General features: G+C 72.3%; 106 protein-coding genes, 4 tRNA genes and 1 pseudogene (1 of these 111 only partly in view). 51 read left to right on the top strand and 60 right to left on the bottom strand.

Annotation, left to right across the window (positions count from 1 at the left end; all coding sequences use genetic code 11):
- The first annotated feature begins 153 nt into the window (after positions 1–153).
- The 5 genes from ACFYU9_RS08630 to ACFYU9_RS08650 all read left to right on the top strand — a co-directional run bounded on the left by ACFYU9_RS08630 (position 154) and on the right by ACFYU9_RS08650 (position 7,008).
- Positions 154–1,032, top strand: coding sequence for a sirohydrochlorin chelatase (locus tag ACFYU9_RS08630; protein ID WP_389343699.1), 879 nt, complete (start codon positions 154–156; stop codon positions 1,030–1,032).
- Between the two features lie 52 nt (positions 1,033–1,084).
- Positions 1,085–2,392 (top strand): deoxyguanosinetriphosphate triphosphohydrolase, encoded by a 1,308-nt coding sequence (locus ACFYU9_RS08635; RefSeq protein WP_389343702.1) that lies wholly within the window; start codon positions 1,085–1,087, stop codon positions 2,390–2,392.
- Between the two features lie 152 nt (positions 2,393–2,544).
- Positions 2,545–3,807, top strand: coding sequence for an NAD(P)/FAD-dependent oxidoreductase (locus ACFYU9_RS08640; RefSeq protein ID WP_389205900.1), 1,263 nt, complete (start codon positions 2,545–2,547; stop codon positions 3,805–3,807).
- Positions 3,808–3,882: 75 nt separating this feature from the next.
- The gene (gene dnaG, locus ACFYU9_RS08645) at positions 3,883–5,781 is read left to right on the top strand and encodes a DNA primase (RefSeq protein ID WP_389205898.1); all 1,899 of its coding nucleotides are present in this window, start codon (positions 3,883–3,885) and stop codon (positions 5,779–5,781) included.
- Between the two features lie 69 nt (positions 5,782–5,850).
- Positions 5,851–7,008, top strand: coding sequence for an RNA polymerase sigma factor (locus ACFYU9_RS08650; RefSeq protein ID WP_389205896.1), 1,158 nt, complete (start codon positions 5,851–5,853; stop codon positions 7,006–7,008).
- A 64-nt stretch (positions 7,009–7,072) separates the two neighbouring features.
- On the opposite strand, the gene ACFYU9_RS08655 is transcribed toward ACFYU9_RS08650, so the two are convergent.
- The 4 genes from ACFYU9_RS08655 to ACFYU9_RS08670 all read right to left on the bottom strand — a co-directional run bounded on the left by ACFYU9_RS08655 (position 7,073) and on the right by ACFYU9_RS08670 (position 12,690).
- Positions 7,073–9,001 carry an ABC transporter ATP-binding protein gene (locus ACFYU9_RS08655; RefSeq protein ID WP_389205894.1) on the bottom strand — a complete coding sequence of 643 codons (1,929 nt, stop codon included), beginning with the start codon at positions 8,999–9,001 and terminating at the stop codon, positions 7,073–7,075.
- The gene (locus tag ACFYU9_RS08660) at positions 9,001–10,734 is read right to left on the bottom strand and encodes an ABC transporter ATP-binding protein (protein ID WP_389205892.1); all 1,734 of its coding nucleotides are present in this window, start codon (positions 10,732–10,734) and stop codon (positions 9,001–9,003) included. The genes ACFYU9_RS08655 and ACFYU9_RS08660 overlap by 1 nt, the downstream gene beginning before the upstream one ends.
- Before the next feature lie 92 nt (positions 10,735–10,826).
- Positions 10,827–12,266 (bottom strand): FGGY family carbohydrate kinase, encoded by a 1,440-nt coding sequence (locus ACFYU9_RS08665; RefSeq protein ID WP_389205890.1) that lies wholly within the window; start codon positions 12,264–12,266, stop codon positions 10,827–10,829.
- A 130-nt stretch (positions 12,267–12,396) separates the two neighbouring features.
- The gene (locus ACFYU9_RS08670) at positions 12,397–12,690 is read right to left on the bottom strand and encodes a YtxH domain-containing protein (protein ID WP_389205888.1); all 294 of its coding nucleotides are present in this window, start codon (positions 12,688–12,690) and stop codon (positions 12,397–12,399) included.
- Positions 12,691–12,838: 148 nt separating this feature from the next.
- On the opposite strand from ACFYU9_RS08670, the gene ACFYU9_RS08675 reads away from it, so the two are divergent.
- From ACFYU9_RS08675 to ACFYU9_RS08685, 3 genes are all read left to right on the top strand, one after another.
- Positions 12,839–12,911, top strand: a tRNA-Asn gene (locus tag ACFYU9_RS08675).
- Between the two features lie 5 nt (positions 12,912–12,916).
- Positions 12,917–12,992 (top strand) — tRNA-Asn (locus tag ACFYU9_RS08680).
- 162 nt (positions 12,993–13,154) lie between these two features.
- Positions 13,155–13,231, top strand: a tRNA-Ile gene (locus ACFYU9_RS08685).
- 132 nt (positions 13,232–13,363) lie between these two features.
- On the opposite strand, the gene ACFYU9_RS08690 is transcribed toward ACFYU9_RS08685, so the two are convergent.
- The 5 genes from ACFYU9_RS08690 to ACFYU9_RS08710 all read right to left on the bottom strand — a co-directional run bounded on the left by ACFYU9_RS08690 (position 13,364) and on the right by ACFYU9_RS08710 (position 17,668).
- The gene (locus ACFYU9_RS08690) at positions 13,364–14,026 is read right to left on the bottom strand and encodes a hypothetical protein (protein WP_389205886.1); all 663 of its coding nucleotides are present in this window, start codon (positions 14,024–14,026) and stop codon (positions 13,364–13,366) included.
- Positions 14,023–14,445, bottom strand: a complete 423-nt coding sequence (locus ACFYU9_RS08695; protein ID WP_389343705.1) for a sigma-70 family RNA polymerase sigma factor — start codon at positions 14,443–14,445, stop codon at positions 14,023–14,025. Before ACFYU9_RS08695 ends, ACFYU9_RS08690 begins: the two co-directional genes overlap by 4 nt.
- Positions 14,446–14,498: 53 nt before the next feature.
- A complete protein-coding gene (locus tag ACFYU9_RS08700; RefSeq protein WP_389205882.1) occupies positions 14,499–14,834 on the bottom strand; it encodes a hypothetical protein in 336 nt (111 codons plus the stop codon).
- A gap of 69 nt (positions 14,835–14,903) precedes the next feature.
- On the bottom strand, positions 14,904–16,961 hold the full coding sequence (locus tag ACFYU9_RS08705; RefSeq protein ID WP_389205880.1) for a phosphocholine-specific phospholipase C: 2,058 nt from the start codon (positions 16,959–16,961) through the stop codon (positions 14,904–14,906).
- A gap of 290 nt (positions 16,962–17,251) precedes the next feature.
- Entirely contained in the window at positions 17,252–17,668 is a 417-nt protein-coding gene (locus tag ACFYU9_RS08710; RefSeq protein WP_389205878.1) for an organic hydroperoxide resistance protein, read from the bottom strand.
- Between the two features lie 128 nt (positions 17,669–17,796).
- Between ACFYU9_RS08710 and ACFYU9_RS08715 the strand changes: the two genes are divergently transcribed.
- From ACFYU9_RS08715 to ACFYU9_RS08730, 4 genes are all read left to right on the top strand, one after another.
- Positions 17,797–18,303, top strand: a complete 507-nt coding sequence (locus ACFYU9_RS08715) for a MarR family winged helix-turn-helix transcriptional regulator (protein WP_389205876.1) — start codon at positions 17,797–17,799, stop codon at positions 18,301–18,303.
- Positions 18,304–18,344: 41 nt separating this feature from the next.
- Complete coding sequence (locus ACFYU9_RS08720) at positions 18,345–18,809, top strand: GNAT family N-acetyltransferase (RefSeq protein ID WP_389205874.1); 465 nt, start codon at positions 18,345–18,347, stop codon at positions 18,807–18,809.
- Positions 18,806–20,065, top strand: coding sequence for an MFS transporter (locus tag ACFYU9_RS08725; protein WP_389205872.1), 1,260 nt, complete (start codon positions 18,806–18,808; stop codon positions 20,063–20,065). The genes ACFYU9_RS08720 and ACFYU9_RS08725 overlap by 4 nt, the downstream gene beginning before the upstream one ends.
- 186 nt (positions 20,066–20,251) lie before the next feature.
- Positions 20,252–20,425, top strand: coding sequence for a hypothetical protein (locus ACFYU9_RS08730; protein ID WP_389205870.1), 174 nt, complete (start codon positions 20,252–20,254; stop codon positions 20,423–20,425).
- Between the two features lie 28 nt (positions 20,426–20,453).
- Here the strand turns inward: ACFYU9_RS08730 and ACFYU9_RS08735 are convergent, their stop codons facing one another.
- From ACFYU9_RS08735 to ACFYU9_RS08755, 5 genes are all read right to left on the bottom strand, one after another.
- Complete coding sequence (locus ACFYU9_RS08735) at positions 20,454–21,938, bottom strand: carboxyl transferase domain-containing protein (RefSeq protein ID WP_389343708.1); 1,485 nt, start codon at positions 21,936–21,938, stop codon at positions 20,454–20,456.
- Positions 21,925–23,439, bottom strand: a complete 1,515-nt coding sequence (locus ACFYU9_RS08740) for an acyl-CoA synthetase (RefSeq protein WP_389343711.1) — start codon at positions 23,437–23,439, stop codon at positions 21,925–21,927. The genes ACFYU9_RS08735 and ACFYU9_RS08740 overlap by 14 nt, the downstream gene beginning before the upstream one ends.
- Before the next feature lie 135 nt (positions 23,440–23,574).
- Positions 23,575–24,993, bottom strand: coding sequence for a GAF domain-containing protein (locus ACFYU9_RS08745; RefSeq protein WP_389206733.1), 1,419 nt, complete (start codon positions 24,991–24,993; stop codon positions 23,575–23,577).
- Between the two features lie 45 nt (positions 24,994–25,038).
- Entirely contained in the window at positions 25,039–26,172 is a 1,134-nt protein-coding gene (locus ACFYU9_RS08750) for a rod shape-determining protein (RefSeq protein WP_389205864.1), read from the bottom strand.
- Positions 26,173–26,342: 170 nt separating this feature from the next.
- Positions 26,343–26,918 carry a hypothetical protein gene (locus tag ACFYU9_RS08755; RefSeq protein ID WP_389205862.1) on the bottom strand — a complete coding sequence of 192 codons (576 nt, stop codon included), beginning with the start codon at positions 26,916–26,918 and terminating at the stop codon, positions 26,343–26,345.
- Between the two features lie 144 nt (positions 26,919–27,062).
- On the opposite strand from ACFYU9_RS08755, the gene ACFYU9_RS08760 reads away from it, so the two are divergent.
- The gene (locus tag ACFYU9_RS08760; protein WP_389343714.1) at positions 27,063–27,896 is read left to right on the top strand and encodes a hypothetical protein; all 834 of its coding nucleotides are present in this window, start codon (positions 27,063–27,065) and stop codon (positions 27,894–27,896) included.
- 19 nt (positions 27,897–27,915) lie between these two features.
- Here ACFYU9_RS08760 and ACFYU9_RS08765 read toward each other — a convergent pair whose 3' ends face one another.
- Positions 27,916–28,377, bottom strand: coding sequence for a MarR family winged helix-turn-helix transcriptional regulator (locus tag ACFYU9_RS08765; protein ID WP_389205858.1), 462 nt, complete (start codon positions 28,375–28,377; stop codon positions 27,916–27,918).
- A gap of 89 nt (positions 28,378–28,466) precedes the next feature.
- On the opposite strand from ACFYU9_RS08765, the gene ACFYU9_RS08770 reads away from it, so the two are divergent.
- From ACFYU9_RS08770 to ACFYU9_RS08780, 3 genes are all read left to right on the top strand, one after another.
- Entirely contained in the window at positions 28,467–29,486 is a 1,020-nt protein-coding gene (locus ACFYU9_RS08770) for an NADP-dependent oxidoreductase (protein WP_389343717.1), read from the top strand.
- Positions 29,487–29,579: 93 nt separating this feature from the next.
- Positions 29,580–30,002 carry an organic hydroperoxide resistance protein gene (locus ACFYU9_RS08775; protein WP_389343720.1) on the top strand — a complete coding sequence of 141 codons (423 nt, stop codon included), beginning with the start codon at positions 29,580–29,582 and terminating at the stop codon, positions 30,000–30,002.
- 103 nt (positions 30,003–30,105) lie between these two features.
- Positions 30,106–30,912 (top strand): EI24 domain-containing protein, encoded by an 807-nt coding sequence (locus ACFYU9_RS08780; RefSeq protein WP_389343723.1) that lies wholly within the window; start codon positions 30,106–30,108, stop codon positions 30,910–30,912.
- Between the two features lie 25 nt (positions 30,913–30,937).
- Here ACFYU9_RS08780 and ACFYU9_RS08785 read toward each other — a convergent pair whose 3' ends face one another.
- The 3 genes from ACFYU9_RS08785 to ACFYU9_RS08795 form a co-directional block, all read right to left on the bottom strand.
- On the bottom strand, positions 30,938–32,164 hold the full coding sequence (locus ACFYU9_RS08785; RefSeq protein ID WP_389343726.1) for a serine hydrolase domain-containing protein: 1,227 nt from the start codon (positions 32,162–32,164) through the stop codon (positions 30,938–30,940).
- Positions 32,165–32,344: 180 nt separating this feature from the next.
- The gene (locus ACFYU9_RS08790; RefSeq protein ID WP_389205850.1) at positions 32,345–33,559 is read right to left on the bottom strand and encodes a PP2C family protein-serine/threonine phosphatase; all 1,215 of its coding nucleotides are present in this window, start codon (positions 33,557–33,559) and stop codon (positions 32,345–32,347) included.
- A 41-nt stretch (positions 33,560–33,600) separates the two neighbouring features.
- Positions 33,601–34,566: a LysR family transcriptional regulator gene (locus ACFYU9_RS08795; protein ID WP_389205849.1), complete on the bottom strand. Its 966-nt coding sequence runs from the start codon at positions 34,564–34,566 to the stop codon at positions 33,601–33,603.
- 156 nt (positions 34,567–34,722) lie between these two features.
- On the opposite strand from ACFYU9_RS08795, the gene ACFYU9_RS08800 reads away from it, so the two are divergent.
- On the top strand, positions 34,723–36,912 hold the full coding sequence (locus ACFYU9_RS08800) for a M4 family metallopeptidase (RefSeq protein WP_389343729.1): 2,190 nt from the start codon (positions 34,723–34,725) through the stop codon (positions 36,910–36,912).
- Positions 36,913–36,999: 87 nt separating this feature from the next.
- On the opposite strand, the gene ACFYU9_RS08805 is transcribed toward ACFYU9_RS08800, so the two are convergent.
- Positions 37,000–37,722: a carbon-nitrogen hydrolase family protein gene (locus ACFYU9_RS08805; RefSeq protein WP_389205845.1), complete on the bottom strand. Its 723-nt coding sequence runs from the start codon at positions 37,720–37,722 to the stop codon at positions 37,000–37,002.
- 52 nt (positions 37,723–37,774) lie between these two features.
- Positions 37,775–38,686 (bottom strand): LysR family transcriptional regulator, encoded by a 912-nt coding sequence (locus tag ACFYU9_RS08810; RefSeq protein ID WP_389343731.1) that lies wholly within the window; start codon positions 38,684–38,686, stop codon positions 37,775–37,777.
- A gap of 49 nt (positions 38,687–38,735) precedes the next feature.
- On the opposite strand from ACFYU9_RS08810, the gene ACFYU9_RS08815 reads away from it, so the two are divergent.
- Together ACFYU9_RS08815 and ACFYU9_RS08820 are read left to right on the top strand one after the other, a co-directional pair.
- Positions 38,736–39,554 (top strand): NAD(P)-dependent oxidoreductase, encoded by an 819-nt coding sequence (locus ACFYU9_RS08815; protein ID WP_389343733.1) that lies wholly within the window; start codon positions 38,736–38,738, stop codon positions 39,552–39,554.
- Positions 39,555–39,703: 149 nt separating this feature from the next.
- Positions 39,704–40,918, top strand: coding sequence for a serine hydrolase domain-containing protein (locus ACFYU9_RS08820; protein ID WP_389205839.1), 1,215 nt, complete (start codon positions 39,704–39,706; stop codon positions 40,916–40,918).
- On the opposite strand, the gene ACFYU9_RS08825 is transcribed toward ACFYU9_RS08820, so the two are convergent.
- Positions 40,915–41,502, bottom strand: a complete 588-nt coding sequence (locus ACFYU9_RS08825) for a TetR/AcrR family transcriptional regulator (RefSeq protein WP_389205837.1) — start codon at positions 41,500–41,502, stop codon at positions 40,915–40,917. The two genes, ACFYU9_RS08820 and ACFYU9_RS08825, sit on opposite strands and share 4 nt — an antisense overlap.
- 144 nt (positions 41,503–41,646) lie before the next feature.
- Between ACFYU9_RS08825 and ACFYU9_RS08830 the strand changes: the two genes are divergently transcribed.
- Positions 41,647–44,127, top strand: a complete 2,481-nt coding sequence (locus tag ACFYU9_RS08830) for a glycoside hydrolase family 3 protein (protein WP_389343736.1) — start codon at positions 41,647–41,649, stop codon at positions 44,125–44,127.
- A gap of 53 nt (positions 44,128–44,180) precedes the next feature.
- Here the strand turns inward: ACFYU9_RS08830 and ACFYU9_RS08835 are convergent, their stop codons facing one another.
- On the bottom strand, positions 44,181–45,068 hold the full coding sequence (locus ACFYU9_RS08835) for an SGNH/GDSL hydrolase family protein (protein WP_389343739.1): 888 nt from the start codon (positions 45,066–45,068) through the stop codon (positions 44,181–44,183).
- Positions 45,069–45,342: 274 nt separating this feature from the next.
- Between ACFYU9_RS08835 and ACFYU9_RS08840 the strand changes: the two genes are divergently transcribed.
- A complete protein-coding gene (locus ACFYU9_RS08840; RefSeq protein ID WP_389205831.1) occupies positions 45,343–45,837 on the top strand; it encodes a DUF3145 domain-containing protein in 495 nt (164 codons plus the stop codon).
- 268 nt (positions 45,838–46,105) lie between these two features.
- Here the strand turns inward: ACFYU9_RS08840 and fabF are convergent, their stop codons facing one another.
- From fabF to fasR, 5 genes are all read right to left on the bottom strand, one after another.
- A complete protein-coding gene (gene fabF, locus ACFYU9_RS08845) occupies positions 46,106–47,368 on the bottom strand; it encodes a beta-ketoacyl-ACP synthase II (protein ID WP_389205829.1) in 1,263 nt (420 codons plus the stop codon).
- A 94-nt stretch (positions 47,369–47,462) separates the two neighbouring features.
- Complete coding sequence (locus ACFYU9_RS08850; protein WP_389205827.1) at positions 47,463–47,711, bottom strand: acyl carrier protein; 249 nt, start codon at positions 47,709–47,711, stop codon at positions 47,463–47,465.
- Positions 47,712–47,770: 59 nt separating this feature from the next.
- On the bottom strand, positions 47,771–48,802 hold the full coding sequence (locus ACFYU9_RS08855) for a ketoacyl-ACP synthase III (RefSeq protein WP_389205825.1): 1,032 nt from the start codon (positions 48,800–48,802) through the stop codon (positions 47,771–47,773).
- Between the two features lie 18 nt (positions 48,803–48,820).
- On the bottom strand, positions 48,821–49,738 hold the full coding sequence (locus ACFYU9_RS08860; protein ID WP_389205823.1) for an ACP S-malonyltransferase: 918 nt from the start codon (positions 49,736–49,738) through the stop codon (positions 48,821–48,823).
- Between the two features lie 89 nt (positions 49,739–49,827).
- Positions 49,828–51,009 carry a fatty acid biosynthesis transcriptional regulator FasR gene (fasR, locus tag ACFYU9_RS08865; RefSeq protein ID WP_389205821.1) on the bottom strand — a complete coding sequence of 394 codons (1,182 nt, stop codon included), beginning with the start codon at positions 51,007–51,009 and terminating at the stop codon, positions 49,828–49,830.
- A 435-nt stretch (positions 51,010–51,444) separates the two neighbouring features.
- On the opposite strand from fasR, the gene ACFYU9_RS08870 reads away from it, so the two are divergent.
- Positions 51,445–52,107 (top strand): pirin family protein, encoded by a 663-nt coding sequence (locus tag ACFYU9_RS08870; protein ID WP_389343742.1) that lies wholly within the window; start codon positions 51,445–51,447, stop codon positions 52,105–52,107.
- A 160-nt stretch (positions 52,108–52,267) separates the two neighbouring features.
- Here ACFYU9_RS08870 and ACFYU9_RS08875 read toward each other — a convergent pair whose 3' ends face one another.
- Positions 52,268–53,392: an Ig-like domain-containing protein gene (locus ACFYU9_RS08875; RefSeq protein WP_389206731.1), complete on the bottom strand. Its 1,125-nt coding sequence runs from the start codon at positions 53,390–53,392 to the stop codon at positions 52,268–52,270.
- Between the two features lie 259 nt (positions 53,393–53,651).
- Here ACFYU9_RS08875 and ACFYU9_RS08880 point away from each other — a divergent pair, with 259 nt between their 5' ends.
- The 5 genes from ACFYU9_RS08880 to ACFYU9_RS08900 are packed head-to-tail and all read left to right on the top strand — an operon-like array spanning position 53,652 to position 59,286.
- Positions 53,652–54,839 carry a lipid II:glycine glycyltransferase FemX gene (locus ACFYU9_RS08880; RefSeq protein ID WP_389205816.1) on the top strand — a complete coding sequence of 396 codons (1,188 nt, stop codon included), beginning with the start codon at positions 53,652–53,654 and terminating at the stop codon, positions 54,837–54,839.
- Complete coding sequence (murJ, locus tag ACFYU9_RS08885; RefSeq protein ID WP_389343745.1) at positions 54,836–56,461, top strand: murein biosynthesis integral membrane protein MurJ; 1,626 nt, start codon at positions 54,836–54,838, stop codon at positions 56,459–56,461. Before ACFYU9_RS08880 ends, murJ begins: the two co-directional genes overlap by 4 nt.
- Before the next feature lie 55 nt (positions 56,462–56,516).
- Positions 56,517–57,200, top strand: coding sequence for a response regulator (locus ACFYU9_RS08890; protein WP_389205813.1), 684 nt, complete (start codon positions 56,517–56,519; stop codon positions 57,198–57,200).
- Between the two features lie 8 nt (positions 57,201–57,208).
- Positions 57,209–58,693 (top strand): sensor histidine kinase, encoded by a 1,485-nt coding sequence (locus tag ACFYU9_RS08895; RefSeq protein WP_389343748.1) that lies wholly within the window; start codon positions 57,209–57,211, stop codon positions 58,691–58,693.
- The gene (locus ACFYU9_RS08900; protein WP_389343751.1) at positions 58,690–59,286 is read left to right on the top strand and encodes a hypothetical protein; all 597 of its coding nucleotides are present in this window, start codon (positions 58,690–58,692) and stop codon (positions 59,284–59,286) included. The genes ACFYU9_RS08895 and ACFYU9_RS08900 overlap by 4 nt, the downstream gene beginning before the upstream one ends.
- On the opposite strand, the gene ACFYU9_RS08905 is transcribed toward ACFYU9_RS08900, so the two are convergent.
- Positions 59,283–59,885 (bottom strand): TetR/AcrR family transcriptional regulator, encoded by a 603-nt coding sequence (locus ACFYU9_RS08905; RefSeq protein ID WP_389343754.1) that lies wholly within the window; start codon positions 59,883–59,885, stop codon positions 59,283–59,285. The two genes, ACFYU9_RS08900 and ACFYU9_RS08905, sit on opposite strands and share 4 nt — an antisense overlap.
- A gap of 117 nt (positions 59,886–60,002) precedes the next feature.
- On the opposite strand from ACFYU9_RS08905, the gene ACFYU9_RS08910 reads away from it, so the two are divergent.
- Positions 60,003–60,845 (top strand): class I SAM-dependent methyltransferase, encoded by an 843-nt coding sequence (locus tag ACFYU9_RS08910; RefSeq protein ID WP_389343757.1) that lies wholly within the window; start codon positions 60,003–60,005, stop codon positions 60,843–60,845.
- A 9-nt stretch (positions 60,846–60,854) separates the two neighbouring features.
- Here the strand turns inward: ACFYU9_RS08910 and ACFYU9_RS08915 are convergent, their stop codons facing one another.
- Complete coding sequence (locus tag ACFYU9_RS08915) at positions 60,855–61,709, bottom strand: serine hydrolase domain-containing protein (protein WP_389343760.1); 855 nt, start codon at positions 61,707–61,709, stop codon at positions 60,855–60,857.
- Between the two features lie 61 nt (positions 61,710–61,770).
- On the opposite strand from ACFYU9_RS08915, the gene ACFYU9_RS08920 reads away from it, so the two are divergent.
- Positions 61,771–62,190, top strand: coding sequence for a MerR family transcriptional regulator (locus ACFYU9_RS08920; RefSeq protein ID WP_389205802.1), 420 nt, complete (start codon positions 61,771–61,773; stop codon positions 62,188–62,190).
- Entirely contained in the window at positions 62,187–63,215 is a 1,029-nt protein-coding gene (locus ACFYU9_RS08925) for an aldo/keto reductase (protein WP_389205800.1), read from the top strand. Before ACFYU9_RS08920 ends, ACFYU9_RS08925 begins: the two co-directional genes overlap by 4 nt.
- A gap of 34 nt (positions 63,216–63,249) precedes the next feature.
- On the opposite strand, the gene ACFYU9_RS08930 is transcribed toward ACFYU9_RS08925, so the two are convergent.
- The 7 genes from ACFYU9_RS08930 to ACFYU9_RS08960 all read right to left on the bottom strand — a co-directional run bounded on the left by ACFYU9_RS08930 (position 63,250) and on the right by ACFYU9_RS08960 (position 71,270).
- Complete coding sequence (locus ACFYU9_RS08930; protein ID WP_389205797.1) at positions 63,250–64,449, bottom strand: acyltransferase; 1,200 nt, start codon at positions 64,447–64,449, stop codon at positions 63,250–63,252.
- Entirely contained in the window at positions 64,446–65,528 is a 1,083-nt protein-coding gene (locus ACFYU9_RS08935) for an alpha/beta hydrolase (protein WP_389343763.1), read from the bottom strand. Before ACFYU9_RS08935 ends, ACFYU9_RS08930 begins: the two co-directional genes overlap by 4 nt.
- A gap of 214 nt (positions 65,529–65,742) precedes the next feature.
- A complete protein-coding gene (locus ACFYU9_RS08940) occupies positions 65,743–66,426 on the bottom strand; it encodes a response regulator (protein WP_389205793.1) in 684 nt (227 codons plus the stop codon).
- A gap of 129 nt (positions 66,427–66,555) precedes the next feature.
- Positions 66,556–67,869 (bottom strand): sensor histidine kinase, encoded by a 1,314-nt coding sequence (locus tag ACFYU9_RS08945; protein WP_389343766.1) that lies wholly within the window; start codon positions 67,867–67,869, stop codon positions 66,556–66,558.
- Between the two features lie 271 nt (positions 67,870–68,140).
- Positions 68,141–69,070 (bottom strand): DUF4429 domain-containing protein, encoded by a 930-nt coding sequence (locus ACFYU9_RS08950; protein ID WP_389205789.1) that lies wholly within the window; start codon positions 69,068–69,070, stop codon positions 68,141–68,143.
- Between the two features lie 97 nt (positions 69,071–69,167).
- Positions 69,168–70,391 carry an alpha/beta hydrolase gene (locus ACFYU9_RS08955; protein WP_389205787.1) on the bottom strand — a complete coding sequence of 408 codons (1,224 nt, stop codon included), beginning with the start codon at positions 70,389–70,391 and terminating at the stop codon, positions 69,168–69,170.
- 249 nt (positions 70,392–70,640) lie between these two features.
- Positions 70,641–71,270, bottom strand: a complete 630-nt coding sequence (locus tag ACFYU9_RS08960; RefSeq protein WP_389205785.1) for a TetR family transcriptional regulator — start codon at positions 71,268–71,270, stop codon at positions 70,641–70,643.
- Positions 71,271–71,432: 162 nt separating this feature from the next.
- On the opposite strand from ACFYU9_RS08960, the gene ACFYU9_RS08965 reads away from it, so the two are divergent.
- Positions 71,433–73,064, top strand: a complete 1,632-nt coding sequence (locus ACFYU9_RS08965) for an MFS transporter (protein ID WP_389343769.1) — start codon at positions 71,433–71,435, stop codon at positions 73,062–73,064.
- 147 nt (positions 73,065–73,211) lie between these two features.
- A complete protein-coding gene (locus ACFYU9_RS08970; protein ID WP_389205781.1) occupies positions 73,212–73,580 on the top strand; it encodes a peptidase inhibitor family I36 protein in 369 nt (122 codons plus the stop codon).
- Here the strand turns inward: ACFYU9_RS08970 and ACFYU9_RS08975 are convergent.
- Together ACFYU9_RS08975 and aceE are read right to left on the bottom strand one after the other, a co-directional pair.
- A complete protein-coding gene (locus ACFYU9_RS08975; protein ID WP_389205779.1) occupies positions 73,561–74,397 on the bottom strand; it encodes a potassium channel family protein in 837 nt (278 codons plus the stop codon). The two genes, ACFYU9_RS08970 and ACFYU9_RS08975, sit on opposite strands and share 20 nt — an antisense overlap.
- Before the next feature lie 93 nt (positions 74,398–74,490).
- Complete coding sequence (aceE, locus tag ACFYU9_RS08980) at positions 74,491–77,223, bottom strand: pyruvate dehydrogenase (acetyl-transferring), homodimeric type (protein WP_389343772.1); 2,733 nt, start codon at positions 77,221–77,223, stop codon at positions 74,491–74,493.
- A gap of 416 nt (positions 77,224–77,639) precedes the next feature.
- On the opposite strand from aceE, the gene ACFYU9_RS08985 reads away from it, so the two are divergent.
- The 6 genes from ACFYU9_RS08985 to ACFYU9_RS09010 all read left to right on the top strand — a co-directional run bounded on the left by ACFYU9_RS08985 (position 77,640) and on the right by ACFYU9_RS09010 (position 82,206).
- A complete protein-coding gene (locus ACFYU9_RS08985) occupies positions 77,640–78,062 on the top strand; it encodes a DUF3052 domain-containing protein (RefSeq protein ID WP_389205775.1) in 423 nt (140 codons plus the stop codon).
- 148 nt (positions 78,063–78,210) lie between these two features.
- On the top strand, positions 78,211–78,669 hold the full coding sequence (locus tag ACFYU9_RS08990; RefSeq protein ID WP_389205773.1) for a peroxiredoxin: 459 nt from the start codon (positions 78,211–78,213) through the stop codon (positions 78,667–78,669).
- A gap of 150 nt (positions 78,670–78,819) precedes the next feature.
- The gene (locus tag ACFYU9_RS08995) at positions 78,820–79,395 is read left to right on the top strand and encodes a TerD family protein (protein ID WP_389205771.1); all 576 of its coding nucleotides are present in this window, start codon (positions 78,820–78,822) and stop codon (positions 79,393–79,395) included.
- A gap of 138 nt (positions 79,396–79,533) precedes the next feature.
- Positions 79,534–80,109 (top strand): TerD family protein, encoded by a 576-nt coding sequence (locus ACFYU9_RS09000; RefSeq protein WP_389205769.1) that lies wholly within the window; start codon positions 79,534–79,536, stop codon positions 80,107–80,109.
- Positions 80,110–80,139: 30 nt separating this feature from the next.
- Positions 80,140–81,288 carry a DUF475 domain-containing protein gene (locus ACFYU9_RS09005; protein ID WP_389343775.1) on the top strand — a complete coding sequence of 383 codons (1,149 nt, stop codon included), beginning with the start codon at positions 80,140–80,142 and terminating at the stop codon, positions 81,286–81,288.
- Between the two features lie 186 nt (positions 81,289–81,474).
- Positions 81,475–82,206, top strand: a complete 732-nt coding sequence (locus tag ACFYU9_RS09010) for a Tellurium resistance (RefSeq protein ID WP_389205765.1) — start codon at positions 81,475–81,477, stop codon at positions 82,204–82,206.
- A 222-nt stretch (positions 82,207–82,428) separates the two neighbouring features.
- Here the strand turns inward: ACFYU9_RS09010 and ACFYU9_RS09015 are convergent, their stop codons facing one another.
- A complete protein-coding gene (locus ACFYU9_RS09015; RefSeq protein WP_389343778.1) occupies positions 82,429–83,280 on the bottom strand; it encodes a TerD family protein in 852 nt (283 codons plus the stop codon).
- Positions 83,281–83,434: 154 nt separating this feature from the next.
- Here ACFYU9_RS09015 and ACFYU9_RS09020 point away from each other — a divergent pair, with 154 nt between their 5' ends.
- The 3 genes from ACFYU9_RS09020 to ACFYU9_RS09030 all read left to right on the top strand — a co-directional run bounded on the left by ACFYU9_RS09020 (position 83,435) and on the right by ACFYU9_RS09030 (position 88,097).
- Entirely contained in the window at positions 83,435–84,619 is a 1,185-nt protein-coding gene (locus ACFYU9_RS09020; protein WP_389205761.1) for an HpcH/HpaI aldolase/citrate lyase family protein, read from the top strand.
- A gap of 77 nt (positions 84,620–84,696) precedes the next feature.
- On the top strand, positions 84,697–87,204 hold the full coding sequence (locus ACFYU9_RS09025) for a phosphoribosyltransferase (RefSeq protein WP_389344142.1): 2,508 nt from the start codon (positions 84,697–84,699) through the stop codon (positions 87,202–87,204).
- Positions 87,201–88,097, top strand: coding sequence for an HAD family hydrolase (locus tag ACFYU9_RS09030; protein WP_389343781.1), 897 nt, complete (start codon positions 87,201–87,203; stop codon positions 88,095–88,097). Before ACFYU9_RS09025 ends, ACFYU9_RS09030 begins: the two co-directional genes overlap by 4 nt.
- Here the strand turns inward: ACFYU9_RS09030 and ACFYU9_RS09035 are convergent.
- Positions 88,060–88,692: a DedA family protein gene (locus ACFYU9_RS09035; protein ID WP_389343784.1), complete on the bottom strand. Its 633-nt coding sequence runs from the start codon at positions 88,690–88,692 to the stop codon at positions 88,060–88,062. The genes ACFYU9_RS09030 and ACFYU9_RS09035 overlap by 38 nt on opposite strands.
- 109 nt (positions 88,693–88,801) lie before the next feature.
- On the opposite strand from ACFYU9_RS09035, the gene ACFYU9_RS09040 reads away from it, so the two are divergent.
- The gene (locus ACFYU9_RS09040) at positions 88,802–90,349 is read left to right on the top strand and encodes a histidine kinase (protein WP_389343787.1); all 1,548 of its coding nucleotides are present in this window, start codon (positions 88,802–88,804) and stop codon (positions 90,347–90,349) included.
- On the top strand, positions 90,340–91,002 hold the full coding sequence (locus ACFYU9_RS09045; protein ID WP_389343790.1) for a response regulator: 663 nt from the start codon (positions 90,340–90,342) through the stop codon (positions 91,000–91,002). The genes ACFYU9_RS09040 and ACFYU9_RS09045 overlap by 10 nt, the downstream gene beginning before the upstream one ends.
- A 163-nt stretch (positions 91,003–91,165) precedes the next feature.
- Here ACFYU9_RS09045 and ACFYU9_RS09050 read toward each other — a convergent pair whose 3' ends face one another.
- Positions 91,166–91,381: a zinc ribbon domain-containing protein gene (locus ACFYU9_RS09050; protein ID WP_389205751.1), complete on the bottom strand. Its 216-nt coding sequence runs from the start codon at positions 91,379–91,381 to the stop codon at positions 91,166–91,168.
- A gap of 23 nt (positions 91,382–91,404) precedes the next feature.
- Positions 91,405–92,676, bottom strand: a complete 1,272-nt coding sequence (locus ACFYU9_RS09055; RefSeq protein WP_389344144.1) for a hypothetical protein — start codon at positions 92,674–92,676, stop codon at positions 91,405–91,407.
- A 260-nt stretch (positions 92,677–92,936) separates the two neighbouring features.
- On the opposite strand from ACFYU9_RS09055, the gene ACFYU9_RS09060 reads away from it, so the two are divergent.
- Positions 92,937–93,011 (top strand) — tRNA-Val (locus ACFYU9_RS09060).
- 100 nt (positions 93,012–93,111) lie between these two features.
- Here ACFYU9_RS09060 and ACFYU9_RS09065 read toward each other — a convergent pair.
- From ACFYU9_RS09065 to ACFYU9_RS09110, 10 genes are all read right to left on the bottom strand, one after another.
- On the bottom strand, positions 93,112–94,248 hold the full coding sequence (locus ACFYU9_RS09065) for a tyrosine-type recombinase/integrase (RefSeq protein WP_389343793.1): 1,137 nt from the start codon (positions 94,246–94,248) through the stop codon (positions 93,112–93,114).
- Entirely contained in the window at positions 94,248–94,457 is a 210-nt protein-coding gene (locus ACFYU9_RS09070; protein WP_389343796.1) for an excisionase family DNA-binding protein, read from the bottom strand. The genes ACFYU9_RS09065 and ACFYU9_RS09070 overlap by 1 nt, the downstream gene beginning before the upstream one ends.
- Positions 94,454–95,851: a replication initiator protein RepSA gene (repSA, locus tag ACFYU9_RS09075; RefSeq protein ID WP_389343799.1), complete on the bottom strand. Its 1,398-nt coding sequence runs from the start codon at positions 95,849–95,851 to the stop codon at positions 94,454–94,456. Before repSA (ACFYU9_RS09075) ends, ACFYU9_RS09070 begins: the two co-directional genes overlap by 4 nt.
- 88 nt (positions 95,852–95,939) lie before the next feature.
- Positions 95,940–96,284, bottom strand: coding sequence for a SpdD-like protein (locus tag ACFYU9_RS09080; RefSeq protein WP_389343802.1), 345 nt, complete (start codon positions 96,282–96,284; stop codon positions 95,940–95,942).
- A gap of 11 nt (positions 96,285–96,295) precedes the next feature.
- A complete protein-coding gene (locus ACFYU9_RS09085; RefSeq protein WP_389343805.1) occupies positions 96,296–96,454 on the bottom strand; it encodes a hypothetical protein in 159 nt (52 codons plus the stop codon).
- 29 nt (positions 96,455–96,483) lie between these two features.
- Positions 96,484–96,675 (bottom strand): mobile element transfer protein, encoded by a 192-nt coding sequence (locus ACFYU9_RS09090; protein ID WP_389343808.1) that lies wholly within the window; start codon positions 96,673–96,675, stop codon positions 96,484–96,486.
- A 14-nt stretch (positions 96,676–96,689) separates the two neighbouring features.
- Entirely contained in the window at positions 96,690–97,319 is a 630-nt protein-coding gene (locus tag ACFYU9_RS09095) for a DUF2637 domain-containing protein (protein WP_389343811.1), read from the bottom strand.
- Positions 97,320–97,402: 83 nt separating this feature from the next.
- Positions 97,403–98,758 (bottom strand): FtsK/SpoIIIE domain-containing protein, encoded by a 1,356-nt coding sequence (locus ACFYU9_RS09100; protein WP_389343814.1) that lies wholly within the window; start codon positions 98,756–98,758, stop codon positions 97,403–97,405.
- A 3-nt stretch (positions 98,759–98,761) separates the two neighbouring features.
- Entirely contained in the window at positions 98,762–99,106 is a 345-nt protein-coding gene (locus tag ACFYU9_RS09105) for a hypothetical protein (protein WP_284579341.1), read from the bottom strand.
- A 138-nt stretch (positions 99,107–99,244) separates the two neighbouring features.
- Positions 99,245–99,982, bottom strand: coding sequence for a GntR family transcriptional regulator (locus ACFYU9_RS09110; protein WP_389344146.1), 738 nt, complete (start codon positions 99,980–99,982; stop codon positions 99,245–99,247).
- 60 nt (positions 99,983–100,042) lie between these two features.
- Between ACFYU9_RS09110 and ACFYU9_RS09115 the strand changes: the two genes are divergently transcribed.
- From ACFYU9_RS09115 to ACFYU9_RS09130, 4 genes are all read left to right on the top strand, one after another.
- Positions 100,043–100,504, top strand: a complete 462-nt coding sequence (locus ACFYU9_RS09115; RefSeq protein ID WP_389343817.1) for an NUDIX hydrolase — start codon at positions 100,043–100,045, stop codon at positions 100,502–100,504.
- A gap of 74 nt (positions 100,505–100,578) precedes the next feature.
- Positions 100,579–100,707: a hypothetical protein gene (locus tag ACFYU9_RS09120; protein ID WP_389343820.1), complete on the top strand. Its 129-nt coding sequence runs from the start codon at positions 100,579–100,581 to the stop codon at positions 100,705–100,707.
- 637 nt (positions 100,708–101,344) lie between these two features.
- On the top strand, positions 101,345–102,781 hold the full coding sequence (locus ACFYU9_RS09125; protein ID WP_389343823.1) for a hypothetical protein: 1,437 nt from the start codon (positions 101,345–101,347) through the stop codon (positions 102,779–102,781).
- A 210-nt stretch (positions 102,782–102,991) separates the two neighbouring features.
- Positions 102,992–104,590, top strand: a complete 1,599-nt coding sequence (locus ACFYU9_RS09130; protein WP_389343826.1) for a restriction endonuclease — start codon at positions 102,992–102,994, stop codon at positions 104,588–104,590.
- A 201-nt stretch (positions 104,591–104,791) separates the two neighbouring features.
- Here ACFYU9_RS09130 and ACFYU9_RS09135 read toward each other — a convergent pair whose 3' ends face one another.
- From ACFYU9_RS09135 to ACFYU9_RS09150, 4 genes are all read right to left on the bottom strand, one after another.
- Positions 104,792–105,139: a hypothetical protein gene (locus ACFYU9_RS09135; protein ID WP_389343829.1), complete on the bottom strand. Its 348-nt coding sequence runs from the start codon at positions 105,137–105,139 to the stop codon at positions 104,792–104,794.
- Positions 105,136–105,843, bottom strand: a complete 708-nt coding sequence (locus ACFYU9_RS09140; RefSeq protein WP_389343832.1) for a GntR family transcriptional regulator — start codon at positions 105,841–105,843, stop codon at positions 105,136–105,138. Before ACFYU9_RS09140 ends, ACFYU9_RS09135 begins: the two co-directional genes overlap by 4 nt.
- Positions 105,800–106,063: a hypothetical protein gene (locus ACFYU9_RS09145; protein ID WP_389343834.1), complete on the bottom strand. Its 264-nt coding sequence runs from the start codon at positions 106,061–106,063 to the stop codon at positions 105,800–105,802. Before ACFYU9_RS09145 ends, ACFYU9_RS09140 begins: the two co-directional genes overlap by 44 nt.
- 271 nt (positions 106,064–106,334) lie before the next feature.
- The gene (locus ACFYU9_RS09150; RefSeq protein ID WP_389343837.1) at positions 106,335–106,613 is read right to left on the bottom strand and encodes a hypothetical protein; all 279 of its coding nucleotides are present in this window, start codon (positions 106,611–106,613) and stop codon (positions 106,335–106,337) included.
- Between the two features lie 79 nt (positions 106,614–106,692).
- Between ACFYU9_RS09150 and ACFYU9_RS09155 the strand changes: the two genes are divergently transcribed.
- From ACFYU9_RS09155 to ACFYU9_RS09165, 3 genes are all read left to right on the top strand, one after another.
- Positions 106,693–107,451, top strand: coding sequence for a GntR family transcriptional regulator (locus tag ACFYU9_RS09155; RefSeq protein ID WP_389343840.1), 759 nt, complete (start codon positions 106,693–106,695; stop codon positions 107,449–107,451).
- A 12-nt stretch (positions 107,452–107,463) separates the two neighbouring features.
- Positions 107,464–107,712 (top strand): hypothetical protein, encoded by a 249-nt coding sequence (locus ACFYU9_RS09160; protein ID WP_389343843.1) that lies wholly within the window; start codon positions 107,464–107,466, stop codon positions 107,710–107,712.
- Between the two features lie 92 nt (positions 107,713–107,804).
- Positions 107,805–108,149 carry a hypothetical protein gene (locus ACFYU9_RS09165; protein ID WP_389343846.1) on the top strand — a complete coding sequence of 115 codons (345 nt, stop codon included), beginning with the start codon at positions 107,805–107,807 and terminating at the stop codon, positions 108,147–108,149.
- Positions 108,150–108,405: 256 nt separating this feature from the next.
- Here ACFYU9_RS09165 and ACFYU9_RS09170 read toward each other — a convergent pair.
- The 3 genes and pseudogenes from ACFYU9_RS09170 to repSA (ACFYU9_RS09180) form a co-directional block, all read right to left on the bottom strand.
- Positions 108,406–109,555 (bottom strand): annotated as a pseudogene (locus ACFYU9_RS09170) (tyrosine-type recombinase/integrase).
- A complete protein-coding gene (locus ACFYU9_RS09175; RefSeq protein WP_389343849.1) occupies positions 109,555–109,743 on the bottom strand; it encodes a helix-turn-helix transcriptional regulator in 189 nt (62 codons plus the stop codon). The pseudogene ACFYU9_RS09170 and the gene ACFYU9_RS09175 overlap by 1 nt, the downstream one beginning before the upstream one ends.
- Positions 109,740–110,670 carry the 3' portion of a replication initiator protein RepSA gene (repSA, locus tag ACFYU9_RS09180; protein WP_389343852.1) on the bottom strand. The gene runs 470 nt beyond the window's last position, so only the last 931 of its 1,401 coding nucleotides appear in the window; its start codon lies off the right edge, out of view; it ends in the stop codon at positions 109,740–109,742. The genes ACFYU9_RS09175 and repSA (ACFYU9_RS09180) overlap by 4 nt, the downstream gene beginning before the upstream one ends.

Genomic DNA, 110,670 nt, shown 5'->3' on the forward strand with positions numbered 1-110,670 from the left:
CCCCGCCCAAGGCCCGGCCCGGCCGCTGACGCCCGCCCGCCCAAGGCCCGGCACGGGCCGCCGGCAGCCACCCGCCCGCCGCCGTGAGCCCGCGGCAAAGACCCGTCACGCGTGCGAAACGGCCAGGCAACCTGCCCCGGGCACGATCGGCGCATGACGACGCAGGAGCCGGACCTCATGCTCGACAGCAGCGCCGCCGGGCTGCTCGGCCACATCGGCAGCCGGGCCGGTGACCGCCTCGGCCGCGTCCGGCCGTTCGCGCCGCGCGCCGCGCGGCGGGCCGCCGACGGCGCCCCCGCCCTCATAGCCGTCGGCCACGGCAGCCGCGACCCGCGCGCCGCCGCCACCCTCCGTCTCCTCGCCGACCGGGTGCGGGAGCTGCGGCCCGGGCTCGACGTACGGCTCGCGCACATCGAGCTGAACGAGCCGCTGCTCGCCGACACGCTCGCCGGACTCTCCGGCGACGCCGTGCTCGTCCCGCTGCTCTTCGCCCGCGGCCACCACGTCACACTCGACCTGCCCGCCGCGGCCGCCGCCGCCCCCGCCGGCACGCGCGTCCTGATCGCCGGACCCCTCGGCCCGCACCCGCTGCTCGTCGAGGCCCTCGCCGACCGGCTCGCCGAGGCCGGCTGGACGCCGCGGGACGGCGCCTCGCCCGGCACCGGCGTGGTCCTCGCCGCCGCCGGCTCGCGCGCCCCCGAGTCCGCCGCCGACACCCGCCGCATCGCCGCCCGGCTCGGTGAACGCCTCGGCGGCGTACCGGTCCTCGCCGCGTACGCCTCCGCCGCCGGCCCCACCGTCCCCGAGGCCGTCCGCGCCCTCGCCGCCCGCGGCCGCCACCGCATCGCCGTCGCCTCCTGCTTCACCGCCCCCGGCCTCTTCGCCACCCGCGCCGCCGCCCACGCCCCCTGGCTCGCCGCGGCCCCACTGGGCCCGCACCCGGCGCTCGCCCGGCTGATCCTGCACCGCTACGACGAGACGACCGCCATGTCCCTTACCGGCACACGGGAGTTGACCGCCGCGATCCGCTGAGCGAGCCGCGTCGCGCCCCCGTCTGTCCGTCCCGCCCGTTACCGTCGACACCATGGAAGGCTTCGCGCAGCACAACGGCACCCCCACCCCCGGCTACGACCCCCTCGCCCTCGAACGCTGGGCCCCCGAGCCCGACAAGCGGCCCGGCCGCACCGCCTTCCAGCGCGACCGCGCACGCGTGCTGCACTCCGCCGCGCTGCGCCGGCTCGCGGGCAAGACGCAGGTCGTCGACCCCGGCTCGCGCAGTTATGCCTGGGACGCGAGCCCGCGCACCCGGCTCACCCACTCCCTGGAGTGCGCCCAGGTCGGGCGCGAACTCGGCGCCGCCCTCGGCTGCGACCCGGATCTGGTCGAGGCCGCGTGCCTGGCGCACGACATGGGCCACCCGCCGTTCGGGCACAACGGCGAGCAGGCGCTCAACGACGTCGCCAAGGACTGCGGCGGCTTCGAGGGCAACGCCCAGTCGCTCAGGCTCCTCACCCGGATCGAGCCCAAGCGCTTCATCGCGGACCCCGTCAGCGGCGACCCGGTCAGCGTCGGCCTCAACCTGACCCGGGCCGCGCTCGACGCCGCCACCAAGTACCCGTGGCCGCGCGGCGGACACCCCACCGACCCGGACTCGCCGAAGTTCGGCGTGTACGAGGACGACCTGCCGGTCTTCGAGTGGGTCAGGAAGGGCGCGCCGGAGTACCGCAAGTGCTTCGAGGCGCAGGTGATGGACTGGTCCGACGACGTGGCGTACTCGGTGCACGACTTCGAGGACGGCCTGCACGCCGGGCACATCGACCCCAACATGCTGTTCTCCGAGCCGGAGCGCGCCGACATCTGGACCGTCGCCCTCGGCCGCTACGTACCGCAGGACACCGATCCGCAGGAGCTCGCCGACGCCCTCGACCGGCTGATCGACCAGGACTGGTGGCCGCACGGCTACGACGGCTCGGCCGTCGCCCAGGCCCGCCTGAAGGACGCCACCAGCCAGCTCATCGGCCGCTTCTGCCTGGCCGCCGAGGCCGCCACCCGGCAGGCGTACGGCGGCGGCCGGCTCACCCGCTACGGCGCGGAGCTGGTCGTCCCGCGCGCGACCCGCAACGAGTGCGCGGTGCTCAAGGCGATCGCCGACCGGTACGTGATGCAGCGCGCCGAGCAGGAGGCCATCCGGGCCGATCAGCGGATCGTCGTCGCGGAGCTCGCCGAGGCGCTCGCGGCCCGCGCGCCCGAGGGGCTCGACCCGCAGTTCCGGGCCCTGTTCGTGAGCGCGCCCGACGAGCGCTCCCGCAAGCGGGTGATCGTCGATCAGATCGCCTCCCTCACCGACGCCTCCGCCCGCACCCTGCACGCCCGCCTCCGCGCGCCCCGCTGACGCCCCCCGGCCAAGGGCCGTTCGCCCTCTTTCGCCTTCCCGGCCGGTGCGGCACCCTCGCAGGCACGCCCCGAGGCGTCCCGAGGCGGTACGGCCCGGCCAGGGCCCGGGGGCGTAGCGTAGGGAACCGGTCGCAACGAGGAGGAATCAACGTGGTCGACGCAGATCAGACCTTTGTCATCGTCGGCGGGGGCCTGGCCGGCGCCAAGGCGGCGGAGACCCTGCGCTCCGAGGGGTTCAACGGGCGGGTGATCCTCATCTGCGACGAACGCGAGCGCCCCTACGAGCGTCCACCGCTCTCCAAGGGCTACCTCCTCGGCAAGGACGAGCGCGACTCCGTCTTCGTCCACGAGCCCGGCTGGTACGCGCAGCACGACGTCGAACTCCACCTCGGCCAGCCCGTCACCGCCGTCGACCGCGAGGCCCACACCGTCCGCCTCGGCGACGGCACCGTCATCCGCTACGACAAGCTGCTCCTCGCCACCGGCGCCGAGCCGCGCCGCCTCCCCGTCCCCGGCACCGACCTGGCCGGCGTCCACCACCTGCGTCGGCTCGCCCACTCCGAGCGGCTGCGCGACGAACTGAGGACCCTGGGCCGGGAGAACGGCCGGCTGGTCATCGCCGGCGCCGGCTGGATCGGCCTGGAGGTCGCCGCCGCCGCCCGCTCGTACGGCGTCGAGGTCACCATCGTCGAGTCCGACCCCACCCCGCTCCACCGGGTCCTCGGCCCCGAACTCGGCCAGATCTTCGCCGACCTGCACACCGAGCACGGCGTCCGCTTCCACTTCGGCGCCCGGCTCACCGAGATCACCGGCCAGGACGGCATGGTGCTCGCCGTCCGCACCGACGACGGCGACGAGCACCCCGCCCACGCCGTCCTCGTCGCCGTCGGCGCCGCCCCGCGCACCGCCCTCGCCGAGAACGCCGGCCTCGCGCTCGTCGACCGCGCCGACGGCGGCGGCGTCGCCGTCGACGAGTCGCTGCGCACCTCCGACCCGGACGTCTTCGCCGCCGGCGACATCGCCGCCGCCCACCACCCGCTGCTCCACACCCGGCTGCGCGTCGAGCACTGGTCCAACGCGCTCAACGGCGGCCCGGCCGCCGCCCGCGCCATGCTCGGCCGGCACGTCTCCTACGACCGCGTGCCGTACTTCTTCACCGACCAGTACGACCTCGGCATGGAGTACTCGGGCTGGGCGCCGCCCGGCTCCTACGACCAGGTCGTGGTGCGCGGCGACACCGGAAAGCGGGAGTTCATCGCCTTCTGGCTGAAGGACGGCCGGGTGCTCGCGGGCATGAACGTGAATGTGTGGGACGTCACAGAGCCCATCCAGAAGCTCGTCCGGTCCCGGGCCCAGGTGGACACGGACCGCCTGGCGGACGCTTCCGTGCCCCTGGAGAGCCTGGCCGAGTAGCCCGGGGATCCTCCGCCCCGCCCGCGACCCGCGATCTCGCGGGGGACGGCCTCCGCGCCCCCGTAGAATCTATGCGTGGCAGGCAGGATCAACGATGACGACGTGAAGGCGGTACGGGACGCGGTCCCGATCGACGCCGTCGTGTCCGAGTACCTCCAGCTCCGCAACGCCGGCGGCGGGAACCTGAAGGGGCTCTGCCCCTTCCACGACGAGAAGTCGCCCTCCTTCCAGGTCAGCCCCAGCAAGGGACTCTTCCACTGCTTCGGCTGCCAGGAAGGCGGCGACACCATCGCCTTCGTGATGAAGATCGACCACCTCACCTTCTCCGAGACGGTCGAGCGCCTCGCCGCCAAGGCGGGCATCACCCTGCGCTACGAAGAGGGCGGCTACAACCCCGGCCACCAGCGCGGCGAGCGCACCCGCCTGGTCGAGGCGCACCAGGCCGCCGCCCGCTACTACGCCGAGCAACTCGGCTCCGCCGAGGCCGAGATCGGCCGCCGGTTCCTCGCCGAGCGCGGCTTCGACCAGGCCGCCGCCGAGCACTTCGGCGTCGGCTACTCGCCGGCCGGCTGGGACCACCTCACCCGCTTCCTGCGCGGCAAGGGCTTCTCCGACCGCGAGCTGATCCTCTCCGGCCTGTCCCAGGACGGCCGCCGCGGCCCCATCGACCGCTTCCGCGGCCGCCTGATGTGGCCGATCAAGGACGTCGGCGGCGACGTCGTCGGATTCGGCGCGCGCAAGCTGCGCGACGACGACAACGGCCCCAAGTACCTCAACACGCCCGAGACGCCGATCTACAAGAAGTCCCAGGTGCTCTACGGCATCGACCTGGCCAAGAAGGACATCGCCAAGGTCAGCCGCGCCGTCGTCGTCGAGGGCTACACCGACGTCATGGCCTGCCACCTGGCCGGCGTCACCACCGCCATCGCCACCTGCGGCACCGCCTTCGGCGGCGAGCACATCAAGATCCTGCGCCGCCTCCTGATGGACAACGGCTCGGCCCGGGTGATCTTCACCTTCGACGGCGACGCCGCCGGCCAGAAGGCCGCCCTGCGCGCCTTCGAGGACGACCAGAAGTTCGCCGCCGAGACGTACATCGCGATCGCGCCCGACGGCATGGACCCCTGCGAGCTGCGCCTCGCCAAGGGCGACGAGGCCGTCGCCGACCTGGTCCAGCCGCGCACCCCGCTCTTCGAGTTCGCGCTGCGCCAGATCGTGAGCCGCTACGACCTGGAGATCCCCTCCGGCCGTGCCGCCGCGCTCGACGAGGCCGCGCCGATCGTCGCCCGCATCAAGAACGTGGCCTCGCAGCACGAGGTCGCCGTCCAGCTCGCCGGCATGCTCGGCATCCTCGACACCCAGTTCGTGGTCCGCCGGGTCGCCCAGATCGCCCGCTGGCAGCGCGGCGGCGGGGGCAAGGAGACCGACCGGCGCGCCGAGCGGAAGAGGCCGTACGACACCGCCGGCATCCAGGCGCCCGTCGCCCCCGCCGGACCCGCGCTCAACCTGCGCAGCCCCGCCCACCGCACCGAGCGCGAGCTGCTGAAGCTGGCGCTGCAGCGCCCGGAGCTGGTCTCCCCGGCCTTCGACGCGTACGGCGTCGACGAGTTCACCGCCCCGCCGTACGCGGCCGTCCGCCAGTGCGTCCAGGACGCGGGCGGCGCCACCGGCGCGCCCGCCGACTACCTCGACGCGGTCCGCGAGGCCGCCCCCGACGACACCGTGCGCGCGCTCGTCACCGAACTCGCCGTCGAGGCGATCTTCGCGAAGACCGTCGACGAGGCGTACGCGGGCGACCAGCTCGTGACCGTACGGCTCCGGGCCGTCGACCGCCGCATCCGGGACGTCCAGGGCACCCTCGCCCGCCTCGGCGCGCACGGCGACCCGGCCCAGGTGGCCGCCGTGCAGAACGAGCTGTGGGTGCTCACCCAGTACGGGCAGTCGCTGCGCAACCACGGGGCCGCGGCGCTCTGACGGCCGGTGACCTACGTTCGGTCACGAACCGGACTCAAAAAGTCACCGCACGCCCCTCGTGGCGGTGTTGTGTCGTACCCCACACTGGGTGGACGGTCCGTCCCGCCCTGGAGGTCGCCCCCCGTGCAGACCCAGCCCCAGACCCTCGCCGTGACCGAACCCTCCCCGGACGAGCTCGTGGCCGTCGAACAGGAACCCGGAACCGAGGATCGCGAAACCGAGGATCGCGAAACCCCGGATCGCGAGAGCCCGGAGGACCAAGTCCCGGAGCGCGAGATCCCGGCCCAGCGGCGCCGCGCCGACACCGGTGGCAACGGCCCGTCGTCCGACCTCTTCCGCCAGTACCTGCGCGAGATAGGCCGGGTGCCGCTGCTCACCGCGGAGGAGGAGGTCGAACTCGCCCGCCGGATCGAGGCCGGCCTCTTCGCCGAGGAGAAGCTCGCGAGCACCCCCGACCTGGACAGCCGCCTCGCCCTCGACCTCGACCGGCTCGTCGTCCTCGGCCGGATCGCCAAGCGCAAGCTGATCGAGGCCAACCTGCGGCTCGTCGTCTCCGTCGCCAAACGCTACGTGGGCCGCGGCCTCACCATGCTCGACCTGGTCCAGGAGGGGAACCTGGGCCTGATCCGGGCGGTGGAGAAGTTCGACTACGCGCGCGGCTACAAGTTCTCCACGTACGCGACCTGGTGGATCCGCCAGGCCATGTCCCGGGCCCTCGCCGACCAGGCCCGGACCATCCGCGTCCCCGTGCACGTCGTCGAACTCATCAACCGGGTCGTCCGCGTCCAGCGCCGGATGCTCCAGGAACGCGGCTACGAGCCCACCGCCGAGGAGGTCGCCGCCCAGCTCGACCTCGCGCCCGAACGGGTCGGCGAGGTGCTGCGGCTCGCCCAGGAGCCGGTGTCGCTGCACGCGCCCGTCGGCGAGGAGGAGGACGTCGCCCTCGGCGACCTCATCGAGGACGGCGACGCCGCGTCCCCCGTCGAGTCCGCCGCCTTCCTGCTGTTGCGCGAACACCTGGAGGCCGTGCTCTCCACCCTCGGCGAACGCGAACGCAAGGTCGTCCAGCTGCGCTACGGCCTCGACGACGGCAGGCCCCGCACCCTGGAGGAGATCGGACAGCTCTTCGGCGTGACGCGCGAACGCATCCGCCAGATCGAGTCCAAGACGCTCAACAAGCTGCGGGACCATGCCTACGCCGACCAACTGCGCGGCTATCTCGACTAGTCGGCCGGACTAGTCGGCCGGACCAGCCGGCCGGACCAGCCGGCCGGACCGGTCGGACAGGCGGCTAGTCGACCTCGGCGACCGCCTGCGCGAACTGCGCCGCGTACAGCCGGGCGTACGCCCCGCCCGCCGCCAGCAGCTCCTCGTGCGTGCCCTGTTCGACGATCGAGCCGTGCTCCATCACCAGGATCACGTCCGCGTCCCGGATCGTGGAGAGCCGGTGCGCGATCACGAACGAGGTGCGGCCGTGCGCGAGCCGGGCCATCGCCTTCTGGATCAGCACCTCGGTGCGGGTGTCGACCGAGCTGGTCGCCTCGTCGAGGACCAGGATCACCGGGTCGGACAGGAACGCCCGCGCGATGGTGATCAGCTGCTTCTCGCCCGCGCTGACGCCCGCGCCGTCGTCGTCGATGACCGTGTCGTAGCCCTCGGGCAGGGTGCGGATGAACCGGTCCGCGTGGGCCGCCCTCGCCGCCTCCTCGATCTCCGCCCGGGTCACCTCGCGCCGCGCGCCGTACGCGATGTTCTCGGCGATGGTTCCGCCGAAGAGCCAGGTGTCCTGGAGCACCATGCCGATGCCGGCGCGCAGGTCCTCGCGGCGCATCCGCGCGATGTCGACGCCGTCCAGGGTGATCCGGCCGCCGGTCACCTCGTAGAAGCGCATGAGCAGGTTCACCAGCGTGGTCTTGCCGGCGCCCGTCGGGCCGACGATCGCGACCGTCTGGCCCGGCTCCACGGTGAGCGACAGGTCCTCGATGAGCGGCTTGTCCTCCTCGTAGCGGAAGGCCACGCCCTCCAGCGCCACCTTGCCCTTGAGGTCGGCCGGCCTCTCGCTCTTCGGCGCGTCCGGCTCCTGCTCGTCCGCGTCGAGCAGCTCGAAGATCCGCTCGGCGGAGGCGACACCGGACTGCACCAGGTTCGCCATCGAGGCGACCTGCGTCAGCGGCATCGAGAACTGCCGCGAGTACTGGATGAACGCCTGCACGTCACCGATCGACAGACTGCCGCTCGCCACCCGCAGACCGCCCACCACGGCCACCAGGACGTAGTTCAGGTTCGACACGAACAGCATGACCGGCTGCATCACACCGCTGTTGAACTGGGCCTTGAAACCGGCCTCGTACAGCGCGTCGTTCTGCTCGGCGAAGTCCCGGGCGGACTCCTCCTGCCGGCCGAAGACCTTCACCAGCGTGTGGCCGGTGTACATCTCCTCGATGTGGGCGTTGAGCTTGCCCGTGGACTTCCACTGCTGCACGAAGTGCGGCTGCGAGCGCTTGCCGATCCTCGTCGCCACGAACACCGACAGCGGCACCGTGACCAGGGCGACCAGCGCGAGCAGCGGCGAGATCCAGAACATCATCGCGAGCACGCCGACGATCGTGAGCAGCGAGTTGATCAGCTGGCCCATCGACTGCTGGAGGGTCTGCGAGATGTTGTCGATGTCGTTGGTCGCCCGCGACAGCACCTCGCCGCGCTTGGCCTTGTCGAAGTACGACAGCGGCAGCCGCGCCAGCTTCGCCTGGACGTCCTCGCGCATCCGGAACACCGTCCGGTTGATCACCTTGATCGACATCCGGGTCGACACCAGCATCAGCAGGCCCGCGAGCACGTAGACGCCGAGCGCCACGCCCAGGACCTCGCCGACCGCCGAGAAGTCGATGCCCTGGCCGGGGGTGAAGGACACCCCGGACAGCATGTCCGCCATCCCGCCGTCGCCCTTGGCGCGCAGCGCCGCGAGCGCCTGCTCCTTCGTCGCGCCCTCGGGCATCTGCCGTCCGACCACGCCCGCGAAGACCAGGTCGGTGGCCTTGCCGAGGATCTTCGGGCCGACCACCGAGGCCGCCACCGACAGCACGCCGGCGCCCAGCATCACCCACAGCGCGCCGCGCTCCGGCGCGAGCTGCCGCAGCAGCCGCTTGCCCGAGCCCTTGAAGTCCATCGACCTCTGGTCGGGGCCGCCGCCGGCCATCATCCGTCCACCAGGACCGGCCATCAGGCTGCCTCCGCCTCGGTCAGCTGGGAGAGCACGATCTCCCGGTACGTCTCGTTCTCCGCCATCAGCTCGTGGTGCCGTCCGGTGCCCACGACCCGGCCCTCGTCGAGCACGACGATCCGGTCGGCCTCCCGGATGGTGGCGACCCGCTGGGCGACGATGACGACGGTCGCGTCGGCGGTCTCGTCGGCGAGCGCGGCCCGAAGGAGCGCGTCCGTCTCGTAGTCGAGCGCCGAGAAGGAGTCGTCGAACAGATAGATCTCCGGCCGCTGCACGAGCGTGCGGGCGATCGCGAGGCGCTGCCGCTGGCCGCCGGAGACATTGGTGCCGCCCTGCGCGATCGGCGCGTTCAGGCCGCCCTCCAGCTTGGACACGAAGTCCTTGGCCTGGGCCACCTCCAGGGCGTGCCACAGCTCCTCGTCGGTCGCGTCCGGCTTGCCGTACCGCAGGTTCGTCGCCACCGTCCCGGAGAACAGGTACGGCTTCTGCGGCACCAGGCTCACCGTCCGCGCCATCAGCACGGGGTCGAGGGTGCGGACGTCCACGCCGTCGACCAGGACCTCGCCGCCGGTCACGTCGAAGAGCCGCGGCACGAGGCCGAGCAGCGTCGACTTGCCGGAGCCCGTCGAGCCGATGATCGCGGTGGTCTCGCCCGGCCGGGCGACCAGCTCGACGTCCCGCAGCACCGACTCCTCCGCGCCCGGGTACCGGAAGTCCGCGCTCCTGACCTCCAGGTGCCCGCGCCGCGTGAGCGTGGTGACCGGCTCGGCCGGCGGCACGACGCTCGACTCGGTCGCGAGGACCTCCTCGATGCGCTCGGCGCACACCTCGGCCCGCGGCACCATCATGAACATGAAGGTGGCCATCATCACGGCCATCACGATCTGCATCAGATAGGCGAGGAAGGCGGTCAGCGCGCCGATCTCCATCCCGCCGCTGTCGATGCGGTGCGCGCCGAACCACACCACGGCGATCGACGACACGTTCACGACCGTCATCACGGTCGGGAACATCAGCGCCATCAGCCGGCCGGTGGCCATCGACACGTCGGTCAGCTCGGTGTTCGACCCCTTGAACCGCTCGCGCTCGTAGTCGTCCCGCACGAAGGCGCGGATGACCCGGTTGCCGGTGATCTGCTCGCGCAGCACCCGGTTCACCGTGTCGAGGCGCGTCTGCATGGTGCGGAACAGCGGCCGCATCCTCCGCACGATCAGCGACACCGCGATGCCGAGCACCGGCACCACGGCGATCAGCACGGCCGACAGCGGCACGTCCTGCCCGAGGGCCATGATGATGCCGCCGACGCACATGATCGGCGCGGAGACCATCAGGGTGAACGCCATCAGGACCAGCATCTGGACCTGCTGCACGTCGTTGGTGGTACGGGTGATCAGCGACGGCGCCCCGAAGTGCCCGACCTCCCGGGCCGAGAACGACTGCACGCGCGCGAACACCGCGGCCCGCACGTCCCGTCCGAGCGCGGCGGCGGTCCGCGCACCGAAGTACACGGCGCCGATGTTGCACAGCACCTGCACGACCGACACGCCGATCATCAGCGCGCCGAAGCGCAGGATGTAGCCGGTGTCCCCGCCGACGACACCGTTGTCGATGATGTCGGCGTTGAGGGTCGGCAGGTAGAGGGTGGCGCTGGTCTGCAGCAGCTGCAGCAGGACCAGCAGGGCGATGGGTTTCCTGTACGGCTGGAGGTGGGTCCGGAGAAGTCTTATGAGCACGGGTTCTACTATCGCCCGCGATCCCGTGACGTTACGAGCGATTTGCAGGCGGCGAGCCGGACGCGTCGGGGGAGATCCCCTGACGGCGCCCGTCAGCCGGAGAACGCCCCCGGGTGCGTCTGCTCGCGGGTGGCCGAGTACTGCTGGCGAACGGCCTGTCCGACCGCCAGCTCGTCGCCCGGCTCGAAGACCTGCGCGGCCGCTCCCTGCCAGGCCGGCGGCGCCGTCGGCGCCAGCGTGCCCTGCGACACCCCGAGCGCCCACGCGGCCTGCCGGGCGGCGCCGAGCGCCGCGTACTCCGCCGGCTGGGGGACGACGACCTGGGCGCCGAACAGCGCCGGTGCCAGCGCCTGGACGGCGGGCAGCCCGGCGGCCGCGCCGAGCAGGAACACCCGGCGCACCTCCACGCCCCGCCCGCGCAGCACGTCCATCGCGTCGGCGAGCGAGCACAGCATGCCCTCGAAGGCGGCCCGCGCCAGGTGCTCCGGCTTCATCGACTCGCGGCGCAGCCCGCTGAGCGTGCCGGCGGTGTGCGGCAGGTTCGGCGTCCGCTCGCCCTCCAGGTACGGCAGCAGCACCAGGCCCGACGAGCCCGGCGTCGACTTGAGCGCGAGCGCGGACAGCTCGTCCAGGGACTCCGCGCCCAGCATCTCGGCGGTGCCGCGCAGCGCCCGCACCGCGTTCGAGACGTGCACGACCGGCAGGTGCATGCCGGTGGCGTCGGCGTACGAGGTGATCATCCCGTTCGGGTCGGTCAGCGCCTCGTGGTGGACGGCCATGACCGAGCCGGAGGCGCCGAGCGAGACGACGGCGTCGCCCGGGCCGACCCCGAGGCCGAGCGCGGCGGCCATGGTCTCGCCGGTGCCGGCGGAGATCAGCAGCCCCTCGGGGGTGGTGCCGGCGGCCTCGAAGGGCGCGAGCACCTCGGGCAGCACCGCCTGGTGGCCGAGCGCCAGGTCGACGAGATCGGGCCGGTAGGCGTTGGCGCGGGCCGACCAGTAGCCGGTGGCCGAGGCGGCGCCGCGGTCGGTGGTCCGGCGCGCGGGCCGGCCGAGCAGCTGCCACACCAGCCAGTCGTGCGGCTGCAGGATCATCGCGACGCGCTGCGCGTGCTCGGGCTCGCTGCGGGCCAGCCAGCGCAGCTTCGCGATCGGCAGCCCGGACTGCGGCACGGTCCCGACCGCGTCGGCCCACGCCTGCCGCCCGCCGAGCGACTCGACGAGGTCCGCGGCGGCGACCTGCGCCCGCTTGTCGTTGCCGACCAGCGCGGGCCGTACGAGCCCGCCCTGCGCGTCCAGCGGCACGAGCCCGTGCTGCTGCGCGGACACGCCGATCGCCTGCACGCCTTCGAGCAGCCCGCCGGTCGCGGCGTCACCGAGCGAGAGCAGCCACGCCTGCGGGTCGACGTCGGTGGCCTTGGGTTCCAGGGGATGCGGGGCATGGCCCTGCCGCAGTACGGCACCCGTGTCGGCGTCGCAGACGACGATGCGCGTGGAGTCGGAAGAACTGTCCAGACCGGCGACTATCCCCATGGCACATGATTCTGCCGTACGCGAGGGGATGTGCGGGACGCCACCGGCGTACGCGAGGGGCCGGCCGTACGGGACCGGGAAGCGGACGGACCGGGTCCGTCGGCGCGGCCGGCCGGCGGCCGGTGCGGGCTCAGGTGTTGCTGGTGCCCCAGTCGTCGTCCTCGTACTGCGCGGACTGCCCGGTGTAGTGCCCGTCGTGGTCCCGCCGCGAGCGGATCCGCTGCGCCTGGTCCCCGACCGCGTGCAGCGCCTTCCCGGCCGCCTGCCGGCCGCCCTGCGCGGCGGACTCGGCGGCGTTGCGCACCGCGGGGTTCGCGGCGACCCGCTGGGCGCCGCGCTTCATCCGGTCGTACCACTCGCGTCCGGCCCGCGTCCCGAGCACGAAACCCACTGCCAGGCCGCCGACGAAGATCAGCTTGCGCACGCTGTGATCCTTCCCTGGAACCGTCCCGGGAGCGCTCTGGGGATACCGATTGGCGGAGCACCCCCCTGCTTGCGCTAATGTATGTCTCGCAGCGAGCGGCCGCCCCTCGGCGAGGCCCGAGGTGGATCCGATCGGTGCAACGCAGCAATCCCCTGTAGCTCAATTGGCAGAGCAGCCGGCTGTTAACCGGCAGGTTACTGGTTCGAGTCCAGTCGGGGGAGCGCGATCCCCTGTAGCTCAATTGGCAGAGCATTCGGCTGTTAACCGGAGGGTTACTGGTTCGAGTCCAGTCGGGGGAGCCATCGGAAGAGGACCCTTCGGGGTCCTTTTTCGTTTCCCGTGGAACCGCCGGACGCGCCCCGGAGTCTTGAAGATCGAGCATGGCCGACCATCCGGAGCAGGAGATCGTATGAGCGGCTATGCTGCGGCAGACGGCGCGCACACTTGTACGCGCCGCGGTGTTCGGGGCGGTAGCTCAGCCGGTTAGAGCAGCGGACTCATAATCCGTCGGCCGTGGGTTCGAGTCCCACCCGCCCCACCACTGCCCGCCCCCGCAGGAAGGATTTTCCTGCGGGAGCGGGCGTTTTCATGCCCACGGTGCACGGCCACCGCGCGGGAGCGCCGTAGCGACACGCCGACATCACCCGGATGCTTCGCTCTGGTGCGCGACGGTTCAGCCTTTGGCGGGCTTGGCCAGCGATGCCAGGATCGCGCCGTCGGCGCCCCGGACGGTGATGGTGATGTCGTTCGTCCCGTTCCCGGCCCGGGTGTCGTATGTGTGGAAGGCGACCCATCCGGGGCGGCCGGGCAGCACGACCATGCGGGCGCTCACCGTCCGGCCGCCCATGGAAACGGTCACGTCGGCGGGCTTGTCGGGGCCGTGGTAGATGCCGGCCCACACGGTGCCGGTGCCGTCGCCGGCGGCCGTGGCCGAGATCTTTCCCGCGGGCACGTCGGCCACCTCCAGCTGCTGCCGCTCGGCCTTGGAGCCCGAAGTCCTCGGCGTGGCCAGGAACATGCCCCGGTCGGTCAGCCACATCGTGCTGCCGCCGCCGAGCGCCACCTTCTCGCCCGGAGCCACGACCGTCACAGCCGCCGGTGCCGGTGCCGATGCCACGGGCACCCGGGGCGTGGCGGGAGCACCGAAGGTCGCGGCGAACGCCGCACCGGCCACCGGGACGAGAATCGCGGCCGCCACGGCAGCGGACCGGAGCGCCTTGTGGCGTCGGCGGATCGTCTTTCCCCGCCGCATCACGGCCGCCGTGGGGGCCGCACCCACCGGCATGGCCGCCGCGGCCTCGTGGAGCGCCGCGGCCAGGGTCTCGTCCTGGTTCATCGGGGCAGTCCTTTCAGCGATTCCTGCGGGCGTCCGGCCAGGGCGGCCAGGACGCCGTCGTCACGGAGTCCGGCCAGGCCGCGGGTGATCTGGCTGCGTACGGTGCTCTCCCGGGTGCCCAGGGCCGCGGCGATCTGGGCGGGAGTCATGTCCTCGAAGTAGCGGAGCACCACCGCGGACCGCTGCCGCAGGGGCAGCCCGGCGAGCGCGTCCATGAGCGCGCCGCGATGTTCCACCTGTGTGGTCCGGTCGGCCACCGCGGTCTCCGGAAGCCGGGAGGTGCAGCTCCTCTGGACCAAACAGCGTCGGCCTCCGGCCGCCGGGGCCGGAGCGGACAGGCTCTCTCGTCCCGTCCACCCCCCAGACAGCAACGGCGCCGCAAAACGCTGCTCGACGCGACAGGCCGGCCGATGTGGCACTCGTCACACGTCCAGGAGCTCCGCCAGTGCGGCGTCGGCGTGGCCCTATGTCGTCACGGCGTGTCGAGGAGCCCCATGAACAGCAGCACCGAGACGAGCACCACCAGCGGCGCGGCCAGCGCCAGGGCCGGGCGGCGGGGCGGGACCCAGGAGGCGATGAGGAGGATCAGGGCGAGGACGAGGCCGACGCCGAAGAGGGGGAAGGCGATCTCGAAGCTGGCGTCGAAGCGGTCGGCCTCGGCGCCGTTGCAGGAGTCGCAGGCCATCGGGGAGAGGCCCGCGAAGAAGAGGGAGACGAGGCCGAACGGCACGGTCACGAGGGTGGAGACGAGGGCGGGGATCCACGAGCCGGAGGAAGTGGAGGCCGCGGGGGCGGGGTTCGTCGGCATGAGGACAGTTCAGCGCACCGGGGTGGCAGGGCGGATGAGTCCGCGTACTCATCCGCCCTGCCCGTATGCCTAGTACGTGAGGATGCCCGGGTCCGTCGTGCCCGCCGCGCCCGTCTCCACGTGGCCCGCCAGGCGGCGGAGGTAGTCCGTGGAGGCGGACGACGTGATGCCGACGTCGTACCAGCGGGCGGAGGCGGACAGCGGGACGGTGTGGGTGACCGTCGCGCCCTTCGGGACGGAGAGGGTCACCGGGGTGCCGGCGTAGGCGTTGGTGACGGTCACCGTGGCGGTGGTGCCCGCGTTGGTGAAGGTCAGGTCGAGGTCGCCGGTGGTGGCGTTGTGGCGGGCCCTGACCTCGGGGACCGCCGTCTTGCCCGGGGAGCGCAGCCGGCGCAGGAAGCCGTTCGGGCCGTGCACGGTGAGGTCGGTCAGGCCGCTGGAGTACTTGGTGTTCCAGGTGTCCGCGATCGACTTGCCGGCTTCGGCCGTGTAGGTCCACGGGACGTCCGTGCGGTTCGCCGACGTCACGTAGAACTGGGCGCCCGCCGAGGGGCCGCCGCTGAAGGTGAGGGTGTAGGTGCCCGCCGAGGTGTCGGCGGCGCCGTCCACGTACGGGGCGTACTTCAGCGGGCGGGTGGGCTTGGCGCCCGGCTCCTGGCGGGGCATCGTGCCGACCGCCGGGGCGGTGGCCGGGAAGTCCGGGTGCCGGTTCTTGTCCGGCGGGTAGTAGCCGGCCGTGGAGGGCAGCGCGGCCGGCTGGGTCTGCGTCCGCGAGAAGTCGAAGGCCGACGTCAGGTCGCCGCATATCGCCCGGCGCCACGGCGAGATGTTGGGCTCGCGCACGCCGAACCGGCTCTCCATGAAGCGGATGACCGACGTGTGGTCGAAGGTCTCCGAGCAGGTGTAGCCGCCGGTCGACCACGGGGAGACGACGATCATCGGGACGCGCGGGCCGAGGCCGTAGGGGCCGGCCGCGTAGCCGGTCTTGCCGGGAAACCAGTCCAGGGTGGTGGCGACCGTCGACTTGCCCCAGGAGGCGTCGCCCGGGACGAACGGCGGGACGACGTGGTCGAAGAAGCCGTCGTTCTCGTCGTACGTGATGAAGAGGGCCGTCTTCGCCCACACGTCCGGGTTCGAGGTCAGCGCGTCGAGGACCTGGGCGATGTACCAGGCGCCGTAGTTCGCGGGCCAGTTGGCGTGCTCGGAGAACGCCTCGGGCGCCGCGATCCAGGAGACCTGCGGCAGCCGGCCGGCCTGCACGTCGGCGCGCAGCGAGTCGAAGTAGCCCTCGCCCGCCTTGGCGTCGGTGCCGGTGCGGGCCTTGTCGTAGAGCGGGTTGCCGGGCTGCGCGTTGCGGTAGTTGTTGAAGTAGAGCAGCGAGTTGTCGCCGTAGTTGCCGCGGAAGGCGTCGTTGATCCAGCCCCACGAACCGCCGGCGTTCAGGCCGTCGCCGATGTCCTGGTAGATCTTCCACGAGACGCCCGCCGCCTCCAGGCGCTCGGGGTACGTCGTCCAGCCGTAGCCCGCCTCGGCGTTGTTGAGCACGGGGCCGCCGCCGGTGCCGTCGTTGCCGACGTAACCCGTCCACATGTAGTAGCGGTTCGGGTCGGTGGCGCCGATGAACGAGCAGTGGTACGCGTCGCAGATGGTGAACGCGTCGGCGAGCGCGTAGTGGAAGGGGATGTCCTCACGGGTGAGGTGCGCCATCGTGGCCTTGGTCTTGGCCGGGATCCAGTTGTTGTACTTGCCCTTGTTCCAGGCGCTCTGGCCGCCCTGCCAGTCGTGGTTCAGGCCCTGGAGGTACTCCATGCCCAGTTTGTCGCTGCTCGGCCGGAAGGGCAGCGTGACGTTGCCGACGTTGTCCGCCTGGTTCCAGACCGGCTTCCCGCTGGGCAGCGTCACCGGGCGCGGGTCGCCGAAGCCGCGCACGCCCTTCATGGCGCCGAAGTAGTGGTCGAAGGAGCGGTTCTCCTGCATCAGGACCACGATGTGCTCGATGTCCTGGATGGTGCCGGTCGCACCCTGCGCCGGTATGGAGGCGGCGCGGGCGATGCTGTCGGACAGCATGGTGAACGCGGCGGTACCGCCCGCCAGTTGCAGGAACCGGCGGCGATTCAGTTCGGCCATGGGGGAGTTGCCCTCCGGGATGGGAGCGGATGGGGGGTACGCGTGCGGTGGCCGGCCGGGCCGGCGACGAGCGCCCCAAGGAGAGCGCCCGTGAACCACCGCCCGGCGGCCGTCCCATGACTGCCCGTCGTACGGCGGGCGAATCCCCCGTGCCTGAACGTGAAAAAACACAACCGAACGCCCCTGGCGCGTGTCATCGCACCAGGGGCGTCAGAAATCCTCAGAAAGGCACGCCGGAAGACGTGTCGGGTTCTCGGTGTCCGGACTACCGGGCTACCGGACCACCGGCACTACTCGACGACCAGCTCCACCGTGATGTTGCCACGCGTCGCCTTCGAGTACGGGCAGAACGCGTGCGTCTTCTCCAGGAGGGCGGCGCCCGCCTCGCCCTGCAGGTGCTCCGGGAACTCGGCGCGCATCACGACGGCCAGGCCGAAGCCGCCGTCGGCCGCGTCCTTGCCGATGGAGACCTCGGCGGTGACGGAGGCGTCGGAGATGTCGATCTTCTCCTGGCGGGCGACCACGCCCATGGCGCTGGCGAAGCAGGCCGCGTAGCCGGCGGCGAAGAGCTGCTCGGGGTTGGTGCCCTGGCCGCTGCCGCCGAGGGCCACCGGGTGGGCGAGCGGGAGGTCGAGGTGACCGTCGGAGCTGACGGCGCGGCCCTCGCGGCCGTTGGCGGTGGCGACGGCGGTGTAGATCGCGTCCATGGGTTCTTCCGTTCCTCTCGGAGGGGGCGGGGGCCGGGGTGGTGCTGCCCCGGGTTCATTTGTAGCGCGCGATTGAATTGCGCACAACTCAATCGGGTGTGATGCGCCTCTCCCGTACTCTGGGAACCATGGACGAGGACTACCTCCGGCTCGACAACCAGATCTGCTTCTCGCTGCACGCCGCCGGCCGCGCCTTCAACGGCGTCTACCGCAGCGCGCTCAAGGAGCTCGGCCTCACCTACCCCCAGTACCTGGTGATGCTCGTCCTGTGGGAGCACGGCGAACTGCCGGTCAAGGGCATCGGCGAGCGGCTCCGCCTCGACTCCGGCACCCTCTCCCCGCTGCTCAAGCGCCTGGAGGCGGCCGGCTACGTCGAGCGGCGGCGCAGCGCCGAGGACGAGCGGTCCGTCACGGTGCGGGTCACCGCCGACGGGACCGCGCTGCGCGAGAAGGCCCTCGGGGTGCCGCGCGGGATCGCCGCCGCGACCGGACTCGACCTCGCGGAACTGCAGGATCTGCAGCACCGGATCCAGGCCCTCGCCGCCCGGCTCGACGCCGTCGACCCGGACGACATCGCGCGCTGCGTCGGCGCCGACGGCGCGCACGACACGGCGGTTCCTGCATCCGACATCTAAATGTAAGGACCCGCTGACGGATGCGGTCCTATACTCACGCCATGTCCGACATCACCTTGCGGCGCGCCACCGCCGCCGACTCCAAGCGGCTCAGCCGGCTCGTCCGGACCTCCTCCGCCTACGCCGGCGAATACGCCGCCATGGTCGACGGCTACCAGGTCGGCGGCTCGTACATCGAGCACCACCCCGTGTACGTCGCCGTGGCCGCCGACGGCCGCGTCCTCGGCTTCTACGCCCTCCTCCTCGACGAGGCCGAACTCGACCTCGCCTTCGTCGCCGACGACGTCCAGGGCCTCGGCATCGGCCGGATGCTCATGGCGCACATGACCGAGCAGGCCCGGGCCGCCGGCCTCGACTCGATACGCGTCGTGGCCCATCCGCCCGCCGAGGAGTTCTACCTGCGCACCGGCGCCCGCCGCACCGGCACCGTCCAGCCCGCCGGCCGCATCCACTGGGCCCGCCCCGAGCTCCGCTGGGACCTCGTCCCCACGGCCGACGCCGCGTGAGCGCCACCCAGGCGGCCGAGCCCGGGGAACGCAAGCTCTTCGCCGACCTCACCCCGCTGCGCACCTCCGCCGACTACCGCCGCCTCTGGTTCGGCAACTCCGTCACCTGGGTCGGCCAGGGCATGACCACCCTGGCGATCTCCCTCCAGGTCTACGACATCACCCGCTCGCCGTTCTCCGTCGGCCTCGTCGGGCTGTTCACGCTCGTCCCGCTGGTCGTCTTCGGCCTGTACGGCGGCGCCATCGCCGACACCGTCGACCGGCGCCGGCTCGGACTCGCCAGCTCCACCGGCCTGGCCGTGCTCTCCGCCGCGCTCGCCACCGCCGCGTTCGCCGGCTTCCACAGGGTCTGGTTCCTGTACGCGATCGTCGCCCTCCAGGCCGTCTGCGCCGCGCTCAACGCGCCCGCCCGCAGCGCGATGATCCCCCGGCTGCTGCCCGCCGAGCAGCTGCGCGCCGCCAACGCGCTCAACTCGATGACGATGACCTTCGGCACGCTCGTCGGGCCCAGCCTCGGCGGCGTCATCGTCGGCCTGGCCGGCTACCAGGCCGCGTACCTCATCGACGCGATCGCCTTCTCCGCCTCGCTCTACGCGATGTGGCGGCTGCCCTCGATGCTGCCGGAGCGCACCGGCACCACCGAGCGGGCCTCCGTCCTCGACGGGCTGCGTTTCCTCGCCACCCGTCCCAACCTGCGCATGACGTTCTTCTCCGACTTCTGCGCGATGATCCTCGCCCACCCCCGGGCGCTCTTCCCGGTCGTCGCCGCGCTCTGGTACGGCGGCGACGCGCGCACCACCGGACTCCTCGTCGCCGCACCGGCGTTCGGCGCGCTCCTCGGCGGCGTGCTCTCCGGCTGGCAGGGCCGCATCCACCGCCACGGCCAGGCGGTCCTGCTCTCCGTCGCCACCTGGGGCACCGCCATCGCGGTCTTCGGACTCACCCGCAACCTCTGGCTCGGGCTGCTGCTGCTCGCCGTCGCCGGCTACTCCGACACCGTCTCGATGATCTTCCGCAACACGATGTTGCAGGTCGCGGCGCCGGACGAGATGCGCGGGCGGCTCCAGGGCGTCTTCATCGTGGTCGTCGCGGGCGGGCCCCGGCTCGGCGACTTCCTCGCCGGCACCGTCGCCGACCTCACCTCTCCGGCCGTGGCCATCACCGGCGGCGGCCTGGCCTGTGTGCTCGCGATCGGCCTGCTCGCGCTGTACGGGAAGGACTTCCGCCGTTACGACGGACGCAACCCGACCCCGTGACGCCGTCCGTGTGCCGGCGGTGCCGGCGCGGGAGCGGGGACGGGGACGGGGGCGCGAAGCGCGCGGCACGTAACAGCGCCCCGCCGAACGGGTCATACCGGAGCATGATCAGGGCGCGTGCGCTTGCCGCGAACCTATGCCCCGGGGAGGCTCCGCATGAGCAACTCCGCTCGTCAGGAGGTTTTCATGCGCAAGTTCATCGCCACGGCCGCCCTGGCCGCCGCCGTCGTGCTCTCCGGCTCCGGCACCGCCCTCGCCTACGGCTACGACGACGACTCCGACGGTTCCGACGTGACGGTCGTGACCAACGCGGTCGTCGTCTGCGAGGACTTCAGCATCTGTCAGGGCATCGGCGGCTGACCGTGGCCTGAACCGTCGCGAAGCCCCCTCACCCCGAGGGGGCTTCGTGCTGTCCGACGATCCCGCGGGCGACGCCGAGGTCCACCAGATCCTGCGGCCGCAGCCGCAGCTGACCGGCCGTCTCCGGCACCCGGTCCGGCGTCCGCTTCAGGATCTGCGCGGCGAGCTCCGGCGCGATCACCGAGAAGTAGCCGTCCGGCGTCACCCACAGGCCGCCCGGCGCGGCCAGCGCCAGCGCCCCGCCCGAACCGCCCTCGCCGACGAGCAGCGAGGTGACGGGCACCCGCGCCCCCGCGATCACCCCGAACACCTCCGCGATCGCCGGTCCCGCCCCCGCCCGCTCCGCCTCGGCGTCATTGGCCGCGCCCGGCGTGTCGATCAGCGTGAGCACCGGGATGCCCAGCCGGTCCGCGAGCCCGATCAGCCGCGCCGCCGTCCGGAACCCGGCCGGCCGTGTCGCCCCGCCCAACTGGGCGGCGTACGCCACGACCTGCCCGCCCGGCCCGATCCCGAACCCGCACTCCACCCCGGCGTCGACCCCGCCGGCCCGGTCGCCGCTGACGGCCGCGCGCGTCTCGAAGTACCCGTCGAGATACGCGAGGGCCCGCGGCCGGCCGGCCTCCCGGGCCCGCAGCACCGCCTCCCAGCCGGTGGCGGGGAGGGGGAGGTCGCGCAGGGCGCGGGGCGGGGGAGCGGGCGCGGGGCCGGCGCCCGCCCGCGCCCCGTCGCCCGGCTCCGAGGCGGTGTGGCCGGCCGCGTCCGGCGACAGCAGTCGCAGCCACAGCGTCAGCGTCTCCCGCAGCCGTTCCGGTGTCACGAGCGCGTCCACGTGGCCGTGGGCGTGCTGGTCCTCCGCCGTGTACGCGGCCGGGTCGGCGTCCGCGGGGCGGACGCGGGAGCCGGCGAAGGCGACCTGGGCGGCGGGGAGGGCGAGGACGAGGTCGGCGGCGGCGCCGAGGGTGGCCCAGCCGCCGCCGGTGGTGGGGTCGCGCAGGACGGCGAGGTGGGGGAGGCCGGCGGCGCGGAGGCGGACGGAGGCGGCGGCGACGCGCTGGAGCTGGGTGAGGGCGATCATGCCCTCCTGCATGCGGCTGCCGCCGGTCGCCACGAGCGACACCAGCGGGAGCCGGCGCTCGGCCGCCGTGCGGAACGCGGCGACGAGCCGGTCACCGGCCGCCCGCCCGAGCGAGCCGCCGAGGAAGCCGAACTCGAAGACGACGAGCACGCACGGCCGGCCGCCGACGCGCGCCAGGCCGTACAGCACCGACTCGTCGGCGCCGGTCCGTTCGGCGGCCCGGGCGCGGGAGGCGTCGTAACCGGTCCAGCCGATCGGCCCGTCGGCGGTGAGCGGCTCCGGCGCGTCCTCCTCTGGCGTCCAGTCGTCGGCCGGCCGGCGTGCGTCGTCCTCCGGGGCCCAGTCGTCGTCCGCCCCGCGCGGCCCGGTGAGCGGCGCGAACTCGTCCGTGACCAGCGCGATCCAGGCCCGCGCCGGCCTCCGCTCAGCCGCGGTCACGGAGCGCCTGCTCACGGAGGGCCTGCTCACCGAGGGCCTTCTTCAGGATCTTGCCCATGTCGTTGCGGGGCAGCGCCTCCAGGTAGCGCACCTCGCGCGGGCGCTTGTGCGGCGCGAGGAGCGCGGACACATGGCCGGCGAGGGCCTCGGCGGACGGCGGGTCCGCCGGGTCGGCCGGGACGACCCAGGCCACGATCCGCTCGCCCAGGTCCGCGTCCGGCGCGCCGGTCACCGCCGCCTCGCGCACGCCCGGGTGCTCCAGGAGCGCGTTCTCGATCTCGCCCGCGCCGATCTTGTAGCCGCCGCTCTTGATGAGGTCGGTGGCCTTGCGGCCGACGATCCGGACGTAGCCGTCGGGCTCCCGTACCGCCATGTCCCCGGTACGGAACCAGCCGTCCGGCGTGAAGGCCGCGGCCGTCGCGTCCGGCCGGTTGAGATACGCGGTGAAGAGGTTCGGGCCGCGCACCTGGATCTCGCCGACCGTCTCCCCGTCCGGCTCCGGCAGGACCGAGCCGTCCTCCTCCACCAGGCGCAGCTCGACGCCGTCGAGCGGCAGCCCCACCGACCCCGGGCGCGGACCCGACCCGACGGGTACGGACGCGGGGGTCTGGGGGGTGACCCCCAGAGAACACAGCATCAGGGTCTCGGTCATCCCGTACCGCTCGATCACCGTGCGCCCCGTCGCCGCCGTGATCCGCTCGTGGTCGTGCACCGGCAGCGCGGCCGAGCCGGAGACGAGCAGCCGGGCCGCCGTCAGGGCGCGGACGAGCGCGGGCTCGTGGGGCAGGGCCTCGGCGAGGCGGTGGTACATGGTCGGGACGCCGAACAGCATCGTCCCGCCGCCCTCGCCCAGCTCCTTCGCGACGCCCTCGACGGAGAAGCCGCCCAGGTGCCGCACCTCGCCGCCGCGCCGCAGCGGGCCGAGGACGCCGAGGACCAGGCCGTGGACGTGGAAGAGCGGCAGGCCGTGCACGAGGACGTCGTCGCGGGTCCACGCCCAGGCGGTGGCCAGCGCGTCGAGGGAGGCGGCGACGGCGCGGCGGGAGAGCACGGCGCCCTTGGGCGGGCCGGTGGTGCCGGAGGTGTAGACGATCAGGGCGGCGGCCTCCGGGTCCGTCACCGCCTCCTGCGCCTGCCGCCCGCCCGGCGCCCGTACGTCGACGTCGATCCTCGTCAGGTCCGCCATCTCGCGCGGCAGTTCGTCGCCCGCGCCGGCGAGGACCAGGGCCGGGCGGCTGTCGCCGAGGATGTGGTGCAGCTCGCCGGAGCCGATCCGCGGGTTCAGCGGCACCGCGGGCACGCCGGCGAGCAGGGCCGCCACGACGGCGACCGCCGTCTCCGCCGTGGGCGTGGCCCAGACGGCGACCCGGCCCGTGCGCGGCAGCCGGGAGGCCAGGGTGCCGGCGGCGCGCGCCAGCCCCTCGTAGGTCAACGTCTGCGCGCCGAAGCGCAGGGCGGGCCGGTCGGTGGCGGCCCGCAGGGCCGGGAACAAGGCGCTCATGGCGGCATTCTGCCCAGCCGCCGGGGCCGGCCCGCTGCGACCTTGCTCACGTCGGCCGCGGAGTGTCGCCTTCGGGCCTCCCGTGGGGCGCCACACACCATGCCCATGCCGAAGCCCCCGAGCGGCCCCGCGCTCCTACGGCCACGTCACCACCGCCGGCGGCCGCCCGTCGTCCGCCACGCGCAGCCGCAGCCCCGCCGTGCCAGGGGCCCCGCCCCCGTCCGCGCTCACCTCGACCGTCACCGCCCCGACGCCCGGCCGCCGGTGGGCCGCGGCGAGCGCGCCGCGCAGTGCGGCGAGCAGCCGCTCGGCGCCGGCGTCGCCCTCGGCGAGGGTGTCGACGGCGCCGGAGAAGTGCACGGACGGCTGGAAGCCGAGGAGCGCGGCCGCGCCGCCGGTCTCGCGCAGCACCCGGCCGCGGAAGGAGGCCGGGGCGTCGGCGGGCGGCTGCTGGAGCGCGAAGATCGCGGTGCGGACCTCCTGGATCGTCGAGTCCAGCTCGTCCACGGCCCTCCCGAGCAGCGTGTCCACCTCCTGCACGGCGGCCCGGCGGCGGGTGGACTCCAGCATCATCTCGGTGGCGAAGAGGCGCTGGACGACGAGATCGTGCAGGTCGCGGGCGATCCGGTCGCGGTCCTCGTAGACGGCGAGCCGCTCGCGGTCGTGCTGGGCGTCGGCGAGGACGAGGGCGAGCGCGGCCTGGGAGGCGAACTGGGAGGCGAGCAGCCGGTCGACGGCGGTGTACGGGCGGCCGCCGCGGCGGCGGGGCAGCGCGAGGGTGCCGATGAGCTTTCCGCCGCTCTGCAGCGGCAGCATCATCGAGGGCCCGAAGCGGCTGCGGACGTGCGTGGTCATCCGGGGATCGGTCGCCGAGTCCTCGACGAACACCGGCTCGCCGCCGAGCAGCTGGACCAGGACGGGGGAGCCGGGCGCGATCGTGGTGCCGAGGAGGTCGCCGGGGTCGCCGGAGGCGGAGGCGGCGACGATCTCCATGCCGCCTTCCGCGGTGGGCTGGAGCACCACGCCGGCGGAGGCGTCGGCGAGCAGCCTGGCCCGCTCGGCGACGGTCAGCAGGGCGTCCTCGGCGGGCTTTCCGGCGAGCAGGGCCGTGGTGACGGCGGCCGCGCCCTCGATCCAGCGTTCGCGCAGGCGGGCGGTGTCGTGGAGGCGGGCGTTGCCGATGGCGATGCCGGCCTGGGAGGCGAGGACCCTGAGCAGGGCGTGGTCCTCGTCGGTGAAGGGGCCGGCCGCCTTGCCGGTGAGGCGGAGGTGGCCGAAGACCTCGGTGTGGACGCGGATGGGCACGTCGAGGAAGGGCCGGGCGGCGCGGCGGCCCGCGGGCCCGCCGGAGGTGAACAGCTCGGTGACGCGGCGGCGCTCGGGGTCGACGACCCCGAGCGTGCCGTGACGGGCGCCGGTCAGCTCGGTGGCGGCGTCCACGATGTGCTGCAGGGTGGCGTGGAGTTCGGTTTCGCTGCCGACGCCGAGGACGGCGTCGAGGAGCAGGGGCAGGCGGGGTTCCGGCTCGTCTCCGGTTCCGGCGCCCGCACCCATGATCGACACGGTGTCATTGTCGTACAAAACGACCCGATCGAGGGTTTACTGGTCGTCGGACAGACGGTTCTCGGCCAGGCGGTCGTCCGCGGGGCGGTCCTTCGCCAGGCGGTCGTCGGACGGCCGGTCGTCCGCCGGGCGGTCCTCCGCCAGCGGGTCGAGGACCAGCGACTGGACCCGGCCCTCCAGCATCGCGCCGAGCCCGAGCACGGCGCAGACGTCCGGGCGTTCGGCGATGTGCACGGGCATGCCGGTCGCCTCGCGCAGCATCTGGTCCAGGCCCGGCAGCAGGGCGCTGCCGCCGACCATCATGATGCCGCGGTCGGCGAGGTCGGCCACCAGGTCCGGCGGGCAGTCGCGGAGGATCTTGCCGATGCCGTCGAGGACGGCGGTCAGCGGCGTCTGGATGGCGTGGCGCACGGCCGCGGTGTCGACGGTCACCGAGCGGGCCAGGCCGGTGGCCACGTCACGGCCGTGGATCTCGGTGTACGTGGGGCCCTGCAGCGTCAGGCCGTTTCCGTGCAGGGCGACCTGGAGCGGGCGGACCGACTGGCTCGGCAGCATCAGTTCGTGCTGGTGGCGCAGGTGCTGGATGACCGCGTGGTCGATGGCGTCGCCGCCGACCGGGATCCGCTCGGCGGTCACGATCGCGCCGAGCGAGAGGACCGCGACCTGCGTGGTGGCCGCCCCGCACACCATGATCATGGTCGCGGTCGGCTGCTCGACCGGGAGTCCGCAGCCCACGGCCGCCGCGATCAGGGTGTCGACGAGCTCCACGCGGCGGGCGCCGAGACCGACCAGGGTCTCCACGGCGGCGCGCTGGGCGAGCGGATCGCTGTCGTGCGGGGTGCAGGCGGCGGCGCGCAGCCGGGGCTTGCGGCGCAGCTGGCGGCGGAGCTTGTCGCCGAGGAGGTGACGGAGCATCCGCTGCGCCATCTCGATGTCGACGACGGTGCCGCCGGAGACCGGACGGACCACCCGGATGTAGTCCGGGGTGCGGCCGGTCATCTTCTCGGCGAGGGCGCCGACGGCGATGAGCGCGCCGGTGCGGGTGTTCACGGCGGCGACGGACGGCTCGTCGACGACGAGTCCGGCGCCCTTCACGAAGACCCGGGTGCGGGCGGCGCCCAGGTCGACGGCGACATGGCAGCGGCGCAGCTGCTCAAGGCTGACGGTCACGGCGGTCCTCCGAAGTGCGGTGCTGGCACGAGGCGAGGCGAGGGGGCGCGCGGAGCGCGTTCCTGTGCTGTTGCTTCCTTCGCATCGTCCTGCGGGCGCGGCCGGGGCGCGCGCCGAACTGAGCCGCCAGGGGGGTGCCGTCGTACTGACGGACAATCAGGCCGGCCGGGCTACCGCGCCGGCAGCGGAGGGACGAGACGCTGCAGCAGGCCCCACGCGAACTCCGCGCCGTGCTCCGTGCCGTCGGGGAGGGTGAAGTCGAGGCGGGTCAGGGCCGGCGAGACGCCCTCGCGGGGGCGGGGGTCGCGGACGGCGCGCCACACTTCGTCGGCGGTGACCTGCCAGGGGACCAGATCGGCCGCGGTGCGCAGCGGCGGCACGGGAGCGCCGGCGGCGCGGGTCAGCGAGCGGGCCCAGACGGTGCGCCGGGGCGGGCCGGTCAGGACGGTGAAGCGCAGGGCGGGCCAGAGCGGCACCGGCCAGCTCCACGCCTCGCTGCCGGGGTGGCCGGGCGCGGCCTCGCGGGTCTCCGGATCACCGAGGGCCTGCCGGTAGCGGTCGAACTCGCCCGGTCCGCGCCCCGCGTGCGCCCACGCCTGCCACCGCTTGTTCGCCTCCCGCATCTCGCCGCGCGAGGCGCCCAGTTCGCGCAGCGCGTCCTCGACCAGCCCCGGTTGGTGGTCGGCCATCCGGCGCAGCAGGACGAGCTGGAACTCGTACGGCCCAAAGGGGGCGGCAGGGGTCATGCGCCCATCCTGCCCGAAGGGGGAGATACGAGGCGGGCTGCGCACATCTCGGCGGCGCCACGCCGACAACCTGCGCTTTCCTCACAGGATCCTCACCTCCGCGCCTTCAGCCGGGCCGGTGCCTGCGCATAGCCTGCGGGCGCCATGGACTACTGCCCCCAGTGCCGACGGCATCTCAACGGCGCCCTGGCCTGTGCCGGCTGCGGAACCCCCGCCGAAGAGCTGCGGTACTTCTCCCCCCACCCGTCCTCCCCGCCCCGGGCGCTCGCGGAACCGGCCGACACCCTGCCGCCCGTCGCGCCGGAGTTCAGCTACGAGCTGGACCCGGTCGAGCCGCCCGGTCCCACCGGAGGGCGCGCCGCCGCGCGCCGCCGGAACCAGCGGTCCGGCCGGAAGGGCGGCGGCCGCCGGGCGCGCTCCCGCGGCGGGCGCGCGGTGCTGCTCGGCGCCCTCGGCGTCGCGCTCGCGGCCGGGTCGCTGACCCTGGCCAAGGCGGCCCTGGAGCCGCCGGTCGACGACGGCGCCGCCACCGCCGTCCAGGAGGACGACGTCACCCGGGCGACCCTCGACCCCGACCCGCCGGCCCCCTCGGACTCCACCGGACCGTCCGACGGTCCCGGCCCGGTCGACTCCGGCTCGCCGCGCCCGGTGCACAGCGGCCACCCGACCCGCGGCTCCAGCCGCGGCACCGGCACGGGAGACGGCACCGGAGCCGGCACGGGCACGGGTACGGATTCCGGGACGGGTACGGGAGCGGGCGGCGGCGCCGGGCCCGCGCCCAGCGGCACCGCGAGCCCCGGCGACGCGACGCCGTCCGGCACGCCCTCGGGCAGCGCCTCGCCGTCCGCGAGTGGCACGGCCTCCGGCCCGCGCACCGGCACCCCGGCACCACCGGGCAACGGAGGCCCGGCCGGCAGCCCGAGTCCGACCCCCAGCCCGACGAAGACCTGTACGCCGTTCCTGTGGTGGTGCGTCTAGGCCCAGGGCCGGACAGGCCCTAGCTCTCGGACATCCCGGAGATCGCGTCCTCGCCCAGCATCCGCTTCAGCAGGTCGCGCAGGAGCGTGCGCTCCGCCGCCGTCAGCTCGCCGAGCGGCTCGCGCGCGAAGCGCAGCGACTCGCGCAGCCGGCGGGCGGTGGCGCGGCCCTCGTCGGTGGGGGCGGCGACCTTGACGCGGCGGTCGGCCGGGTCGGGGCGGCGCTCGACCAGGCCGCGGGACTCCAGGCGGTCGATGATCCCCGTCACGTTCGACGGCTCGCACCGGAGCTTGTCGGCGATCTTCCGCATCGGTGTGGGCTCCAGCGCGAGCAGGCCGAGCACGCGCGCCTGCGCGCCGGTCAGCGCGTGGGCGGCGGCCGCCTCCTCGTACTCCTCGTGGTACCGCGCCACGACCGTGCCGATCAGCTCGACGACTTCGAGGGTCAGCGGGTCCGTGCGCGGGGCGGGCGTTGAGGGCATGCCCACCATCGTACTCCGATACTTGACAACATGAAATATTCAGGAGCATGGTTGTTTCACTAGCTGAAGCTTTTCTGGAGGTCCCGCAGATGTCCGTCCTTCCCGCGTCCAGCCGCGAGTGGCACCTCGTCTCCCGTCCGCACGGCTGGCCCGTGCCCGCGGACTTCGCCCTGCGCGAGGTGCCGGTCGGCGAGCCCGCCGAGGGCCGGATCCTGGTGCGCAACCTGCACTTCTCCGTCGACCCGTACATGCGCGGCCGGATGAACGACGTGAAGTCGTACATCGCCCCCTTCAAGCTCGACCACCCCATGGACGGCGGCGCGGTCGGCGAGGTCGTCGCCTCCAACGCCGAGGGCTTCGCCGTCGGCGACCACGTGCTGCACGGCCTCGGCTGGCGGGAGTACGCGGAGGTGCCCGCCCAGCACGCCACCAAGGTCGACCCGGAGCTCGCCCCGCTCTCCACGTACCTCGGCGTGCTCGGCATGCCCGGCCTGACGGCCTACGCGGGCCTCTTCGAGGTCGCCTCCTTCAAGGAGGGCGACGCCGTCTTCGTCTCCGGCGCGGCCGGCGCCGTCGGCAGCCAGGTCGGCCAGATGGCGAAGCTCAAGGGCGCCTCCCGGGTCATCGGCTCGGCCGGCTCCGACGAGAAGGTCAAGTGGCTCGTCGAGGAGCTCGGCTTCGACGCCGCCTTCAACTACAAGAACGGCCCGGTCAAGGACCAGCTGCGCGAGGCCGCCCCGGACGGCATCGACGTCTACTTCGACAACGTCGGCGGCGACCACCTCGAAGCCGCCCTCGCCACGCTCAACGTGCACGGCCGCGCCACCATCTGCGGCATGATCGCGCAGTACAACGACACCGAGCCGGTCCCCGGCCCGCGCAACATGGCCACGATCATCGGCAAGCGGCTCCGCCTCCAGGGCGTCCTCGTCGGCGACCACTACGGCCTGCAGCCCCGCTTCGTCGAGGAGGTCGGCGGCTGGCTGCGCTCCGGCGAGCTGAAGTACGGCGAGACGATCGTCGAGGGCATCGAGAACGGCACGGACGCCTTCCTCGGCCTGCTCCGCGGCGACAACACCGGCAAGATGGTCGTCTCGCTCGCCGGCTAGCCGACCCGGCCCGCCGGCCGACCCGTTAGTCTTCCCCCAGCCGTCGCGATCGTGGGCGCGAGTCGCGGCGAACGAAAAAGGAAGACAAACAGCATGTCGATTCAGCAGTCCGACGTCCTGTACACCGCCGTCGCCACCGCCGAGAACGGTCGCGACGGCCGGGTCGCCACCGACGACGGCAAGCTCGACGTCGTCGTCAACCCGCCCAAGGCCATGGGCGGCTCCGGTGACGGCACCAACCCGGAGCAGCTCTTCGCCGCCGGCTACAGCGCCTGCTTCCAGGGCGCGCTGGGCGTCGTCGCCCGCAACGAGAACGCGGACGTCTCCGGCTCGACGGTCACCGCCGAGGTCGGCATCGGCAAGAACGACGACGGCTTCGGCATCATCGTGAAGATCTCGGCGACCATCCCCAACGTGGACGCCGAGACGGCCAAGAGCCTGATCGAGAAGGCCCACCAGGTGTGCCCGTACTCCAAGGCCACCCGGGGCAACATCACGGTCGAGTTCGCCATCTGATCCCTGGAACGGCAGAATTGAGCCGAGGGCCGCACTCTGACCGACCAGGGTGCGGCCCTCCCTCGTCCGCGGCACCGCCCGGCCGGCGGCTAGGGTGGCCGCCATGCGTGATTTCGGGGTGGGATTCGGTTACCTGCTGCAAGGGCAGAAGTGGGTCGGCAGGCACGGCCGCTGGTTCGGGTTCGGGCTGCTGCCCGGGCTCGTGACCCTCGTGCTGTACGTGGGGGCGTTCGTCGGCCTCTTCTACGGCGTCGACGACCTCACCGCGTGGGCCACACCCTTCGCCGACGACTGGGGTTCGCCCTGGCAGGGCCTGCTCCGCGGCACGCTGGACTTCCTCGTCTACGCGCTCGGCCTGTTCCTCGCCGTGATCACCTTCACCGCCGTCACGCTCCTCGTCGGCCAGCCCTTCTACGAGTCGCTGTCGGAGGCGGTCGACCGCACCGAGGGCGGCGAGGCGCCCGAGTCCGGTCTCTCGCTCTGGCGCGAGCTGTGGATCTCGGCACGGGACAGCCTGCGGGTCCTGGTGCGGGTCGCGTTCTACGGCATCCTGCTCTTCGCCGCCGGGTTCGTCCCGGTCGTCGGCCAGACCGTCGTGCCGGCCATCGGCTTCTGCGTCTCGGGCTTCTTCCTCGCCGAGGAGCTGACGGCGGTCGCGCTCCAGCGCCGCGGCGTCGAGTTCAAGGAGCGCCTCGGACTGCTGCGCGGCCGCCGCATGGCCGCACTCGGCTTCGGCGTGCCGCTCACCCTCGCCTTCCTGATCCCCTTCGTCGCCGTCCTGCTGATGCCGGGCGCGGTCGCCGGGGCCACCCTGATGGCGCGCGACCTGAACGGCGAGACGGCGGCCGACGGCGACGGCGACGGCGAGGGGAGCGGCGAGACGAACGGTGTGGCGCACCTGAGCGCCTGACCCGCATCCCGGGTCCCGGCCCAGGTCAGGGGACGAGCGGGTGCTCCGGGGCGAGCGCCGCCGCGATCCGGCCCGCGACCTCCTGGGCCATGTTGCCCTCGGCCGTCTCCGGCGTCTTGGTCGCGGACACCGCGATGGCCAGCCGCCGCGACGGCAGATACGCCTGGAGCGCCGCGTACCCGGAGAACGACGGGTTCTGCAGCAGCCAGGTGTTGGCGACGATGACGCCGAGCCCGAAGTGCTTGTCCTCGGTCTGCTTCAGGCAGATGTCGGCCGGGCACTTCTTCGTCGGCGTGCCGAGGCCGACCGTGCCCGGGTTCAGCAGGGTGCGGTACGAGCGCCGGGAGATCAGCTCGCCGCTGCCGATGCCCTGCGCGGAGCGGGCCATGTCGCAGACGGTCGAGGTGATCACCGCGCCGGGCCCGGTGGTCCACGACGGGTTCCAGAAGGTCGACTCCTCGTAGATCCCGCGGTCCGAGGTGAAGGCGTGCAGCGTCGGGCGGGGGATCTCGGGTGTGAAGTTGTTCTGCGTGTCGTGCAGCCCCAGCGGGCCGGTGACCTGCTCCTCCACCAGCCGGTCGATCCGCTGCCCGGTGATCCGCTCCAGGGCGCGCTCCAGGAGCAGGTAGTTGGCGTGCGAGTAGCTCCAGTTGGTGCCCGGGTCGTACCAGAAGGAGTGCGAGAACGGGAAGGCGAGCAGTTCGTCGGGCGTCCAGTGGCGGAACGGGTGCGCCGCGAGCTCCTTGCCGAACTTCGGGTCGGTCACGTAGTCGTGCAGGCCGCTGGTGTTGTCGGCCAGCATGCGGATCGTGATCTCCTTCGCCCGCGGCACCTCGGGCAGCCAGGGCTCCACCGTGGCGTCGAGGTCGACCCGGCCCTGCTCGACCAGGCGCAGCAGGGCCGTGCCGATGTGCGCGAAGGCCACCGAACCGGCCCGGAAGTGCATGTCCGGCTCGGCCGGGACGCCGGTCATCGACTCGCCGAGCCCGTCGGTGGCGACCTCCCGCCCGTCGATGGTGACCCGCAGCAGCACCGCCTTCAGCTTGAGGTCCTTCTTGGCCTGGCGGGCGATGTCGAGGACCATGCGGCCCTGCTCGTCCGGGTGCTCGGTGCGGACGCAGTCGTGGCGGCCGTGCTCGCCGTGGCCGCCGGGCGGCCCCGCGGCCCCGGCGGCGACGGCCGTGGCGGGGAGGGCGGCGGCGAGCAGGGCGGCGGCGAGGAGGGCCGCGCGGATGCGGGGGGTGGGTGCCATGCCCGCACTATGGCGGTACGGGCTGTTTCGCCCCGAACGAACACTCCGTACGACGGGTGGGCCCCGCCCATGTGGCCGCGCGCCGCCGGGCCGCCCGGACGCCGCCCGTCCGTTTACCCGCGCTCCGCCGGGCCGCCCGCACGCCGCACCGCCCCTGTGCCCGCGCGCCGCCCGGGCGCCTCACAGCCCGACCACGATCAGCGCCGTGTCGTCCGTCGCCCCGCCCACCGGCAGCATGTCGAGCAGCAGCGCGTCCGCCAGCTCCTCCGGGTCCGCGCCGCGGTGCCGCCGGAGCGCCTCGGCGAGCCGGGCGAGCCCGGCGTCGATGTCCTCGCTGCGCCGCTCGACCAGGCCGTCGGTGTAGAGCACCAGGGCCGAGCCCGACTCGAACGCGGCCTCGGCCTGTGGCCGGCGGACGTGCGCCAGGTGCGCGCCGAGCGGCGGGTCCGTCGCCCCGTCCAGATACTCCACGCGCCCGTCCGGGTGCGCGAGCGCGGGCGGCGGGTGTCCGGCGCTGCTGTAGGTGACGACGCCCCGCTCGTAGTCGATCCACGTCTCGACGGCCGTGGAGTTCTCGGCGCCGTCCACCGAGCGCGCGTACAGGTCGAGCACGTCCAGGGCCTGCGCGGGCCCCCGCACCACCCGCGAGGCGGCGCTGAGCGCGCTGCGCAGCTGGCCCATCACCCCGGCGGCGGCCAGGCCGTGCCCCACGACGTCGCCGACCGCCACCCCGATCCGGTCGCCGTCGAGCGCGACCAGGTCGTACCAGTCGCCGCACACGTTCAGCGCGCCCACCGCCGGCCGGTAGCGGACGGCGGCCCGGTGCGGCCCGATCGGGCCGGGCGCCGGCAGCATCGCCTCCTGAAGGGCGAGCGCCACCTCCCGCTCCCGGGCGTGCGCGTCGCGCAGCCGCTCGTTGACCTCCTGGAGCTCGCGCGCCCGCGTGTACAGCTCGGCCTCCAGGACCCGGGTGCGCCCGCCGGGCGGCCCGCCACGGGCCCGGATCAGCTCGGTGACCTCCTCCACCCGGTGCACCAGCAGCTCGACCCGCCCGTCCGGGCCGAGCACGGGCGCGTTGACGGGGCTCCAGTAGCGCTCCTCCCACTCCCCGGGCCGCTCCCGCGACTCGACGTCGTAGCGCTGCGGGGCCATGGAGTCCCGCTCGCCGGTCTCCAGGACCCGCCGGAGCGACGCCGCCAGGTTCCGCACCCCGCTCGCGGCCGGGTCGTGCGGGTTGTCGGGGAAGACGTCGAAGAGGTAGCGGCCGATCAGCTGCTCCCGGGTGCGGCCCGACAGCCGCAGGAAGTCGTCGTTGGCGTCCACGTACACCAGGCCGGGGGTGAGCAGCGCGACCATGCCGGGCAGCTCCCGGAACACCTGGGCGTAGTCGATCACCGTCGCTCACCTCTGCCACTCACCTGTGACACCAGGGTCGCTCAGTCGAGCGCCGGGTGCAGCTCCGGCCGGGCCTCCCACCACCGGCGGTGGAAGTCGTTGTGGTGCACGTTGTCCAGGTAGGCGAGCCCCGCGGCCCGGTAGAGCAGGCGGGCGCGGCGCTCGGAGACGGCGGCGCGGTTCCAGGCGAGGCGGATCCGGCCGGTGATCGGGTCGCCGGCCAGCGGCCGCAGCACGGTGCCCGCGGCGGGCGGGGCGGTCGGCTGGGAGACGGAGATCGCGCGGCCGGCCGCGATCAGGTCGTAGTGCATCTTGCGGTCGGCGATCCGGTAGCGCAGCGACGGGGTGAAGCCGGCCTTCCGGCACGCCTCGACCAGCGCCTCCGGGCCGCCGTCGTCGTCCTCGACCATGGTCATCCAGGTCTCGCCGGCCAGGTCGGCGAGGTCGACCCGGTCCCGGCCGGCCAGCGGGTGCGCCGCCGACACGCGGACGCAGAACGGTTCCCTCGCCACGAGGGTGCGGGCCGCGACGCCCTCGGGCAGCGCCACCTCGTGGTCGTTGACCTCCCCGTACAGGATCGCGTCGTACTGCCCGGCGCCGAGCATCCGGCTGAGCGTGGTCACCGAGTGCTCGACGTCGATGCTGACGGCGATCTCCTGCCCGGACAGCTCCTCGTCCAGCCGGCCGATCAGCCGGTCCACGAGGACCAGCAGGATGCAGCCGAGCCGCAGCGCCGGGTGCGGGGCCGCGGCCCGGGCACCGGCCGCGAGGGCGTCCATCTCGCCGAGCACCCGGCGCGCCCTGGACAGGACGAACTCGCCCAGCGGCGTCGGCTCCACGCCGAGCCGGCCGCGCGTGAACAGCTCGCCGCCCGCGGCCCGTTCGATCCGCCGCAACTGTGCGGAGAGGGCCGGCTGCGACACCCCGAGCCGGGCCGCCGCGCGCCCCAGACTGCCCGCTTCCGCTATCCGGCAGACGGCTTCGAGATGCCTCAACTCCAACTGCATTTCGCCAGGTTAGACAGTGGGTGGGGGCGGAGGGCAGGGTTCGGGCGGGCCGGGTCATAACTCCGGCCTTATGGCGGGTGAGAGGTCCCGAACTTGCCATGTCCACACCCATACTCGGCGCGTCCCACCGTCTCCCCCCACCCGAACGGAGCAGACGTGCACCCCACCCGACTCCCGGCGGCCCTGGCCGCGCTCGCCCTGACGGCGAGCCTCGCGGGCACCCTCGCGGGCACCGCCACCGCCGCGGCCCCGCAGGTGCGGCCCGTACCACCCGGGCACGGCAAGTCACTCGCGCTCGCCGCCGCCGACAAGGCCGCGGACAGCGGACTCGACGGGCTGCGCCACGGCGCCGACGAGGAACTCGTCCGCACCGCCGTCACCCCGTGGGCCGGCGGCCTCTACTACGCCGCGTACCAGCGCACCTACAAGGGCCTGCCGGTGGCCGGCGGCGACGCCGTCGTCGTCTCCGACAGCTCCGGCAAGGTCCGCGACATCGCCGCCGCACCCACCCCGGCGGCCCTGAAGCTCTCCATCAGACCGGCCGTCACCTCCGCCGCCGCCCTCACCACCGCCAAGGCCCGCCTCGCGCGCGTCGAGAGCGCGAGCACGCCCGAACTGACCGTGCTGCTCAAGGGGAACAAGCCGGTCCTCGCCTGGCACACGCTCGTCGTCGGCCGCACCGCCGAGGGCCTGCCCAGCTCGCTCGACACCTACGTCGACGCCCGCACCGGCGCCGTCGCCCGCGTCCACGACAAGGTCGTCGACGCCGACGGCCGCGGCTATCACAACGGCAACGTCACCCTCGACACCGCCGCCACCTCGATGACCGACCCGAACCGCTCCGGCCTGCGCTGCGGCGGCCAGAACGGCGGCACGTACACCGGCTCCTCGCCGTGGGGCAACGGCGGCGCGAACGACCTCGTGACGGCCTGCGTCGACATCATGTACGCGGCCCAGCGCGAGTACGACATGCTCAAGCAGTGGTTCGGCTACAACGGCCAGAACGGGCAGGGCGGCATGGTCCCGGCCCAGGCGGGCCTCGGTGACGTCAACGCCTACTACGACGGCACCAAGACCACGTTCGGCCACAACCAGCAGAACGCCAACCAGCTCACCGCCATCGACGTCGTCGCCCACGAGTACGGCCACGAGGTCTTCGACCGCACCCCCGGCAGCTCCGGCTCGTCCAACGAGAACGGCGGGATGAACGAGTCGACCGGCGACATCTTCGGCGCGCTCACCGAAGCCTTCGCCAACAACCCCAACGACACCCCCGACTACACCGTGGGCGAGAAGGTCAACTTCTTCGGCGACGGCAAGCCGATCCGCTACATGTACAACCCCTCGCTCGCCGGCGACCCCAACTGCTACCCGCAGCTGAACTCCGGCACCGAGGTGCACGCGGCGGCCGGCCCGCAGAACCACTGGTTCTACCTGCTCGCCGAGGGCTCCAACCCGGGCGGCGGCAAGCCCGCCAGCCCGATATGTTCCGGCGGCCCGTCCTCGGTGACCGGCATCGGCGTGCAGAAGGCCGGCAAGATCTTCATGGGCGCGCTGCTCATGAAGACCTCGTCCTGGAACCACCTCGCCGCCCGCAAGGCGACCCTGTCCAGCGCCAAGAACAGCTACGGCAGCGCCGAGTGCAACGCGGTGAAGGCCGCCTGGAACGCCGTCGGCGTCCCGGCCCAGTCCGGTGAGACCGACTGCGGCGGCACCACCACGCCGGACTTCTCGCTCACCCTGAACCCGGCCACCGGCTCGGCCCAGCCCGGCGCCTCGGTCACCGCCACGGTGAACACGGCCACCACCGGCGGCAGCGCGCAGACCGTCCAGCTGACCGCGAGCGGCGCCCCGAGCGGGGTCACCGTCTCCTTCAGCCCGTCCTCGGTGACCTCCGGCGGCTCCTCGACCATGACGGTCCAGGCCGCGGCCGGCACCGCGAACGGCAGCTACCCGATCACCGTCACCGGTACGGGCTCCGCCACGCACACCGTCACCTACCAGCTGACGGTCGGCGGCACGACCCCGCCCACCGGCTGCGCCGACACCGAGTACACCTACCAGGGCACGCTGGCCTCCGGCCAGGCCCAGGCCCAGCCGGACGGCTCGTACTACTACTCGGCGACCTCCGGCACCCACGTGGGCTGCCTGCGCGGCCCGGCCGGCGCCGACTTCGACCTGTACCTGCAGAAGTGGAACGGGTCGGGCTGGGCGGACGTGGCGGTCGGCGGCACGGCGAGCGCCGACGAGGACATCACGTACAACGGCACCGCGGGCTACTACCGTTATCTGGTCCACGCCTACAGCGGCTCCGGCGCCTACACGCTGGGCCTGAGCGCCCCGTAGGGGCAGGACCCACGAGCCCCTGACGGGGCCGGGACGGCGTCACGGGCAGGGGGTTCCGTGACGCCGTTCCCGGCTGCCCGGCCGAGGTCAGGCGCCGGCCGGCACGTCCACGAGCACGTGACCCGCCGTGTCCGGCCCGGCGTCGGCGAGCCGCTCGCCGTCCGGACCCCAGGCGCCGGCCAGGCCGCAGGCCACGCCGTCCTCGTTCGGCCCGAGGACGTTGGCCAAGACCACGGTCAGCCCGAAGTCCCGGGCCCGGGCCGGATAGACCGTCGCGAAGGAGTCGTTGTCGGCGCCGAGCACCGAACTGGCCAGGTAGACCGCGCAGCCGTCGGCCGCGGCGCGCTCGGCGAGCTCCGGGAAGCGGTTGTCGTAGCAGGTGGCGGTCGCGAACCGGACGCCGTCGAGCTCGAAGCGCCCGTCGGCCGTGCCCGGCTCGAAGACCTCCGCCTCCACGCCGTACAGGTGCTGCTTGTCGTAGCGGGCGAGCAGCGTGCCGTCCGGTCCGATCACCAGGCTCGTGATGCCCGGTCGCGAACCGTCCGTCCGTACGGGCCCGTTGACGACGGCCGCCGCCGAGACCGCGCGGCACGCCTCCCGTACGGGTTCGAGGCGCGGGTCGTCCTCGGCGAGGACGAGGCCGGGCTCGTCCCGGACGAGGCTCGGCTCGTAACCGGTCAGGGCCAGCTCGGCGAAGACGACGAGCCGGGCGCCGTCGGCACCGGCGGCGCGGATCAGCCCGGCGACGGCACGGACGTTGGCGGCGAGGTCCCCGGCGACCGGGGTGAACTGCGTGGCGGCGACGATCATGGCCTTCAGCCTCCCATGTCCGCCTGTAAGGAGCAATGGCCAGTATCAGGTATTAGCTCTGGGGGATCAGCTCCCGTGCCGTCGCGCGCAGCAGGGCCAGGAACGCCGTCGCCGCCACCGTGGGCGCCGGCGGGGTCGCCGCGCAGATCGCGCGGTACGGCACGTCGTCCGGGTGGATCGTCACCAGGGCCACGTCCGGCCGCACGGCCGCCGCCGCGAGCGCCGGGACGAGGGTGACGCCGAGCCCGGCCGCGACCGCGCCCAGCTTGGCGATCCAGTCGTGCGCCAGCAGCCCCGTCCGGGGCCGCAGCCCGGCCGCGACCGCCGGCCGGAACAGGGTGTCCTCCAGGCGCTCGTGGCCCACGATCCACTCCTCGCCGGCCAGGTCCGCGAGCCGCACCTCCCGCCGCCCCGCGGCCCGGTGCCCGGCCGCGAGGGCCACCAGCATCGGCTCGTCCAGGAGGTGATGCAGCGTCACGCCCTCCGGCGCGGGCCCGCCGGCCGCGGGGCTGACCACCGCCAGGTCCACCTCGCCCGCCGCCAGAAGCGCCAGGTGCTTCACCGAGGGGCCCTCCACCCGGGTCACCGCGACCCCCGGATGCCGGTCCCGGAAGGCCGCCTGCGCGCGCGGCACGAGCGCGGCGGTCGCGCTGGAGAAGGCGCCGAGCCGCAGCAGCCCGCCGTCCAGCGTGCGCAGCGCCTCCAGTTCGGCCCGGGCGACGGCGAGCCGGTCCCGCACCGCCTGCGCGTGCGGCAGCAGCACCCGGCCCGCCTCGCTCAGCCGCACCCCGCGCGGCAGCCGCTCGAAGAGCACCGCGCCCGTCTCGTCCTCCAGCACCTGGATCTGCCGCGAGACCGCGGACTGGGTGTAGCCGAGGGCGCGGGCGGCGGCGGTGAAGGAGCCTTCGTGGGCGACGGCGAGGAACACCTCGTACAAGCCATGCGAGTAGGGCATGCCAGCCATGCTAGACATTCGCTTGTGGCATGGGAGGCGAGTTCCTAGCGTCATGACCATGCAGAACGACACCACCGCAGCGACCGGCACCCCGCAGAAGATCGCCTTCCTCGGGCTCGGCGGCATGGGCCTGCCCATGGCCGCCCGCCTCCTCGACGCCGGCCACCCGCTCACCGTCTGGAACCGCACCGCCGCCAAGGCCGATCCGCTCGTCGCCGCCGGCGCCGTGCGCGCCACCAGCCCCGCCGAGGCCGTCGCCGGCGCCGACGTCGTCATCACCATGCTGGCCGACCCGGCCGCCGCGCTCGCCGTCGCCGACGCCATGCTCCCGGCGCTGCGCCCCGGCACGCACTGGATCGACACCTCCACCATCGGCCCCGACACCACCCGCGCCCTCGCCGCCCGGCTCCCCGACGGCGTCACCCTGATCGACGCGCCCGTGATGGGCAGCGTCGACCGCGCGGCCACCGGCGAGCTGCTGATCCTCGCGGGCGGCGACACCGCGCCCGTCGCCGCCGTCCTCGGCCGGCTCGGGACGGTCACCGCGTGCGGCGCGCCCGGCGACGGCGCCGCCCTCAAGCTCGTCCTCATCAACGCGGTCGTCGGGGGCGTCGCCCTGGTCGCCGAGGCGCTCACCCTCGCCGGCTCGCTCGGCCTGCCCCGCGAACTCGCCCTGCGCACCCTCGCCGCCGGCCCGCTCGCGGGCGCCGTCGCCCGCGCCACCGCGACCGGCTCGCACTTCCCGGTCGCGCTCGCCGCGAAGGACGTGGCCCTCGCCACCGCCCTGGCGGAGCTCCCCGTCCTGGAGGCCGTGCACACCGCCCTCACCACCGACCCGTCGCTCGCCGTCGAGGACCTGGCGGCCATCGCCCGCTAGCGCGCCCGGGGCGCCGAACGAGTGGACTCACCGGACCGCCGCACCGTGGGCGGGCGTCCGGCGCGGGGCCGGGTGGTGATGTGTGGCCGTCCGGGCCCGCGACCTCCCGCGACCCCGGCCTCCCGTGAACCTGGAAGAGGCGCCCCACCATGCGACGTACCCACCGCCGTCGGCTGCTCGCCGCCACCCTGCTCGCGGCCTCCGTGCTGGCCCCGTTCGCGACGGTTCCCGCCACGGCCGCCCCGGCGGCGGCCGGCGGCGGCCCGCACCACGGCGACCAGGACTGCCCGCCCGGCGACCTCGGCCCCGAGCTGACCGCCAAGCTCGACAGGACCGTCGACGACGTCCGCGAGCAGGCCCGCGTCCCCGGACTCGTCGTCGGCCTGTGGCTGCCCGGCAAGGGCTGCTACGTCCGCGCGACCGGCGTCGCCGACAAGGCCACCGGGCAGCCGATGTTCGCCGACACCTACGCCCGGATCGGCAGCGAGACCAAGACCTTCACGGTCACCGCCCTGCTCGAACTCGTCGACGAGGGCAGGGTCGGGCTCGACGACCCGATCGACAAGTACATCCGGGGCGTCCCGAACGGCAGGAACATCACCCTGCGCCACCTCGCCGAGATGCGCAGCGGCCTCTTCCCGTACACCTCCGACCCCGACTTCATCCACGACCTGTACAGCGAGCCGAAGCGGGCCTTCAACCCGTGGGAGGTGCTCTCCTACGGCTACCGGCACAAGAACATCGCCAAGCCGGGCGAGACGTTCCAGTACTGCAACTCCAACCTCGTCCTGCTCGGCCTGGTGATCGACAAGGTGACCGGCCGCAAGCTCGCCGACGTCCTGCACGACCGCGTGATCCGCCCGGCCGGCCTGCGGCACAGCTTCCTGCCGAAGGGCGCCGAGTTCCCCGAGCCGCACGCGCGCGGCTACAGCGACCAGACGCTGACCGGCGCCGTCGAGGACACCACCGACTGGAACCCCAGCTGGGCCTGGGCGGCCGGCGGGATGATCTCCACCCTCCAGGACCTGCGCCGCTGGGCCCCGGTCCTCGCCACCGGGGAACTGCTCAGCCCCGCGACCCAGGCGCAGCGGATGAAGACGCTGCCGACCGGCTTCCCCGGCACCAGCTACGGCCTCGGCATCCTGAACACCAACGGCTGGATCGGGCACAACGGCTCGCTGCCCGGCTACGAGACCGTGACCGTCTACCTGCCGGAGCGGAAGGCGACCATGGTCCTGATCCTGAACACCGACTCGCTCGTCGGGACCCAGGAGCCGTCGACCCTCGTGGCCCGGGCGATCACCCGCGTCATCACCCCGGACCACGTGTACGCCGGCGGGATCACCCCGCGCCGAGTCCTCTAGGACCCGGCGGCGGCCGAACGCCTCCTCGTGGCGAGCAGCGCCAGGAAGTCCCGGAACGACGCCGGCATGTCCACCGCGTCCGGGTCGAGCAGCCACTGGAACTGCAGGCCGTCCATCACCGCCGTGAGCAGCGGCGCCACCCGCTCCGGAGTGAGGCCGCCGGGCAGCTCGTCGCCGTACTCGGCGCGCAGCACGTCGGCCATGTTCTCCCGCACCTGCACATAGCGCTCGGTGAAGAAGGCGCGGGCCGGGTGGTCCTCCGTGACGCTCTCGCCGAGCAGTGCGGAGAAGGTCTGCACGATGCCGGGCCGCATCGCGTTGTACTCGACCAGCGACTCCATGAGGTCGAGCCGCCAGCGCTCGCGGTCCCGGCCGCCGGCGGTGTCCCAGCGGTCGCGCTCCTGGAGGACGGCGACGAGCAGCGCCTCCTTGGTCGGGAAGTAGTGCAGCAGGCCCTGCTGGGTGAGACCGACCCGCTCGGCCACGGCGCCGAGGGACGCGCCCCGGTAGCCGCGCTCGGCGATCACTTCGAGGGCGGCCCGGACGATCTCCGTCCGCCGCTCCTCGCTCCTGGCCCGAGCCATGGCACTCGTCCCCCTTTCCGAGGTCCCTTCCGGTCTGCCGGAGGTCACCGTGTCTGCCCTTCGAGAGGACCGTACGTCATCCAGAAGACCAATGGATAACGAAGCGATAACGTCACCTACCGATCTACAGGTAGGCGAGTCACCATGGGCGGCACCCCAGCACGTCAACGAGGAGGTACTGCCGTGGTGAACGCGGACACCGTGCGCGAACAGGCCGTCGAGGCGGCCCTCGCCAAGCTCGACCTGGACGCCAAGGCCCGGCTGCTGGCCGGCCAGGACATGTGGTCGCTGCCGGCCCTGCCCGAGATCGGCCTGGCCTCCCTGGTCATGTCCGACGGCCCGATCGGCGTCCGCGGCGTCCGCTGGACCGCCGACGACCCGTCCGTCGCGCTGCCGTCGCCCACCGCGCTCGCCGCGACCTGGGACCCGGCGCTCGCCCGCCGGGCCGGCCGGCTGCTCGCCCAGGAGGCCCGCCGCAAGCACGTCCACGTCCTCCTCGCGCCCACCGTGAACCTGCACCGCAGCCCGCTGGGCGGCCGCCACTTCGAGGCCTACAGCGAGGACCCGTACCTCACCGGCGCCATCGGCACCGGCTACGTCCAGGGCGTCCAGGACGGCGGCGTCGGCACCACCGTCAAGCACTTCGTCGCCAACGACGCCGAGACCGAGCGCTTCACCGTCGACAACCGGATCGCCCCGCGCCCGCTGCGCGAGCTCTACCTCGCGCCCTTCGAGGCCATCGTCAAGAACGCCCACCCGTGGGGCATCATGACCGCCTACAACCAGGTCAACGGCGTGACGATGACCGAGCACCACGAGCTCGTCAACGAGGTGCTGCGCGGCGAGTGGGGCTTCGACGGCTACAACGTCTCCGACTGGATGGCCGCCCGCTCCACCAAGGCCGGCATCGAGGGCGGCCTCGACGTGGCCATGCCCGGCCCGCAGACCGTGTACGGCGAGGCGCTCGCCGCCGCCGTCCGGGCCGGCGAGGTCGACGAGAGCGCCGTCGACACCGCCGTGCGCAACGTCCTCCGGCTCGCCGCCCGCGTCGGCGCCCTCGACGGCGCCGAGCCGGTCGTCACCGAGCCGCCCGCCGCGATCGACGGCGACGCGCTGGCCCGCGAGATCGCCCGCCGCGGCTTCGTCCTCGTACGGAACGCCGTACGGAACGGGGCCGCCGCACTCCCGCTCGCGGCCGGCACCGTCGCCCTGTCCGGGGCCGCGGCCCGCGACGCCCGCGTGCTCGGCGGTGGCTCCGCGCAGGTCTTCCCCGACCACACCGTCTCCCCGCTCGACGGCCTCACCGCCGCCCTGCCCGACGGGACCCTCTCGTACGCGATCGGCGCCGACCCGAGCGACGAACTCGCCCCCGCCGACCAGGGCTTCGTCCTCCGCGCCGTCTGCCGCGACGCCTCCGGCGCGGTCATCGGCGAGGGCAGCCTGCCCAACGGCCAGGTCCAGTGGATAGGCGACGACCTGCCGGCCGGCGTCACCCACGACACCCTCGCCTCCATCGAGGTCACCGGCACCTTCACCCCGCGCGAGAGCGGCGAGCACGCCTTCGGCACCCGCGGCCTCGGCGCCTTCACGCTCACCGTCGACGGGCGGACGGTCTTCGACGGCGTGCAGACCATGGGCCCCGAGACCGACCCCTTCGAGGCGTTCTTCGGCTCGCCCGTCGAGCGCGGCAAGGTCGCCCTCACCGCCGGACGATCCGTCGAGGTCTCCCTGCGGCACACCCTCGACAAGGAGTTCGCGGCCCCGCTGCCGGCCGTCATGTTCTCCTTCGTCCACCTCGGTCCGCGCCGGGACCCCGACGAACTGATCGCCGAAGCCGTCGAGGCCGCCCGCGCCGCCGACACCGCCGTCGTGGTCGTCGCCACCACCGAACGCGTCGAGTCCGAGGGCTTCGACCGCAAGGACCTCGCCCTGCCCGGACGCCAGGACGACCTCGTCCGGGCCGTCGCCGCCGTCAACCCGAACACCGTGGTCGTCGTCAACGCCGGCTCCCCGGTCGAGCTGCCGTGGCGCGAGGACGTCGCCGCGATCCTGCTCAGCTGGTTCCCCGGCCAGGAGGGCGGCGCCGCCCTCGCCGACGTGCTCACCGGCGCCGAGGAGCCCGGCGGCCGGCTGCCCACCACCTGGCCGGTCGCCCTCGCCGACGCACCCGTCACCGACGTCACCCCGAACGGCGGCCGACTCGACTACGCCGAGGGCGTGTTCATCGGCTACCGCGCCTGGGACAAGGCCGGCGCCGTCCCCGCGTACCCCTTCGGCCACGGCCTCGGCTACACCACCTGGTCGTACGACTCGCTCGTCGCCACCCCGAACGGTGCCACCGTCCGCCTCACCAACACCGGCGCGCGCACCGGCCGCGAGGTCGTCCAGATCTACCTCGCCCCGGTCGCCGACGGTGCGCGGCGCCCGGCGCGCTGGCTGGCCGGCTTGGCGAGCGTCGAGGCCGCCGCCGGCGAGTCCGTCGAGGTCACCGTCGAGCTCCCGGCCCGCGCCTTCGAGATCTGGGACGAGGAGAAGAACGACTGGACCCGCGTGGGCGGCGCCTACGAGGTCCGGGCCGCGCACTCGCTCACCGACACCCGCCTGACGGCGACCCTGGAGATCTGACCTCTCCTCACCGACCGGCCCCGGGGCGGAACCTGACACCGCCCCGGGGCCGCCTACTCCCTCGTGACCTGCCGGTACGCGATCTCCGCGAGCCGCGCCTGGCCGTCCCGGCTCGGATGGAACCAGTCCCACGGGCTCAGCAGGCCCCCGTCGAAGGCGAAGCCGAAGACCGCCCCGCCGTCGTAGCGGCAGCGGCTGTCCTTCGCGCACACCTCCTGGAGCACCCGGTTGTACGCCACCACCCGCTCGCGCACCCGTGCGCGGCGCCGCTCGGCGGCCGGGCCGAGGTCCTCGGCGTCCTTCAGCATCGAGGCGCAGATGCCCAGCTTCCACACCTGACGGCCCATCGGCTCCACCCGGCCGGTCGCCCACAGCCGCTTCAGGTCCGGCACGCTCGACACGTACACCTGCGCCTTCGGCGCCCCGGCCCGCAGCCGGGCGAGGGCCGCCGTGAAGGAGGCGCGGAAGTCGTCGACCGGGGTCATCAGCTCGGCCCGGTCCCGGCAGGCGTCGTTCGCGCCCATCATGACCGTGACCAGCTCCGGCCGCCGCTCCGCCGCCAGCGCCATCTGCCCGGGCAGTTCGGCCATCCGGGCCCCGGTCCTGGCCAGGTTCCAGCTGCGGCCGGCGACCTTCTCCGGGCCGAGCAGCCGCAGCGCGAGGCTGTCGACGGCCGTGTCCGTGCCGGTCGCCCACGACACCTCGGGGCAGTCGGCGAGGACCGTGCAGGCGTCGAAGGCGCGGGTGATGGAGTCGCCGACGGCGGCGACCGAGGCGGGGGAGGTGTTCCAGAGCGGCCTGGGCTTCGGTCTGGGCTCGGCGGCGGCCGGGCGGGTGGCGTCGGCCGCCGGGCCGCCGGCCGAGCACCCTGCCGACAGGGCCGCCGTGATCACGACGGCAGCGGCCCTCGAACGACTGCTGAAACGTTTTCGCCCGCGCATTCGGGAGCCCCTCCTCCGGCGTCCTGTCCGGCCTCCTGGCGGGTGAAAGCTTCGTGCTCACCCGCCCCCGACCGACCGTACGTCACCCCGACACGGGCGCGGCACGGTAGCTTTTCCCCCGTCGAACCAGAGGCGCACCCGCCGATCGGCTCCGGTAAATTACATCACGTCACATGCTGTCCCCTTTTTGGGGGTTTGCGAAGACCACTTCTCGTGATGATGTTTACTGAGGCCGCTGGGTATGGCGAACCTCGTCCCCACACTGGAGGTCCCGGTGACGACACGTGGAGTCCTGTACGTACACTCCGCACCGCGCGCGCTGTGCCCGCACGTCGAATGGGCGGTCGCGGGCGTCCTCGGTGCGAGGGTCCAGCTCGACTGGATCCGCCAGCCGGCGTCCCCCGGGACCTGGAGAGCCGAGTTCTCCTGGCAGGGCGAGACCGGCACCGCCTCCAAACTCGCCTCCGCGCTGCGCGGCTGGCAGATGCTCCGCTTCGAGGTCACCGCGGAACCCTGCTCCAACGCCGAGGGCGAGCGCTACAGCGCCACCCCCGAACTCGGCATCTTCCACGCCGTGACCGGCATCCACGGCGACATCCTCGTCCCCGAGGACCGGCTGCGCGCCGCCCTGGTCCGCGCCACCCAGGGCGAGACGGTGCTTGAGGCCGAGATCGCCAAGCTGCTCGGCAAGCCCTGGGACGACGAACTGGAGCCCTTCCGGTACGCGGGCGAGGGCGCCCCCGTCCGCTGGCTGCACCAGGTGGTCTGAGTGCCCTGGATTCCCCGCCGGGACCCGCAGGGGGCGGGTCCGGGGTCCGGGGGGTTCGACATGCGTAGACGTCCGGCGGCCGCGACGGCCGCCGTTCTGCTGTCCGGGGCACTGCTCGGCGCCGCCGCGGTGCTGCTCGGCCGACGACATCTCGATGAGCGGCGAGCCGGCCGCCGCCGGCATCCGCCGAGACGCCCGCCGAGACATGAGGAAGCCCCCTGCCGGAACGTCCCGGCAGGGGGCCTCACATCAAGCGTGCGACGTCGGATCAGACCGTGCGGAACGCCAGCACCACGTTGTGGCCGCCGAAACCGAACGAGTTGTTGATCGCGGCGATCGAACCCTGCGGCAGCTCGCGCGGCTCGTCGCGGACGATGTCGGCCTCGACCTCCGGGTCCAGGTCGTCGATGTTGATCGTCGGCGGGGCCACGCGGTTGTGCAGCGCCAGGACGGTGGCGACGGTCTCGATGCCGCCGGCGCCGCCGAGGAGGTGGCCCGTCATGGACTTGGTCGCGGAGACGGCGACGTGGTCCAGGTCGTCGCCCAGGACCCGGCGCAGTGCCTTGATCTCGGCGACGTCGCCCTGCGGGGTCGACGTGGCGTGGGCGTTGAGGTGGACGACCTCGGACGGCTTGAGGTCCGTGTCGTCGAGGAGGTTCTGCAGCGCGGCGGCGATGCCCCGGCCGGTCGGCTCGGGCTGCGCGATGTGGTGGCTGTCGGCCGACAGGCCCTGGCCCAGCGCCTCGCAGTAGATCTTCGCGCCGCGCGCCTTGGCGTGCTCCTCGGACTCGAGCACGATCACGCCCGCGCCCTCGCCCAGGATGAAGCCGTCACGGCCCTTGTCGTAGGGGCGCGAAGCCTTCTGGGGCTCGTCGTTGTTCTTGGACATCGCCATCATGTTGGCGAAGGCCGCGATCGGCAGCGGGTGGATCGCCGCCTCGGTGCCACCGGCGACGACCACGTCGGCACGGCCGGAACGGATCATCTCGATGGCGTAGCCGATGGCCTCGGCACCCGACGCGCACGCGGAGACCGGGGTGTGGACGCCCGCCCGGGCGTTCACCTCCAGGCCGACGTTGGCGGAGGGGCTGTTGGGCATGAGCATCGGCACGGTGTGCGGGGAGACGCGGCGGACGCCGGACTCCTTCAGCACGTCGTACTGGTCGAGCAGCGTGGTGACACCGCCGATGCCGGAGGCGATGACGGAACCGAGCCGCTCGGGCGCGATCTTCTCGTCCTCGCCGGCCGGGGCGGTGTAACCGGCGTCGGCCCACGCCTCGCGGGCCGCGATCAGCGCGAACTGCGCCGAGCGGTCCAGCTTGCGGGCCAGCGGCCGGGGCAGCACCTCGGAGGGGTCCACCGCGGCGAGCGCGGCGATGCGGACGGGCAGCTCAGCGAAGCGCTCGCCCTCCAGGGGCTTCACGCCGGAACGGCCCGCGAGGAGGCCTTCCCACGTGGAAGCGGAATCGCCACCCAGCGGAGTGGTTGCGCCGATACCGGTGACGACCACGGTGCGATTGGTCGAGCTCACAGGAATTCTTTCTCCATGTGTGTGATGGTCGAAAAACGGCGCCACCGCCGGGTGGCGAACCGGTTCAGCCGGACCGGGTCCGGCTGTGGCCGAATCAGGCCTGGTGCTTGAGGATGTAGCCGGCCGCGTCGCCGACGGTCCGGAGGCCCTTGACGTCCTCGTCCGGGATCTTGACGTCGAAGCGCTCTTCGGCGGCGACGACGACCTCGACCATGGACAGGGAGTCGACGTCCAGGTCGTCGGTGAAGGACTTGTCCAGCTGGACGTCCTCGACCGGGATGCCGGCGATCTCGTTGACGATCTCGGCGAGACCCTCGAGGATCTGCTCCTGGGTGGCGGCCATAGTGGCGCTCCTTCTTCTGTGTGCTGAGAAAAGTCGGCGTTCCGGAAGATCCGGTGTGCCTAGGGGAGAGTAACGACCGTCGCGGCGAAGACGAGACCCGCCCCGAAGCCGATGATGAGCGCCGTATCGCCGCTCTTGGCCTTGCCGGTCGCCAGGAGCCGCTCCATCGCGAGCGGGATCGAGGCGGCCGAGGTGTTGCCGGTGGTCTCGACGTCACGGGCGACCGTGACGTGCTCCGGCAGCTTGAGCGTCTTCACCATCGAGTCGATGATCCGCATGTTGGCCTGGTGCGGAATGAAGACGTCCAGGTCGTCCGCCGAGATGCCGGCGGCGTCCAGGGCCTGCTGGGCGACCTTCGCCATCTCGAAGACGGCCCAGCGGAAGACCGCCTGGCCCTCCTGTGTGATGGCGGGGAACTTGAGCTCGCCGCGCTCGTCGAGCGGGAGCTGGGACACGTCGCCGACGCGGTACTCGTTCCACGGCACGGTCTGCTTGATGGTCTCGGACTTGTCGCCCTCCGAACCCCACACCGTGGGGCCGATGTGCGGCTCGTCCGAGGGGCCGACGACCACGGCACCGGCGCCGTCGCCGAACAGGAAGGCCGTCGCGCGGTCCTCCAGGTCGGTCAGGTCGCTGAGCCGCTCCACGCCGATGACCAGGACGTACTCGGCCGAACCCTCGACGATCATGCCCTTGGCGAGCGTCAGGCCGTAGCCGAAGCCCGCGCAGCCGGCGGAGATGTCGAAGGCGGCCGGCTTCCCGGCGCCGACCTTGTCGGCGATCTCGGTGGCCACCGCCGGGGTCTGCTTGAAGTGCGACACCGTGGAGACGACGACCGCGCCGATCTGGTCGGGGTCGATCCCGGCGTCGGCGATGGCCTTGCCCGCGGCCTCCACCGACATCGCGGTGACGGTCTCCTCGGGCGAGGCCCAGTGGCGGGTCGCGATGCCGGAGCGGGAGCGGATCCACTCGTCGGACGAGTCGATCTTCTCCAGGATCACCTCGTTGGGCACCACACGGGTCGGGCGGTAGCCGCCGACACCGAGGATGCGCGCGTAGGGGTGGCCCTTACTGGGCTTGATCTTCGCCATGCTTCTCGACACTCCTTGTCAGGCCGTGGCCGTCTCGGCGACAAGCGCGCGGGCCGCGTCGAGGTCGTCGGGGGTCTTCAGCGCCACGGTGGGGACACCGCGCATGGCGCGCTTGGCCAGACCGGTCAGGGTGCCGCCGGGGCACACCTCGATCAGGCCGGTGACGCCGAGCTCCAGGAAGGTCTCCATGCACAGGTCCCAGCGGACCGGGTTGGCGACCTGGCCGACCAGACGCGCGATGACCTCGGCGCCCTCGGTCACGACCCGGCCGTCCTTGTTGGAGACGTACCGCGTGGTCGGGGCGGCCGGGGACAGCTCGGCGGCCGCCGCCTCCAGCTTGGAGACCGCGGGGGCCATGTGGTGCGTGTGGAACGCACCCGCGACCTTCAGCGCGACGACCTTGCGGACACCCTCGGGCTTGTCCGCCTCCAGGGCGGCCAGCTGCTCCAGGGTGCCGGCGGCGACGATCTGGCCGGCGCCGTTCACGTTCGCCGGGGTCAGGCCGAGCTTCTCCAGGTGCGGGACGGTCACCTCGGGGTCACCGCCGAGCAGCGCCGACATGCCGGTCCGCGTGATGGCGGCGGCCTCGGCCATCGCCAGACCGCGGGTGCGCACGAGACGCAGCGCGGCGGTGTCGTCGAGGACGCCGGCGAAGGCGGCCGCGGTGATCTCGCCGACGCTGTGACCGGCGACGGCGCCGGGGGCGACGTCACCGAGGGCGGCGGCGGACAGCAGGCCGGCCGCGACGAGCAGCGGCTGGGCGACGGCGGTGTCGCGGATCTCGTCCGCGTCCGCCTTCGTGCCGTAGTGGGCAAGGTCGAGCCCGATGGCGTCGGACCAGGCCGCGACGCGGTCGGCGGCACCGGGGAGTTCGAGCCAGGGAGTCAGGAAGCCGGGCGTCTGGGCGCCTTGGCCGGGAGCGACGAGTACGAGCACCCTCACACTCTCTCTTGGGGACGGTCCCTGACGCCCGTGGGGACAAGGACGAAGAACCGTCGGGGGAATTGTTGGTGTTCGACAAAAGTCTAGGACTGCGTCTCCGCGTCGGCCAAGCGCCCCAGAATCAGCGCGATCCGCAGAGTGAACGCCGAGCGGACATCGGAGGGTGACCATCCGGTGACGTCGGTCACACGTCGAAGCCGGTAGCGCACGGTGTTCGGGTGCACGAAGAGCATCCGCGCCGCGCCCTCCAGGCTGCTCGCCTGCTCCAGATAGACACTCAGCGTTTCGAGCAGCGCCGACCCCGCTTCCTCCAGCGGTCTGTAGATCTCCTCCACCAGCTGCTCACGGGCCGAAGGGTCGGAGGCGATCGCGCGCTCCGGGAGGAGATCGTCCGCCAGGACCGGCCGCGGCGCGTCCTGCCACGCCGTGCACGCCTTCAGTCCGGCGGCGGCGGCCTGTGCGGAGCGGGTGGCGGCGAGCAGGTCGGGTACGACGGGACCGGCGACGACCGCGCCGGGAGCGTAGGGACCGATCAGCGACTTGGCGACGGCCAGCGGATTGTCGTTGCCGCCCGCGATGACGACGAGCCGGTCGCCGAGGACGCCGGTCAGCACCTGCAGCTTGGCGTGCCGGGCGGCGCGGCGGATCGCCTCCACGGTCAGCTCGGAGTCGCCGTCGGGGGCGGTGCCGAGCACCACGCACACGTTCTCGGGCGAATTCCAGCCGAGCGCGGCGGCCCGCGACACGGCGCCCTCGTCGGCCTCGCCGGACAGCACCGCGTTCACGACGAGGGATTCGAGCCGCGCGTCCCAGGCGCCGCGCGCCTCCGCCGCCTGCGCGTACACCTGGGCGGTCGCGAAGGCGATCTCCCGCGCGTAGACGAGCAGCGCCTCGCGCAGCACGTTCTCGTCGCCGGGCGCCGCGACCTCCTCGATCGCGGCCTCCATGACCTCGATCGTCGTCCGCACCATCTCCACGGTCTGCCGCAGCGTGATCGCCCGGGTCAGCTCGCGCGGTGCCGTGCCGAAGACGTCGGTGGAGATCGCCTGCGGGGTCTCCGGGTGCCGGAACCACTCGGTGAACGCGGCGATGCCGGCCTGCGCGACCAGGCCGATCCACGACCGGTTCTCGGGCGGCATCGCCCGGTACCACGGCAGCGTCTCGTCCATGCGGGCAATGGCGTTGGCGGCGAGCCGCCCGGAGGACTGTTCGAGGCGCTTCAGGGTCGCGGTGTGCGGGTGAGCGGCGTTCACGGGTTCAGACACGGGGACAAGACTGCCTTATCGGGACGCCCGCGTGCGGGGCCGGGGCCGGAGTCCGGGTGGGGTGGCGGGATGACTCCGACCGGCCGAGGGTACGCCTCCACGCGGCTCCGGCACGGCTTTGGTGCGGCGGGCACGCGGCCCGGGTGTGGCGGGGGCGCGGCTCCGGCGCGGCGGGCCCACGGCTCGGGTGCGGCCGGAGTACCGCTCCGATCCGGCCGGCTTTCGGCCCGGTGCGGCCGGCGGGCGGCCCGGTGGTGTGGGCGTACGGCCCCGTCCGGCCGGCATGCGGCTCCGGTGCGGCGGGCCACGGCTCGGCTGTGGCCGGCGTGCGGTTCGGGTGTGGCCGGCGTGCGGCTTCCGCGGTGCGGGCCTGTGGCTCCGGTGAGAGCCCCCGGTTCCGCTCCCGCGCGGGGGCCGGACCGTTACCGTGGGCGCGTGATACGCATCCAGCGCGACGCCGAGCGCTACCCGGGCGGGGACGCCGGCGCCGGCATCGACACCCGGCACGCCTTCTCCTTCGGGTCGCACTACGACCCGGACAACCTCCGCTTCGGCGCGTTGATCGCCTGCAACGAGGAGCGCCTCGCGCCGGGCGCGGGCTTCGACGAGCACCCGCACAGCCACACCGAGATCGTCACGTGGGTGGTGGAGGGCGAGCTGACCCACCGCGACTCGGCGGGCCACGCGACGGTCGTGGGGTGCGGGGACCTCCAGCGGCTCAGCTCGGCGGCCGGCGTCCGCCACGTCGAGCGCAACGACGCCGCCGGGCCCCTCGTCTTCGTCCAGATGTGGCTGGCGCCGGTCGAGCCCGGCGGCGAGCCCTCGTACGAGGTGGTGCGCGGCATCGCGGACGCCACCCCGTACGCCCTCCCGGAGGCGGGCGCGCTGCTGCACCTGCGCCGCCTGGAGACGGGCGAGCGGGCGGCCCTGCCGGACGCGGACCTGCTCTACGCGCACGTGGTGCGCGGCACGGTCCGGCTCGCGGGCGAGGAACTGGGACCGGGCGACGCGGCGCGGGTGCGCGGCGAGAAGGACCTGGCGCTGCTGGCGACGGCGGACGCCGAGGTGCTGGTGTGGGAGATGACGGCCGCGGGCTGAACCGTGACGGCCGCCCCGTCGGCGAACGCCGGGGCGCTCGCGGGGCGCGCCCGGGGTGAGCGCGGCGCTGCTCGCGGGGACGCGCTCCGGGTCAGCGCGACGCTGCTCGCGGGGACGCGCCCCCGGTCCGCAGCGCTGCTCGCGCGGGGCGCGCCCCGGGTCAGCGCAGCGCGCTCTTCGCCTGCCACTTCTCCCAGCTCAGGTTCCAGTCCCCGTAGCCGTTGCCCTCCGCGACCTCGCCCTTGGTCTCCTCGCCCTTGATCTCGAACGGGTCGCCGGGGCGGACCGTCGCGAAGAGCGAGGACGCGTTGGCGTCGCTCATGCCGATGCAGCCGGAGCTGTGGTTGGCGCGGCCGAAGTACGCCGCGTTCCAGGGCGCCGCGTGCGCGTACATGCCCGACCAGGTCAGGCGCATCGAGTAGTTGACCATCTTGTTGTAGGCGTCGCCCAGGCCCACCGTCTCGGAGTTCATGTTGATCGTGCCCTCCTTGGCCATGAGCACGGCCGTGCCCCGCCACGAGCGCTTGTCGCCGCCCGGCGTGCCGCCCGACACCGGGAACGTCGTGACCGCCTTGCCGTCGCGGACGACGGTCAGCTTCTTGCGGTCGAGGTCGACCTTCACGACCCGGGTCGTCGAGTCCACGGTGAAGCCCGTGCGGTAGTCGCGGACGAACCAACCGCCGCCCGAGTCCGTCCCGTTCAGCGTCGCGTCCAGGGTGACCTTGGTGCCGGGCTTCCAGTACTCCTTGGGCCGCCAGTCGGCGCGGTCCTTGCCCGAGTAGTCCGTGAGCCAGCCCCAGGAGCCCTCGGTTCCGTTGGAGGTGGTGACCTTCAACTGGCGTTCCACGTCCGCCTTGTTCCGCACCGGGCGGTCGAAGACGATCGACAGCGGCTGGGCGATGCCGACGGTGGTGTTCTTGCCGGGCGCGAGGGTGAGCTTGTTGACCTTGTCGGGGGCCGGGGTGGAGAAGGCCGAGCGGGAGGTCGTCTCCTTGCCGCCGGGGCCCCGGGCGGTGACGACGACGGTGTACGAGGTGCCGGGCGCGGCCTTGCGGTCGGAGGTCCAGGAACCGCCGCCGGAGGCGGTGCGGCCCGCGAGCTCACCGCCCTTGGCGTCGACGACCTTGACCTCGGCGAGCGAGCCGCCGCTCGCGGTCACGGTGACGGGCTTCCCGGCGGCCGGCGGGGCCACGGTCACCTTCGCGGGGGCGCCGTCCGCCGCGGAGCCGCCCGCGGCGGACGGCGGCTGCTCCGCCGTCGCGGCCGAACAGGCGGTCAGCGTCATGGCCGAGAGCAGGAGCAGGGGTATGTGAATGCGGACACGAGCGCGCACGCGACCGACCTCCAGGAGGCTGCGGAAAGCTGGGATACGTCGGACTGTAGGCCGCCCCGCGCACTCCCCGCCCGGCCGGAAGCCCATGTGACGGGGCCTGCAGAGAAACGGTCATCGTCCGGTCACATTCCTCGCGCGGAGTGGTCAAGACCGGCTGTGAGTCTCCTGTGCGCCCCACCTTCGAACGGGGCGGAACAAGGAGGCTCCCGTTGTGTCAGCGCTGCTCATGACGCCCGCGCCCTCGTCCTCGCCCGGCCGCACCGCGCTCCGGCTCGGACCCGTCACCCCCGAGGTGTACCGCGCGTTCCTCGCCGCCCGCTCCACCGGCGCCGACGGGCCGAGTTTCCTGCAAGTGCCCGCCTGGGCCGGGGTGAAGGAGGGCTGGAGCCACCAACTCCTCGGCTGGGGACCCGAGTCGGGGAAGCTCGTCGGTGTCGCGCTGGTGCTGCTGCGCCCGTTCCCCGGCACCCGCAAGTACTTCGCCTACCTCCCCGAGGGGCCCGTCGCCGACTGGGCCGACCCGGACATGGACGGCTGGCTCGACCCGCTCCTGCACCACCTGCGCGCCAGCGGCGCCTTCGCCGTGCGCATCGGCCCCGGGCCGGCGTACCGCCGCTGGAGCGCCGCCACCGTCAAGGCGCACACCGGGCCCGGCCGCCGCCTCTCCGACGTCCTCGCCACCGAGGTCGACCCGCTCGGCTCGGCCGTCGCCGAGCGGCTGCGGGCACGCGGCTGGCGGAGGTGCGGCGGCGAGTCCGAGGACGGCGCCGACGCGCAGCCCCGGCTCGTCTTCCAGGTCCCGCTCACCGGCCGCAGCTCCGACGACCTGTGGTCCGGCCTCAACCAGGAGTGGCGGCGCAACATCCGCAAGGCGCGCAAGAGCGGCGTCGAGGTCGTCGTCGGCTCGGCGGCCGATCTGCCCGAGTTCCACCGGCTGCTGCGCATCACCGAGGAACGTGACGGATTCCGGCTCGGCCGCTCCCTCGCGTACTACGAGCGCCAGTACGCCGTCCTCAACGCCGAGTACCCCGGCCGGATGAAGCTCTACCTCGCCCGCCACGAGGGCGAGGTGCTCGCCGCGCACACCATGATCACGGTGGGCCGCCGGGTCTGGTACCAGACCGGTGCCTCCGCCGACCACCGCCGCGAGGTGCGCCCCTCCAACGCCCTGCAGTGGCGCATGCTCCTCGACGCCCACGCGCTCGGCGCCGACGTCTACGACCTGCGCGGGGTACCCTCCACCCTCGACCCGGACGACCGCGCCCACGGGCTGCTGCGCTGGAAGCTCGGCACCGGCGGACAGGTCGTCGAGACCCTGGGGGAGTGGGAGATTCCGTTGCCCGGCACGACCAACCACACGCTGTACCGCGCCTTCCAGGCGTACCTGGCCCGCCGATGACGGCGACGACCGTCACGCAGCCGGCGGAGAAGACCGGCGCGTCCGTGCTGCGCAGCGGCGCGCTCATGGCCGCCGGTTCGCTCGTCTCCCGCGCCACCGGCTTCGTACGGTCCGCCGTCGTCGCCGCCGCCATCGGCACCGGCTTCGTCGCCGACGGATACGCGGTCGGCAACTCCGTACCGACCATCGTCTACATGCTGCTCCTCGGCGGCGCCCTCAACGCGGTCTTCGTGCCCGAACTGGTGAAGGCGGCCAAGGAGCACGAGGACGGCGGCGCCGCCTACACCGACCGGCTGCTCACCGTCTGCGTGCTCGCCCTCACGGTGCTCACGGCCGCCGCCGTGCTCGCCGCGCCGGCGATCGTCGACGCGTACACCGACTACACGGGCGCGCAGCGGGCGATGACGATCGCCTTCACCCGCTCCTGCCTGCCCCAGATCTTCTTCCTCGGGCTCTTCACGCTGCTCGGGCAGGTGCTGAACGCGCGCGGCCGCTTCGGCGCGATGATGTGGACGCCGGTCCTCAACAACGTCGTCGTGGTCGCCGTCTTCGGCCTCTTCCTCGCGGTGTCGGACGGCGGCGAACTCACCGCGGGCGAGACCGCGCTGCTCGGCTGGGGCACCACCGCCGGCATCGCCCTGCAGGCCGTCGCCCTCTGGCCGTCGCTGCGCGCGGCCGGCTTCCGCTGGCGGCCGCGCCTGGACTGGCGCGGCAGCGGACTGGCCGCGCCGCTGCGCGCGGCGGGCTGGCTGGTGCTGCTCGTGCTCACCAACCAGGCCGCGTTCTGGGTGACGACCAAGGTCGCCACGGCCGCCGGCCAGCGCGCCGAGGGCGCCGGGCTCAGCGCGTACAACAACGCCTACCAGCTGTGGATGGTCCCGCACGGCATCATCACCGTCGCCCTCGTCACCGCCCTGATGCCCCGGATGAGCGGCGCCTCGGCCGAGGGCGACCTCGCCGCCGTCCGCGGCGACGTCGCCTACGCGCAGCGCACCAGCATGGCGGCGATCGTCCCCGCCGCCTGCGCGCTCTTCGCGCTCGCGGTGCCGCTGATGGGCACGGTCTTCCAGTACGGCCGCACCGACGCCGGCGCGGTCCGCTCGATGGCCTGGATCCTCATGGCCCTCGCGCCCGGACTCGTCGCGCTCTCCGGCCAGTACGTGTGCACCCGCGCCTTCTACGCCCTGCGCGACACCCGTACGCCCTTCCTCCTCAACCTGGTCATCGCCGGCCTGAACGCGCTCCTGGCGGTGTGCTCGTACGCCTTCCTGCCGGCCCGCTGGGCCGTCGCGGGCATGGCCGCCGGCTACTCGCTCGCGCTGTGGGCGGGCTGGGGCCTCACCGCGTACGTCCTCTCCCGGCGACTGAGCGGCGGGGCGGGCACCGGCGCGGGCGGCGCGCTCGTCCGCCTCCTCGTCGCCGCCGTGCCCGCCGCCGCTCTCGGCCTGCTGACCGCCGACGCCACCGCCCCGGCGGGGCGGGTCGTCGCCGGGCTCGCGGGCGCGCTCGTCATCCTCGCCGTGTTCGCGCTCCTGGCCCGGCCGCTCGGCCTGACGGAGGTGCGGGCGCTGATCGGGAACGTCTCCGGCCGCGCCCGGCGTCTGGCCAGACGGACCCGGTGACCGCCCCGGTGACCGCCCCGCTCATCGACCGCCCCGACCTTGGGATACTCCTCAGATGCCACGCGTGCTGCTGATCGAAGACGACCCCTCCGTCCGCGAAGGCGTCGAGCTCGGGCTGCGGCGCCGCGGGCACGAGGTGCGCGCCGCGCCCACCGGCGAGGCGGGGCTCGCCGCGCTCGGCGAGTTCCGGCCCGACCTGCTGCTGCTCGACCTGATGCTGCCCGGCATGAACGGCGTCCAGGTCTGCCGCCGGGTCCGCGAGTCCAGCCAGCTGCCGATCATCATGCTCACCGCGCGCGGCGACGACTTCGACGTGGTCATCGGCCTGGAGGCCGGCGCCGACGACTACATCGTCAAACCCGCCCGCACCGAGGTCATCGAGGCCCGCATCCGCGCCGTGCTGCGCCGCATCGAGGAGCCGGGCGGCAGCCGGCAGGCCGTGGAGTTCCACGGCGAGCTGGCCATCGACCGGGCCGGGCTCACCGTCGCCAAGAACGGCGAACGGCTCGCCCTCGCCCCCTCCGAGCTCAAGCTGCTGCTCCACCTCAGCGCCGCGCCCGAGCAGGTCTTCAGCCGCCAGCAGCTCCTCGAACACGTCTGGGAGCACAGCTTCCACGGCGACGCCCGGCTCGTCGACGCCTGCGTCCGCCGGCTGCGCACCAAGATCGAGGACCCGGGCGAACCCCGCTACATACAGACCCTGCGCGGCTTCGGCTACCGCTTCGGACCGCTCCAGTGAGGGCCCACGTGCCCGGTGACGACCGGCCCGCGAGACCCCGGCGCCGGCCGCGTCCCTTCGGCCTGCGCACCCGGCTCGTCCTCGCCTTCCTGCTGGTCGCCGCCGTCGGCTGCGGCACCACGGCCGCCCTCACCTACCGGGCGGCCCGCACCGCGATCCTGGAGCAGACCCAGGACACCGCCGTCGCCGCCTTCCGCCAGCAGGTCGAGACCCTGAACGTCAGCCTGCCCGTCGACCGCGACGGGCTGCGCAACGAGCTCCAGCGGATCGCCCGGCAGGGCAAGCCGCGGCCCTGGCGGGTCTACGCGGAGTACGGCGACCTGCGCGTGTCGTCCACCGAACGGCCCGAGTCGAGCGTCCTCACGCCCGAGCTGCGCCGCCAGGCCGTCGCGGCGGGCTCCACCCACGGCAGCTTCCAGCGGGTCGTCAAGAACGGCACCCCGTACCTCACCGTCGCCGTCCCCGCCCTCTTCGGCAACTTCAAGGGCCTGCCCGAGGCCCGCCCCACCGGGCTCGTGCTCTACGCGGTGATGGACCTCAGCGAGGAGGAGGCCAACATCGGGGCCATGCTCGTCGCCGCCCGCGACGGCGCCCTGCCCGCGCTGCTCGTCGCCCTCGTCCCGGCGCTGATCGCGTCCCGGGGCGTGCTGCGCCCGGTGCGGGAGCTGCGGCACGCGGCCCACAGCATGGGCCGGGGCCGCCTGGACACCCGCATCCACGCCAAGGGCAGTGACGAACTCGCCGACCTGGCACGGACGTTCAACGAGTCCGCCGCCGAGCTGGAGCGTTCCGTCACCGAACTGCGCAGCGCCGAGGCCCGCGCCCGCCGCTTCGCCTCCGACGTCTCGCACGAACTGCGCACCCCGCTCGCCGGTATGCTCGCCGTCACCGAGGTCCTCGACGAGGACGCCGGCACGCTCGATACCGACACCGCCCGCGCCGTGCGCCTGATCAGCGCCGAGACCGGCAAACTCGCCGTACTCGTCGAGGACCTGATGGAGATCTCCCGCTTCGACGCCCGCGCCGCCGAGCTGCACACCGACGAGGTCGACGCGGCCGAGGCGGTCCGCAAGACGCTCCAGAACCGCCGCTGGACCGACTCCGAGCCCGACGCCGCCGGACCCGGCCGGATCACGACGGAGCTCACCGACGGCATCCGCGTCCGCCTCGACCCGCGCCGCTTCGACGTCGTCGTCGCCAACCTGGTCGGCAACGCGCTGCGGCACGGGGCGCCACCCGTCACGGTCCGGGTGTACGAGGACCGCGGCACGCTCGTCACGGAGGTGGCCGACCGCGGGCCCGGCATCGCGGATGACGTCCTTCCGCATGTCTTCGACCGCTTCTACAAGGCCGACCGGGCCCGTACCCGCTCGGCGGGCAGCGGCCTCGGCCTCGCCATCACCCGGGAGAACGTCCTGCTGCACGGCGGCACCGTCGTCGCCGCCAACCGCGCGGACGGCGGCGCCGTCTTCACCGTCAGGATCCCGCTGTGAGGCGCCGCGCCCGCACGGCCCTGTGCGCCGCGCTGCTGTGCCTGTCGCCGGGCCTCGCCGCCTGCGGCATCCAGGGCAGCGACGTCGTGGAGGCGGGCGGCGCGGCGCCGGTCACGGTGCAGCCGACCACCGAGCCCCGGCTGCTGCTGTTCTTCGTCGCCAGGGACGGGCGGCTGATGCCGGTCGCCCGGGAGCTCGGTTTCGGCCTGGAGACGGGGTGGGGGAGCGGCGCGGTCGACGGCGTCGGCGGGGTCGTGGCGCCCACCCATCCGGGGCGCGTCGGCTACCGGGTCCCCACCGAGAAGGTGCTCGCCTCCCTGCTGGAGGGGCCCGACGAGAAGGAGCGTGCCGCCGGGCTCACCAGCCGGCTCGCCCTGCACGGCGGCGGCGACCCGCACGTCGAGCCGCCCACCTCCGGCGGGGACTCCGAGCTGCGCCTGCGGCTCGCCGTCCGCGTCAGGGACCTGGACCCCGTCGCCGTGCAGCAGTTGGTGTGCACGACCGCCTTCGCCGCGGGCAGGGGCAGCGCGGCCCCGGTCGTGATCGCGGGCACGGACGGGTCGCTGCCCGCGGCCAGCTGCGACCTGGGCTAGGGCCTGTCCGGCACGGACGGTCCCAGGAGGGCCGCGACGAGCCGCCGCATCTCCGCGCGCGGATCGGGGGCGCCCGGCCGACTGGTCATCAGCAGGTGGTGGGCGGTGCCGACGACGGCGAGGGCGATCGCGTGGGGGTCGGCGGTGCCGGCGAGCCGGCCGCGGTCCCGTTCGGCGGTCAGGTAGCCGGCGACCGACTCCTGGATCGCGTCGAAGCCCGGCGCCCCGCTCTCCAGCGCCTCCCGGACGCGCTGCGCGGCGGCCGGGCGGGTCAGCGCGAGCCCCGACAGGGCAGGGCCGCCGGACGCGAACAGCACGAGCACGACGGCGTCGAGGTTCCCGGCCACGGTGCCCTCGCCGGCCAGCCCGGACAGGGCCGCCGCCTTCAGCGCCGTACGCGCGAAGCGGTCGAGGACGAGCTCGGCCACGAACTCGTCGAGCCCCGCGAAGTGCGTGTGCAGCAGCCCCTTGGCGCAGCCCGCCTCGGTGGTGACGGCCCGGCTGGTCAGCGCTCCCGGCCCGTCCCTCTCCACGACGCGCTCGGCGGCGGCGAACAGGCGCTCGCGCACGTCGGGCGTCACGACTCCACGCGGTGACATCGGGGGCTCTCTCCTTCGCTCGGGCTCCTTCGGATCGTAATCGGGATTGCGGGTTTGGGCAGCCGCCCATACTGTTTGGGCGAGCGCCCATTCTCGGGTTCACCGCAGGAGGAAGCCATGTCGCACATCGTCAACACCGCGCAGGAGCAGGCCTGGAACGGCCCCGAAGGCACCCACTGGGCCCGCCACCAAGGCCGCTGGAACGCCGTCAACGAGGGCTTCGACGAGCCGCTGCTCACCGCCGCCGGGATCGGCGAGGGCCACCGCACCCTCGACGTCGGCTGCGGCTCCGGCCAGACCACGCTCCTCGCCGCCCGGCGCGCGCCCCGGGGCCGGGCCCTCGGCCTCGACCTCTCCGGACCGATGCTCGCCGAGGCCCGCGCCCGCGCCGCCCGCGAGAACGTCGGCAACGCCGACTTCACCCGCGGCGACGCCCAGACGCACCCGCTGGAGGCGGCCGCCTTCGACGCCGCGATCAGCCGCTACGGCGTGATGTTCTTCGCCGACCCCGAAGCCGCCTTCGGCAACATCGGCCGCGCCCTGCGCCCCGGCGGCCGGCTCGCCTTCGTCAGCCCGGCCGAACCGGAGCTCAACGACTGGCTCGTGGCCATGACCTCGCTGCGCGGCATCCTGCCGGTCGGCGACGTGGGCACGCCCGGAGCGCCCGGCATGTTCTCCCTGGACTCCCCGGACCGGATCCGCGCGATCCTCACCGCCGCCGGCTTCACCGGCATCGCCGTCGACCGGGCCGAGGCGTACGGGACCTGGGGCCGGGGCGCCGAGGACGCCGCCGGCTTCCTCCTGGAGTCCGGCCCCGGCCGGCACTTCATGGACCGGGCCGAGGCGCCCGTGCGCGACCGCGCCCGCCGCGCCCTCACCGACCACCTGCGCGCCCACGAGACGGCGGACGGCACGGTGCGGCTGCGCAGCGCGGCCTGGCTGGTCACGGCCGCCCGCTGAGGCGGCGGACTACCGGGTGCGGAGCTCCGCGAGCACCGCGTCCGTGAACGGCGGCCACGCCTCGATCGCCCACGGGCCGAAGGGCCGGTCCGTCAGCACCACGCACGCGGCGCCCGTGGCGCCCCCGTCCGCCCACCTGGCGTCCGGGTCGATCCACAGGAAGGTGCCGGCCTGGCCGAAGTGCCCGAACGTCCGCGGCGAGGACATCGCACCGGTCCAGTGCGGCGCCTTGCCGTCGCGGATCTCGAAGCCGAGGCCCCAGTCGTTCGGCCGCTGGTGCCCGTAGCCCGGCAGGATGCCGGTCAGACCCGGGTACGTCACCGTCATCGCGTCGGCCACCGTGCGCGCGTCGAGCAGCCGCGGCGCCTGCACCTCGGCGGCGAAGCGCACCAGGTCGTCGACGGTCGACACGCCGTCCTTGGCCGGCGAGCCCTCCAGCGTCGTGCTCGCCATGCCGAGCGGCTCCAGGACGGCCTGGTGCAGATACTCGGCGAAGGGGATGTCGGTGGCCTTGGCGACATGGTCGCCGAGCGCCTCGAAGCCGGTGTTGGAGTAGATCCGGCGGGTGCCGGGCGCGGCCATCACCCGGTTCTCGTCGAAGGCGAGGCCGGAGGTGTGGGCGAGCAGATGCCGCACGGTCGCGCCCTCGGGCCCGGCCGGCTCGTCCAGGTCGATCGCCCCCTCCTCGTACGCGACGAGCACCGCGTACGCCGCGAGCGGCTTGGTCACGGAGGCGAGCGGGAAGCGGTGGCCGGTGGGGCCGTGGGCCCCGGCCAGGGTGCCGTCCGCGCGGACGACGGCGGCGGCCGCGGTGGGGACGGGCCAGTTCTCGACGGACGCCAGGCTCTTCAAGCTGCTCTGCATGCGGCCGAGCCTACTTCGCGGGCTTGCCTAGAGTGGACTCGAAGTCTCTAGCGTGGAGGTCATGAGCGTGATCGACAGCACGAGCGCCGCGGTGACGGCCCCTGCCCGGGAGCGGTTCACCATCAGCGAGGTGGCGGCCCTGACCGGACTCTCGGCGCACACCCTGCGCTGGTACGAGCGGATCGGCCTCATGCCGCACGTGGACCGTTCGCACACCGGCCAGCGCCGGTTCGGCCGCAAGGACCTGGACTGGCTCGCCTTCGTCGGCAAGCTGCGGCTCACCGGCATGGCGGTCGCCGACATGGTCCGCTACGCCGAGCTGGTCCGGGAGGGCGCGCACACCCACGACCAGCGCCGGGCCATCCTGGAGGGCACCCGGACCGACGTCGTGGCCCGCATCGCCGAGCTCCAGGACGCCCTGGCCGCGCTCGACCTCAAGATCGATCACTACGCGACCGTCTGCGGAGGCACCCCGTCATGACCACACTGCACGGCAAGATCGACACCGTCCGTCTCGGCGGCCCCGACGGACCCGCGATCGGCGTCCAGGGCTTCGGCGCCATGGGCATCAGCGAGTTCTACGGCGACACCGACGAGGCCGCGGCCCGCGACACCCTCGACGCGGCCCTGGAGGCCGGCGTCACCCTCATCGACACGGCGGACGCCTACGGTCTCGGCGCCAACGAGGAGTTCCTGGCCCCGTTCGTCGCCGCGCACCGCGACGAGATCGTCATCGCCACCAAGTTCGCCTTCGAGCGGCGCGCCGACGACCCCTCGTACCGCGGCATCAACAACGACCCCGCCTACATCCGCAGGTCCGTCGAGGGCAGCCTGCGCCGCCTCGGCATCGAGACCATCGACCTCTACTACATGCACCGCCGCGACCCGGCCGTGCCGCTCGCCGAGTCCGTCGGCACGATGGCCGAGCTCGTGAAGGAGGGCAAGGTCCGGCAGCTGGGCCTGAGCGAGGTGACCGGGGCCGAGCTGCGCGAGGCGTACGCGGTGCACCCGATCGCCGCCCTCCAGTCGGAGTGGTCGCTGTTCTCCCGGGACGTCGAGCGCAGCGCGGTCGGCGCGGCCGCCGAGCTCGGCGTGACCTTCGTGCCGTACTCGCCGCTCGGCCGCGGCTTCCTCACCGGCTCCTTCGCGGACGCCGCCAAGGAGCTCCCGGCCGGCGACTTCCGCCGCCACCAGCCCCGCTTCACCGGCGAGAACGCGGAGCGCAACGCGACCCTGCTCGAACCCCTCCGCACGATCGCGGCCGAGCACGACGCCACCCCGGCCCAGATCGCCCTCGCCTGGGTGCAGCAGCGCGCCGCCGTCCACGGCCTGGACGTCGTCCCGATCCCCGGCACCCGCAAGCGCTCCCGCCTCCTGGAGAACGCGGCCGCCACCCGCATCGTCCTCGACGCCCCGCAGCTCGCGGCCCTGGAGCCGATCGCGGGCCTGGTGACGGGCGACCGCTACCCGGACATGACGTCCACCTCGGCGGCCCGCGAGGGCTGAGGCCGCTGAGGGGCGCCTCGCGAGGAGCCGCTCCTCACGAGAGCCCGAGGGCGAACACCGCGAAGCCCGCCGCCAGCACCCCCGCCGCCGTGCGGCGGGCGGTGCCGGTGCGCGTCCACGGCGACTCGAAGCCCCGCGCGTACCGGCCGACGAGGACGAGCAGCCCGGCGAACAGCGGCATCCAGGCGAGCCGCGCCAGGATCCAGCCGACCGAGTCGGGCGTGCCGACCAGTCCGGTCAGCTCACCTCCGTACGAGGCGGGGATCGCGGCCGCGAGCATCGCCGTCTGGTGCCAGCACAGGATGGTCATCGCGGACAGGTTGATCACCACCACCGGCGCCCACAGCCCGGGCCGCCGCTTCAGGAGCCCGCCGAGCCGTTCGCGCAGCAGGATCGCGGCGCCGCTCTGCGCGGCGCCGAGCGCGAGGACGAGCAGCGACGGCGGGTGCGAGTTGGTGCGCGCCGCGCCGGGCACGCCCACCATCGAGGCCGGGTAGCCGAACCACAGCAGCAGCGCCGCGAACAGCGCGACGCCACCGGCGAACAGCCCCCAGGCGTGCCGCCGGGTGACCCGGCCCTCGCCCCAGGAGACACCGAGCTGGTACGCGAAGAGCCAGCCCGGCAGGATCGTCAGCAGGCCCAGCCAGGACGGCACGGCGTCGGCGTACGGCCCGTAGCGCAGGAAGTCGACGGCCGCGACCGAGCCGATCAGCGGCGCCGCCGCCCACACGCCGAGCCGCCGCGCGGCGCGCACGCAGTACGGAGTGAGCGCGGTGACGACCACGTACACGCCCACGAACCACAAGGGCTGCACCACCAGCGTCGACGCCGTCCGCAGCGTGCCGTACGGCACGCCGAAGCCGTAGTGCAGCAGCGGCAGCAGCGTCGCCCACACGGCGGTCACGCCGAGCACCGGCCGGCCGAGCCGGGCCAGCCGCCCGCCGAGCCACGCGCGCGTGCTGCCGGGGCGGCGCCGGTAGGAGAGGACGGAGGCGTAGCCGCCGACCAGGAAGAAGATCCCGAGCATCTGCAGGATCCAGCTGACCGGCGCGAGCCCGCCGAACGAGGAGAGCGGGCTCGCGTTGTGGATCGCGCCGTCGGCGGAGAGCGTGAAGCCGCCGAGCAGCCAGTGCCCGGTGGGCACGGCGAGCAGCGCGAGGGCGCGCAGCCCGTCGATCGCGCGGTCGCGGTGGGCGGGGGTGCCCGCCTCGATCCTCTCGACGAGCTTGTTCATCGGACGGCTCCGGCGGCGTCCCGGCCGGCGTTCCCGGCGGTGTCACCGGAGTTGCTTCCGTCTCCGTCTCCGTCTCCGTCGGCGTCTCCGTCGGCGATCGCGGCGAAGGCGCGGAGCGAGGACGTGCCGGGCGCGAAGTAGCCGTCGTGGCCGTCCGCGTCGTCGGCGGGGATGCGGCGGGCCCCGAACGCGGGCTCCGTCGGATCGGCGCCGTGCCCGAGCCCGGCGAACTCGACGTTCGGCACCCGGTCGATCCAGTCGGTCGGGTTCTTCGCCGCCCACACCCGGGCCGTGGTGCCCAGGCCCGCCACGTCGTCCGCCCGCATCCCGGGCGAGGCGATCGCCACCAGGTCCTTCGCCTTGACCGCGTGCGCCGCGAGCCCGCAGACCACGGACCCGTAGCTGTGGCAGAACAGCGCCGGCTCGGCCGCGCCGACCGCCCGCAGCCCCTCGGTGAAGCGGGTGAGCCGTGCGGCGCCCGCTTCCGCGAGGTCACCGGTGGCCGCGTCGATCCCGACCCCGACGGGGGTCGTGTACCCGGCCCAGGCGACGACGGCGGTCCGGCCGCCGGTCGCCGTGCGCAGCGCCTCCGCCTTGCTCGTGAGCGGCGCGAGGTGGCCGGCGTCGACGTCCGAGCCGGGCACGATCACGGCCACGTGCTCGGCCTCGGCCAGGTCCCCGTACACCAGGACGGCCTGCCCGCGGCCCCGGGAATCGTACGCGAGGACCTGCCCCGCTCCGCCGAAGCGGCCGTGGGTCGTACGGGCGTTGGCCTCGTAGCGCAGGGCGAGCGGCACGCCGTCGAGGTTGCCGACGACGGTCGGGTGGGTCCGCACGAGCTGCTGCTGCCGCTCGGGGCTCAACCCGTGGAAGTACGCGGCGACCTGATCGGCCGTCATCCGCTCCGGGTCCGGCAGCCCGTCGGCCCGCCAGGCCGCAGTCCCGACCGGCGCGCCGGTCACCGGCTGCTGGGAGCTGCCGGCCGCCCAGCCGGCCGTACCGGCCACGGCGGTGGCGGCGGCGACCAGGGTCCTGCCGATCCGGGTCCGCGTGATCCGGGTCCTGGTGAAGCGGCGCATGCGGCCCTCCCTTTCCGTTCCTGTCTCTCCCGTGCTGGCGAGAGGAAGGTAGGAACGGAACGGGTGACGGCACGTCACACCAGGGCGCCAACCCCGAACTCATACCGGGGTAGGGGGCGGAGGAGCGGCGGGCCCGAGGCCGGGGCGGGGGTTTTCCCCCGGGGGCTGCCCGGAGCGCGCCGTCGCCGGCGCCGCCGCGGGCCGCGGCGCGGGGTCACCGGCCGCCGGGGGTCACGAGGCCCGACTCGTACGCGAACACCACCGCCTGCGCCCGGTCGCGCAGGTCCAGCTTGGCCAGCACCCGCCCGATGTGCGTCTTCACGGTCTGCTCGGCGACCACCAGGCTCTCGGCGATCTCCTGGTTCGACAGGCCACGGGCGATCAGTTCCAGGACCTCCGTCTCGCGCGGGGTGAGCCCGTTGAGGCGCAGCGCGGCCCGGTCGGCGCGCGGGGCGGCGGGCCGCGACGCGGCGAAGTCCGCGATCAGCCGGCGGGTCACGGACGGCGCGAGGAGCGCCTCGCCCGCCGCGACCACCCGTACCGCCGCGATCAGGTCGGCCGGCGGCGCGTCCTTGAGCAGGAAGCCCGAGGCGCCGGCGCGCAGCGCCTCGTACACGTAGTCGTCCACGTCGAAGGTGGTGAGCATGAGCACCTTGGGCCGGTGCACCACGCCGACCGGAGGGTTCAGGATCTCGCGCGCCGCCGCGAGCCCGTCGAGCTCCGGCATCCGTACGTCCATGAGGACCACGTCCGGGTGCGTGCTCCGCGCCACCTCGATGCCCTGCCGGCCGTCCGGTGCCTCACCCACCACGTCGATGTCGGTCTGCGCGGCGAGCAGGGCGGCGAAGCCCGCCCGCACCATGGCCTGGTCGTCGACGATGATCACGCGGATGGTCACAGGGCGCCCTCGGGGTCGGTCGGTTCGGGGTGGGGCCGTCGGTCCGGGCCCGGGTCGGTCCGGTCAGGCGGTCAGCCCGCGTCGGTCCGTCCGGTCGGTCTACCCGATCCGCCTGGTCGGTCCAGCCGGTCAGCTCGGGTCGGTCAGCGGCATCCGGGCGGCGACCCGGAAGCCCCCGTCCGGCAGCGGCCCGGTGTCGAGCGAGCCGCCCGTCAACCGTACGCGCTCCCGCATCCCGACGAGCCCGTGTCCGGTCCCGTCACCGCCCTCGACCGGCCCCGAACCGTTCCCGTCCGCGGGCCCGTTGACGACCAGGACGTTCAACCAGCCCTCGGCGTCGCCCCCTACGGACACCCGGGTGGTCGCCCCCGGCGCGTGCCGGACCACGTTGGCCAGCGCCTCCTGCACGATCCGGTACGCCGACAGGTCCACCAGCGGCGGCAGCTTCGCCAGGTCCAGGTCGGCCGCGAGCGACAGTTCGGCCGGCACCCCGGCCCGTACCGTCGCCTCCACCAGCTGCTGCACCCGGTCGAGCCCCGGCTGCGGCGCCCGCTCGCCCTCCGTGCCCTCGCTGCGCAGCACCGCGAGCAGCCGCCGCATCTCGGCCAGCGACTCGCGCGCCCCGGCCGCGATCGACGCGAACTCCTCGCGGGCCGGCTCCGGCAGGCCGGGGATGCGGTACGGGGCGGAGTCGGCCTGCACGGTGATCACCGACATGTGGTGGGCGACCACGTCGTGCAGCTCGCGGGCGATCCTGGTTCGCTCCTCCAGGAGCGTGCGGCGGGCCCGTTCGGCCTCGCTGATCGTCTCCTGCTCCACGAGCCGCCGCTCGGCCTCGCCGCGCCCGCGCAGGGTCGCGGTGAGCAGCAGCAGGACGCCGCTGAGCACGAACAGGACGATCGGGATGCCGTCGACGCGGCCCGGCGAGACCAGCGCGAACATCGCCCCGGCCGCGCCGGTCATCAGCCACACCCCGAGCAGCGCGCGCCGAGACTCGCGCGGCCCGAGCGCCAGCATCAGGGCGAGGTAGCCGACCACCACCATCGGCGTCCACGGCCAGGGGCGCCCTTCGGCCGCATCGCCGATGAGCAGCACGAATCCGCCGGCGACGTCCGCCGTGAAGATCACCCACCACGCCTGCAGGGGGCGGGTGACGGCGACGAGCAGCGGCACGGTCTGGGCGGTGCCGAGCGCGCCGGCGACGGCGCCGTTGACCCCGTAGTCGCGGATGAGCACGGCGATGGTGACGGGCAGCAGCGCGGCGACGAAGACGAAGGCGACGCCGTACGGCAGCCACCGCACCCAGGGCGTGGCCGCCCGCGCGAGCAGCGCCTCGCCGTGTCCGGTGGGGGTGGCGAGGGCGACGCCGATGCTCTTGACCAGTTCCCGGGCCCGCACCGCGGCCTGCGGCATGTGCGGCGCGTGCCGCTTCGTGTCCTTCATGGTGCGCTCAGCCTAGGCAGCGGAGCCGGACCCTCACGTCATACCGGGGTGCGGGCCTCGGGGTCGTACTCCGGTATGACCCCGACGCCGTCGACGGTGCTCGGGAGCCCGACCCCGTCGAGGGTGCTCGGGAGCCCGGTCCGGTTCGGGAGTCCGACCCCGTCGATTGTGCTCGGAACCCCGCCCCTGTTCGGAACCCCGCCCTGCCCGGGATTCCGCCCCTGTTTGGGACCCCCGGCACCCGTCGTCCGACACCCGTTCGGGGGGCCGCTCAGAGCTCCGCGAGCAGTTCCGCCTTCTTCGCGGAGAACTCCTCATCCGTGACGAGCCCCGCCCGGTGCAGGTCGCCCAGGTGGCGAATCCTTTCCGCAATGCCCGCCGGATCCCGCTGCGGCACCGTCACCGGCACCCGCGCCGACGCCCCGCGGATCGCCGCGAGCACCGAGGCCGCGAACGGCAGGGACTGGTGGACCGGCCCGTAGCCGAGGCCGAAGACGACGGACGCCGGGTCGTGGTCGGGCTGCACCGGCCGGCCGTCCGCACCGTCCGTGGTCCCGCGCACGGCCCCGCCCACGGTCCCGCCGCCCGGTGTGCCCAGCGCGCCGTCCGCCGCGCCGTCGCGGGTGACCAGCCGCAGATAGCCGTCGAATATCTCGGGCGAGCGCCACTCGACGCCGCTGAGCTCCCGTACCCGGAAGGTCTGGTCGCCGGCCTTCCACTTCTCCGAGGACGCGCCCGACCAGGACCAGCGGAAGGACACCTCCGACACCCCGTCGAAGCTCGCCTTGCCGTCGTACGCCTTGAAGGACTGCGGCCCCTCCGGCGCCGCCACCAGGAAGCCGTCCGCGGGCAGGCCGTCGTCCTCGGGCGGGAGGACCGCGCGCAGCTCGTCGCGGTAGTACTCGGCCAGCGTCTCCTTGTCGGCGGGCAGCACCAGGCGGTACGGGTCGGACCCGTCCTTCAGCTGCCCCGCCGCCGCCTCCATCAGCGGATCGGCTCCGGCGCGCGGCACGGCGTGCAGCACGACGGTGCCCCGCGCCCCCGGCGTCAGCGTCACCGACGCCAGCGCCTCGTGCGGGACGCGCCTCTCGCGCAGCGCCTGGAAGAGCTTCGGTGCGCGGATCCCCCGTTCGAAGCGGATGACGACGGCGTCGCTCTCGAACTCCCAGGTGGCATGAATTCCGGCCAGCACATCACCCATACGCCTCATCGTATGCGGCGTATGCCCCGACGTCGCCCCTCCGTAACCACCGTAAATCCGCCGCGACGCACCGGTGCCACTCGGAGCGCTACGCGCGTCAGGAGGCTTCGGCGCCGAAGATTCCACGGAGGCAAGCGCTGTCTGCGGTCGAGCAGGTCAGCGAACGATACGAGCCGACGCCTATCGCCGCGAAGTTCTCCAGGCTGCCCGTGCCCGGCACGAAGTAGCCCGCGTGACCGTCCGCCCCGGCCGCCGAGAGGAGCCGCGCGCCGAACTCCGGAGCCACCGGGTCGGCGCCGTGCCCGACCCCGCCGAGCTCCAGGTGCGGCACGTCCGCGATCCAGTCACCGGAGTCCCGCATGGCCCAGATCCGGGCCGGGGTGTCCAGGTCGGCGGCCTTCTCGGCGCGCATCCCGGGACTGCCGGCCACCACCACGTCGGTCACCCGCGCGGGCAGCCGGGGCGCGGCGACGCCGCACAGCACGGAGCCGTAGCTGTGGCAGAAGAGCGTGATCCGCGAGTCCCCGGGCAGCGCGCCGGTGAGGTCGACGAGCCGGACCGCGCCCCGCTCCGCCAGCTCACCGATGGCCGCGTCGATGCCCACGCCGACCGGCGCGGTGTAGTCGGCCCAGGCGATCACGGCCGTACGGGTGCCGGGATCGGCCCGGCGCTCGGCGGCGTACAGCGACCCGGCCATGCCGACGACCGCCGAGTAGGGGCGGTTGGTCTTCTGGAAGTTCAGCAGGTTGGTGTCGACCCCGGGCACGATCACGGAGACCCGCCGGGCCCGCTGGAGGTCGCCCAGGACCTCCGCCGTCCGCCCCGTACCGCTGGGATCGAAGGCGAGTATCTGGCGGCCGGGCAGCATCAGCGACCGGAAGCGGTCGACCCGGCGCTGCGCCTCGTGGCGGCCGTCGTCGGTGAGCCTCGGGTCGTCGACCCGGCCCCGCTCGGCGGCCAGCGCCAGGCCGAGCGAGATCCGGTTGGCGCGGTAGCGCAGGGTGACGGGGGCGCCGTTGAGATTGCCCACGACGAACGGGTGTGCGGCGGCGAGCCGGGCGCTCTGCGCGGGGCCCGCGCCGGCGAAGAACGCGGCGATCGTACGGGCCGGGGCCGACGGGTCGGGCAGCGGACGGCCGCCCATCCGGTCGCGCGCCCAGGCGGCGAGCGCCTGCGCCCGGGTGTCGCCCGGGCTGGGCTGATGCCTGATCGTCGTCCATCCGGTGGTGGCGAGGAGTACGAACACGACGGCCAGCGCGAGCAGCGCGCGCCAGACGGAGAGGGCGACCGAGAGAGCGGGGTCGGAGTCGAAGGAAGACATTGGGGGCCACCCTAGGGGCCGCCCCGGGGCGACCGTGCCGCGAGTGACGCGGATCACGCGGAGTGGTGGGGCGCGGTGACGCGGGGTGAGGAGACGTGCGCGTGGGGGCGGGTGCCGGGGCGGGTGCGGAGGAAGGCGCGAGGCGGGGGAGCGAGGGCGGGTCCAGCGGGTCCCCGAGCGGGTCTCGGTGGGTCCAGGCCGGTCGCAGGCAGGCCCGGGCCGGTCCCAGCCCGTCCGGATTCGGCGGGGTCAGGGGCGCCAGCGTGGGGCGAGCGCGGCGCCCAGCTGGTCGAGGTACCGCTCGGTGACCATGCGGAGCGACTCCAGGGTCATCTCCTCGCCCCGGACCCAGATCTGGCCGGTCACCCGCATGACGCCGCCGAACGCGGCGACCGCGACCCGCGGGCGGGGATCCTTGTCCACGTCCAGTCCCTCGCGCTCGGCGATCACGCGGGCGAGGGTGTCCTCCATCCCCGTGCTGCGGCGCAGGTGGACGGCGAGCAGGGCCGGCGTGGACTCGATGAGGTGGAAGGTGCGGATGTACAGCTCGACGGGGACGACCTCCTCGATCGCCTCGCCGATGGTGTCCCAGGAGCCGAGCACCGCGTTGCGCAGCGCGTCGAACGGGCCCTCCTCGGGCGGCCGCTCGGCCAGCGAGCGCAGGAAGCGCTCCTCCACCATCTGCTGGACGGCGAAGGCCACGTCCTCCTTGGTGGCGAAGTAGCGGAAGAAGGTCCGCTGGGAGACGTCCACCGTGTCGGCGATCTCGTCGACGGTGGTCCGCTCGTACCCCTGGGTGGTGAACAGCTCCAGGGCCACCCGGATCAGCGCGTCGCGGGTGCGCTGCTTCTTGCGCTCGCGCAGGCCGGGAACCGTCACGTCCGGCGCCCCTCTTCCGTCGTTTTCCGTCGGGTCTTCCGTCGGCTCTTCCGTCATGCCTTCGCCGTTTGGTCCTGCTCAGCGTACCTGTGAGCTACGTGACAGTTACCGGCGCGTGAATCGCTTTGTCAATTGTCAGCGGCTGACACTAGCCTCGTTTTCATGACTAGTCAGATCACCGTGGAAAAGGCCCCGCAGGGTCAGGGGGGTGACCCGGAGCCGGAGCAGGCCGTCGTGCCTCCGGCGAAGGGACTGCGCGGTCACCCGTGGCTGACCCTCTTCAGCGTCGCAGTGGGCGTCATGATGGTCGCGCTCGACGGCACGATCGTCGCCATCGCCAACCCCGCCATCAAGGAAGACCTCCAGGCCTCGCTGGCCCAGGTCCAGTGGATCACCAACGGCTACCTGCTCGCGCTGGCCGTCGCCCTCGTCACCGCGGGCAAGCTCGGCGACCGCTTCGGCCACCGGCAGACCTTCCTCATCGGCATCACCGGCTTCGCCGCCGCCTCCGGCCTGATCGGCCTGTCCGGCTCCATCGGGCTGGTGATCGCCTTCCGCGTCCTCCAGGGCCTCTTCGGCGCCCTGCTCATGCCGGCCGCGCTCGGCCTGCTGCGCGCCACCTTCCCGGCCGAGAAGCTCAACATGGCCATCGGCATCTGGGGCATGGTCATCGGCGCCTCGACCGCCGGTGGCCCGATCGTCGGCGGCCTGCTCGTCGAGAAGGTCAGCTGGCAGTCCGTCTTCTTCATCAACGTGCCGGTCGGCGTCCTCGCGCTCGTCCTCGGCCTCGTGATCCTCAAGGACCACCGCGCCGAGAACGCGCCGCGTTCGTTCGACGTCCTCGGCATCCTGCTGCTCTCCGCCGCGATGGCCGCCCTCATCTGGGGCATCATCAAGGCCGGCGAGTCCTGGGGCTGGGGCGGCGCCAAGACGTGGGGCTGCCTGATCGGCGCGGTCGTGCTCTTCGTCCTGTTCGCGGTGTGGGAGACCAGGGCCAAGGAGCCGCTGATCCCGCTGAAGATGTTCCGCTCCGTGCCGCTGTCGGCCGGCGTGGTCCTCATGGTCCTGATGGCCTTCGCCTTCATGGGCGGCCTCTTCTTCGTCACCTTCTACCTGCAGGGCGTGAAGGGGCTCAAGCCGGTCGACGCCGGTCTGCACCTGCTGCCGCTCACCGGCATGATGATCGTCTCCTCGCCGCTGGCGGGCGCGCTGATCACCAAGTTCGGCCCGCGGGTCCCGCTGGTCGGCGGCATGGTGTGCACCGCCGTCGCGATGTTCGGCATGATCACCCTGACCCCCGGCACCGGCACCCTCACCATGTCGCTGTGGTTCGGGCTGCTCGGCCTCGGCCTGGCCCCGGTCATGGTCGGCGCCACCGAGGTCATCGTCGGCAACGCGCCGCTGGAGCTGTCCGGTGTCGCCGGCGGTCTGCAGCAGGCCGCGATGCAGGTCGGCGGCGCGCTCGGCACGGCGGTGCTCGGCGCCGTCATGTCCTCCAAGGTGTCGACCGCCTTCGGCGAGCACTGGCAGGCCGCCCACCTGCCCGGCCCGGCCGACCCGCGTCTGGAGCAGGCCGCGGAGTTCGGGATGGTGCCGCCGGAGCTGGCCAAGGCGCCGGGCATGACGCCCGAGATCGTCCAGGTCATCGGCAAGGTCATCCACGACACCTTCATGGACGGCATGGGCCTCGCCTTCACCGTCGCCGGTGTCGTCGCCGTCGTCGCGGCGCTGGTCGCCACGCTCACCAAGCGCGGTGAGAACGCGGAGGCGGGCGCGGGCGCGGCCCACATCTAGAACGCGCAGGTCATCGCAGGTCATTCAGGGGGTCCCATGGGGGGCCGTCACCCGTTCGCGTGAACGGGGGCGGCCCCTCTTCCCTTCGGGCCGGACTCTCCGTCATGCTCTTGGTTACAGAGAGTTACGAAACGGGGGTTCACCAGCATGTATACGAAGACCGTCCTGGCCGCCACGGCCGTCCTGACCGCCCTCCTGGCGGCACCCGCGACCGCCGCCGGCGGCGGCACCGCGCTCGGCGCCTGCGGGCCCGGCCAGCTGTGCCTGTGGCCGAAGGCCGACTTCAAGGGCAAGGCCCAGGTCCACGAGCTGTCCTCGGTCGACATCGAGAGCTGCATCGCCCTGCCGGCCGGCACCAGCGCCCAGTCCCTGGCCAACCGGACCGGGCGGCCGGTCACCACCTACCAGTCCGCGGAGTGCGCGGAGACCGGAGAGTTCGAGACCTACCCGGGCAGAGGCACCTGGGCGCCCCAGATGCCCTATCAGGTGAGGGCGTTCAAGATCTGGGAGAGGTAGAGGAGGAGGTAGAGGAAGGGGCGGAGGCGGGCGCGGGGGCCGGGACCTCGGGGGAGTGCGGGGCGCGGGCCGGACCCTGGTCCCGGTCCGGGGCCGCCGCCGGGGCCGAGAGGCGGGCGACCTCGGCCCGCAGGGCGCGCACCTCGGCGGTCAGCGTCTCCAGGAGCTCGGTCTGCCGGCGCTCGACCTCGTCGTCCCGGTCGAAGCGGGAGATGAACCAGGCCGCGATGTTGGCGGTCACCACACCGAGCAGCGCGATTCCGGACAGCATCAGGCCCACCGCGAGCACCCGGCCCGGCCCGGTCGTCGGGGAGTGGTCGCCGTAGCCGACGGTGGTCATCGTGGTGAAGGACCACCACAGCGCGTCCCCGAGCGTCTTGATGTTGCCGTTCGGGGCGTCCCGCTCCACGTGCAGCACCGCCAGCGAGCCGAACATCAACAGCCCGACCACCGCGCCCGCCACATACGTGGTGAGCGTTATCTGCGGGGCCATCCGGGCCCGCCGGCCCACCAGGAGGAGCGTGGAGACCACCCTGAGCAGCCGCAGCGGCTGCACCATCGGCAGTATCACCGCGAGCAGGTCCAGCGGATGGCCGCGCACGAAGGCCCAGCGGGCCGGCGCGAGCGCGAGGCGCACGAGATAGTCGAGGGCGAACGCCGCCCACACCGCCCACTCCACATGGGTGCACAGCCGGTGCACCCATGGCGCGGCGCCCGGCGCCGCGATCGGCACGGCGTACGCGGCGCCGAACGCCACGGCCAGCACCAGCAGCGGCACCTGGGTGTGCTTCTCCCAGCGATCTCTCATGCACCGCATCGTAGGGAAGGTCCGGGGACGCCGAAGGGCGGCGGGACCGGGGCCCCGCCGCCCTCACCAGGCACGACGTGTTGGGTCGTGCGTCGTACGGTGCTACGCGTCGCCGCCGGCCGCGCCCGGGTGGGCGGCGGTGACGTCGAGCAGCTGGTAGCGGTCGATGGCCTGCTTGAGGGCCGAGCGGTCGACCTTGCCGTCGCGGGCCAGCTCCGTCAGGACCGCGAGCACGATCGACTGGGCGTCGATGTGGAAGAAGCGGCGGGCCGCGCCCCGGGTGTCCGCGAAGCCGAAGCCGTCCGCGCCCAGCGAGGTGTAGCGGCCCGGCACCCAGCGGGAGATCTGGTCCGGCACCGAGCGCATCCAGTCCGAGACCGCCACGAACGGGCCCTCGGCACTCTGGAGCTTGCGCGTCACGTACGGGACGCGCTGCTCCTCCTCAGGGTGGAGCAGGTTGTGCTCCTCGACGGCCACGGCCTCGCGGCGCAGCTCGTTCCACGAGGTAGCGGACCAGACGTCGGCGCGGACGTTCCACTCCTCGGCGAGGATCCGCTGGGCCTCCAGGGCCCACGGCACGCCGACGCCGGAGGCCATGATCTGCGCCGGGATCGAGCCGGCCTCGCCGCGCCGGTAGCGGTGGATGCCCTTGAGGATGCCCTCGACGTCCACGTCCGCCGGCTCGGCCGGGTGCTGGATCGGCTCGTTGTAGACCGTGAGGTAGTAGAAGACGTCCTCGGCCTGCGGGCCGTACATGCGGCGCAGACCGTCCTGGACGATGTGCGCGATCTCGAAGCCGAAGGCCGGGTCGTAGGCGACACAGCCCGGGTTCGTCGAGGCGAGGAGGTGGGAGTGGCCGTCGGCGTGCTGGAGGCCCTCGCCGGTCAGCGTCGTGCGGCCGGCGGTGGCGCCGAGCACGAAGCCGCGGGCGAGCTGGTCGGACATCTGCCAGAACTGGTCGCCGGTGCGCTGGAAACCGAACATCGAGTAGAAGACGTAGACCGGGATGAGCGGTTCGCCGTGCGTGGCGTAGGCCGAGCCGGCGGCGATCAGCGAGGCGGTGCAGCCCGCCTCGGAGATGCCGTCGTGCAGCATCTGGCCGGTCGGGGACTCCTTGTAGGCGAGCAGCAGTTCGCGGTCGACGGCCTCGTACTGCTGGCCGAGCGGGTTGTAGATCTTGGCGCTCGGGAAGAACGAGTCCATGCCGAAGGTGCGGTACTCGTCGGGCGCGATCAGCACGAAGCGCTTGCCGATCTCCTTGTCCCGCATCAGGTCCTTGAGCAGCCGGACGAAGGCCATCGTGGTGGCGATCTGCTGCTGGCCGGAGCCCTTCTTCACCGCCGCGTAGGTCTTGTCGTCCGGCAGCACCAGCGGCTTGGCGCGGACCACACGGGTGGGCACGTACCCGCCGAGCGCCTTGCGGCGGTCGTGCATGTACTGGATCTCCTCGGAGTTCCGGCCCGGGTGGTAGTAGGGCGGCAGGCCCTCCTCCAGCTGCTTGTCCGTGACCGGGATGTGCAGCCGGTCGCGGAAGCGCTTCAGGTCGTCGACCGTCAGCTTCTTCATCTGGTGGGTGGCGTTGCGGCCCTCGAAGTTGGGGCCCAGCGTCCAGCCCTTGACGGTCTTGGCGAGGATCACCGTCGGCTGGCCCTTGTGGGCCTTGGCCGCGGAGAAGGCAGCGAAGATCTTCTTGTGGTCGTGACCGCCGCGGCCCAGGTGCAGGATCTGGTCGTCGGTCATGCCCTCGACCATGGCCCGCAGCCGCTGGTCGTCGCCGAAGAAGTGGTCGCGGATGTAGCCGCCGGTCTCCGTCGCGTACGTCTGGAACTGGCCGTCCGGCGTCGTGTTCATCCTGTTGACCAGGATGCCGTCGCGGTCCTGCGCGAGCAGCGGGTCCCAGGAGCGGTCCCAGATCAGCTTGATGACGTTCCATCCGGCACCGCGGAAGACCGACTCCAGCTCCTGGATGACCTTGCCGTTGCCGCGCACCGGGCCGTCGAGGCGCTGCAGGTTGCAGTTGACGACGAAGGTGAGGTTGTCCAGGTTCTCGCGGGCCGCGAGGGTCAGCTGGCCGAGCGACTCCGGCTCGTCCATCTCGCCGTCGCCCAGGAAGGCCCACACGTGCGACTTGGAGGTGTCGGCGATGCCGCGCGCCTCCATGTAGCGGTTCATCCGGGCCTGGTAGATCGCGCCGAGCGGGCCGAGGCCCATCGACACGGTCGGGAACTCCCAGAAGTCCGGCATGAGCCGCGGGTGCGGATAGGAGGACAGGCCGTCGGGGAACTTCGACTTCTCCTGGCGGAAGGCGTCGAGCTGCCGCTCGTTCAGCCGGTCGAGCAGGAAGGCGCGGGCGTAGATGCCGGGGGAGGCGTGGCCCTGGAAGAAGATCTGGTCGCCGCCGTCGCCCTCGTCCTTGCCGCGGAAGAAGTGGTTGAAGCCGACGTCGTAGAGCGAGGCGGAGGAGGCGAAGGTCGCGATGTGGCCGCCGACGCCGATGCCGGGGCGCTGGGCGCGCGAGACCATCACGGCCGCGTTCCAGCGGGTGGCGTTGAGGACCTTGCGCTCGATCTCCTCGTTGCCGGGGAAGAAGGGCTCGTCCCGGGTGGCGATGGTGTTGACGTAGTCCGTGCTGCGCATCTCGGGCACGGCGACGCGCTTCTCGCGGGCCCGCTCGATCAGCCGGAGCATGAGATAGCGGGCGCGCTCCCGGCCCCGCTCGTCGACGGCGGCGTCCAGGGAGTCGAGCCATTCCCGGGTCTCTTCCGGGTCGAAGTCCGGGACCTGGCTGGGAAGGCCGCCAATGATGATCGGGTTGCGATCGGATGCGGAAGCCACGCTGTTCCTTCGCTGGTCGGTGGAGCCCGCGGGGGAGGGGGCCCCGCTGCGGCCGGGATGTTCATCGTCTACCCCGCCGACGGCAAACGTCATCTTTACCGAGCGGTAACCCTCTCGGGGTGCCTTGTTCGGTCAAATCGCAACCTTACGCTCATCCCGCGCATGCGTTTCGGCAGCTCGTTCGGCAGACTGAAGCCGCAGAAGCTCACATTGCAGGGCGAAGCGTGCATGTCTCGTCACGGAGCGCGACGGGTGTTCGCCGGAAGTTGCGGCGAGACGGCCCCAAACGTCACCGTTTCGGCGGTCTCATCGGCCGGGTACTTGCGCGATCCGCCCCGGCACGTGTGGACTACGGCCAGTGCCGCGCGTACGCGCGCGGACGAAGCATTTTCCGATACATGATCAGGAGGCAAGCCGTGAGCGCGACCGCGGACCACGCGGAGGAGCGGACCAACCCGGCAGCGAGGCTGGGGTTCGAGCCCGGACAGGTGGTCCAGGAGATCGGTTACGACGACGACGTCGACCAGGATCTCCGTGAAGGCATCGAGTCCATCATCGGCCAGGAACTCGTTGACGAGGACTACGACGACGTCGCCGACGTCGTGCTGCTGTGGTTCCGCGACGAGGACGGTGACCTCACCGACGCCCTGGTGGACGCCATCGGTCTTCTGGAGGAGGGCGGCATGATCTGGCTGCTCGTCCCGAAGACCGGTCGCGACGGCTACATCGAGCCGAGCGACATCCAGGATGCCGCGCAGACCGCAGGTCTCTCCCAGACCAAGAGCATCAGCGTCGCCAAGGACTGGTCGGGCACCAAGCTCGCCACCCCGAAGCGCTGACCCCCCATACGCTGCACGGAGCCCCCGCCGGACACCCCGGCGGGGGCTCTGCGCGTCCCGCCCCGGCCGCCCCGTAGGGTGCCCCTTAGGGTGGGTTTCACCGATTCGGCCCAAGGGCCGGCCCGCCGGCGAAAGGGATGCGTACGCGATGGCGATCGAGATCGGCGCCCAGGCCCCCGACTTCGAGCTGAAGGACAACCACGGCCGCACCGTGCGGCTCTCCGCCTTCCGCGGCGAGCGCAACGTCGTCCTCTTCTTCTACCCCTTCGCCTTCACCGGTGTGTGCACCGGCGAGCTGCGCGAGCTGCGCGACCACCTCGACTCCTTCGTCAACGACGACACCCAGCTGCTCGCCGTCTCCAACGACTCCATCCACACCCTGCGCGTCTACGGCGACCAGGAGGGCCTGGAGTTCCCGCTGCTCTCCGACTTCTGGCCGCACGGCGCCGCCTCGCGCGCGTACGGCGTCTTCGACGAGGACAAGGGCTGCGCGGTGCGCGGCACCTTCGTCATCGACAAGGCCGGCACGGTCCGCTGGTCCGTCGTCAACGCCCTGCCCGACGCCCGCGACCTCGACGACTACCTCAAGGCGCTCGCGGCGCTCTGAGCCACGCCGTCCGGGTCCGGACGGGCGGTGCTCCCCGCCACTCGGGCGAAACGTCTGTTTGTGCGGGGAACCCGTCACTAGGATCCAGACGTTGATCCGATGCCAACGCACGACTGGGGGCGCTGCCCCTGGAACACAATGGAGGGACTCGTGGGAGTCAGCCTCAGCAAGGGCGGCAACGTCTCGCTGACCAAGGAGGCCCCTGGCCTGACCGCCGTCACCGTCGGTCTCGGCTGGGACGTCCGCACCACCACCGGTACGGACTTCGACCTCGACGCCAGCGCCATCCTGGTGAACGAGACCGGCAAGGTACGCAACGACCAGGACTTCGTCTTCTTCAACAACCTGAAGAGCGCCGACGGCTCCGTCGAGCACACCGGTGACAACCTCACCGGCGAGGGCGAGGGCGACGACGAGCAGGTCAAGGTCAACCTGGCCGGCGTGCCGGCCGACGTGACCAAGATCGTCTTCCCGGTGTCCATCTACGACGCCGAGAACCGCCAGCAGTCCTTCGGCCAGGTCCGCAACGCGTTCATCCGCGTCGTGAACCAGAACGGCGGCGCCGAGATCGCGCGGTACGACCTCTCCGAGGACGCCTCGACCGAGACCGCCATGGTCTTCGGCGAGCTGTACCGCCACGGCGCGGAGTGGAAGTTCCGCGCCGTCGGCCAGGGGTACGCCTCGGGCCTGCGCGGCATCGCGCAGGACTTCGGCGTCAACGTCTGAGCCGACGCCGACGCCTGACACAGGCCGTCAGCACCCCGTCCGGCGCCGCACCCTCGGTGCGGCGCCGGACGTGCCTCATCGCACCGTCGGGCCCTGCCCGACCGCGCCTTCGCAGAACCCTCGGGGAGGACCATCATCATGGGCGTCACGCTCGCCAAGGGAGGCAATGTCTCCCTCTCCAAGGCCGCACCCAACCTCACCCAGGTGCTCGTGGGTCTCGGCTGGGACGCGCGCTCCACCACCGGAGCCCCGTTCGACCTCGACGCCAGTGCCCTGCTGTGCCAGTCGGGCCGGGTCCTCGGTGACGAGTACTTCGTGTTCTACAACAACCTGCGGAGCCCCGAGGGCTCCGTCGAGCACACCGGCGACAACCTCACCGGCGAGGGCGAGGGCGACGACGAGTCGCTGATCGTGGACCTCACCCAGGTCCCCGCCGCCTGCGACAAGATCGTCTTCCCCGTCTCGATCCACGAGGCGGACCTCCGCGGCCAGTCCTTCGGCCAGGTCAGCAACGCCTTCATCCGGGTCGTGAACCAGGCCGACGGCCAGGAACTCGCGCGCTACGACCTCTCCGAGGACGCCTCGACCGAGACCGCGATGATCTTCGGCGAGCTCTACCGCTACAACGGCGAATGGAAGTTCCGGGCGGTCGGACAGGGGTACGCGTCCGGACTTCGGGGCATCGCTCTAGACTTCGGGGTCAACGTTTCGTAAAGCCGCGTAAATATCACGATGGGGTAGACAGTGCTTCTGAAAACCTTCGGCTGGTCGTTCGCGATCACCGCCCTCGGCCTGATCGCCGCGGTGCTCTATGGAGGGTGGGAGGCTTTCGGGGTCGTCGCAATCCTCTGCATCCTCGAGATCTCGCTCTCCTTCGACAACGCGGTGGTCAACGCCGGAATCCTGAAGAAGATGAATGCCTTCTGGCAGAAGATCTTCCTCACGGTCGGCGTGCTCATCGCCGTCTTCGGCATGCGACTGGTCTTCCCCGTCGTGATCGTGGCGATCAGCGCCAAGATCGGCCCCATCGAGGCGGTCGACCTCGCGCTGAACGATGCCGACCGGTATCAGCAGCTCGTCACCGACGCCCACCCGTCGATCGCCGCCTTCGGTGGCATGTTCCTGCTGATGATCTTCCTCGACTTCATCTTCGAGGACCGTGACATCCAGTGGCTGCGCTGGATCGAGCGCCCGCTGGCCAAGCTCGGCAAGGTCGACATGCTGTCGGTCTGCATCGCGCTGATCGTCCTGCTCATCACCTCGATGACCTTCGCGACCCAGGCCCACCAGCACGGCGGCCTGCACGTCGACAAGGCCCAGACGGTGCTCGTCTCCGGCATCGCCGGCCTCATCACGTACCTCGTCGTCGGCGGTCTCTCCGGCTACTTCGAGAACAAGCTGGAGGAGGAAGAGGAAGCCGAGCACGAGGCCGAGGAAGAGGCCAAGCGCTCCGGCAAGCAGGTCCCGGCCGTCGTGCTCGCCGGCAAGGCCGCCTTCTTCATGTTCCTCTACCTGGAAGTCCTCGACGCCTCCTTCTCCTTCGACGGAGTCATCGGCGCCTTCGCCATCACCAACGACATCGTCCTGATGGCCCTCGGCCTCGGCGTCGGCGCCATGTACGTCCGTTCGCTGACCGTCTACCTGGTCCGCCAGGGCACCCTCGACGACTACGTCTACCTGGAGCACGGCGCCCACTACGCCATCGGCGCCCTGGCCGTGGTCCTCATGGTCACCATCCAGTACGAGATCCCCGAGATCGTCACCGGCGGCATCGGCGTCGCGCTCATCGGCTTGTCCTTCTGGTCCTCCGTCCGCCGCAACAAGGCCCTCGCGGCGGCCGAGGGAAAAGCTGACGCCTCGGACGACAAGGCCGAGGTGCCATCCGGAGTCTGATCCGGGACGCATCGACGCGTCCGGGGCGCACCCGGGGCGTATCCGGTGCGTATCCGGGGTGTGACAGCCCCGACAATGAGGAACGCTTCACTGCGGGGCGGCCGGAGCACCCGGCCGCCCCGCAGGCATGTCCGGCGAGTGGCATGTCCAGGAGCAGGAACGCGACGACAGTGGGGGTGGGGGCCCGTGGGCTTCTTCGACAATCTCTTCCCGGGCCGGGACCCGTTCGACTCCGGCGGCGCCGCCGCGAACTCCATCGACCTGACCCGCCGCCACCCCACGGTCTCCCTCACCAAGCAGGGCGCCGCCACCGGCAACCTCCGGGTCAACCTCTCCTGGCGGATGCGCACCTCCGACATCGGCGGCCCCCGCCGCTCCACCAGCCTGCTGCGCCACCCCCTCAAGCTCTTCAAGCCGGAGGAGGTCCAGGCCCACACCCAGGGCGTCGTCAACGTCGACCTCGACCTCGGCTGCCTCTACGAGCTGACCGACGGCAGCAAGGGCGTGATCCAGCCGCTCGGCAACTTCTTCGGCGAGCTCAACGAGGCGCCGTACGTGAAGCTCAGCGGCGACGACCGGTTCGGCGCGCCCTCCGGTGAGACGATCTTCGTCAACCTCGACCACCGCGACGAGATCAAGCGCCTGCTGTTCTTCGTCTACATCTACGACCAGACACCCGCCTTCGACCGCACCCACGCCAAGGTCACGCTCTACCCCAGCAACGGCCCGCGCATCGAGATCGAACTCGACGAGCACGCCCCGCAGGCCCGCTCCTGCGCCGTCTTCACCGTCGAGAACGTCAAGGGCGAGCTGATGGTCCGGCGCGAGGTGCGGTTCGTGTACGGCTTCCAGGCCGAGCTGGACCGGCTGTACGGGTGGGGCATGCAGTGGGGCCGGGGCTTCAAGACGAAGACCTGACAGGCGGGCCGGCCGCCGCGCAGGAGGGCGGCCGGGCACTGCCGGGCCGCCGCGTGTGCGGGCGGCCGGGCACCGTCGGCGGCCGGCACCGTCGGCGGCGGGGAAGGCCGTCAGCAGTCGACGCTGCCAGAGGTGAAAGCGTCAGCAGCCGGCGCCGTCGGCGGTCAAGGCCGTCAGCAGCCGGCGCTGCCAGTGGTGAAGGCCGTCAGCGGCCGACCCCCGTCAGCGGCCGACGAACTGCGGCCCCATCGGCGGCATCCGGAACTCCGGCGCCGCGTGCGGATAGCCGTACGCGGGAGCGGGAGCGGGAGCGGGCGCGGGCGCTGGCGAGGCGGCCGGCGCGCCGGTCGGCTGCGGATAGCCGTACGCCGGAGGCTGCGCCGGGGCCGGGGGAGCGGTGGGCTGCGGCGGTACGGCCGGGGTGTGGACGACCGTGGCGTCGGGGTCGTGCCCCAGGGCGGGCGCGGGCGCCTCGGCGGCCGGAGCCGCGCTCGGAGCCGCGCCGGGAGCCTCCACGCCGTCGTCGACCGACACCCCGAAGTCGGTGGCCAGGCCGACCAGACCCGTCGGATAGCCCTGCCCCACCGCCCGGAACTTCCAGCCGTCCCCGCGCCGGTACAGCTCGCCGCAGATGATCGCCGTCTCCTCGCCGGTCTCCGCCGACACGTCGAACAGCGCGAGCGGCTCGCCGCCCGCCGCGCCCGCGGCCGCGTCGTACACGAGGATCCGCAGGTCGGAGACGGACCGGAAGGTGCCGCCGTCGGAGGAGGCCGCGATCACCACGCGGTCGACCGAGGCGTCCAGGGAGCCCAGATCGGCCTCCACGGGGTCGGTCAGACCCTCCGGCTCCCGCTTCTTCGCGAGCCGCCGCACCATGCCCGACGGATGCCGGGGCTGGTTGTAGAAGACGAAGTCCTCGTCGGAGCGCACGCGCCCGTCCACCCCGAGCAGCAGCGCCGAGGCGTCCACGTCGGGCACCCCGGGGCCCGGGGTCCAGCGGAGCACGGCCCGTACGGCCGCGGTGTCGAGAGGGACGTTGGAGCCCTTCAGCATCGCGTGCGTCATGCCCGTCATCTTCCCTGCCCGCCCATCATCCGGACAACGCGGGGGGCCGGAAGCGGACGAGTTACCTGAACTTCATGCGCGCGGGGAACTAAGGACACCCTCCCCTACGTACTATTACCGGCCACATGTCGTCATCGGCCGCGAGCCCAGTCGGGGGAGATACATGCGTCATTTCGGGCACATCCCGGCCGCTGCGCGGGCCGGACTGTTCCACCAGGAGCCGGCCGAGTTCACGGCCGACTCCCCCGCGCCCACGCTCGCCGCGGCCCTCGGCGCCACGCTCTACAGCCCCGCCACCCGTCCGCGGCTCGCCGCCGACATCCGCAAGCAGGCGGCCCGCGGGGTCGTGTCCATGGTCCTCTGCCTGGAGGATTCGATCAGCGACGAGGACGTGGCGGCGGGCGAGGACAACCTGGTCCGGCAGTTCGCCGAGCTCGCGGCCACCGGCGCGGACGGCTCCGGCGCCGGCACCGACGTGCCCCTGCTCTTCATCCGCGTCCGCGAGCCGCACCAGATCACCGAACTGGTCGCCCGGCTCGGCGCGAGCATCCGGCTGCTGTCCGGATTCGTACTGCCCAAGTTCACCGAGACCCGCGGCCGGCCCTTCCTCGAAGCGCTCGGCGCCGCCGAGGAGAGCTGCGGCCGCCGCCTCTTCGCCATGCCCGTCCTGGAGTCCCCCGAGCTGCTCCACCTGGAGACCCGGGCCGGGACACTGGCCGGAATCGCCTCCCTCACCGACAAGTACCGCGAGCGGATCCTCGCCCTCCGCCTCGGCGTCACCGACTTCTGCTCCGCCTACGGGCTGCGCCGCTCGCCCGACATGACCGCGTACGACGTCCAGATCGTCGCCTCCGTCATCGGCGACGTCGTCAACGTCCTCGGCCGCTCCGACGGCAGCGGCTTCACCGTCACCGGACCCGTCTGGGAGTACTTCCGGCCCGGCGAGCGCATGTTCAAGCCCCAGCTGCGCCGCAGCCCCTTCCTGGAGGGGCGCGCCGAGGACCTGCGCACCGCGCTCATCCAGCACGACCTCGACGGACTGCTCCGCGAGATCGAACTCGACCGCGCCAACGGCCTCCTCGGCAAGACCTGCATCCACCCCAGCCACGTGGTGCCGGTGCACGCGCTGTCCGTGGTCACCCACGAGGAGTTCAGCGACGCCCAGGACATCCTGCGGCCGGAACGCGACGGCGGCGGGGTGCTCCGCTCCGCGTACACGAACAAGATGAACGAGGTGAAGCCGCACCGCGCCTGGGCCGAGCGCACCCTCCGGCGCGCCGAGGTCTTCGGCGTCGCCCGCGAGGACGTCGGCTTCGTGGAGCTGCTCACCGCCGGCCTCGCCGCATAGCGACCGGCACGGGAAAGGAAGACGACGACGTGGTGTGGACCGGAACCTGGGTCGCGGAGCGACTGGGCGTCGAACTGATGGGCGACGAGCGGCTGCCCGACCTGCTGGGCCTCGCCCTGCGCCGCAACCCCAAGCGGGCACACCTGCTCGTCTCCAACGTCCTCGGCAAGCACGTGCCGCAGCGGCCCTCCGTGGTCCGCGCCGCCGGCCACGACCTGGGCGTACGGGTCCGCAGCCTGCTCGGCGACACCGAGGCCGCCCGCGCCGTCGTCCTCGGCTACGCGGAGACCGCCACCGGCCTCGGCCACAGCGTCGCCGACGGCCTCGCCCTCGCCCCCTACCTGCACTCCACCCGCCGCCCCGTCCCCGGCATCGCCCCCGCCGGCGGCTTCGAGGAGTCCCACTCCCACGCCACCTCCCACCTCCTCCTCCCCGAGGACCCGACTCTCCTCACCGCTCCCGGCCCGCTCGTCCTCGTCGACGACGAGTTCTCCACCGGCAACACCGTCCTCAACACCATCCGCGCCCTCCACGCCCGCTACCCGCGCGAGCGCTACGTGATCGTGGCCCTCGTCGACATGCGAGGCCCGGCCGACCGCGCCCGCCTGACGGACTTCGCACGCGAGCTGGGCGCCCAGGTCGACCTGATCACCCTGGCGGCGGGCACGGTCGCCCTGCCGGACGGCGTCCTGGCGAAGGGCCAGGAGCTGGTGGCGAGGTACGAGAGGGGCCTGGGGGAGACGCCGGGCGCCCCGCCCGTATCCGCTCCCGACTTCACGCCTGCCCCCGTCCCCACCTCCACCCCCGTCCGGGTCGACCTCGCCTGGCCCGGTGGCGTACCCGACGGTGGGCGGCACGGCTTCACGCCCGGGCACCGGGACCGCCTGGAGGCGGCGCTGCCCGGGATGGCGGCGCGGATCGCCGAGGCGCTGCCCGGCGGCGCGGGGCCGGACGGGCCGGGCGGGCGCGTCCTCGTGCTCGGCTTCGAGGAGCTGATGTACGCGCCGCTGCGGCTCGCCGGCGAGCTGGAGGCGGCCGGGCACGACGTGCGGTACTCGACCACCACCCGCTCGCCCGTGCTCGCCGTCGACGATCCCGGGTACGCGATACGGACCCGGCTCGTCTTCCCCGCGCACGACGCGCCCGCCGACGGGCCGGGCGAGCGGTACGCGTACAACGTCGCCGGCAGCGGCTTCGACGCGGTCGTGGCCGTCGTCGACTCCGTCGCCGACACGCCCGAACTGCACGCCGCGGACGGGCTGCTCGCGCAGCTGGCCGCCCACGTCCCGCACGTCGTCCTCGCCGTCGTGCCCTCCCACGCACCCCAGCCCCGGACTCCCGGCGCTCCCGGCGCCCACGAAGCTCCCGGCGCCCACGAAGCCCACGAAGCCCACGAAGCCCACGAAGCCCCCGAAGCTCCTGGAAGGAGCTCCATGCCGCCCGTGCTGCCCGAACCCCTGCGCGGCCCCGCGTTCTCCTCGTACGCGCCGGAGGAGGTGGGGTGGCTGCTCCAGGACCTCTCGGACGCGCACCTCGAGGCGCCGACCGAGGAGCGCGAGGAGGCGATCCAGAGCGGCGGGGCGCACTACGCGGAGTCGCTGCCGGTGGAGTACCAGCCGAGCGCGGCGTACCAGGAGCTGTTCCACAGCGCGCTCGACGCCTCGGCGTCCCGGATCGCCCGGGCCGTCGGCACGGTCACGGAGACCGTGCTCGCCGAGCGGTCGCCGCGCCCGGTCCTGGTGTCGCTGGCCCGGGCCGGGACGCCCGTCGGCGTGCTGATGCGCCGCTGGGCGCGGCACCGGCACGGCCTCGATCTGCCGCACTACGCGGTGTCGATCGTGCGCGGCCGCGGCATCGACGCCAACGCGCTGCGCTGGCTGGCCGAGCACCACGACCCGGCCGACGTCGTGTTCGTCGACGGCTGGACCGGCAAGGGCGCCATCACCCGCGAACTGGCCGAGGCCGTACGGGAGTTCCCCGGATTCGACCCGGAGATCGCGGTGCTCGCCGACCCCGGATCCTGCGTCCGCACCTACGGCACCCGCGAGGACTTCCTCATCCCCTCCGCCTGCCTCAACTCCACCGTCTCCGGCCTGATATCGCGCACCGTCCTGCGCGCCGACCTGGTCGGCCCGCACGACTTCCACGGCGCGAAGTTCTACCGCGAACTGGCCGGCGCCGACGTCTCCGGCGCCTTCCTCGACGCCGTCGCCGACCGCTTCGACGAGGTCGGGGCGGCCGTCGACGCCGACGTGAAGGAGCTGCTCGCCGCCGACCGCACGCCCACCTGGGAAGGCTGGGCGGCCGTCGAGCGGATCAGCGAGGAGTACGGCATCCACGACGTCAATCTGGTCAAGCCGGGCGTCGGCGAGACCACCCGGGTGCTGCTGCGCCGCGTGCCGTGGAAGATCCTGGCCAAGCGGGGCGCGGGCGCCGACCTGGCGCACGTACGGCTGCTCGCCGAGCAGCGCGGCGTACCGGTCGAGGAGGTCGACGAACTGCCGTACAGCTGCGTCGGGTTGATCCACCCCCGGTACACGCGCGGAGCGACCGGCGCCGACGGCAAGGCGGTGGGGTCGAAGTGAACACGGCCACCCCCACCGTCCTGGTCGCCAGCGACCTCGACCGCACCCTCATCTACTCCGCCGCGGCCCTCGCCCTCGGCATGCCCGACCCGCAGGCCCCGCGCCTGCTCTGCGTCGAGGTCCACGAGGCCAAGCCGCTCTCGTACGTCACCGAGCACGCCGCCGCCCAGCTGCGCGCACTCGCCGCCGAGACCGTCTTCGTGCCGACCACCACCCGCACCCGCAAGCAGTACCAGCGCATCCGCCTCCTCGGCGACGCCGGCACCCCGGCCCCGCGGTACGCGATCTGCGCCAACGGCGGCCACCTCCTCGTCGACGGCGTCTCCGACCCGGACTGGCACGCCGAGGTGCTCCGCCGGGTCGACGCCGCCTGCGCCCCGCTCGCCGAGGTCCGCGCCCACCTGGCCGCCACCACCGACCCGTCCTGGGTACGCAAGCACCGCGTCGCCGAGGACCTGTTCGCCTATCTCGTCGTCGAGCGCGACCGGCTCCCGGAGGAGTGGCTGGCCGGCTTCACCGCGTGGGCGGACGAGCGCGGCTGGACGGTCTCGCTCCAGGGCCGGAAGGTGTACGCGGTGCCGAAGCCGCTCACCAAGAGCGCGGCCATGCGCGAGGTCGCCCGCCGCACCGGCGCCACCCTCACCCTCGCCGCCGGCGACTCCCTCCTCGACGCCGACCTGCTCCTCGCCGCCGACCGCGCCTGGCGCCCCGGCCACGGCGAACTCGCCGAGACCGACTGGACCGCACCGCACGTGGAGGCGCTGCCCGAGCGGGGCGTGGCGGCGGGCGAGGAGATCCTCCGCCGCCTCCGGGCGGCCGCGCGCGACCACACCCGGTCCCGGTCCCGGTCCCGGCTCAACGGCGAGCCCGGCGCGCTCCCGGACCCGGCCTGAGCGCCCGTACGACCCGGACGGCGACGAAGCACGCCACCGCGGCGAGCGCCAGGAGGAGCACGGCCGTCGAGTAGACCGAGACGTACTCCGTGACCTCCTCCCAGTTCTCGCCGAGGAGGTACCCGGCGAGCACGAAGATCGTGTTCCACAGCGCGCTGCCCAGCGTGGTGAGGGCCAGGAAGACGGGCAGCCGCATCCGCTCGACCCCGGCCGGCACCGAGATCAGGCTGCGGAAGATCGGCACCATCCGGCCGAGCAGCACCGCCTTCGTGCCGTGCCGGGCGAACCACTCCTCGGTCCGCTCGATGTCCGCGACCTTCACCAGCGGCAGCCGCGCGGCGACGGCGAGCACCCGCTCCCGCCCGAACAGCGCCCCCGCCCCGTAGAGCGCGAGCGCGCCGACCGCCGACCCGGCCGTGGTCCACAGCAGCGCGGCGAGCAGGTTCATCCGCCCCGAGGAGGCGGCGAACCCGGCGAGCGGCAGGATGACCTCGCTCGGGATGGGCGGAAAGAGGTTCTCCAGGGCGACGGCGATCCCCGCACCGGGCGCGCCGAGGGTGTCCATGAGGCTGTTGATCCAGGTTTCCATGCTCATGACGTCGACGCTATGAACGGGCGCGGCGCGGGGGACTGCTGCGGGCCGCAGGGAATGGTGTGGTTTTCCGCAGGGTGCGACGGGCGGGGTCCCGCTAGCGTGGCTGATCATGAAGGGGTTCGGGGGGACGGGGACGACGATGCCTGGCCGGTCGGCGCCGCGGCGCGCGGCAGGGCTCGCGCTCGGGGCCCTGTTCGTGGTTCTGGAGGCGGTGGCCGGGCTGCTCCTGCTGCCGCTCACGCTCCGGCCGGGCGGCCGGCGCGCGGCGGCCGGGGCGGTCGACCGGGTCGTACGGGCGGAGCGGTGGCGGCTCGACCGCCTCCTCGGCGCAAGGGTGCCGCCGTACGCGCCCCATGCACCTCACGCGCATCGCACACTCAGCGAGCCGTCTCGCGAGCCGCGGGTACCCAACGAGCCGTCTCGCGAGCCGCGCGTACCCCGCGAGCCGCGCGTACCCCACGAGCTGCCGCGCCCGCCGCACGGGACCCCCGAGGCCTCCGACCTGCCCCATGCAACTCCCGAGCCCTCCCACCCGCCCCACCCGGCCCCCGAGCCCTCCCACCTACCCCACTCGGCGTCACATGAGCCGCCCCACCTGCCCCACTCGGCGTCACATGAGCCGCCCCACCTGCCGCACGCGGCCCCCGAGGCCTCCCACCTGCACGACTCGGGCTCACATGAGCCGCTCCACCATCCCCACTCGGCGCCCCACGCGGCGCCACCTCGCCTACCCCACTCCGCGCCATACCAGCCGTCCCACCCGCGCTCCCTCCTCTACCTCCTCTCCCGCTGGCCGATCGGCATCCTCGGCGGAGTCGTCCTCGGGTGCGCGGCGACCGGCCTCGCGTATGCCGTCTTCGCGCTCGCAGGCTGGCTCCTCGTCGACATCAGGCAACCGCTGCCGGTCGTCCTCGGCGGCCTGGGCGGGCTGCTCCTGCTCTTCCTCGCCGTCCAGGGCCTCGGCCAAGTGGCACGGATGGAGGCCGAGTTGGCTATGCGGATGCTGGGGCCGAGTCAGGCGGACGCACTGGAGGCCCGGATCGCCCAACTCGCCGCGAGCCGGGCCGAGATCATGGACGTCGTCCACGAGGAACGCCGCCGCATCGAGCGCGACCTCCACGACGGGGTTCAGCAGCGGCTCGTCGCCCTCGGCATGCTCATCGGCCGCGCCCGCCGCGGCCAGGACCCCGAGCGCGCGGCCGAACTGCTGCGCCAGGCACACGAGGAGAGCCGGCGGGCGCTCGACGAACTGCGCGAGGTGGCCTGGCGGGTGCACCCGGCGATCCTGGACCAGGCCGGTCTGCGCACCGCCCTGGAGGCGGTGGCGGAGCGCAGTCCGCTGCCGGTGCGCATCGGATACGCGGTGCCGGGGGCGCTGCCCAGGGCCGTGGAGGCCGCCGCGTACTTCGTGGTCGCGGAGGCGGTGACGAACGTCGTGAAGCACGCGGGGGCGAGCACGGTCGACGTACAAGTGACGGAGGAGGACGGAGTGTTGGACGTACGGGTACGGGACGACGGAGCGGGCGGCGCGGACGCGGCCCGGGGCAGTGGCCTCGCGGGCCTGGCGAGCCGGGTGGCGGCGCTCGACGGGCGGTTCAGGGTGGAAAGCCCGGCAGGCGGGCCGACGGTGATCGGGGCGGTGCTGCCGTGCGCGTGATGCTGGCCGAGGACTCGACGCTGCTGCGGGAGGGGCTCGTACGGCTGCTGGCGGAGGAGGGGCACGAGGTACGGGCCGCCGTCGGCACCGGCGTCGAACTCCTCGCGGCCGTGGCGGCCGACCCGCCGGACGTGGTCGTCGCCGACGTGCGCATGCCGCCCACCCACACCGACGAGGGCCTGCGCGCGGCCCTGGAGATCCGGGCCCGGTGGCCGGAGGTGGGCGTGCTGGTGCTCTCGCAGTACGTGGAGAAGCGGTACGCGACGGAGCTGCTGACGGGCGGAGCGGACCGGACCGACGGGGCCGGCGTGGGCTATCTGCTGAAGGACCGGGTGGCACAGGTCGACGAGTTCCTGGACGCCCTGGACCGGGTGGGGGAGGGGCGCACGGCCTTCGACCCGGAGGTCGTACGCCGTCTGCTGGCCCGTTCCTCCCACACCGATCCACTGGCCCGGCTCACCCCGCGCGAGCGCGAGGTCCTTGCGGCGATGGCGCAGGGCCACACGAACGCGACGGTGGCGGCGCGGCTCCATGTGTCGCGGAGCGCGGTGGAGAAACACATCAACGCGATCTTCGACAAGCTGGAACTGACGGGCCGGAGCGAGGGCTACAGCAAGCGGGTACTGGCGGTGCTGAGATACCTGGACAGCTAGGTCAGGCGGCATGGCCCGGCGCCGGGCCCAGTTCGGACCGGCCACCGGGCGGCCGGGCGGAGTGGCCCGGCGCCGGGCCCGCTGCCGGAGCCCGCTTCCGGACACCCGGCGGACCAGCCGCAGCTATCGGCAGCTAGCCGCAACTACCAGCAGCTCACCGCAACTATCCGCAGCACCCACCGCCACAGCACCCGCCACCGCCACCGCCGCCACCACTGGGGGCGGGGGACTTGCTGCCGCCCACGGCGACGGCCGAGAGCAGCTTGACGGTGTCGTCGTGCCCGGCGGGGCAGGCGGCGGGGGCGGAGGACTCGGCCATGGGACGGCTGAGCTCGAAGGTGTCGCCGCAGGTCCGGCAGCGGTACTCGTAACGAGGCATGGCGACAGGTTACGGCGTGCCGGTCAGTGCGTGGCGCGCTCCTCGCGGATCTGTTCGACGACGCGGGCGGCGGTGGCGCGGATGGCCTCCAGCTCGGTGAGGAAGGCCCAGTAATCGGGGTGCCGGCCGCTGTCGAGCATGCCGACGGCCCGGTCGATGCGGGCGACGGCCGCGTCGAGGGGGCCGGCGTGCCGGGGGTCGGGGGTGGTGCGGCCGGACATGGCGAGACGCTGGGCGTCGCGGACGGCGAAGCGGGTGCGCTCGATTTCGTCGTGGGGGTCCTTGGCGACCGCGTTCAGCCGGCGCAGCCGCTCGCCGGCGGCGGCGACACCCTCGTCGGCGGTGTTGAGGAGGGCGCGGACGGTGGAGAGGAGCGAGGTGGCGTCGGGCCAGCGCTGCTCGTCGCGGGCCTTCGTCGCCTCGGCGAGGCGTTCCTCGGCCTGCCGGGCGGCGGTGCCGGCCTGCTCGGGCACGTGCTGGAGGTCCTGCCAGCAGGCGGCGGAGAAGCGGCGGCGCAGCTCGGACAGGACGGGTTCGACGCCGGCGGCGCGGGTGGCGAGGGCCTGGGCGCGGGTACGGAGGGACACCAGGCGTTTGTCGATCTCGGCGGCCCGCTCCGGCACCTGCTCGGCCTCGGCCCGCACGGCCTCGGCCTCGCGCAGCACCTGGTCGGCGCGCTGCAGGGTCTCGGTCACACCGTGCCGGCCGGCGCCCTCGTTGAGCCGGGTGAGCTCGGGGCCGAGCCGGGCGAGCCGGAGGGCGAGGTCGTCGGCGCGGAAGCCGCCCTCCCGTACCGCGTCGAGGGCGTCGCTCGCGCCGCGGAGCGCCTGCCGCGCCCGCTCGACGGCGGGGGCGAGCCGGGCCAGCTGGGTCTCGGCGCGGCCGAGCAGCGGCGCGAGCCCCTGCTCGAAGCGGTCGAGCTCGCCCTTGACCCGTACCAGCTCGTCCCTGGCCTTCTCCAGATCCGCCCGGGCGCGCCCGGCGGCGGCCGCGTCCAGCTCGTCGCGGTCCAGGTCATGGGTGTCGACGGCGGTGATGTACCCGCCGCTGACCTCGTCGATCCGCCGACCGAGCGCCGCGAAGCCGTCGAGCGCGCGGCGGGCGTCCGCGGAGTCGTCGACGGCGGTGATCGTCTCGATCGAGATGCGCAGCCCCCGCTGGGCGGTGTCGAGCTCGTAGAACGCGGCCGCCGCGGCATCCTTCGCCGCCTGCGCCGCCGCCCGCCGGCCCTCGTCCCGCCCCCCGAACCAACGCCGCCCGCCGCCCCCGCCCCCGGCGAAGGCATGCGGCACCATCGCGGCCACGACCAGCGGCAACACGACGGCCAGCCCGAACACCCCGGAGTTCCCGCGCGTCGCCCTGCCCCTGCCCTCGGTCGCCGCCACGTTCCCTCTCCCGCGCTCTCTGAGCCGCCCTGTCCGGACCGCTACATTCTCCCACCCACCCTGGACGAACACACGACCCCATCGGTTGCCCCAGCCGCCCCCGTACCACCCCCCCCTATCGGTTTGCGGTACCCACCGGTACGCCATGTACGCTGTTGCTTCACTTCCACGGGTGCGTAGCTCAGGGGTAGAGCGCTGCTCTTACAAAGCAGATGTCGGCGGTTCGAAACCGTCCGCGCCCACCAGCAGGTAGATAGACAAAGGCCCAGGTCACCGGTACTGAACCGGGAACCTGGGCCTTGTCCGTTCCCTGGCCGCAGGGGCGGGGGAGAGGCGTCGTGCCAGTTACGTGCCAGATGCCTCGCCGGGCTCCGTCGGCCGGACCTTCCTGATCTGCTCGTCGACGTGGGCGGCGATGGTGTGGTCACGCCCGTTCACCAGGTGTTGATAGATCAGCGCGGCCCGCACCGACGAGTGCCCCATCCGCTGCATGAGCTCACGCGTCGTGGCGCCGCCGGTCGCGGCGAGGGTGTTCCCGGTGTGGCGCAGATCGTGGAAGTGGACGTCGCGGAGGCCGGTGTCCTTCAGGGCCCGCAGCCACAGTCGGCGGAAGTTGTTCCGCCGCAGCTCCCCGCCGCGGGCTCCGGTGAAGACCAGCCCGGTCCGACCCGGCTCGGCGTAGACGGCGAGATGAGTGGCCAGGCTCTCCGCCAGCGAGTCCGGGAAGGCGACGGTGCGCACACCGGCCGCGCTCTTGGGCGTCTTGACCACGATGCCGTCGGTACGCGTCTCGGCCAGAGAACGCCGTACGGCGACGGTCCGTCGGTCGAGGTCGATGTCATGGCGCTGAAGCGCGGCAAGCTCTCCGAAGCGGAGCCCGGTGAAGGCTGCCAGCAGGATGAACACCCGGAAGCGCGCCGGCACGGCGTCCGCGAGCTGGAAGACCTCGGTGACATCGAGGAACGGCCGCTCAGCCGTCTTGGCCGCTCCGGCGCCCTTGATGCGGCAGGGGTTGCGCTGGATCAGCTCGTCGTCGACCGCGGTGTTCATGATGGCTCGGAGGATCTGGTACGCCTTGGCGACCGTCGGCTCACCGACACCCGACTCCAGGAGGCCGGCACGCCAACGGCGGATCTGGGGCGTGGTGATCTCACTCAGGACCACGTCCGCGAAGGTCGGCAGGATGTGGAGCCGCAGCGCGCTGCCGTTGCGTTCGCGAGTGGTGGCCGCGTAGTCGCGTTCCTTGAACCAGGCGTCGGCGTACACCCCGAACAGAACCTTGTCGTCCGGGTTCTTCCACTTGCCGTCGAGGATCTCCGCTTCCTTGCGGACGAGCCACCGATCGGCATCGGTCTGCGAGGCGAATGTCTCGGGAGCCGATCGCGTTATCCCGTCGGGCCCCTGATAGCGAGCCTGGAACCGTCCGGAGGGCAGCTTGCGCACCGCACCGAAGCGGCGACGCTTGCCTTTGCTGTTCGCCATCAGGCCACCGCCGCGAATCGTCGACGAGTGGTGATCGGCTGGACGGTGTGGGCGGCGACGAATTCCTCCAAGGCCCGCTCAGGAATGCGGACATGCCGGCCCACCTTGACGAAGACGATCCGGCGCTCGGCGATGAGCCGACGGGGAAACCTCTCGCTGGTGCCGAGGAGTTCGGCGGCCTGGCCCACGGTCAGCAGTCGGCCGGTCATGTGGTTGCTCCTTCCAGGGCGAGTTGGTCGCGTAGGGCTTCGCGGGCGGTTTCGCGGTTGAGCTGGATGTCCCTGGCGATAGAGGCGGCGAGGGCTGCCTCACCGGGGGAGTGGCCCTGACCGACGTAGGACCAGGAGGTGAGGACGAGGACGGTGTCCGGCTCGGTGTCGTCGAGGCCGCGGGCGGTGCGTTCCTGGGCGGCGCGGTAGTCGGCGCGGGTCTGGCGGAGGTTGCCCAGGGTGGTGGAGTACTGGCGGGATTTGGTGGAGAAGTGGCCCCGGAAGCCGAGCATGTGGGCCCAGGCGAGGAGCCGAAGGTCCGGGTAGAGCGGGCCGAGGTCGAAGCAGGCTTCGACGAGGCGACGGGTGTGGGCGGGGACGCCGAGGAGGACCAGGGCCTCACGGTTGCCGACGCGGCGGTCGAGGCTGCCGGTGGTCTCGGCGGCTTTGGTGGCGTACTTGGCGATGTAGGAGGCGACGGCCTGCTCGGTGATGTCGGAGCCGTCACCGAAGGCCTTGACGGGCCGGATGTCGAGCTGCGTGCCCCAGCGGAGGCGACGTAACGGCTGATGGCCAGCGGCGGGGACGGTGACGGTTGTGTACGCGTGGGTGGCGGCGGCCTGGATGGCGTCGGTGAGGCATTCGGTGGTCGCCCACGACGGCGGCGGGGAGTCGGGACCGTCCGGGCCGTCGATGCGGATGACGGCGTGGAAGTGGACGGCGCCGCGCTTCTGGAACTCGGCAACCTTCCCGTACGAGATCCGGGCGACGGCCTTCAGCTCCCTCTGCGAGAGGCCGGCCGTGGCGGCGATCTCCCGGCGGAGGCGGTTCGTGAATCGCTGCCAGAGCTGCCCGGCGTGGTTGTTGAAGAGGACGGCGGCGGCGTAGTCGTACGAGTCGGGGTCGAGCGGCGTGCCGAGGGCGGCGTCGTCCTCGGCGTGGCGGACGCCGCAGCGACAGGGCCGGGTGCCGGGGCGGTTGTGGACCGGGCCAAAGGAGGGGGCGGTGAGGGTGAGGAAGACGCGGGGGTGATCGCGGACGGCGGCGGGGATTTCCCGGGCGCTGTCTCCGGCGAGGCCGGCGCGGATGAGGTGGTACGTGTCGCCCGCGTAGGTCCAGGCGCAGGCGGGGCAGCGGGAGGCCCGGCGGTTGCCGCAGGCGATCCGGAGGCGAGCGCCCGGTTCGGTTTCGGTGGAGTACCGGTGGAGGGTCTCGCCGGTGGTCTTGTCGCGGGTGAGGGTCCAGCCGGTGAGGTGGATGGGGTGGGAGCAGCCTCCGGTGCGGTGGATCTGCTCGCGCCAGCGGTCGAAGCCGGGGGACCCGGCCACCCGGAGCATGTCGCTCAGGGTGGCGGTGTCCAATCCCGCCGACGAGGCGGCCGGAGCGGTCATCATGGGGCGGTTCCTTCTGGTTCTGCGAACTGGGCAGGAGCGGGGCTTCCGGGCGGCGGAGACTTGGCGGTTGAGCTGCCCGGAGGCCCGACTAGCGGTCCCGGTGCTGGCCGTTGAGGAGCGAGCGCAGAACGACGGCGCAGACGGCGACCGACGCCGCGGTGATGGCGACGGCGAGCAGCATGGAGACCAGGACCGCGCCGACGACGAGGACGGCTCCGGCGCCACCGGCGACGGCCACAGCGAGTCCGGCCGGGGTGAGGCGCAGGGCGGAGGACTGCGCCGGGACCGGAGCGGGGGCCGGGGCGTGGTGGTGGTTGCAGACCGCAGCGTGGGCGGTGGGGTGGGGCTCGATGGCGCCGGTGACGGTCGGCTGGACGAGCGGGGTGACGATGCCGGTCGGGAGCGGGTTTACCGGGATGCGCGGCCGGAACATGACGGTTCTCCCTACTTGTTGATCGTGCTGTCGATGAGCGGGGCAAGGACGCTGTCTGCGAGGAGGTAGCCGCCGAGGAGGATCACTGCGACGAGCCACCAGGGCGGGCGGATGAGCTTGATGCCAAGACCGCCGACGACGATCAGGGCGAGCCAGAGCGGGACTTCCATGACGCGGATCTCCTTCGAGGTCTTCGCGGTCAGCGGGGCTTGCAGCGGTGGGTGCGGGCGGCGAGCTGGGCGGCCGAGGAGCTGGAGTACTCCGCGGACCAGCCGCAGCCGTCGGATGCGCACACGGCGGCGTACTTGGTGCGGCCGTGGCGGTCGCGGTGGGTGCCGATGTGCACCGGACCGATCCGCATCACGGAGTGGAAGTGGTCACGAGCGGCCATGAGGAGCTCTCCCTTCAGGCGAGCTGGGCGGCGATGGCGTCGGCCATCAGGGGCGGGACACCGAGGCGAGTGCGCAGGGTGTCGGCGTCGATCGGAGAGCCAGTACGGGTCCGGTGGTCGTCGGCGATCTTGCGGGCGTGGGCAACCAGGGCGGGCGGCACGGCGACGGCGGTTGATTCCGGTACCGGTGTCGGTTCAGGTGTCGGCTCGGGCGCAGGTACCGGATCGACGGACGGCAGCGGCGGTTCGGGAGCGGGCTCGACCGCCGCCACGGAGGGCGAGTGGACGAGGAGGGTGCCGCCGAGGAACGCGAGGGCGGGCCAGCCCGCGACGAGGATGCGCAGCCAGGCGGGTACGTGACCGAGGTCGAGGAGGCCGGCGGTGGCGACGTTCGCGCCGAGCGACGCGGCCAGGGCGACCGTGAACCACGTCCAGGCCGAGCGGGCAGGCACACCGGCGGCCCGCGAGGTCCGCAGCCGGTGCCAGGCGGCGACGAGCAGCAGATCCACGGAGACCGGGTAGGCCCACGCCTTCCAGCCGGTCTGCCCGGCAGCCGCGGCCAGGTCGTGAAGGTGAGCGAAGGACAGGGCGCCGGCGATCACGGCTTGTACGAGGACTGCGTCCGGTCGTCGCATGGGACGCATCGCGGGTCCTCCTTCCGGTTTCGGGCATGGGCGGGGTAGGGACCTGGCGCGAAGCGGTCACGCCGACCGTGGAGCGAGGGGACTCAGGCGATCGCGGGAGCCGTGACGGTCGACGGCGCCGCGGTTTTACCCAGAGGCGGCAGCACGGGCCGGAAGGCGTCCAGCGCGGGGATCTCCGGGGTGCGGTGGGCGTGGGAGTTCGCGATGTTCACGGCTCGCCGGAGCGTGAGGTGGGGAGTGCGGATGCGGACCCAGCCACCGGAGGAGTCGCCGGCGACGGCGGTGCCGGGGCGGTCTGTGCGGATCTGGATCGTGGCGAGCACGGCGTCCGGGGCGATGTCGCCGAAGGCCATGTTGGCGCTGGTCTCGTCGTTGACGCGGTGTGCGGTGCGGCCGGTGAGCTGGGCTCGGAGCATGGTGATGCCCTTGCCGAGCTCCGAGCCGAAGCGCTGCCCGCAGATCTCCAGGTAGATGCCGGCGGCGCGGCCGAGCTGGGAGAGCCGGACCAGGGCAGTGATGATCCGGTCGCGCCGCTTCTCTTGCTCCTTCGTGGCGTAGAGGGCGAGTTCGGCGACCTCATCGACAAGGAGCACGATCGGGGTCGGTCGCAGGTGGTCGGGCAGGTCCCAGATGTCGGAGGTGATCTCCGCGTCCGGCAGATCCGCGCTCAACCTCTGCTCGCGGCGGATCAGTTGATAGACCTCCTCCATGTGCTCGACGAGCGCGTCGAGGAGGTCGGCGGCGGCGTCGGGGTTGTCGGCCAGGGCGGTGAACCGCCGGGCGAGCGGAGCGAGTTCAACGCCCTGCTTGCAGTCGATCCCGACCAGAGCGACATCCAGCGCGGCGAGCGCGGCGACGAGGTTGCGTTGATAGACGGACTTGCCGGACTGGGTGGCACCGATGTTCAGCGCGTGCGGGGTCTGGCGGTAGTCGCGGAAGTAGACCTCTCCGTCCTCCCGCATGGCGACCGGTACCCGCATCACCCCGCCACGGGCAGCCGCCGGCATCTGCACCCGCTTGAGGACGTCGTAGCCGGTCATCCGCAGTTCCACCACACCCGAGCGGATCTCCCGGGCCGTGACGTTCTGCATGACGAACGAGTGCCGAAGCCGGTCCGAGGCGGCCGAGAAGTCGAACGCGTCCTGACCGGGCCGCAACTTCACCCGCAGGACCAGTCCCGTACGCGTCGGCCGCAGCCGCAGGATCCGGGGCGCCCGCGACTCCGGCATGGGCCGGCCGGTCATCCGGGCCAGCGCCAGGCGCCAGCGCGAGGGCGGGACGGTCAGCCCACATGCGTCCATGACCGACGAGTACCGGGCGAGGATCCGCACCACCGCGAAGACGACGCCGAAGCTCATCCAGTACCAGGCCGGACGCTGCCACCGCAGAAGCAGGGCGACCGTGGCGACCAGCGCGAGGGTGACCGTTAAAGCGGTCATGGGTCAGCCGACCTTCGCGGCGGCGAGCGAGGTGACGGCGACGGCGCGGAAGCTGATGCCGTGGCGCTTCTGACCGTTGAACTCGTTCTCCCACGGCCGGGCGACGACGCCGGTCAGGGCGACCGGGGTGCCCATCGCGAGCTCCTCGGAGATGCCGGTCTTGGGCACGGTCAGGTTCAGGATTTCGGCGTTGCCGTCCATGACGAACATGACGTCGACCGTCATCAGCGGGGCGCCGGTGTCGCGGTCGGTGGCGATCTCGCCGGTCTGGCGGTTCGCGATCTTCGGGGCCGGAGGCTGGGCCACCATCACCATCGCGGCGGACGTGTCGACGGGGATCTGACGCACAGTGGATCACTCCTCTATAGAGGCTTAGCTCCTTCACTCCTGTATAGGAGTGACATGAAGAAGAGTGCACCACTCCTGTACATGAGTCAACCCGCCACGAAAAGAAACCGCAGCGGGTTGAGGGAAGTTGAGCGAGCGTCAGTCGGTCGCGGGGATCCGGTACTGGAAGACGAACTGGTCAGCAGCCATGAGCGTGTCGCAGACCTCCACGACCCGCCCCTTCTTCGTGACGGCATCCCGCAGCAGGTGGATGACGGGCGCCCCAGGGCTCAGCGCTAGCTCGGATGCCTCCGCCTTAGCGGCCGGCCGAGCCTGAAGCGTCTCCACGAACTCGGCGAAGGAGTGGCCGTGGTCTTCGAGCCGGGCGTAGATGCCACCAGGGCCCGGGTTCTCGGCGAACAGCTCGGGGATGTCCTTCACCACGTCCCACGGCAGGTACGACGAGGCGGTCTCGACGGGCGTCCCGTTCCGGAAGTACAGCCGACGCCGCGCGAGCACCTGAGTCCCCGCGTCGACACCGAGCCGTACGGCGATGTCCGCCGGCGCCTCCATTGGCCCGATGTAGAGGACGCTCACCTTGGCCGTGGCTCCGGACTGCGCGGACTCCGCGAGGTAGGCAGCCTTGCCGCCGCGGCGATGCGAGGCCCGGAAGCGGTCGGAGGAGCGGAGCCGTACGGGAGGCCGATCCTTCACGATCGAGCCCTTGCCGTGCCGGGTCTCGACGAGCCCACTGGCCCGTACCTCCACCATGGCCTTACGGATCGTCCCGCCGGCGACCCCGTACCGCTCAACGAGCTCAGACTCACTGGGCACCATGTCGCCGGCCTTCAGTGCGCCGGACCGGATCTGCTGGACGATGTCGTCCGCGATCTGCACGTACCGAGGTACGGCCTTGCCGGCTCCTGCTGGAGTTCCCACAGTCCTACCCACTCTCCTATGCTCCTGTACATGAGTAACGGGAGCGCGGGAACAAAGTCAACGCCACTCCACTCGGTGTCCGTGGCCGGAGCGGTAGTGCGCGAAGACGGGCGCCTCCTGGCGATCCGCCGAGCGGACAACGGCACGTGGGAGCTCCCGGGCGGAGTCCTCGAACTCACCGAGGCACCAGAAGCGGGCGTAGCCCGCGAGGTCCTGGAGGAGACAGGCATCCACGTGGACGTGGACGAGCTGACCGGCGTCTACAAGAACACGACGCGAGGCATCGTCGCCCTGGTCTTCCGCTGCAAGCCGTCCGGCGGCACCGAGCGGCTCTCGGAGGAGTCGACCGCGGTCGACTGGCTGACGCCGGCCGAGGTCGAGGAGCGGATGGCAGAGGTCTACGCGATCCGGCTCCTGGACGCACTCGACGGAAACGGCCCCCACGTCCGAAGCCACGACGGCCGCCAGCTGATCGGATGACTCGCGAGGAAGCGATTCCTCTCGTCGAGCGCCTGATGAACGCAGAGGCGTCTGAGGAAGAGTCGTCCGAGATCATGGCCACCCTCCAACGGGGCCTGGCTTGCCCGCACGTCAGCGACTACATCTTCTGGGACTTCGATCCGGAACTGACCGCCGAGAAGATCGTCGACAGGGCCCTGGCCTACAAGCCGATCGCCCTCTGAGGGCAGCGCGGTAAGACTTTCTCTACTTCATCAAGGCACCCGCCGCGCACGGCGCGGCGCGCGCGGCCCGTCGCCCGGGCCTGCGCTCCTGTCTGCGCCCCGCTCCAGCCCGGCCGCCGACCGCACGCCTACGGCTCAGGTTTGATGGGTTGCGCCGCAGCGCCGTTCAGGCACGGCAACCGCCACATGGCATGCGTGGCCGGGAGCGCCGCCGACTGCGGCCAAGATGGGCGCCCCAAAGACGGCCAGCGGCGGAGGAGGGGTTGCCTCTTGCGCATGGCCAGCCGACCACCGGGCCTGAGTAGGGCCAGGCGCCGTACCCCCGCCGTCACGGATGACGGGTGCGTGAGGCGAACACACCACCGGGAATGGGCGTGTGGGGAGCAGCTGCTGCCGCGATGTGGCGCCGGCCGGTGTGGTCGCTCCGCGTCGGTACCGGCCTCATTGTGGCTGATGAGCGTGTCGTCCAGTCGTCTCCCAGCAGGCCAAGAGGCAGAGGCTTCGCCGCAGTACTGCCCCCTGATCGTGCTCGCCTCCAGCTCGAACAGGACACCAGCCAAAGCAGCTCCGCCATGCCCGCCTTCTGCGTATCCTCTCAGCAAGATCGCGCGTGCATGGCCAGGGCAGGGGGAACAACGTGACTGTCAAGATTCCAACCCGGTTCGAACACATCTTGGGTGATGACCGGTTCAGTTCGACGCCATTGATCGTCCGCGTCCCGGATGACATGAAGCAGTTTGAGATTCTCCGCCGCACCACGGAAATCCAGGGTGGCGGAGTCCTTTCTTTTTTGAGTGGCGCAAGCGGTTGCGGCAAGACGACATCCGTTTGGTCGGCCTCAATCAACCTGTCGGATCGCTTCGAGCAGGTCATCGCCGTGCCAGCGACTGTCCCACTCCGCGAAGTAAGCGAATGGCTCACGACCAACACTCCACCAAGAACAAAGAAGTCGCTGCTTGTGCTAATGGATGGCCGAGAGGCATCGGATGACACAGTCGGCCTACGCCAGTTCATGGCCTCACTGAATCAATTCCTCCGCGAGCGCGCCGACATCATTGTGTGCTGGCCCACGACAAGCGAAGAATGGAAGGGGGAGCTTATTGAAATGGCCAGGACTGTCGGCGGGAGTTCACTGACGCCGGCGAGTGCAGACGTTACCATTTCGGGCCCGCCAAAGAGCGCCTGGCATGATGTCCTGGAACGACTGTTCATTCAGCTTGACCAGCGCCTCGAAGACCTAGGGATGAGCGAAAAATACATCGCCGAGGCGGTCGAATCGAACGAAGCAGTCGGTGACTTCCTCGGTTCCGTCCGTGATGGCATTGCCAATCGCGTCGACATGGTACAGATCGCCCAGGACCTACCTGAGATCCTCTTCGTAGTAACCTCAACCAGTGCCGTGGTGGGCGAAGCGAATCGCCTTCGCCGGGCCGGGACCATGATCCTCAAGGCTGAAGAGCTCGTCGGATACTCGCCCCGGTCAGAAGCTGGCAAATGGTGGCAGGAGCGGAATAACTCTCCACAGCACCACTTGGCCTACGTCATTTCACTCTTCCGGGCAAAACTGACCACCATGACCCCAAGTTCCGTGGTGTATTCAATCTCCGAATATGGACCGGAAGACATGAGGGATGCAATCCGAGAAAAGGGGATGACTAAAAGCACGACAAACGCGGACACTACCTTCCGGAGTACAGACTTCTGTAAATTCATCAGCGGATCGGGGATGAATGAACTTACGTCAACAACAAAGGGGAAGACGTCGGATTCCGTCTTGGCGTCTTTCTCGTACATTCAAGGCTCTTCGGCGCGGCGTCATAAGGTGATTAATCAGTCAATCTGCGCCCTGGCGGAGAAGAATGTCCCAGAATTCGCGGCCAGCTCTGGCCGATTCGAGGTGGATCTGGGCGATCAGGACACCTATGCTGACGCCGTAATCCTTCTCGGTGATCGAGAATTGAATCTAGAATTCCATCACTTGAGTGATGCTCACTGCAAAGCGGCTTCGATCGCGGCGTACATCATGAAGAAGTTGCGCGTTTACTCGAATCACTACAACATCACCCCGCGATAGATTAACGCACCAGCTCAACGCTGAATGTCACGATGGGCTTGACTTCTTTTCTGCTTCCGGCTCGTGGGGCATGTAGCTGCGGGGGAGCTGTCTGGAAGCACTCCCACTGTGGGGGTGCCACGCCAACGTGAGAGCAAGTCTCCGGGGCGTGATTCTGCGAGGTGAGCGGGGAATGTCGTTCTGGGGATCAAGCCAGGGGAGGGCTATCAGGTGGTGCAGCGGGGTAGCAGCCGAGGCAACGACTATCAGCGGCAGCAGCAGGCTTTGCTGCGGGCGCAGGAGCAACAGGATCGCAAGGCGGAGCGGGCGCGCAAGGCTGCTGAGGCTGCCAGCAAACGGAAGGAGCGTGAGCGGAAGGTCGCGTACCAGGAGCAGCAGGCAGAGCAGGCGAGAGTGCAGACAGTTGGTGTCGAGCACGAGGTTGAGCAACTCGGGCAGTTGCTTCGTAATGCTCTGGTAGGTGACCCGCCCACAACCTTCGAACGCCGGCGAAGGGCCCACACGCCGACAGCGTTAGATGAACGTTCTTGGTCTCGTGCGGAGCCTTCACCGCGCTGGGAGGATTTCGCACCCCCAGAGCCCAGCGGCCTTGCTGCCGTCCTGGGCCTTGGCAGGAGGCGACACGAGACAGAAGTCGCTGAGGCTCGCAAGCGATTCGACGAAGCGCAGGAGCGGCACACGCAAGCAGAGGAGAAGCGCCGGGAGACGCTGGAGAAGAAGCGCGCGGAGCACCGCCGGGCCGAGGAGCGTGCCGCTGAGGATGTCGCTGCCTTCAACAACCAGTTGGACGAGGAGCGTGAGGCGTACCGTGCCGGTGATCCTGCGGCAGTGGAAGATCACGTGGGGGCCGTCCTTGACGCATCGACATACCCGATGGGATTTCCGCGCGAGCATCGGATCGCCTTTCGCCCCGCTACGGGCGACGTCCTCGTCGAAATTCAACTGCCGCCGGAGTCGATCGTTCCCGCCGCACGCGAGTACAGGTACGTAAAGAGTCGAGACGAAATGACTGTGGTGCCTCGTCCGGAGAAGGAACGCAAGGAGATCTACTCGTCCGTCCTGGCACAGGTCGCTCTGAGGACGGTCTACGAGATCCTGGCCAGCGATCCGGACCGAGTAGTCAACGGCGTCACCCTAAACGGTCACGTCAAGACCATCGACCGAGCTACTGGGCAGGAAGTTTCACCTTGTCTGGTCACCCTCAGTGCCAGCAGGGAACAGTTCGGGAAGCTGCGCCTTAGCCAGGTTGACCCGGCCGCTTGCCTCAAGGGCCTGAATGCGCTGGTATCACCCAATCCCTACGACCTCGAACCGATCCGGCCCATCATCGAGTTCGATCTGTCTAAGTACCGCCTCATGGACAGCATGGACGTGGTAGCAGATCTCGACAGCAGGCCCGTACTGGTCAAGCTGACCCCGACCGAATTCGAGCACCTCATCCGCCAACTCTTCGAAGCGATCGGCATGGAGGCGTGGAACACCCAGCCTTCGAAGGATGAGGGCGTTGATGCGGTAGCGGTGAGTAAGGACCCAGTCTTCAACGGCGAGTGCATCATCCAGGCCAAGCGCTACGGCAAGCTCGTCGGTGTCGAGGCTGTCCAGGCGCTGGCTGGCGTCGTGGAGCACAAGCGTGCCGCCAAGGGCATCCTCATCACTACCTCTTGGTTTGGTAGGGCCAGCCACGACTTCGCCCGCCAGCACGGCCGGCTCCAACTCATCGAAGGGCCGGAGCTCAAGTACCTGATCAAGGAGCATCTCGGGAAGGACGTAATCCCGGGGCCTGTTCCACCCAAGCGTCCGCCACGCTGAGGACCTGGCTGCAGGGACCAGGATGATCGCGGCGGGGGCATTGAGGTCTCGCGCGGCCTATTTGCGGGTGGCGGGAGCGTCACCGAGGCCTCGCAGGCCCCTGAACAGTAACAATGTGCAGAATTCACGCGGCCTCCGGAGCCGTGTGCGCGAAGCCCCGGGCGTTGGCCCGGGGCTTCGTGTCGTTGTGGCGCGTGGCTGTTAGCCGAAGGCGCCTGCCGGCAGGTGGGGGACCTCGTTGCAGTCTCCGTGGTCGGAGGTGCCCGGCGTCGGGAGGCGGTGGCCGCGGCTTGAGGCTACGCGGAGTGCGTCTCGCAGGGCGCCGGCGAGGTCTGACGCCACGAGACGGAGTTCTTCCGGGGCCGACGACTCGTCGGCGAGTACCTCTCGGGCGTGCTCCAGGAGCTCGGCGGCGATGTCGAGTTGGGCGGCTTCGGCGCGGTCGGCCAGACGGGACAAGGGGCCGCCGGTGCCGTCGGTGCTCAGGAAGCAGGGCTTGCCATCGGGGCCCGACCATGGGAGGAGCCGGAGCTCGTTGTGGGGCGTCATCCTTCGGCCCTTCTGCCTTCGGGCGTGTGGTGGGTGGTGAAGACGGCTTCCGCGCGGTCGCCGGGGAGGGCCAGGAGCGCGGCCTCGACGACGCGGCCGGCGGTGTCGGTCGCTACGCGGGTGATCGCCAGAACGGCGAGGGTCGGGCTGATTCGGAGGGTTGCTGCTTCTACCGGGGTGGGGAGGCGAGCGCAGAGTCTCTCCTCGACCTCGGCCAGTGGCGTCGCCACGGTTGTGGGCCAGGTCGACTCGTCGGGTACGACAGCCGGCGCCAGATCGCGGGGGATGTAGACGCGGGACAGGCTGTGCGGCGAGGTTCCGTCGTGACTCAGGCACTGGAATTCGGTGAGGGGACTGCCAGCCGGCACCCGCAGCAAGACGGACAGGTGGCCGCGCGCCCGGATTTTGGTGGTGCGGACGCTGATCTGCAAGCCCGGAGTCGGCAGTGTCGGGCCGCCGCCGAGGTACGTGATCCTGCGAAGAGGGGGACGGACGAAGTTGCCCTTGCCGTGGACCTTTTCGACGAGGCCTTCGGCCTGGAGGAGCGCGAGGGCGCTCCGTAGGGTCGGCGTGCTGACCGTGTAGCAGGCGGCGAGTTGGGCTTCGGAGGGGAGGCGGTCGCCGGGTTTGATGCGCCCGGTTGAGATTTTGGCCCTGAGGTCATCGGCGATGACGTGACGGCGAGAAGCCACGGAGCTGATCACCAACTCTCTGCATCCGTAGGGCGATGAGCCGGGTTCGGGAGTGCATGGTCAGCAGTTCGCCCGATTCGAAGAGGAGACGCTTCGCCCCGCCGGGCAGCTGAATGAGGTCGGCCACGCGGCACGGCTGGCCGCCGATCTGGATGACGTCGCCCCGCTGGACGTTGGCCGAGGTGATTTCGACGTTGGAGGCCAGCGCGCCGCTCGGCGCCCAGCTCCTCATGGGGTCGCCTCCTTCGGCGCTTCCCGGTCGGCCGTCGGGTGGCAGGGGCAGTCACACGCCTCGTAGATCACGGGGACGCCGACCGGCGCCAGGGAGGGTGAGGACTGCGCGCACTCGTGGTGCGTGCCGATCCGACACGAGCTCGATCGGTAGGGGGTGGCTTGCGTGGGCATCAGTTGACCTCCTGCGACACGAAGTGCGGCGGCCTTAAGGGGCGCACTCTGGTGCGTCCGACTGCGTGGCGGATACGGTTCAACACGCTGATCAGCTCCTATCGCTGATGGCCAGGTCCCCGGACATCGCCCGTCGCGGGGACCGTTCTGCGTACGGCGGCCCATAAGGTGCGGCCGTTCAAGCTGCTGGCCTGGAGCCCGAATCGGTCGGCCTCCGCCACCACTTCCAAGGCCTCCCGCCATGTCTCGGCGGGGAGCGATTCCGGCACCTCCGCTTCGATCGACGTGTGACGGGCCTGCTCCTCCACGCGCGTGGTGAGTCCGAGGGCGGACAGCCGGGCGGCGATGTCCTCTGCGCTTGCTGCCGAAGCGGGCACAGGAGAGCCTCCGTCGCCAGGGGATCACGTTGCGTGAAGCTAGTTAACTAGATTAGAGCTAGTGGACTAGATTTTCCATATGCCTGAGCAGCAGCCGCCGTATCTCCGCATCGCTGACGAACTCCGGCGGAGGATCGCGGAGCACGAGTGGGAGCCCGGAGACCGTCTTCCCTCGCGTGCCCAGATCGGACAGGAGTGCGGCGTCGGCGAGAACGTCATCCGTCGGGCGCAGGAGCTGCTGATCTCCCAAGGGGTCCTGGAGGGGCGGGCGGGATCCGGAACATACGTCGCGGAGCCCCGTCAGCGTGTGCGTGTGGTTCGCTCGTCAGCGCGTGAGCAGGGCGGCGGTTCGCCGTTCCGGGCCGACATGAAGGCCTTGGGTAAGCAGGGGGACTGGGAGAGCCGGACCGAGGCCAAGGTTCCGGCGCCGGCGGAGATCGCCGGACGGCTCGGTATCGGTGACGGCGAGCTGTGCGTCCGGACCGTGTACGAGTTCCTTGCCGACGGTCGGCCTGTGCAGTTGTCGACAAGCTGGGAGCCGTACGACCTCACCGGCGGGACCCTTGTCGTCCTTCCCGAGGGCGGGCCGCACGCCGGGGCCGGCGTCGCGAACCGGATGGCTCAGATCGGCATCACCGTCAGCCATGCCGTCGAGCAGCCAGAGCCGCGGCAGGCGACCGCCGAAGAGGCGTCACTGCTCGGGATCCAGAAGGCCGCTCTCGTCACCCACATCCGGCGGACGTACTACAGCGACCAGGGGCAGCCCGTCGAGACGGCGGACATCGTCGTCCCCGCCGCCCTGTGCGAGATCGTCTACGAGATTCCGATCAACCGTTAGCGGGGGGGCGACATGCACAAGGAGCGGCACGACGAGCGTCTGTCGGACGACGAGCTGAAGCTCTTCATCCAGTACCTGCACCGGTTCGCGAACCACGACGTGGACATCTTTCTGAACCTGGAGGTCGGGGACCCCGAGTTCCCCGTCTACGTCATGTTCGGCAGGGACTATCCCCCGATCGGGGAGGCCTCGGACTATCACCGGCCGTTCGCAGGCCGCCGACAGCCGACATCCACAACTGACATCGATGACGGGGGATGACGGCAGTCCGGCACGGTTTGCCACGGCAGCCGCGAGCAGTGGCCCACCCCCGCCAGCGGCCGACTGTCAGTGCCCGGTGGGAGGGTGCCGCCATGCAGGACACACTCTTTGACTTGCCGGAGACACCTCCGGAGCATGCCGTGACGGCACACTTCCAGCTGGGTGGCGACGATCTCGGTGAACCCGATCAGTGGTCACTGGCCTTTGAGGCCGAGCGGCTCATCGGGGTCGTGGTCGCGGCTGCGGGTGTTGGTGAGGTCGACGGCAATGAGTTCGGTGGGGGCGAGGTGGTCATCTTCGCCTATGGGCCTGACGCACACGCTCTGTACCAGGTGATGGAGTCAGGCTTGCGTGCGCTTCCGTTTCGGCCGGCGCACGTCGTGCTCCGCTACGGGGAGCCTGCTGACGATGTCGTGAGCGAGCGGGTTGACCTCTGAGCATGCGTGCCAGATGCGTGCCAGAACGAACGGTCAGCCACGGTCACTGGAGGATAGCGACGGCGTCCACTGCTTGTGACAGCCGTCGTAGCGCACAGAGGGGCTGAGCTGCCATGACGGATCAGCTGCGGGCGCCAGGCTTACAAAGCAGATGTCGGCGGTTCGAAACCGTCCGCGCCCACCAGAACAAAGGCCCCTCGCCGATCATGGCGAGGGGCCTTTGACATCTATTTCTGACATCAACGGAGTCGGTCGATCACGACCGGGGACGGCTCCTGAGCAGCCGATCTATGTGACTCACGGCTTCCCGCTGCGTGTCCTGCACGACGTGCGTGTAGACGTTCATCGTCACCGCGATCTGACTGTGCCCGAGGATCTCCATCACGACGCGGGGCGGGACGCCGGCGGCGGTGAGGAGCGTCGCCGTGCCGTGCCGGGCGTCGTGCAGCCGGACAACGCGAAGGCCGGCGTTCTTCGCGACGCGGGTGAACGAGCGGTAGAGGTTCCGCGGCTCGATGGGTTGCCCGGTGCGGGTGGTGAAGACGTACCCGGTCTCCGCCCACTTCTCCCCGGCACGCTCGCGGGCAGCGGCCTGCTTGAGACGCTGCCACCGCAGGGGAGCGACGCAGATCGCGGGGAGCGGAAGCGTCTGCTTGCGCCGGCGCCCCTTGGGATCGTCCTCGTACACCTCACCGGCGACCCGCTGACGCTGCGTCCTGACCCGGATCTCCCGCTTGTCGAGGTCGACGTTCTCCCATCGAAGGCCGACAACTTCCCCACGGCGGAAGCCGAGGGCGATGGCGAGCACGAAGGCGGCGTACAGCGGGTCCTTACGGGCGGCGGCGAGGAAGTCGAGCGTCTCGTCCAGGGACCAGGGGGAGAGCTCCCGGGCGGCGACGGTCGGAGGCTCGACGAGCGTCGCGACGTTCCGGCTCACCAGCTCCTCACGGCAGGCCGCGGTGAGGGCGGTGCGCAGAACGCGGTGCGATTCCTTGGCCGTGGCGGCGCTGGTCTTCTTCTGTAGCTGGACCAGGAAGCGCCGGACGTCGGCGACGCTGAGCGATTCCAGCCGCTTGGAACCGATCATCGGGACGAGGTAGAGCCGGACGTGCACCTCGTACTTGGCCGCAGTGGTCTTCTTGCGATGAGGCTTGACGATGTTGTCGAGCCAGTACGGCAGCCACTCGGACAGCTTCATCGAACGGGTTGGGACGGGAATGCCGTTGTCGACCTTGTCGAGGAGCGCACGGCGCTTGGCGTCGCACTCCGCCCAGGTCTTGCCGTAGGAACTTCCGGGCGCGCGTGCCGTCGGGCTGGAGGACGTAGACGGCAGCCTGGTAGCGGCCGTCCTTCCGCTGGGTGATGGTGCCGGCACCATTGGGGTTGCGCTTGCGCTGAGTCGCCATCAGGCAGCCTCCTCAATCTGGTTGTCGATGAAGTCCCGGACGGCGTCAGCGGGAACGCGGCGCGACCGACCGATCGTGATCGAGACCAGTCGGCGCGACCGAATCAGGTCGTAGACGGTGGAGCGTCCGAGCTTGAGCCGTGCCATAACTTCGGGCACGGTCAGCAGTTCAGCGGTGGTCGTAGTCACACCAGCTCCCCTTCCAGTGCGGCTAGTTCGGTTCGGATCTCTCTGGCGTGTTCGCGGTTGTGCTGGATGTCGCGGCGGATGTTGGCGGCGAGCCACGACTCACCGGGCGTGTGACCGTGGCCGGCGTAGACCCAGTGCGCGACCACGAGGACGGTGGCCTCGGGGTGTTCGTCGGGGTCGCGCAGGCCGAGAGCGGTGCGTTGTTGGTGGGCGCGGTAGTCGGCGCGGACCTGGCGTAAGGCGCCGAGGGTGGTGGAGTAGCGGCGGGATTTGGTGGAGAAGTGGCCGCGGAAGCCGAGCATGTGGGCCCAGGCGCGAAGCCGCCGGTCGGGGTAGGCCGCATCGAGGTCCATGCAGGCTTCCATCAGGCGTCGGGGGTGGTCGGGGATGCCGAGGAGGACGAGCGCTTCCTTGTTGCCGACGGGGTGATCGACGGTGCCGGTGGTCTCGGCGGCTTTGGTGGCGTACTTGGCGACGTAGGAGGCGACGGCCTGTTCGGTCAGTTCCTCGCCGTCGCCGAAGGCGCCGATGGGTTGGACATCGATCTGGGTGCCCCAGGTGAGCGTCATGTCCTGGTCGACGCCGTGGTCGGGTGCGGCGGGGACGACGACGCGGACGCGTGCGGCAGCCTTGATGGCGTTGGTGAGCAGGTCGAGGGTGGCCCAGGCCGGGGGCGGGGTGTCGGGGCCGTCCGGTCCGTCGAAGCGGATAACGGCGTGGAAGTGGACGGCGCCGCGCTTTTGGTACTCGGCGACCTTGCCGAAGGAGACGCGGGACTGCTCGCGGGCGGCTTTCTGGGTGAGGCCGGCGCGGGCGGCGATCTCCCGGCGCAGGTAGATCGTGAAGTAGCGCCACAGCTCGGAGGCGTGGTTGTTCCACAGGACCGCGCCCGCGTAGTCGTACGTGGCCGGGTCGAGCGGTGTGCCC

The organism is Streptomyces sp. NPDC004327 (assembly GCF_042873935.1).
In the GTDB taxonomy this organism is placed as follows: domain Bacteria; phylum Actinomycetota; class Actinomycetes; order Streptomycetales; family Streptomycetaceae; genus Streptomyces.

Coding starts and splice junctions, on each gene's coding strand:
- ACFYU9_RS08630 (WP_389343699.1), top strand. CDS start 154: ATGACGACGCAGGAGCCGGACCTCATGCTCGACAGCAGCGCCGCCGGG.
- ACFYU9_RS08775 (WP_389343720.1), top strand. CDS start 29,580: ATGTCGATTCAGCAGTCCGACGTCCTGTACACCGCCGTCGCCACCGCC.
- ACFYU9_RS09015 (WP_389343778.1), bottom strand. CDS start 83,280: ATGACGGGCATGACGCACGCGATGCTGAAGGGCTCCAACGTCCCTCTC.
- ACFYU9_RS09135 (WP_389343829.1), bottom strand. CDS start 105,139: ATGACGCCCCACAACGAGCTCCGGCTCCTCCCATGGTCGGGCCCCGAT.
- ACFYU9_RS08945 (WP_389343766.1), bottom strand. CDS start 67,869: ATGAAGGACACGAAGCGGCACGCGCCGCACATGCCGCAGGCCGCGGTG.
- ACFYU9_RS08820 (WP_389205839.1), top strand. CDS start 39,704: ATGCGACGTACCCACCGCCGTCGGCTGCTCGCCGCCACCCTGCTCGCG.
- ACFYU9_RS09020 (WP_389205761.1), top strand. CDS start 83,435: ATGCGTCATTTCGGGCACATCCCGGCCGCTGCGCGGGCCGGACTGTTC.
- ACFYU9_RS08635 (WP_389343702.1), top strand. CDS start 1,085: ATGGAAGGCTTCGCGCAGCACAACGGCACCCCCACCCCCGGCTACGAC.
- ACFYU9_RS09095 (WP_389343811.1), bottom strand. CDS start 97,319: ATGCGTCCCATGCGACGACCGGACGCAGTCCTCGTACAAGCCGTGATC.
- ACFYU9_RS09120 (WP_389343820.1), top strand. CDS start 100,579: ATGGCCACCCTCCAACGGGGCCTGGCTTGCCCGCACGTCAGCGACTAC.
- ACFYU9_RS08755 (WP_389205862.1), bottom strand. CDS start 26,918: ATGACCCCTGCCGCCCCCTTTGGGCCGTACGAGTTCCAGCTCGTCCTG.
- ACFYU9_RS08765 (WP_389205858.1), bottom strand. CDS start 28,377: ATGCCCTCAACGCCCGCCCCGCGCACGGACCCGCTGACCCTCGAAGTC.
- ACFYU9_RS08805 (WP_389205845.1), bottom strand. CDS start 37,722: ATGATCGTCGCCGCCACGCAGTTCACCCCGGTCGCCGGGGACCTCGCC.
- ACFYU9_RS09155 (WP_389343840.1), top strand. CDS start 106,693: ATGCCTGAGCAGCAGCCGCCGTATCTCCGCATCGCTGACGAACTCCGG.
- ACFYU9_RS08730 (WP_389205870.1), top strand. CDS start 20,252: ATGCGCAAGTTCATCGCCACGGCCGCCCTGGCCGCCGCCGTCGTGCTC.
- ACFYU9_RS09070 (WP_389343796.1), bottom strand. CDS start 94,457: ATGACCGGCCGACTGCTGACCGTGGGCCAGGCCGCCGAACTCCTCGGC.
- ACFYU9_RS08850 (WP_389205827.1), bottom strand. CDS start 47,711: ATGGCCGCCACCCAGGAGCAGATCCTCGAGGGTCTCGCCGAGATCGTC.
- ACFYU9_RS08825 (WP_389205837.1), bottom strand. CDS start 41,502: ATGGCTCGGGCCAGGAGCGAGGAGCGGCGGACGGAGATCGTCCGGGCC.
- ACFYU9_RS09025 (WP_389344142.1), top strand. CDS start 84,697: ATGGGCGACGAGCGGCTGCCCGACCTGCTGGGCCTCGCCCTGCGCCGC.
- ACFYU9_RS09085 (WP_389343805.1), bottom strand. CDS start 96,454: ATGGAAGTCCCGCTCTGGCTCGCCCTGATCGTCGTCGGCGGTCTTGGC.
- ACFYU9_RS08970 (WP_389205781.1), top strand. CDS start 73,212: ATGTATACGAAGACCGTCCTGGCCGCCACGGCCGTCCTGACCGCCCTC.
- ACFYU9_RS08795 (WP_389205849.1), bottom strand. CDS start 34,566: ATGCAGTTGGAGTTGAGGCATCTCGAAGCCGTCTGCCGGATAGCGGAA.
- ACFYU9_RS09040 (WP_389343787.1), top strand. CDS start 88,802: ATGAAGGGGTTCGGGGGGACGGGGACGACGATGCCTGGCCGGTCGGCG.
- ACFYU9_RS09115 (WP_389343817.1), top strand. CDS start 100,043: ATGCTCCTGTACATGAGTAACGGGAGCGCGGGAACAAAGTCAACGCCA.
- ACFYU9_RS09065 (WP_389343793.1), bottom strand. CDS start 94,248: ATGGCGAACAGCAAAGGCAAGCGTCGCCGCTTCGGTGCGGTGCGCAAG.
- ACFYU9_RS08890 (WP_389205813.1), top strand. CDS start 56,517: ATGCCACGCGTGCTGCTGATCGAAGACGACCCCTCCGTCCGCGAAGGC.
- ACFYU9_RS08745 (WP_389206733.1), bottom strand. CDS start 24,993: ATGGGTGCGGGCGCCGGAACCGGAGACGAGCCGGAACCCCGCCTGCCC.
- ACFYU9_RS08915 (WP_389343760.1), bottom strand. CDS start 61,709: ATGCAGAGCAGCTTGAAGAGCCTGGCGTCCGTCGAGAACTGGCCCGTC.
- ACFYU9_RS08930 (WP_389205797.1), bottom strand. CDS start 64,449: ATGAACAAGCTCGTCGAGAGGATCGAGGCGGGCACCCCCGCCCACCGC.
- ACFYU9_RS08855 (WP_389205825.1), bottom strand. CDS start 48,802: ATGGCGAAGATCAAGCCCAGTAAGGGCCACCCCTACGCGCGCATCCTC.
- ACFYU9_RS09080 (WP_389343802.1), bottom strand. CDS start 96,284: ATGTTCCGGCCGCGCATCCCGGTAAACCCGCTCCCGACCGGCATCGTC.
- ACFYU9_RS09165 (WP_389343846.1), top strand. CDS start 107,805: ATGCAGGACACACTCTTTGACTTGCCGGAGACACCTCCGGAGCATGCC.
- ACFYU9_RS08925 (WP_389205800.1), top strand. CDS start 62,187: ATGACCACACTGCACGGCAAGATCGACACCGTCCGTCTCGGCGGCCCC.
- ACFYU9_RS08905 (WP_389343754.1), bottom strand. CDS start 59,885: ATGTCACCGCGTGGAGTCGTGACGCCCGACGTGCGCGAGCGCCTGTTC.
- ACFYU9_RS08990 (WP_389205773.1), top strand. CDS start 78,211: ATGGCGATCGAGATCGGCGCCCAGGCCCCCGACTTCGAGCTGAAGGAC.
- ACFYU9_RS08705 (WP_389205880.1), bottom strand. CDS start 16,961: ATGGCCGAACTGAATCGCCGCCGGTTCCTGCAACTGGCGGGCGGTACC.
- ACFYU9_RS08950 (WP_389205789.1), bottom strand. CDS start 69,070: ATGGGTGATGTGCTGGCCGGAATTCATGCCACCTGGGAGTTCGAGAGC.
- ACFYU9_RS08955 (WP_389205787.1), bottom strand. CDS start 70,391: ATGTCTTCCTTCGACTCCGACCCCGCTCTCTCGGTCGCCCTCTCCGTC.
- ACFYU9_RS09000 (WP_389205769.1), top strand. CDS start 79,534: ATGGGCGTCACGCTCGCCAAGGGAGGCAATGTCTCCCTCTCCAAGGCC.
- ACFYU9_RS09160 (WP_389343843.1), top strand. CDS start 107,464: ATGCACAAGGAGCGGCACGACGAGCGTCTGTCGGACGACGAGCTGAAG.
- ACFYU9_RS08910 (WP_389343757.1), top strand. CDS start 60,003: ATGTCGCACATCGTCAACACCGCGCAGGAGCAGGCCTGGAACGGCCCC.
- ACFYU9_RS08830 (WP_389343736.1), top strand. CDS start 41,647: ATGGGCGGCACCCCAGCACGTCAACGAGGAGGTACTGCCGTGGTGAAC.
- ACFYU9_RS08935 (WP_389343763.1), bottom strand. CDS start 65,528: ATGCGCCGCTTCACCAGGACCCGGATCACGCGGACCCGGATCGGCAGG.
- ACFYU9_RS08780 (WP_389343723.1), top strand. CDS start 30,106: ATGCGTGATTTCGGGGTGGGATTCGGTTACCTGCTGCAAGGGCAGAAG.
- ACFYU9_RS09145 (WP_389343834.1), bottom strand. CDS start 106,063: ATGAGGAGCTGGGCGCCGAGCGGCGCGCTGGCCTCCAACGTCGAAATC.
- ACFYU9_RS09055 (WP_389344144.1), bottom strand. CDS start 92,676: ATGGTGCCGCATGCCTTCGCCGGGGGCGGGGGCGGCGGGCGGCGTTGG.
- ACFYU9_RS08965 (WP_389343769.1), top strand. CDS start 71,433: ATGACTAGTCAGATCACCGTGGAAAAGGCCCCGCAGGGTCAGGGGGGT.
- ACFYU9_RS08740 (WP_389343711.1), bottom strand. CDS start 23,439: ATGAGCGCCTTGTTCCCGGCCCTGCGGGCCGCCACCGACCGGCCCGCC.
- ACFYU9_RS08760 (WP_389343714.1), top strand. CDS start 27,063: ATGGACTACTGCCCCCAGTGCCGACGGCATCTCAACGGCGCCCTGGCC.
- ACFYU9_RS08655 (WP_389205894.1), bottom strand. CDS start 9,001: ATGGCCGGTCCTGGTGGACGGATGATGGCCGGCGGCGGCCCCGACCAG.
- ACFYU9_RS09090 (WP_389343808.1), bottom strand. CDS start 96,675: ATGGCCGCTCGTGACCACTTCCACTCCGTGATGCGGATCGGTCCGGTG.
- ACFYU9_RS08785 (WP_389343726.1), bottom strand. CDS start 32,164: ATGGCACCCACCCCCCGCATCCGCGCGGCCCTCCTCGCCGCCGCCCTG.
- ACFYU9_RS08835 (WP_389343739.1), bottom strand. CDS start 45,068: ATGCGCGGGCGAAAACGTTTCAGCAGTCGTTCGAGGGCCGCTGCCGTC.
- ACFYU9_RS08665 (WP_389205890.1), bottom strand. CDS start 12,266: ATGGGGATAGTCGCCGGTCTGGACAGTTCTTCCGACTCCACGCGCATC.
- ACFYU9_RS08700 (WP_389205882.1), bottom strand. CDS start 14,834: ATGCCGACGAACCCCGCCCCCGCGGCCTCCACTTCCTCCGGCTCGTGG.
- ACFYU9_RS08770 (WP_389343717.1), top strand. CDS start 28,467: ATGTCCGTCCTTCCCGCGTCCAGCCGCGAGTGGCACCTCGTCTCCCGT.
- ACFYU9_RS08720 (WP_389205874.1), top strand. CDS start 18,345: ATGTCCGACATCACCTTGCGGCGCGCCACCGCCGCCGACTCCAAGCGG.
- ACFYU9_RS08975 (WP_389205779.1), bottom strand. CDS start 74,397: ATGCGGTGCATGAGAGATCGCTGGGAGAAGCACACCCAGGTGCCGCTG.
- ACFYU9_RS08715 (WP_389205876.1), top strand. CDS start 17,797: ATGGACGAGGACTACCTCCGGCTCGACAACCAGATCTGCTTCTCGCTG.
- ACFYU9_RS08690 (WP_389205886.1), bottom strand. CDS start 14,026: ATGAACCAGGACGAGACCCTGGCCGCGGCGCTCCACGAGGCCGCGGCG.
- repSA (WP_389343799.1), bottom strand. CDS start 95,851: ATGATGACCGCTCCGGCCGCCTCGTCGGCGGGATTGGACACCGCCACC.
- ACFYU9_RS08810 (WP_389343731.1), bottom strand. CDS start 38,686: ATGGCTGGCATGCCCTACTCGCATGGCTTGTACGAGGTGTTCCTCGCC.
- ACFYU9_RS09050 (WP_389205751.1), bottom strand. CDS start 91,381: ATGCCTCGTTACGAGTACCGCTGCCGGACCTGCGGCGACACCTTCGAG.
- ACFYU9_RS08875 (WP_389206731.1), bottom strand. CDS start 53,392: ATGACGCTGACCGCCTGTTCGGCCGCGACGGCGGAGCAGCCGCCGTCC.
- ACFYU9_RS09035 (WP_389343784.1), bottom strand. CDS start 88,692: ATGAGCATGGAAACCTGGATCAACAGCCTCATGGACACCCTCGGCGCG.
- murJ (WP_389343745.1), top strand. CDS start 54,836: ATGACGGCGACGACCGTCACGCAGCCGGCGGAGAAGACCGGCGCGTCC.
- ACFYU9_RS08920 (WP_389205802.1), top strand. CDS start 61,771: ATGAGCGTGATCGACAGCACGAGCGCCGCGGTGACGGCCCCTGCCCGG.
- ACFYU9_RS08710 (WP_389205878.1), bottom strand. CDS start 17,668: ATGGACGCGATCTACACCGCCGTCGCCACCGCCAACGGCCGCGAGGGC.
- ACFYU9_RS08815 (WP_389343733.1), top strand. CDS start 38,736: ATGCAGAACGACACCACCGCAGCGACCGGCACCCCGCAGAAGATCGCC.
- ACFYU9_RS09100 (WP_389343814.1), bottom strand. CDS start 98,758: ATGACCGCTTTAACGGTCACCCTCGCGCTGGTCGCCACGGTCGCCCTG.